92 protein-coding genes, 1 rRNA gene and 1 riboswitch (1 of these 94 running past the window's edge) are annotated in these 98,097 nt (G+C 71.4%); of the genes, 63 read left to right on the forward strand and 30 right to left on the reverse strand.

Annotation, left to right across the window (positions count from 1 at the left end; genetic code table 11):
- On the forward strand, window positions 1-74 hold the 3' portion of the coding sequence (locus AB0F72_RS07570; protein WP_360426764.1) for a response regulator. The gene continues 925 nt to the left of window position 1, outside the view; the window shows 74 of its 999 coding nt (coding positions 926-999); its start codon lies off the left edge, out of view; it ends in the stop codon at window positions 72-74.
- A gap of 2 nt (window positions 75-76) precedes the next feature.
- On the opposite strand, the gene AB0F72_RS07575 is transcribed toward AB0F72_RS07570, so the two are convergent.
- Window positions 77-751: a lysophospholipid acyltransferase family protein gene (locus AB0F72_RS07575; protein ID WP_360426767.1), complete on the reverse strand. Its 675-nt coding sequence runs from the start codon at window positions 749-751 to the stop codon at window positions 77-79.
- On the reverse strand, window positions 748-1,326 hold the full coding sequence (locus AB0F72_RS07580) for a TetR/AcrR family transcriptional regulator (protein ID WP_360426770.1): 579 nt from the start codon (window positions 1,324-1,326) through the stop codon (window positions 748-750). Before AB0F72_RS07580 ends, AB0F72_RS07575 begins: the two co-directional genes overlap by 4 nt.
- Window positions 1,327-1,441: 115 nt before the next feature.
- Window positions 1,442-1,615, forward strand: a riboswitch (FMN riboswitch).
- Window positions 1,616-1,747: 132 nt separating this feature from the next.
- Here AB0F72_RS07580 and ribD point away from each other — a divergent pair.
- Genes ribD through ribH form a run of 4 tightly spaced genes read left to right on the forward strand, consistent with a single transcriptional unit; the run spans window position 1,748 to window position 5,196 of the window.
- Window positions 1,748-2,854 (forward strand): bifunctional diaminohydroxyphosphoribosylaminopyrimidine deaminase/5-amino-6-(5-phosphoribosylamino)uracil reductase RibD, encoded by a 1,107-nt coding sequence (gene ribD, locus AB0F72_RS07585; RefSeq protein WP_360426772.1) that lies wholly within the window; start codon window positions 1,748-1,750, stop codon window positions 2,852-2,854.
- Between the two features lie 13 nt (window positions 2,855-2,867).
- A complete protein-coding gene (locus AB0F72_RS07590; protein WP_360427058.1) occupies window positions 2,868-3,467 on the forward strand; it encodes a riboflavin synthase in 600 nt (199 codons plus the stop codon).
- Window positions 3,460-4,668, forward strand: coding sequence for a bifunctional 3,4-dihydroxy-2-butanone-4-phosphate synthase/GTP cyclohydrolase II (locus AB0F72_RS07595; protein ID WP_360426775.1), 1,209 nt, complete (start codon window positions 3,460-3,462; stop codon window positions 4,666-4,668). Before AB0F72_RS07590 ends, AB0F72_RS07595 begins: the two co-directional genes overlap by 8 nt.
- Before the next feature lie 51 nt (window positions 4,669-4,719).
- Window positions 4,720-5,196 (forward strand): 6,7-dimethyl-8-ribityllumazine synthase, encoded by a 477-nt coding sequence (gene ribH, locus AB0F72_RS07600; protein ID WP_360426778.1) that lies wholly within the window; start codon window positions 4,720-4,722, stop codon window positions 5,194-5,196.
- 1 nt (window position 5,197) lies between these two features.
- Here the strand turns inward: ribH and AB0F72_RS07605 are convergent, their stop codons facing one another.
- From AB0F72_RS07605 to AB0F72_RS07615, 3 genes are read right to left on the reverse strand one after another with little or no spacing between them, the layout of a single operon-like run.
- Window positions 5,198-5,938, reverse strand: a complete 741-nt coding sequence (locus AB0F72_RS07605) for an amino acid ABC transporter ATP-binding protein (protein WP_360426781.1) — start codon at window positions 5,936-5,938, stop codon at window positions 5,198-5,200.
- Window position 5,939: 1 nt separating this feature from the next.
- On the reverse strand, window positions 5,940-6,779 hold the full coding sequence (locus tag AB0F72_RS07610; RefSeq protein ID WP_360426784.1) for an amino acid ABC transporter permease: 840 nt from the start codon (window positions 6,777-6,779) through the stop codon (window positions 5,940-5,942).
- Complete coding sequence (locus tag AB0F72_RS07615; RefSeq protein WP_360426787.1) at window positions 6,776-7,648, reverse strand: ABC transporter substrate-binding protein; 873 nt, start codon at window positions 7,646-7,648, stop codon at window positions 6,776-6,778. Before AB0F72_RS07615 ends, AB0F72_RS07610 begins: the two co-directional genes overlap by 4 nt.
- A 60-nt stretch (window positions 7,649-7,708) precedes the next feature.
- Between AB0F72_RS07615 and AB0F72_RS07620 the strand changes: the two genes are divergently transcribed.
- From AB0F72_RS07620 to pheT, 9 genes are all read left to right on the forward strand, one after another.
- A complete protein-coding gene (locus AB0F72_RS07620; protein ID WP_197538180.1) occupies window positions 7,709-7,990 on the forward strand; it encodes a phosphoribosyl-ATP diphosphatase in 282 nt (93 codons plus the stop codon).
- A gap of 44 nt (window positions 7,991-8,034) precedes the next feature.
- Window positions 8,035-8,898, forward strand: coding sequence for an ATP phosphoribosyltransferase (hisG, locus tag AB0F72_RS07625; RefSeq protein WP_360426790.1), 864 nt, complete (start codon window positions 8,035-8,037; stop codon window positions 8,896-8,898).
- Window positions 8,898-9,353 (forward strand): PH domain-containing protein, encoded by a 456-nt coding sequence (locus AB0F72_RS07630; RefSeq protein ID WP_360426793.1) that lies wholly within the window; start codon window positions 8,898-8,900, stop codon window positions 9,351-9,353. The genes hisG and AB0F72_RS07630 overlap by 1 nt, the downstream gene beginning before the upstream one ends.
- 386 nt (window positions 9,354-9,739) lie before the next feature.
- Window positions 9,740-10,351 (forward strand): translation initiation factor IF-3, encoded by a 612-nt coding sequence (gene infC, locus AB0F72_RS07635; protein WP_014446293.1) that lies wholly within the window; start codon window positions 9,740-9,742, stop codon window positions 10,349-10,351.
- Window positions 10,352-10,406: 55 nt separating this feature from the next.
- Window positions 10,407-10,601: a 50S ribosomal protein L35 gene (gene rpmI / locus AB0F72_RS07640; protein WP_014446292.1), complete on the forward strand. Its 195-nt coding sequence runs from the start codon at window positions 10,407-10,409 to the stop codon at window positions 10,599-10,601.
- A gap of 36 nt (window positions 10,602-10,637) precedes the next feature.
- Complete coding sequence (rplT, locus tag AB0F72_RS07645) at window positions 10,638-11,030, forward strand: 50S ribosomal protein L20 (protein ID WP_360426798.1); 393 nt, start codon at window positions 10,638-10,640, stop codon at window positions 11,028-11,030.
- A gap of 69 nt (window positions 11,031-11,099) precedes the next feature.
- Entirely contained in the window at window positions 11,100-11,873 is a 774-nt protein-coding gene (locus AB0F72_RS07650; RefSeq protein WP_360426801.1) for an RNA methyltransferase, read from the forward strand.
- A 156-nt stretch (window positions 11,874-12,029) separates the two neighbouring features.
- On the forward strand, window positions 12,030-13,091 hold the full coding sequence (locus AB0F72_RS07655) for a phenylalanine--tRNA ligase subunit alpha (RefSeq protein WP_360426804.1): 1,062 nt from the start codon (window positions 12,030-12,032) through the stop codon (window positions 13,089-13,091).
- Window positions 13,092-13,095: 4 nt separating this feature from the next.
- On the forward strand, window positions 13,096-15,573 hold the full coding sequence (gene pheT, locus AB0F72_RS07660; RefSeq protein WP_360426807.1) for a phenylalanine--tRNA ligase subunit beta: 2,478 nt from the start codon (window positions 13,096-13,098) through the stop codon (window positions 15,571-15,573).
- Window positions 15,574-15,689: 116 nt separating this feature from the next.
- On the opposite strand, the gene AB0F72_RS07665 is transcribed toward pheT, so the two are convergent.
- Window positions 15,690-17,054 carry a M20/M25/M40 family metallo-hydrolase gene (locus AB0F72_RS07665; RefSeq protein WP_360426810.1) on the reverse strand — a complete coding sequence of 455 codons (1,365 nt, stop codon included), beginning with the start codon at window positions 17,052-17,054 and terminating at the stop codon, window positions 15,690-15,692.
- A gap of 66 nt (window positions 17,055-17,120) precedes the next feature.
- Here AB0F72_RS07665 and AB0F72_RS07670 point away from each other — a divergent pair, with 66 nt between their 5' ends.
- Entirely contained in the window at window positions 17,121-17,642 is a 522-nt protein-coding gene (locus AB0F72_RS07670; RefSeq protein ID WP_360426813.1) for a VOC family protein, read from the forward strand.
- A 74-nt stretch (window positions 17,643-17,716) separates the two neighbouring features.
- Here AB0F72_RS07670 and AB0F72_RS07675 read toward each other — a convergent pair whose 3' ends face one another.
- Genes AB0F72_RS07675 through AB0F72_RS07690 form a run of 4 tightly spaced genes read right to left on the reverse strand, consistent with a single transcriptional unit; the run spans window position 17,717 to window position 19,844 of the window.
- A complete protein-coding gene (locus AB0F72_RS07675; protein ID WP_360426816.1) occupies window positions 17,717-17,950 on the reverse strand; it encodes a hypothetical protein in 234 nt (77 codons plus the stop codon).
- 18 nt (window positions 17,951-17,968) lie between these two features.
- Window positions 17,969-18,745, reverse strand: a complete 777-nt coding sequence (locus tag AB0F72_RS07680) for a hypothetical protein (protein WP_360426819.1) — start codon at window positions 18,743-18,745, stop codon at window positions 17,969-17,971.
- 19 nt (window positions 18,746-18,764) lie between these two features.
- On the reverse strand, window positions 18,765-19,043 hold the full coding sequence (locus AB0F72_RS07685) for a hypothetical protein (protein WP_360426822.1): 279 nt from the start codon (window positions 19,041-19,043) through the stop codon (window positions 18,765-18,767).
- 51 nt (window positions 19,044-19,094) lie between these two features.
- Window positions 19,095-19,844, reverse strand: a complete 750-nt coding sequence (locus tag AB0F72_RS07690; protein WP_360426825.1) for a GNAT family N-acetyltransferase — start codon at window positions 19,842-19,844, stop codon at window positions 19,095-19,097.
- Between the two features lie 326 nt (window positions 19,845-20,170).
- Here AB0F72_RS07690 and AB0F72_RS07695 point away from each other — a divergent pair, with 326 nt between their 5' ends.
- Genes AB0F72_RS07695 through AB0F72_RS07715 form a run of 5 tightly spaced genes read left to right on the forward strand, consistent with a single transcriptional unit; the run spans window position 20,171 to window position 30,357 of the window.
- Window positions 20,171-23,473 carry a DUF4132 domain-containing protein gene (locus AB0F72_RS07695; protein ID WP_360426828.1) on the forward strand — a complete coding sequence of 1,101 codons (3,303 nt, stop codon included), beginning with the start codon at window positions 20,171-20,173 and terminating at the stop codon, window positions 23,471-23,473.
- Complete coding sequence (locus AB0F72_RS07700; RefSeq protein ID WP_360426831.1) at window positions 23,470-24,579, forward strand: AAA family ATPase; 1,110 nt, start codon at window positions 23,470-23,472, stop codon at window positions 24,577-24,579. The genes AB0F72_RS07695 and AB0F72_RS07700 overlap by 4 nt, the downstream gene beginning before the upstream one ends.
- Complete coding sequence (locus tag AB0F72_RS07705) at window positions 24,576-27,011, forward strand: DUF5682 family protein (RefSeq protein ID WP_360426834.1); 2,436 nt, start codon at window positions 24,576-24,578, stop codon at window positions 27,009-27,011. Before AB0F72_RS07700 ends, AB0F72_RS07705 begins: the two co-directional genes overlap by 4 nt.
- Window positions 27,008-28,126 carry a VWA domain-containing protein gene (locus AB0F72_RS07710; protein WP_360426837.1) on the forward strand — a complete coding sequence of 373 codons (1,119 nt, stop codon included), beginning with the start codon at window positions 27,008-27,010 and terminating at the stop codon, window positions 28,124-28,126. Before AB0F72_RS07705 ends, AB0F72_RS07710 begins: the two co-directional genes overlap by 4 nt.
- Window positions 28,123-30,357, forward strand: coding sequence for a hypothetical protein (locus AB0F72_RS07715; protein ID WP_360426841.1), 2,235 nt, complete (start codon window positions 28,123-28,125; stop codon window positions 30,355-30,357). The genes AB0F72_RS07710 and AB0F72_RS07715 overlap by 4 nt, the downstream gene beginning before the upstream one ends.
- Window positions 30,358-30,485: 128 nt before the next feature.
- Here the strand turns inward: AB0F72_RS07715 and AB0F72_RS07720 are convergent, their stop codons facing one another.
- From AB0F72_RS07720 to AB0F72_RS07740, 5 genes are all read right to left on the reverse strand, one after another.
- Complete coding sequence (locus tag AB0F72_RS07720) at window positions 30,486-31,511, reverse strand: hypothetical protein (RefSeq protein WP_360426845.1); 1,026 nt, start codon at window positions 31,509-31,511, stop codon at window positions 30,486-30,488.
- A 100-nt stretch (window positions 31,512-31,611) separates the two neighbouring features.
- The gene (gene egtD, locus AB0F72_RS07725; RefSeq protein ID WP_360426848.1) at window positions 31,612-32,568 is read right to left on the reverse strand and encodes an L-histidine N(alpha)-methyltransferase; all 957 of its coding nucleotides are present in this window, start codon (window positions 32,566-32,568) and stop codon (window positions 31,612-31,614) included.
- Complete coding sequence (gene egtC / locus AB0F72_RS07730; RefSeq protein ID WP_360426851.1) at window positions 32,565-33,299, reverse strand: ergothioneine biosynthesis protein EgtC; 735 nt, start codon at window positions 33,297-33,299, stop codon at window positions 32,565-32,567. Before egtC ends, egtD begins: the two co-directional genes overlap by 4 nt.
- Window positions 33,299-34,591, reverse strand: coding sequence for an ergothioneine biosynthesis protein EgtB (gene egtB, locus AB0F72_RS07735; RefSeq protein WP_360426854.1), 1,293 nt, complete (start codon window positions 34,589-34,591; stop codon window positions 33,299-33,301). Before egtB ends, egtC begins: the two co-directional genes overlap by 1 nt.
- Window positions 34,592-34,611: 20 nt before the next feature.
- A complete protein-coding gene (locus AB0F72_RS07740) occupies window positions 34,612-35,784 on the reverse strand; it encodes a glutamate-cysteine ligase family protein (protein WP_360426857.1) in 1,173 nt (390 codons plus the stop codon).
- Window positions 35,785-36,028: 244 nt separating this feature from the next.
- On the opposite strand from AB0F72_RS07740, the gene AB0F72_RS07745 reads away from it, so the two are divergent.
- Window positions 36,029-38,275: a glycoside hydrolase family 3 N-terminal domain-containing protein gene (locus AB0F72_RS07745; protein ID WP_360426859.1), complete on the forward strand. Its 2,247-nt coding sequence runs from the start codon at window positions 36,029-36,031 to the stop codon at window positions 38,273-38,275.
- Here the strand turns inward: AB0F72_RS07745 and AB0F72_RS07750 are convergent.
- On the reverse strand, window positions 38,268-38,954 hold the full coding sequence (locus tag AB0F72_RS07750) for a helix-turn-helix domain-containing protein (protein ID WP_360426863.1): 687 nt from the start codon (window positions 38,952-38,954) through the stop codon (window positions 38,268-38,270). The genes AB0F72_RS07745 and AB0F72_RS07750 overlap by 8 nt on opposite strands.
- A gap of 108 nt (window positions 38,955-39,062) precedes the next feature.
- Here AB0F72_RS07750 and AB0F72_RS07755 point away from each other — a divergent pair, with 108 nt between their 5' ends.
- Window positions 39,063-39,857: a class I SAM-dependent methyltransferase gene (locus AB0F72_RS07755; protein WP_360426866.1), complete on the forward strand. Its 795-nt coding sequence runs from the start codon at window positions 39,063-39,065 to the stop codon at window positions 39,855-39,857.
- Here the strand turns inward: AB0F72_RS07755 and AB0F72_RS07760 are convergent.
- Window positions 39,833-40,546 carry a GNAT family N-acetyltransferase gene (locus tag AB0F72_RS07760; protein ID WP_360426869.1) on the reverse strand — a complete coding sequence of 238 codons (714 nt, stop codon included), beginning with the start codon at window positions 40,544-40,546 and terminating at the stop codon, window positions 39,833-39,835. The genes AB0F72_RS07755 and AB0F72_RS07760 overlap by 25 nt on opposite strands.
- A gap of 533 nt (window positions 40,547-41,079) precedes the next feature.
- Between AB0F72_RS07760 and argC the strand changes: the two genes are divergently transcribed.
- The 8 genes from argC to argG are packed head-to-tail and all read left to right on the forward strand — an operon-like array spanning window position 41,080 to window position 48,824.
- Complete coding sequence (gene argC, locus AB0F72_RS07765) at window positions 41,080-42,081, forward strand: N-acetyl-gamma-glutamyl-phosphate reductase (RefSeq protein ID WP_360426872.1); 1,002 nt, start codon at window positions 41,080-41,082, stop codon at window positions 42,079-42,081.
- The gene (argJ, locus tag AB0F72_RS07770) at window positions 42,078-43,250 is read left to right on the forward strand and encodes a bifunctional glutamate N-acetyltransferase/amino-acid acetyltransferase ArgJ (RefSeq protein ID WP_360426875.1); all 1,173 of its coding nucleotides are present in this window, start codon (window positions 42,078-42,080) and stop codon (window positions 43,248-43,250) included. Before argC ends, argJ begins: the two co-directional genes overlap by 4 nt.
- Window positions 43,247-44,116 (forward strand): acetylglutamate kinase, encoded by an 870-nt coding sequence (gene argB / locus AB0F72_RS07775; protein ID WP_360426878.1) that lies wholly within the window; start codon window positions 43,247-43,249, stop codon window positions 44,114-44,116. The genes argJ and argB overlap by 4 nt, the downstream gene beginning before the upstream one ends.
- Window positions 44,113-45,267, forward strand: coding sequence for an acetylornithine transaminase (locus AB0F72_RS07780; RefSeq protein ID WP_360426881.1), 1,155 nt, complete (start codon window positions 44,113-44,115; stop codon window positions 45,265-45,267). Before argB ends, AB0F72_RS07780 begins: the two co-directional genes overlap by 4 nt.
- Window positions 45,264-46,202, forward strand: coding sequence for an ornithine carbamoyltransferase (gene argF / locus AB0F72_RS07785; RefSeq protein ID WP_360426884.1), 939 nt, complete (start codon window positions 45,264-45,266; stop codon window positions 46,200-46,202). Before AB0F72_RS07780 ends, argF begins: the two co-directional genes overlap by 4 nt.
- Complete coding sequence (locus tag AB0F72_RS07790) at window positions 46,199-46,696, forward strand: arginine repressor (RefSeq protein WP_360426887.1); 498 nt, start codon at window positions 46,199-46,201, stop codon at window positions 46,694-46,696. Before argF ends, AB0F72_RS07790 begins: the two co-directional genes overlap by 4 nt.
- Window positions 46,696-47,589 carry a hypothetical protein gene (locus AB0F72_RS07795; RefSeq protein WP_360426890.1) on the forward strand — a complete coding sequence of 298 codons (894 nt, stop codon included), beginning with the start codon at window positions 46,696-46,698 and terminating at the stop codon, window positions 47,587-47,589. Before AB0F72_RS07790 ends, AB0F72_RS07795 begins: the two co-directional genes overlap by 1 nt.
- Entirely contained in the window at window positions 47,586-48,824 is a 1,239-nt protein-coding gene (gene argG, locus AB0F72_RS07800; protein WP_360426893.1) for an argininosuccinate synthase, read from the forward strand. The genes AB0F72_RS07795 and argG overlap by 4 nt, the downstream gene beginning before the upstream one ends.
- Before the next feature lie 127 nt (window positions 48,825-48,951).
- On the opposite strand, the gene dapE is transcribed toward argG, so the two are convergent.
- The gene (dapE, locus tag AB0F72_RS07805) at window positions 48,952-50,010 is read right to left on the reverse strand and encodes a succinyl-diaminopimelate desuccinylase (RefSeq protein WP_360426896.1); all 1,059 of its coding nucleotides are present in this window, start codon (window positions 50,008-50,010) and stop codon (window positions 48,952-48,954) included.
- A 148-nt stretch (window positions 50,011-50,158) separates the two neighbouring features.
- Here dapE and argH point away from each other — a divergent pair, with 148 nt between their 5' ends.
- Window positions 50,159-51,589 carry an argininosuccinate lyase gene (gene argH, locus AB0F72_RS07810; protein WP_360426899.1) on the forward strand — a complete coding sequence of 477 codons (1,431 nt, stop codon included), beginning with the start codon at window positions 50,159-50,161 and terminating at the stop codon, window positions 51,587-51,589.
- Between the two features lie 678 nt (window positions 51,590-52,267).
- On the opposite strand, the gene AB0F72_RS07815 is transcribed toward argH, so the two are convergent.
- Entirely contained in the window at window positions 52,268-53,317 is a 1,050-nt protein-coding gene (locus tag AB0F72_RS07815; protein WP_360426901.1) for a LacI family DNA-binding transcriptional regulator, read from the reverse strand.
- A 189-nt stretch (window positions 53,318-53,506) separates the two neighbouring features.
- Between AB0F72_RS07815 and AB0F72_RS07820 the strand changes: the two genes are divergently transcribed.
- The 5 genes from AB0F72_RS07820 to pulA are packed head-to-tail and all read left to right on the forward strand — an operon-like array spanning window position 53,507 to window position 64,458.
- Entirely contained in the window at window positions 53,507-54,763 is a 1,257-nt protein-coding gene (locus tag AB0F72_RS07820) for a maltose ABC transporter substrate-binding protein (protein WP_360426904.1), read from the forward strand.
- Window positions 54,764-54,782: 19 nt separating this feature from the next.
- Window positions 54,783-56,405: an ABC transporter permease subunit gene (locus tag AB0F72_RS07825; protein ID WP_360426907.1), complete on the forward strand. Its 1,623-nt coding sequence runs from the start codon at window positions 54,783-54,785 to the stop codon at window positions 56,403-56,405.
- The gene (locus tag AB0F72_RS07830; protein WP_360426910.1) at window positions 56,402-57,247 is read left to right on the forward strand and encodes a sugar ABC transporter permease; all 846 of its coding nucleotides are present in this window, start codon (window positions 56,402-56,404) and stop codon (window positions 57,245-57,247) included. The genes AB0F72_RS07825 and AB0F72_RS07830 overlap by 4 nt, the downstream gene beginning before the upstream one ends.
- Window positions 57,244-59,040, forward strand: a complete 1,797-nt coding sequence (locus AB0F72_RS07835; protein ID WP_360426913.1) for a glycoside hydrolase family 13 protein — start codon at window positions 57,244-57,246, stop codon at window positions 59,038-59,040. The genes AB0F72_RS07830 and AB0F72_RS07835 overlap by 4 nt, the downstream gene beginning before the upstream one ends.
- Complete coding sequence (gene pulA, locus AB0F72_RS07840; RefSeq protein ID WP_360426916.1) at window positions 59,041-64,458, forward strand: pullulanase-type alpha-1,6-glucosidase; 5,418 nt, start codon at window positions 59,041-59,043, stop codon at window positions 64,456-64,458.
- Between the two features lie 209 nt (window positions 64,459-64,667).
- Here pulA and AB0F72_RS07845 read toward each other — a convergent pair whose 3' ends face one another.
- Window positions 64,668-65,045 carry a DUF1304 domain-containing protein gene (locus tag AB0F72_RS07845; protein ID WP_360426919.1) on the reverse strand — a complete coding sequence of 126 codons (378 nt, stop codon included), beginning with the start codon at window positions 65,043-65,045 and terminating at the stop codon, window positions 64,668-64,670.
- A 484-nt stretch (window positions 65,046-65,529) separates the two neighbouring features.
- The gene (locus AB0F72_RS07850) at window positions 65,530-66,225 is read right to left on the reverse strand and encodes a GntR family transcriptional regulator (protein WP_360426924.1); all 696 of its coding nucleotides are present in this window, start codon (window positions 66,223-66,225) and stop codon (window positions 65,530-65,532) included.
- Window positions 66,226-66,264: 39 nt separating this feature from the next.
- On the opposite strand from AB0F72_RS07850, the gene AB0F72_RS07855 reads away from it, so the two are divergent.
- Both AB0F72_RS07855 and AB0F72_RS07860 read left to right on the forward strand, forming a co-directional pair.
- Window positions 66,265-66,468 (forward strand): hypothetical protein, encoded by a 204-nt coding sequence (locus AB0F72_RS07855; RefSeq protein ID WP_360426927.1) that lies wholly within the window; start codon window positions 66,265-66,267, stop codon window positions 66,466-66,468.
- A gap of 10 nt (window positions 66,469-66,478) precedes the next feature.
- Complete coding sequence (locus AB0F72_RS07860) at window positions 66,479-67,027, forward strand: DinB family protein (RefSeq protein WP_360426930.1); 549 nt, start codon at window positions 66,479-66,481, stop codon at window positions 67,025-67,027.
- 6 nt (window positions 67,028-67,033) lie between these two features.
- On the opposite strand, the gene AB0F72_RS07865 is transcribed toward AB0F72_RS07860, so the two are convergent.
- On the reverse strand, window positions 67,034-69,445 hold the full coding sequence (locus AB0F72_RS07865) for an EAL domain-containing protein (RefSeq protein WP_360426933.1): 2,412 nt from the start codon (window positions 69,443-69,445) through the stop codon (window positions 67,034-67,036).
- A gap of 235 nt (window positions 69,446-69,680) precedes the next feature.
- On the opposite strand from AB0F72_RS07865, the gene AB0F72_RS07870 reads away from it, so the two are divergent.
- The 4 genes from AB0F72_RS07870 to AB0F72_RS07885 are packed head-to-tail and all read left to right on the forward strand — an operon-like array spanning window position 69,681 to window position 71,947.
- Complete coding sequence (locus AB0F72_RS07870) at window positions 69,681-69,905, forward strand: hypothetical protein (RefSeq protein ID WP_360426936.1); 225 nt, start codon at window positions 69,681-69,683, stop codon at window positions 69,903-69,905.
- A 30-nt stretch (window positions 69,906-69,935) separates the two neighbouring features.
- Window positions 69,936-70,652 carry a histidine phosphatase family protein gene (locus AB0F72_RS07875; RefSeq protein WP_360426939.1) on the forward strand — a complete coding sequence of 239 codons (717 nt, stop codon included), beginning with the start codon at window positions 69,936-69,938 and terminating at the stop codon, window positions 70,650-70,652.
- Window positions 70,636-71,481: an NAD(P)H-hydrate dehydratase gene (locus tag AB0F72_RS07880; RefSeq protein WP_360426942.1), complete on the forward strand. Its 846-nt coding sequence runs from the start codon at window positions 70,636-70,638 to the stop codon at window positions 71,479-71,481. Before AB0F72_RS07875 ends, AB0F72_RS07880 begins: the two co-directional genes overlap by 17 nt.
- A gap of 52 nt (window positions 71,482-71,533) precedes the next feature.
- On the forward strand, window positions 71,534-71,947 hold the full coding sequence (locus AB0F72_RS07885) for a CBS domain-containing protein (protein ID WP_360426945.1): 414 nt from the start codon (window positions 71,534-71,536) through the stop codon (window positions 71,945-71,947).
- A gap of 46 nt (window positions 71,948-71,993) precedes the next feature.
- On the opposite strand, the gene AB0F72_RS07890 is transcribed toward AB0F72_RS07885, so the two are convergent.
- The gene (locus AB0F72_RS07890; RefSeq protein ID WP_360426948.1) at window positions 71,994-73,064 is read right to left on the reverse strand and encodes a hypothetical protein; all 1,071 of its coding nucleotides are present in this window, start codon (window positions 73,062-73,064) and stop codon (window positions 71,994-71,996) included.
- 136 nt (window positions 73,065-73,200) lie between these two features.
- Here AB0F72_RS07890 and AB0F72_RS07895 point away from each other — a divergent pair, with 136 nt between their 5' ends.
- Entirely contained in the window at window positions 73,201-73,425 is a 225-nt protein-coding gene (locus AB0F72_RS07895) for a hypothetical protein (protein WP_360426951.1), read from the forward strand.
- Between the two features lie 94 nt (window positions 73,426-73,519).
- Here AB0F72_RS07895 and AB0F72_RS07900 read toward each other — a convergent pair whose 3' ends face one another.
- Both AB0F72_RS07900 and AB0F72_RS07905 read right to left on the reverse strand, forming a co-directional pair.
- On the reverse strand, window positions 73,520-74,260 hold the full coding sequence (locus tag AB0F72_RS07900; protein WP_360426954.1) for a cache domain-containing protein: 741 nt from the start codon (window positions 74,258-74,260) through the stop codon (window positions 73,520-73,522).
- A 15-nt stretch (window positions 74,261-74,275) separates the two neighbouring features.
- Window positions 74,276-74,989: a GntR family transcriptional regulator gene (locus AB0F72_RS07905; protein ID WP_360426957.1), complete on the reverse strand. Its 714-nt coding sequence runs from the start codon at window positions 74,987-74,989 to the stop codon at window positions 74,276-74,278.
- Between the two features lie 117 nt (window positions 74,990-75,106).
- Between AB0F72_RS07905 and AB0F72_RS07910 the strand changes: the two genes are divergently transcribed.
- From AB0F72_RS07910 to AB0F72_RS07925, 4 genes are read left to right on the forward strand one after another with little or no spacing between them, the layout of a single operon-like run.
- Window positions 75,107-76,117, forward strand: a complete 1,011-nt coding sequence (locus AB0F72_RS07910; protein WP_360426961.1) for an ABC transporter ATP-binding protein — start codon at window positions 75,107-75,109, stop codon at window positions 76,115-76,117.
- A 17-nt stretch (window positions 76,118-76,134) separates the two neighbouring features.
- Complete coding sequence (locus AB0F72_RS07915; protein WP_360426964.1) at window positions 76,135-77,337, forward strand: ABC transporter substrate-binding protein; 1,203 nt, start codon at window positions 76,135-76,137, stop codon at window positions 77,335-77,337.
- Window position 77,338: 1 nt separating this feature from the next.
- The gene (locus AB0F72_RS07920; protein ID WP_360426968.1) at window positions 77,339-78,184 is read left to right on the forward strand and encodes an ABC transporter permease; all 846 of its coding nucleotides are present in this window, start codon (window positions 77,339-77,341) and stop codon (window positions 78,182-78,184) included.
- Window positions 78,181-78,996 (forward strand): ABC transporter permease, encoded by an 816-nt coding sequence (locus tag AB0F72_RS07925; RefSeq protein WP_360426971.1) that lies wholly within the window; start codon window positions 78,181-78,183, stop codon window positions 78,994-78,996. Before AB0F72_RS07920 ends, AB0F72_RS07925 begins: the two co-directional genes overlap by 4 nt.
- Window positions 78,997-79,001: 5 nt before the next feature.
- Here the strand turns inward: AB0F72_RS07925 and AB0F72_RS07930 are convergent, their stop codons facing one another.
- Complete coding sequence (locus AB0F72_RS07930; protein ID WP_360426974.1) at window positions 79,002-79,514, reverse strand: hypothetical protein; 513 nt, start codon at window positions 79,512-79,514, stop codon at window positions 79,002-79,004.
- A gap of 125 nt (window positions 79,515-79,639) precedes the next feature.
- Between AB0F72_RS07930 and AB0F72_RS07935 the strand changes: the two genes are divergently transcribed.
- Window positions 79,640-81,922, forward strand: a complete 2,283-nt coding sequence (locus AB0F72_RS07935) for an ATP-binding domain-containing protein (protein ID WP_360426977.1) — start codon at window positions 79,640-79,642, stop codon at window positions 81,920-81,922.
- Here the strand turns inward: AB0F72_RS07935 and AB0F72_RS07940 are convergent.
- The gene (locus AB0F72_RS07940; protein ID WP_360426979.1) at window positions 81,881-82,705 is read right to left on the reverse strand and encodes an MBL fold metallo-hydrolase; all 825 of its coding nucleotides are present in this window, start codon (window positions 82,703-82,705) and stop codon (window positions 81,881-81,883) included. The genes AB0F72_RS07935 and AB0F72_RS07940 overlap by 42 nt on opposite strands.
- A gap of 24 nt (window positions 82,706-82,729) precedes the next feature.
- A complete protein-coding gene (locus AB0F72_RS07945) occupies window positions 82,730-83,359 on the reverse strand; it encodes a DNA-3-methyladenine glycosylase (RefSeq protein ID WP_360426982.1) in 630 nt (209 codons plus the stop codon).
- 201 nt (window positions 83,360-83,560) lie between these two features.
- Here AB0F72_RS07945 and AB0F72_RS07950 point away from each other — a divergent pair, with 201 nt between their 5' ends.
- Together AB0F72_RS07950 and AB0F72_RS07955 are read left to right on the forward strand one after the other, a co-directional pair.
- Window positions 83,561-84,361, forward strand: coding sequence for a CAP domain-containing protein (locus tag AB0F72_RS07950; protein ID WP_360426985.1), 801 nt, complete (start codon window positions 83,561-83,563; stop codon window positions 84,359-84,361).
- A gap of 22 nt (window positions 84,362-84,383) precedes the next feature.
- Window positions 84,384-84,968: a TetR/AcrR family transcriptional regulator gene (locus AB0F72_RS07955; protein ID WP_360426988.1), complete on the forward strand. Its 585-nt coding sequence runs from the start codon at window positions 84,384-84,386 to the stop codon at window positions 84,966-84,968.
- On the opposite strand, the gene speB is transcribed toward AB0F72_RS07955, so the two are convergent.
- On the reverse strand, window positions 84,918-85,997 hold the full coding sequence (gene speB / locus AB0F72_RS07960) for an agmatinase (RefSeq protein ID WP_360426991.1): 1,080 nt from the start codon (window positions 85,995-85,997) through the stop codon (window positions 84,918-84,920). The genes AB0F72_RS07955 and speB overlap by 51 nt on opposite strands.
- Before the next feature lie 104 nt (window positions 85,998-86,101).
- Between speB and AB0F72_RS07965 the strand changes: the two genes are divergently transcribed.
- The 11 genes from AB0F72_RS07965 to ptsP all read left to right on the forward strand — a co-directional run bounded on the left by AB0F72_RS07965 (window position 86,102) and on the right by ptsP (window position 95,461).
- Complete coding sequence (locus AB0F72_RS07965) at window positions 86,102-86,635, forward strand: type II toxin-antitoxin system PemK/MazF family toxin (protein ID WP_360426994.1); 534 nt, start codon at window positions 86,102-86,104, stop codon at window positions 86,633-86,635.
- Between the two features lie 48 nt (window positions 86,636-86,683).
- Complete coding sequence (locus tag AB0F72_RS07970; protein WP_360426997.1) at window positions 86,684-87,259, forward strand: hypothetical protein; 576 nt, start codon at window positions 86,684-86,686, stop codon at window positions 87,257-87,259.
- On the forward strand, window positions 87,252-87,902 hold the full coding sequence (locus tag AB0F72_RS07975) for a nucleoside monophosphate kinase (protein WP_360426999.1): 651 nt from the start codon (window positions 87,252-87,254) through the stop codon (window positions 87,900-87,902). Before AB0F72_RS07970 ends, AB0F72_RS07975 begins: the two co-directional genes overlap by 8 nt.
- Before the next feature lie 810 nt (window positions 87,903-88,712).
- Entirely contained in the window at window positions 88,713-89,474 is a 762-nt protein-coding gene (locus AB0F72_RS07980) for a DeoR/GlpR family DNA-binding transcription regulator (RefSeq protein ID WP_360427002.1), read from the forward strand.
- Window positions 89,471-90,433 (forward strand): 1-phosphofructokinase family hexose kinase, encoded by a 963-nt coding sequence (locus AB0F72_RS07985; RefSeq protein WP_360427005.1) that lies wholly within the window; start codon window positions 89,471-89,473, stop codon window positions 90,431-90,433. Before AB0F72_RS07980 ends, AB0F72_RS07985 begins: the two co-directional genes overlap by 4 nt.
- A 121-nt stretch (window positions 90,434-90,554) precedes the next feature.
- Complete coding sequence (locus AB0F72_RS07990; RefSeq protein WP_360427008.1) at window positions 90,555-91,715, forward strand: PTS mannitol transporter subunit IICB; 1,161 nt, start codon at window positions 90,555-90,557, stop codon at window positions 91,713-91,715.
- Window positions 91,716-91,725: 10 nt separating this feature from the next.
- On the forward strand, window positions 91,726-92,034 hold the full coding sequence (locus AB0F72_RS07995) for a PTS lactose transporter subunit IIB (RefSeq protein ID WP_360427013.1): 309 nt from the start codon (window positions 91,726-91,728) through the stop codon (window positions 92,032-92,034).
- Window positions 92,027-92,494 (forward strand): PTS sugar transporter subunit IIA, encoded by a 468-nt coding sequence (locus tag AB0F72_RS08000; RefSeq protein ID WP_360427016.1) that lies wholly within the window; start codon window positions 92,027-92,029, stop codon window positions 92,492-92,494. The genes AB0F72_RS07995 and AB0F72_RS08000 overlap by 8 nt, the downstream gene beginning before the upstream one ends.
- A complete protein-coding gene (locus AB0F72_RS08005) occupies window positions 92,491-93,531 on the forward strand; it encodes a zinc-dependent dehydrogenase (protein WP_360427019.1) in 1,041 nt (346 codons plus the stop codon). The genes AB0F72_RS08000 and AB0F72_RS08005 overlap by 4 nt, the downstream gene beginning before the upstream one ends.
- Before the next feature lie 9 nt (window positions 93,532-93,540).
- Window positions 93,541-93,816 carry an HPr family phosphocarrier protein gene (locus tag AB0F72_RS08010; RefSeq protein WP_360427022.1) on the forward strand — a complete coding sequence of 92 codons (276 nt, stop codon included), beginning with the start codon at window positions 93,541-93,543 and terminating at the stop codon, window positions 93,814-93,816.
- Window positions 93,809-95,461, forward strand: coding sequence for a phosphoenolpyruvate--protein phosphotransferase (ptsP, locus tag AB0F72_RS08015; RefSeq protein ID WP_360427024.1), 1,653 nt, complete (start codon window positions 93,809-93,811; stop codon window positions 95,459-95,461). The genes AB0F72_RS08010 and ptsP overlap by 8 nt, the downstream gene beginning before the upstream one ends.
- Before the next feature lie 72 nt (window positions 95,462-95,533).
- Here the strand turns inward: ptsP and AB0F72_RS08020 are convergent, their stop codons facing one another.
- Window positions 95,534-96,316 (reverse strand): UDP-galactose-lipid carrier transferase, encoded by a 783-nt coding sequence (locus tag AB0F72_RS08020; protein ID WP_360427027.1) that lies wholly within the window; start codon window positions 96,314-96,316, stop codon window positions 95,534-95,536.
- Window positions 96,317-96,376: 60 nt separating this feature from the next.
- Between AB0F72_RS08020 and tyrS the strand changes: the two genes are divergently transcribed.
- Together tyrS and AB0F72_RS08030 are read left to right on the forward strand one after the other, a co-directional pair.
- Window positions 96,377-97,633, forward strand: a complete 1,257-nt coding sequence (gene tyrS, locus AB0F72_RS08025; protein ID WP_360427030.1) for a tyrosine--tRNA ligase — start codon at window positions 96,377-96,379, stop codon at window positions 97,631-97,633.
- A gap of 398 nt (window positions 97,634-98,031) precedes the next feature.
- Window positions 98,032-98,097 (forward strand): 16S ribosomal RNA (locus AB0F72_RS08030); the annotation flags it as partial.

Genomic DNA, 98,097 nt, shown 5'->3' on the forward strand with positions numbered 1-98,097 from the left:
AGATGAAGAAGGTCGCCAAGTCACAGCCGGGCTCCTACGTCGCCATCGACCGGCGCCGCGAGGCCGAGGGATAGCCCTACCCGGAAACACGAGACGGCGCGTAGTGCGGGACGTATTCCTGTCCGCTCAGCGCCCCGATCGCGGCGATCAGCTCGTCGGTGAGCGCGCGGACCCCGGCTGCCGTCCCGGCGCGCCCGGACACCTCCAGCGGCGGCCCGAAGGTGATCGTGATGGGGCAGCGCCGCGGGTGGAACAGGTCGGCGGGTCGGGCCCGGCCGGTGCCGGTGATGCCGGCCGGGACGATCGGGACGCCGGCCCGGTCCGCCAGCCGCACGGCGCCGGTGCGCCCCCGGTAGAGGCGGCCGTCGGGGGAGCGGGTGCCCTCCGGGAAGACCGCGACGAGACCACCGGCGCGCAGGATCGGCACGGCGGCGTCGAAGGCGCTGAGGACGGCCCGTCCACCGGCGCGTTCGACCGGGATGGCGCCCATGCCGGTCACCACCCGCCGGGTCAGCGCGCCGCGCGGGCCGGTGGCCCGGAAGTACTCCGCCTTCGCCCAGAACGCGATGTGCCGGGGCACGGCGACGCCGAGGAAGAGCTGGTCGCCGACGGAGAGGTGGTTGGCGCAGAGGATCGCGCCCCGATCGGCCGGAAGGTGTTCCAGGCCGGCGACCTGCGGTCGCCAGACGCGGCGCAGGGCGCTGCCGACGGTCGCGCCGGCCACGGCATAGAGAGCGGGGGTACGGGTCATCGCCCGGTCCCCAGGTGTGCCGCGACGGTGGCGTCCAGCAGCGGCGCCGGGTCGTCCAGCCCGGTGGCGAGCGGCAGGCTGCCCCAGCTCCACAGCTGCACCACCCCGTGCAGGCCGGCCCACAACGCCCCGGCCGTGACCTCGGCCCGTGCCGCCTCGCCGGGCCGTGCCTCGGCCACCAGGTCCACCAGCAGCCGGAACAGCGGCAGGCTGGTGTCGCGCAGCCCGAGGTGGCCGCTCTCCAGCAGATCGTGCCGGAACATCAGCTCGAACATGCCGCGCTCCTCGGCGGCGAACCGGGCGTAGGCGCGGGCCAGCAGCGCCACCCGTCGCCGCGGTTCGGCGGGCGCCCCGGCGAGCGTGGCGGTCACCCGTGCGGTGAGGTCGCGGAATCCCTCCCCGGCGATCGCGGAGAGAAGCTCCAGGTGGGTGGGGAAATAGCGCCGGGGCGCGCCGTGCGACACGCCGGCCCGGCGGGCGATCTCGCGCAGCGAGAGGGCGGCGCTCCCGTCGGTCCGGACCAGTTCCGCGCCGGCGCGCACCAACCGGTCGCGAAGTCCGAGCTCAGGCTCCATAGACACTGTCTACCATCGCGACATAGACACTGTCTACGAACGACGCGGATGTGAAGTAGCTCGCTGGCCTGGTGGCAAAATCGTTGCCGCGTGCAAGACTCGGGGGTGACCCACCACGCGCTGGCGGGACTCGGTGAAATTCCGAACCGGCGGTGATCCGATGCGCACGCATCGGTAAGCCCGCGACCCGGACGTCGACCATGACGGACGGTGGACCTGGTGAGACTCCAGGGCCGACGGTTGATCAGGCGACAGCCTGGTCAGACAGTCCGGATGGGAGACAGCGCGCGGAATCGGCGAGTCGTGCCCTGCTGGCACGGTCTCGGCGAGGGTGCGCGAAGCGTACCCTCATGTCCGGTTCCTGGCGTTCTCCCTGTGCCTCGTCGCGCGTGACCCTGCCGCGTGAGAGGACGTCAGCCCGATGGTCACCGAGGACGAGGCGATGCGCCGCGCGATCGCGCTGGCCGCCCGTGGCCTTGGCACGACCAGCCCCAACCCGGTCGTCGGCTGCCTGCTTCTCGGTCCCGGCGGCGAGGTGGTCGGCGAGGGCTTCCATGTGTACGCGGGCGGCCCGCACGCCGAGATCGTGGCCCTCGCCCAGGCCGGCGAGCGGGCCCGGGGCGGCACGTGCGTGGTCTCGCTGGAGCCGTGCAACCACACCGGGCGTACCGGACCGTGCTCAGAGGCCCTGATCGCGGCCGGGGTGCGGCGCGTGGTGATCGGGGTGGACGACCCCAACCCGGTCGCGTCCGGCGGGGCGGCGACGCTGCGGGCGGCCGGCATCGAGGTGGAGACCGGGGTGCGCCGGGAGGAGGCCGAGGCGGGCAACATCGCCTGGCTGACCGCGGTGCGCCGGGGCCGGCCGTACGTGACCTGGAAGTTCGCCGCGACGCTGGACGGCCGCTCGGCCGCCGCCGACGGCACCAGCCAGTGGATCTCGTCGACCGAGTCCCGGTCCGACGTGCACGTCCTGCGCAGCACCGTCGACGCGATCGTGGCCGGCGTCGGGACCGTCCTGGCCGACGACCCGCAACTCACCGTCCGGGACCTGCGCGACGGCACGCTTGCGATCAAGCAGCCGCTGCGGGTGGTGGTCGACTCGTCCGGCCGTACCCCCGCGAATGCCCGCGTGCGGGATGCCGCCGCACCCACCTGGATCGTCACGGTGGCCGCGGCCGGCGCCGACCAGCAGGGACGCGTGGATCTGACCGGGATGCTGACCGAGCTGTACGCGCGAGGCATGCGCAATGTGCTGCTCGAAGGCGGTCCGAGGATCGCCGGAGCTTTCCTGGCGGCCGGACTTGTCGATCGGGTGATCGGATACATCGCACCGAAACTGCTCGGCGACGGCCGGGCTGCCCTGATCGACGCCGGTGTCGGCACCATCGCCGACGCCGTCGAACTGGACTTCACCGAGATCACGCAGATCGGCGGCGACCTGCGTTTCACGGCATTGCTGCGACCCAAAGAAGCTTCGCTTCGCCAGAAGCCATCCGACCGCCCCGCCCACCACCCTGAAGCGGAATGAAAGGCCAGTGCTTATGTTCACCGGAATTGTGGAAGAGCTCGGCGAGATCGTCCGCCTCACCCGAGGTGCGGACGACTCGGCGGTCATCGCCGTCAAGGGCCCGCTCGTCACGTCGGACGCGGGGCACGGCGACTCGATCGCGGTGAACGGGGTCTGTCTCACGGTCATCGACAACGAGGCCGGCGTCTTCACGGCGGACGTGATGGGCGAGACGCTGCGCCGCAGCTCGCTCGGCGCGCTCGCGATCGGCAGCCAGGTCAACCTGGAGCGGGCCGCGGCGCTGAACAGCCGCCTCGGCGGCCACCTGGTGCAGGGGCACGTGGACGGCGTCGCGCGGATCATCGCCCGCGAGCCGGCCGACCAGTGGGAGGTGGTGCGTTTCTCGCTGCCTGCCGAACTGGCGAAGTACGTGGTGGAGAAGGGTTCGATCACCGTTGACGGCGTCTCGCTCACCGTCATGGAGGTCACCGCGGACAGCTTCGCGGTCGGGATGATCCCGGCCACCTCGAAGCTGACCGTGCTGGGCAGCAAGGCCATCGGCGATCCGGTCAACCTCGAGGTCGACGTGATCGCGAAGTACGTCGAGAAGATGCTGGGGAGCCGCAATGTTTGAGAGCATCGAGCAAGCGATCGAGGACATCGCCGCGGGCAAGCCGGTGATCGTCGTGGACGACGAGGATCGGGAGAACGAGGGTGACCTGATCTTCGCGGCCGAGCACGCCACGCCGGAGCTGGTGGCGTTCATGGTCCGTTACACGTCGGGGTACATCTGCGTGCCGCTGCCCGAGGAGGAGGCGGACCGCCTCGACCTCCCGCCGATGTTCCACACCAACCAGGACGCCCGCGGCACGGCCTACGCGGTGACCGTGGACGCCCGGCACGGCGTCAGCACCGGCATCTCCGCCGCCGACCGCGCGCACACGATCCGGCTGCTCGCCTCGGCGGACACCCAGCCGGCCGATCTCTCCCGGCCCGGCCACATCGTGCCGCTGCGGGCCAAGTCCGGTGGCGTCCTGCGCCGGCCCGGGCACACCGAGGCCTCGATCGACCTGGCCGTGCTGGCCGGTTGCCGCCCGGCCGGTGTGCTCTGCGAGATGGTGAACGACGACGGCACCATGCAGCGCCGGCCCGATCTGGAGAAGTTCGCGGCCGAGCACGGGCTCACGCTGATCTCGATCGCCGAGCTGGTGGCGTACCTGAGCCTGCGCCAGGGCCGCCAGGTCGAGCGGGTGGTGGAGACCCGGCTGCCGACCGAGCACGGCGACTTCACCGCGATCGGCTACCGCACCGAGGCGGACAACGGCGAGCACGTGGCGCTGGTCTTCGGTGAGATCGGCGACGGCGAGGACGTGCTGGTCCGGGTGCACTCCGAGTGCCTCACCGGCGACGTCTTCGGCTCCAAGCGGTGCGACTGCGGCCCGCAGCTGGACGCGGCCCTGGATCGGGTCGCGGCGGCCGGCCGGGGCGTGGTGCTCTACATGCGCGGCCACGAGGGCCGGGGCATCGGGCTGCTGCACAAGCTGCAGGCGTACCAGTTGCAGGACCGCGGGCTGGACACGGTCGACGCGAACCTGGAGCTGGGGCTGCCGGCCGACGCGCGTGACTACGGCACCGGCGCGCAGATCCTCGCCGAACTGGGCATCCGCTCGATGCGGCTGCTCACCAACAACCCGGCGAAACGAGCAGGGCTTGAGGGGTACGGCCTACGCGTCACCGGACGCGAGTCGCTGCCGGTCCGGTTGCATCCGGAGAACGTGCACTACCTGCGGACCAAGCGGGACCGGATGGGCCACCTGTTCGAGGCATTGGGCTGACCGTATCCCTCCCAGGGATGACAATGTTGGGCAAAAGAGGGGGACAAACTCATGGCCGGCTTCGGTGATCCGCACACGCAACCCGTCGACGCGGCCGGGCTGCGGCTCGGCATCGTCGGCTCCCGCTGGCACAACGACCTGGTCGATCACATGATCAGCCGGGCCAAGGCCGCGGCCGAGGCCTGCGGCGTCACGAACGTGACCACCGTCCGGGTCGCCGGTTCGGTGGAGCTGCCGGTGATCGCGCAGGCCCTGGCCCGCAAATGCGACGCGGTGGTCGCGCTCGGCGTGGTGATCAAGGGGGAGACCCAGCACTTCGAGTACGTCTGCGACGCCGTCACCACCGGGCTGACCCGGGTGGCGCTCGACGAGGGCACCCCGGTGGCCCACGGCGTGCTCACCGTGCAGAGCCTGGGCCAGGCCCGCGACCGGGCCGGCCTGGAGGACTCGATCGAGGACAAGGGCTGGCAGAGCACGGTGGCCGTGCTCGACGCGGCCCTGACCCTCCGCGAGGTGGAGAAGGCCTGACCTACAGCCGTCCCGCCTCGATGATGCGTGCCAGGAACTGGCGCGTGCGGGACTCGACGGGGTCGCCCAGCACCTGCGCGGGCGGCCCGGCCTCGAGGACCCGGCCGCCGTCCAGGAACGCCACCCGGTCCGCCACCTGACGGGCGAAGCCCATCTCGTGGGTGGCCAGCACCATCGTCATGCCCTCGCCCTTGAGGTCCCGGATCATCGTCAGCACCTCGCCGACCAGCTCCGGGTCGAGGGCCGAGGTCACCTCGTCGAGCAGCAGCAGACGGGGGTTGTTGACGAGCGCGCGGACGATCGCGACCCGCTGCTGCTGACCGCCGGAGAGCCGGTCCGGGTACGACCCCGCCTTCTCCGCCAGCCCGACCCGTTCGAGCCAGGTCATCGCCCGGTCCGTCGCCTCGGCCTTGTTCCGCTTGTGCACCCGGACCGGGGCGAGCGTGATGTTGTCCAGCACCGTCATGTGCGGGAACAGGTTGTAGGACTGGAAGACCAGGCCGATCCGCTGCCGTACCTCGTCCGGGTTCGCGCGCGGGTCGGTGATCTCGTCGCCGTCGAGCGTGATCGTGCCGTCGTCGATCTGTTCCAGCAGGTTGACGCAGCGCAGCAGCGTCGACTTGCCCGATCCGGAGGCGCCGATCAGGGCGACCACCTCGTGCTCGGCCACGTCCAGCGTGAGGCCGTCCAGGATGACGTGATCGCCGAACGTCTTACGGACGTCCGTGCAGGAGAGCACCATGTCAGGACCCCGCGTTCTGGCGGCGGGCCGCCCGCAGCGTCACCCAGTCGGTGACCCCGATCAGCGGCAGGGCGAGAAGAACGAAAAGCACCCCGGCGACGATGTACGGGGTGAAGTTGGCGTCCTGTGCGACACCGATCTGAGCGGCCCGGATGGCGTCGATCGGACCGGCCAGGGAGATCAGCCCGACGTCCTTCTGCAGTGCCACGGTGTCGTTGAGCAGCGGCGGGGCGACCCGGCGCACCGCCTGCGGCAGGACCACATGGCGCATCGCCTGCCGGTAGCTGAGCCCGAGCGAGCGGGCCGCCGCGATCTGGCTCGGGTGCACCGACTCGATGCCGGCCCGGAACACCTCGGCCAGGTACGCGCCGTAGGTCACGATGATCGCGGCCGCGCCGAGGACGAGCACGTCCGGAGTGCCCTGCAGGCGCAGGCCCGGGATGCCGAACGCGTACAGGTAGATCACGATGATCAGCGGGAGGCCGCGGAACGAGTACGTGTAGCCGGTGGCCAGGGCGCGTACCGGGAAGAAGACCGGGCCGCGCAGGGTGCGCAGGATCGCCACGATCAGGCCGAGGGTGAGCGCGAGCGCCGCGCAGACCACGAGCAGCCGGATGTTGAGCCAGAGCCCGAACAGGATCTCCGGCAGGTACTCGGTGGCGGCGTCCGGGTCGAAGAACGAGCTCTTGACCCGGTCCCATCCGGGGGCGCCGGTGATCGCGACGGTGAGCAGTGTGCCGACCACGGCCGTGGAGAGGGCCGCGAGCAGCACGGAGCGGACCGCCCGCCGGCGGCGGTAGGCGATCCGCTCCAGTTGCCTGGTGCTGGGTGCGTATGTCACGAGAGTTCTGGTGCTCCGCCGGTGTCGGCCAGCCAGGTCTTCTCCAGTACAGCGAGTGTTCCGTCCTGGCGCAGCTGATCGACGGCGTTGCTCACGCAGCCGGTCAGCGAGGAGCCCTTGTCCAGCACGATGCCGAACTGCTCGGGGACGCCGACCTGGGGCAGCTGGCCGACGATGACGCCGTTGTCGAGCTCGGCCCCGGTCATGTAGAAGGCGGTCGGCAGGTCCACCACGATGCCGTCGACGGTGCCGTTCTCCAGCGCCGCCTTCGCGTCGTCGTTGTTGTTGAAGACCGACGGCTGGGCGTCCGGCTTGATCACGTCGGTGACCGCCTGGTAGCTGGTGGTGCCGACCTGGGCGCCCAGCTTGGCGCCCTTGAGGTCGGCCAGCGACTTCGCGCCGGCGATCTTGGAGCCCTTGGTGGTGATCACGGTCTGCCGCACCAGGTAGTACGGCGAGGAGAAGTCGACGGCCTGCTTGCGCTCGTCGGTGATCGAGAACTGGTTGATGTCGATGTCGTACTTCTTCGGGCCCGGAGCGATCGCGTTGTTGAACGTCACCGACGTCCACACCACGTTCGCCGCTGGGTATCCGAGGCGGTCGGCGACCGCGTAGGCGACGGCGGACTCGTACCCCTTGCCGTTGGCCGGCTTGTTCTCACTGAACCATGGCTCGTAGGCGGGGTTGTCCGTGCCGATCGTCAGCTTGCCCGGCGTCAGGGTGGCGAGACTGCCGGGAGCGCAGGCGTCCGCTGCGGAGGAGGACGCGGTCGCGGTGGGGGACTCGTCCTCCACCGGGGAGCAGGCGGTGACGGCGGCGAACAGGAGCGCCACGCCGCCGACCGCGACAGGGGTGTATCGGCTGACCATGCCGGGCAGCTTAAAAGACGTCCCAACCGCTGGGGGCGTTCGTCGTCAAGACGTGATGAGCTGCCACAATCACTTCCCGTGAAGACGTTCGAAGAACTGTTTGCCGAGTTGCAACGCAAGGCGGCGGAACAGACCCCCGGTTCGGGCACCGTCGAGGCGCTCGAACGCGGAGTCCACTTCATCGGCAAGAAGGTCGTCGAGGAAGCCGCCGAGTCCTGGATGGCGGCCGAGCACGAGGGCAAGGAGCGGGCCGCTGAGGAGATCTCCCAGCTGCTCTACCAGGCACAGGTGCTGATGATCGCCACCGGGCTGGAGCTCAAGGACGTTTACCGACATCTCTGACGTGTGTCCCTGACCCGTTGATCGAGATCGAAGGAGCACGTCCGATGCTGCGCATCGCCATTCCGAACAAGGGAACCCTCTCCGCGCCCGCGTCACAGATGTTGCGCGACGCCGGCTACCGCCAGCGCACCGACCCCAAAGATCTGCTCTGCCGTGACGAAGCCAACAACGTCGAGTTCTTCTACCTCCGGCCGAAGGACATCACGACGTACGTGGGCTCCGGTGACCTGGATCTCGGCATCACCGGCCGGGACCTGCTCGTCGACTCCGGCGTTCCGGCGACCGAGCTGCTCGACCTGAACTTCGGCCGGGCCACGTTCCGCTGGGCGGCGCCGGCCGGCACGCTGCAGAGCGCCGACGAGATCGGTGGCCGGCGGATCGCCACCGCCTACCCCGGCGTGGTCGCCCGGTACCTGGCCGAGAACGAGGTGAAGGCGGACGTCGTGCGCCTGGACGGCGCCGTCGAGAACGCGGTCCGGCTCGGGGTGGCCGACCTGATCGCCGACGTCGTGGAGACCGGCGCCACGCTGCGCCAGGCCGGGCTGGTCACGATCGGTGAGCCGATCATGCAGTCCTCGGCCATCTTGATCAGTAGGGAAGAGGGCCTGATCGGCCGCGAGGAGCAGGCGCCGGCCGGCGCGGCGCAGCTGCTGCGGCGCCTGCAGGGTGTGCTCGTCGCCCGGAACTACGTGATGCTGGCCTACGACGTCCGGGCGGACCTGCTGGAGCAGGCGACCGGGCTGACCCCCGGCATCGAGTCGCCGACCGTCTCGCCGCTGCACCGGGAGGGCTGGGTCGCCGTGCAGGCGATGGTCCAGCGCAGCGAGGCGCACCGGATCATGGACGAGCTCTACGACCTCGGCGCGCGGGCGATCCTGGTCACCACCATCGCGAATTGCAGGCTCTGATGACCGCAGTGATCTACCGACCCAAGAAGATCCGGCTGGTGGCCGTCCCGGCGGCGATCGCCGTGGCGGTCCTCTTCACGGTGCTCAGCTTCGGGCTGACCGGCAACGCCGGGTTCGAGAACTCGAAGGCCACGTTCCAGCGCGGCGACCAGGCCGCGATGATCGGGCTCGGGGTGCTGCTCGGCCTCGGCATCCTGGCGTTCTGCCGGCCGCGGGTCACCGCCGACGGCGACGGCGTGCACGTGCGCAACGTGGTCGGCGGTTACGACCTGCCGTGGAACGTGGTGCGCGCGGTCCGCTTCGACCGGAACTCGGCGTGGGCGCACCTGGAGCTGCACGACGACGAGCAGGTGGCCGTGCACGCGTTGCAGGCGGTCGACCGGGACTACGCGGTGGAGGGCGTGCGTACCCTCCGGGCTCTGCACGCGGAAGCGACGCAAACCGGACCGGCCTGACGCAGGCCGGACCGGCCTCGGGCTCCTCTTCTCACGGCCTGGTAGACTTCACCGCAGTCGACCACGCCCCCATGTTTGTGGGGGCGCGAAAGAGGAGCCCGCTAGGTTCCCACCCGAGTCACTCCGGTGGCTGGGTCCGGTCACCCGTTCAGGGCACGCCATCGCGGCAGGCACTGTTCAGGGGAGCGTCCTCCCGGACGCCGATGACCGGTCGAGCGGGCCCCGCCATGTGCTCTCGCAGCACTGACGGGGTCTTCTGCTTTCCCGGCGTTCCGCCACCATCGGGACACTCGGGGCCGACCGCCATTGGCATCATTCGTAACGCACTGGGTGTTATGGATGAGAGAACAACGTTCTGAGGAGGCCCCATCAGCGTCGAACCACGCGTGAACGAACAGATCCGGGCTCGTGAGGTCCGCCTGGTCGGTCCGGAGGGTGAGCAGGTCGGCATCGTGCCGCTCGAGCGCGCTCTTCAACTGGCTGCGGACGTCGACCTGGACCTGGTCGAGGTTGCTCCGATGGCGCGGCCGCCGGTGTGCAAGCTCATGGACTTCGGCAAGTTCAAGTACGAGAGCGCACTCAAGGCTCGCGAAGCGCGGCGCAACCAGCAGCAGACTGTCATCAAGGAAATGAAGCTGCGGCCGAAGATCGACCCGCACGACTACGAGACCAAAAAGGGTCACGTGGTGCGGTTCCTCAAGGCGGGCGACAAAGTCAAGGTGACGATCATGTTCCGCGGCCGTGAGCAGAGCCGCCCCGAACTGGGCTTCCGGCTTCTCCGCCGGCTCAGCGAGGAGATCTCGGAGCTCGGCTTCGTCGAGGCCAGCCCGAAGCAGGACGGCCGAAACATGATCATGGTGTTGGCCCCGCATCGGGCCACCAAGGTCGCAGCGGCCGCCACGGCCGCCGCCAGCGCGCGCCCGCCGCGGGAGCCGCGCGAGGGTGAGGCCGAGGCTGAGGCCGCACCGGCCACGGTCGCCGACACCTCGGTAGAGTAATCAGCTTTTCCCCGTGTCCCCCTGGTTGCGGGGAAAGATCAGAAAGAGGCGTTCAGTGCCGAAGATGAAGAGCCACACCGGTATGGGCAAGCGGGTGAAGGTGACCGGCAAGGGCAAGCTCGTCACCGAGCAGGCCGGTAAGCGCCACCTGCTGGAGCACAAGTCCTCCCGGGTCACCCGCCGGATGACCGGCACGGTCACCGTGGCCAAGGCCGACACCAAGCGAGTGAACAAGCTTCTGGGTCGCTGACGCGAGCCTGACCGGTTCTTTAAGGAGTAACGAGAAATGGCACGCGTCAAGCGGGCGGTAAACGCCCAGAAGAAGCGCCGCACCCTGCTCGAGTCCGCGAGTGGCTACCGCGGCCAGCGCTCGCGCCTGTACCGCAAGGCCAAGGAGCAGGTGCTGCACTCGATGCAGTACGCGTACCGCGACCGCCGTGACCGCAAGGGCGACTTCCGCCAGCTGTGGATCACGCGGATCAACGCGGCCGCTCGGGCCAACGGCATGACCTACAACCGCCTGATCCAGGGGCTGAAGCTGGCCGAGGTCGAGGTCGACCGCAAGATCCTGGCCGACCTCGCGGTCAACGACGCCGCCGCGTTCGCCGGCATCGTCGAGGTCGCCCGTGCGGCCGTCGCGGCCGAGGGCACCGGCGGCGCTGCCGCTCAGGCTGCCTGATAACGCGAAGCACGTTCGAGGCGCCTTCCGAGTCACTCGGGAGGCGCCTCTTCCTTTAGGTCGGAGCGGATGTTCACACCTCGTACCCCCAGAATCGTCGCGGCCCGGCGTCTGCAGCGCCGCAAGGATCGCGATCAGAGCGGCCGTTTCCTCGCCGAAGGGCCGCAGGCCGTTCGCGAGGCCCTCGCCGCCGGCGCCGTGCTGGAGCTCTTCGGCACCGCGGCCGGGCTGACCCGGTACGCCGACCTGGCCGCGATGGCGCCCGAGGTCTCCCCGGTCACCGACGACGCCCTCGCCGCGCTCACCGAGACCGTGCACCCGCAGGGCCTGGTCGCGGTCTGCGAGCAGAACGACGTGCCGATCGCCGAGGCGCTCGCGAAGCAGCCCCGGCTGGTCGCGGTGGTCGCGGAGATCCGCGACCCGGGCAACGCCGGCACCGTGCTGCGCACCGCCGACGCCGCCGGCGCGAGCGCGGTGATCTTCGCGGGCGACGCCGTCGATCCCTACAACGGCAAGTGTGTACGGGCCTCGGCCGGCTCACTGTTCCACGTGGACGTGGTCCGGACCCCGCTGACCGTGCTCGACCTGCTGCAGGACAGCGGCCTGCAGGTGCTCGCCACCAGCGGCACCGGTGAGGACGACGTGGACTCGCTGCTGGACGGCGGTCAGCTGGCCGCGCCGACCGCGTGGCTGTTCGGCTCCGAGGCGCACGGGCTGCCCGAGGACGCGCTGAAAGCCGCCGACCGCCGGGTCCGGGTGCCGATCTACGGCGGAGCGGAGAGCCTCAACCTCGCCGCGGCGGCCGCCGTCTGCCTATATGCCTCGGCTCGCGCACAGCGCTGACGGTATGCTGGGGCGCATGTCAGGTCGTCTCCTGTTTATGCAGCCCGCTGGTCGCGGGCGCTGATCTGACGTTCTCTGCGCTCCCCTTGACCGGCGGGCTGCGGCCCAGCCGCGCCTCCGTAGACTGCCCGATGGCAAACCGGTGTGAGGGAGAATATGTCCTACCGCAACGATCCGTACGATCCGAAGCAGGCCGTCCTGCTGGCGCCTGAGTCCCTCGAGAGCGCTGTCGCCGAGGCCGAGAAGGCGTTCGCCGAGGCCACCGACCTCGACGCGCTCGCCGCGCTGAAGCCGGCGCACCTCGGTGACCGCTCCCCGGTGTCGCTGGCCCGGCGGGAGATCGGCTCGCTGCCGCCGGCCGCGAAATCCGACGCCGGCAAGCGGGTCAACGTGGCCCGCCAGGCCGTGCAGGCCGCCTTCGACGCCCGCACCGCCGCGCTGGAAGCCGACCGTGCCGCCCGGGTGCTCGTCGAGGAACGCGTCGACGTCACTCTGCCGTGGACGCGCCGCCCGCGCGGCGCCCGGCACCCGCTGACCACGCTGATGGAGCACATGGGCGACGTCTTCGTCGGCATGGGCTACGACATCGTCGACGGTCCCCAGCTGGAGCTGGAGTGGGCCAACTTCGACGCGCTCAACATCGGCCCGGACAACCCGGTGCGCGGCTCCTCGGACACCTTCTTCGTGGACCTGCCCGGCCTGGTGATGCGGACGCACACGTCGCCCGGCCAGGTCCGCACGATGCTGGACCGGCAGCCGCCGATCTACATCGTCAGCCCGGGTCGCGCGTACCGGACCGACGAGCTGGACGCCACGCACAGCCCGGTGTTCCACCAGATCGAGGGCCTCGTCATCGACGAGGGCATCACGATGGCTCACCTGCGCGGCACGCTCGACTACTTCGCTAAGGCGATGTTCGGGCCGGACGCGAAGACCCGCTGGCGGCCGCACTACTTCCCGTTCACCGAGCCGTCCGCCGAGTTCGACGTCTGGTTCGCCCAGCACCGCGACGGCCCGCGCTGGGTCGAGTGGGGTGGCTGCGGCATGGTCAACCCGCGGGTGCTCACGGCCTGCGGCATCGACCCGGCGAAGTACTCCGGGTTCGCGTTCGGCATGGGTGTCGAGCGGACCCTGATGTTCCGCAACGGCGTCTCCGACATGCGCGACATGGTCGAGGGCGACGTGCGGTTCACCACGAACTTCGGAATGGAGTCCTGAAGCGATGAAGACGTCACTGTCGTGGCTGCGCGAGTACGTCGAGCTGCCCGCCGGGATCACCGCTTCGGAGCTGGACGCCGCGCTGACCAACCTGGGCATGGAGGTCGAGGGCATCGTCGACCAGGCGGCCACGGTCTCCGGTGACCTGGTCGTCGGCCGGGTGCTGACCATCGAGGAGCTGACCGGCTTCAAGAAGCCGATCCGGTTCACCACCGTCGACGTCGGCCGGGACACGCCGCAGGAGATCGTCTGCGGCGCCCGCAACTTCGCCGAGGGCGACCTCGTGGTGGTCATCCTCCCCGGCGGCGAGCTGCCCGGCGGGTTCAAGATCGGCGCCCGGAAGACGTACGGCCGGAACTCCCACGGCATGATCTGCTCCGCCGCCGAGCTGGGCCTCTCCGGCGATCACTCGGGCATCATCGTGCTGCCCGCGGACTCCGCGGCGCCGGGCGTCGACGCGCGGCCGGTCGTCGGCCTCGACGAGGTGCTGATCGAGGTCGAGATCACTCCGGACCGTGGGTACGAGATGAGCGTCCGCGGTATCGCCCGCGAGCTCGCCACGTACTTCGATGTCCGTTTCACCGACCCGGCCGAGATCGACGCCCCGGGCGCGACCGCCGGCGTGCCGCATCCGGTCGAGATCGAGGACACCGTCGGGTGTGACAGGTTCGCGGCCCGGGTGGTCCGCGGCGTCGACCCGGACGCGCCGTCCCCGGAGTGGATGCAGCGCCGCCTCGTCGCCGCCGGCATCCGCACCATCTCGCTGCCGGTCGACATCACCAACTACCTGATGCTCGAGCTCGGCCAGCCGATGCACGTCTTCGACCTGAACCGGCTCCAGGGCGGCCTCGTCGTGCGCCGCGCCCGCCCCGGCGAGAAGCTCACCACGCTGGACGGTGTGGCCCGGTCGCTCGACGCCGAGGACATGGTGATCTGCGACGAGACCGGTCCGATCTCGCTCGCCGCGGTGATGGGCGGCGAGACCAGCGAGTGGCAGCAGGGCACCGTCGACGTGCTCCTGGAGGCCGCGCACTGGGACCCGGTGATGGTCGGGCGGACCGCCCGCCGGCACAAGCTGTTCAGCGAGGCCGCCAAGCGGTGGGAGCGGGGCGTCGACCCGCAGTTGCCGCTCGCCGCGCTGGAACGGGCCGTCCAGATGCTCACGTCGCATGCCGGGGGAACCGTCGACGAGCGGATTCTTGACATCAACCACGTGGTCCCGCCCGCCGTGGTGCGGCTGCCGGCCACGCTGCCGTCCAAGATCATCGGGCTGGACTTCTCCGCCGAGCGCGTGGCCGAGCTGCTGACCAAGGTCGGCTGCGACGTCACCGGCGCCGACGAGCTCGAGGTCGTGCCGCCGTCCTGGCGTCCCGACCTGCTCGCCCCGATCGACCTGGTCGAGGAGGTGGCGCGGCTCGGCGGGTACAACGAGATCCCGAGCGTGCTGCCGCCCGCCGGCAGCAGCAACGGGCTCACCGCGGCGCAGCGTCAGCGTCGCTCGATCGGCCGGGCTCTCGCCGAGAACGGCTACGTCGAGGTGCTGTCCTACCCGTTCGTGGCGCCCGGCACGGCGGACGCGCTCGGTCTCGCGGCCGACGATCCCCGGCGCAGCGCGGTGCGGCTCACCAACCCGCTCTCCGAGGAGGAGCCGCTGCTGCGTACGTCGCTGCTCGCGCCCCTGCTCGGCACGCTCAAGCGTAACCTGAGCCGGGGTCGCCGGGACGTCGCGCTCTTCGAGACCGGCACGGTGTTCCTGCCGTACCTCACGGCGACCGCGCCCCCGGTGCTCGGCGTCGACAGGCGGCCCACCGTGGACGAGTGGACCGCCGCGAACGCCATCGTCCCGGAGCAGCCGTGGCACCTCGCCGTCGTGCTGACCGGCGACGTCGACCCGGCCGGCTGGTGGGGTGACGGGCGCGCGGCCTCCTGGGCGGACGCCATCGAGGCGGCGCGCGTCACGGTCGCGGCAGCCGGCCTGCCCGCTTCGCGGGTTTCGGTACGGGCCGCCGAGTACGCGCCGTGGCACCCCGGCCGCTGTGCCGAGATCCTGGTCGACGGAACCGTTGTCGGCCACGCGGGCGAGCTGCACCCGTCCGTGATCGCCGCGTTCGACCTGCCGAAGCGCACGTCGGCGGCGGAGCTGAACCTGAACCTGCTCCCCGCCGCCCCGGTGATCGACGCGACCCGGATCTCCACGTTCCCGGCCGCCCTGATCGACGTGGCGCTGGTCCTGGACCGCACGGTCCCGGCCGCGGACGTGCAGGCCGCGCTCGCCGAGGGCGCGGGCGAGCTGCTCGAGTCGGTGTCGCTCTTCGACGTGTACGAGTCCGAGCAGCTCGGCGCGGGGAAGCGCTCGCTCGCCTACAAGCTGACGTTCCGCGCCCCGGACCGGACGCTGACCTCCGAGGAGACGGTCGCGGCCCGGGACGCGGCCGTGGCCGTGACGGCCTCCCGTTTCGGCGCCGTGCTGCGCGGCGCCTGACCCCGCGTGTCGACTTCGGGTGCGCTCCGCACCTGAAGTCGACACGCTGGACCTGCTTCACCCGCGTGTGTGGAATTGGGGTGCGCTCCGCACCTCAATTCCACCCGCGGGGCCGGTCAGCTTGCCGGTTGCGGCGCCGCCGCCGGGCTGCGGTTGCCGGACGTGTCGACCGCCCGCACGCCGAAGAAGACGTTGTCCTTGGAGATGTCGATCGTCACCTCGGACACCTTGCCGACCCTGACGACGTGCTCCCAGTCCGGGGCCGTGGTCTCCCGCCAGACCACCTCGTAACCCGCGAGGTCCGGCTCGGCGCCGAGCTGCCAGCGCAGCGTGGTCTCGTTGGTCAGCCGGGTGGTGTCGATGACGACGCCGCGCGGGGTGCCCGGCGCCTGGGCGAGGCTCCACAGGGCGGCGGCGTTCACCCGGGCCACCCGGGCGATGTAGTCGAAGTCGCAGAACTCGACCAGGTCGCCGTACTGGACGCCGTTCTCCACCCGCACGTCCTGGTGCTCGTGCGCGAAGTTCTCCCGCGGCTCGGTGAAGCGCCCGGCCGGATAGCCGCGGAGCAGGAACGAGATGTGGTCGCTGCCGCGCAGGTAGCGGTCGCGGCGCCAGATGACGCGCACGTCCATGCCCTCCGGCGCGACGTCGTCGACGAACCGGCCCAGCTGCCGGGACGGACCGTCGTTCTCCCCGCCGACGCTCCGGCGGGTGTTCGCCTGGGCAGGCGTCTCCGAGGACGGCACACCCTCCACGAACAGCCTGACCGACCGGTTGGCGGGGCGGGTGCCGTCGTGGGCGTCGCCGGTGCCGACGATGTCGTTGCTGAACATGGCCTGGACGTCGGCGTTCGCCTCCTTGTAGGCCTGTGCCATGTGGTCGGAGCCGTACAGTCCCTGCTCCTCGCCGGCGACAGCGGCGAAGACCAGCGTCGCCTCGGACTCAGCCGTGGCGAGGACCCGGGCCAGCTCCATGATCACGGCGACGCCCGAGGCGTCGTCGTCGGCGCCGGGCGCGTCGCTCTCGGCGTCCATGACGTCGGAGGCGCGCGAGTCGTAGTGACCGGTCACCACGTAGATCCGCTCCGGCGTGACGCTGCCGCGCAGGGTGGCGATCACGTTGGTGATCGTGGTGGGCGCCGGGATCCGGGGGGAGACCGGCTGGACGAACGACTGGAGTTCCACTGTCATCCGTCCGGCGGACCTCGACGCGTACCCCTGCAGTTGATCGAAGATCCAGTCGCGGGCGGCGCCGATGCCGCGCACCGGGTCGGTCTGGGACGAGAGGGTGTGCCGGGTGCCGAAGGCGGCGAGCCGGCGGACGGTCGCCTCGATCCGCTTCGGGTCGATCTCCCGCAGAATCGCGCGGAGGCGGGCATCGGGCGTCCGGGCCGGTGGCCCGGCGGCGTGGGCGGCCGCCGGGATCGCCAGGGGTGCGGCGACGGCGGAGGCCGACAGGGAGAGAACGGTACGTCTATCCATAGGCGGCAGTCTATTCCTAGGAATTGCGGCCATGAACTGTCCTGATTCTCGCGTAGCGTCGCCCGCATGACGACACCGACCGGCTACACCACCGTCGCGCCATGGGTGGTCACCGACGACACCGGCGCCTTCCTCGACTTCGTGACCGAGGTCTTCGCCGGTGAGGAACTGGCACGGGTTCGCACCGCGGACGGTTTGATCGGTCACGGCGAGATCCGCGTGGGTGACACGGTGGTCCTGGCCTTCGACAGGCGCCCCGATTGGCCGGTGACGCCGAGCCTGCTCCGGGTCTTCGTCCCCGACGCCGACGCGGTCTTCGCCCGTGCCACGGCCGCCGGCGCGCGGGTGGTCACCGAGGTCGCGAACGACGCGTTCGGCAATCGGGGTGGCCGGATCCGTGACCCGTTCGGCACCATCTGGTGGGTGGTGAGCCCTCTCGAGGAGGTCGCCGAGGACGAGATCTGGCGGCGCCTCGCCGAGCCGGCCTACGCGGACGGCATGCGGATCGCCCAGGAGACCCTGGACGCCGAACTCAGCGGCCGGGCGCACGGCCGCGGCAGCACGCCGCTGAGGCCGGACGCGAGATGAGCCCGAGCGGCCGGTGGGAGCGGCCCGGGGTGGGAGATCGTGGAGGCGGTGCCGCAGGCGGCCCCCCGTGCTGATCAGCCGGCGTCCGGCCGGCCGGTTCCGGCCAGGCGGGATCGCAGGCGCCACACCCAGGCCAGGTAGGCGACGCAGATCACCAGCATGATCACGCCACAGGCGATCCAGGCCCAGCGTTCGAACGGCTCGCCGGCCAGGGCCGCCCGGACGAAGGCGAGGATCGCGAGCGCGAGCGGCCCGCCGCCCCAGGTGAGGTCGCTCAGAGTGAGGTCACGCAGGATTCGTGCCAGCATGACCCGCACTGTACGAAATCAGTCCCAGCGGGGGTCGCCGCCGACGATCTCGACCGGGGTGCCGGCCCGCGGGTGGCCGAAGATCTGCGCGGCGCTGTCGCCGCGGGAGAGGAGCTCGTGGAACGAGCGGCCGTGCCAGCCCGAGCTGCCCGGGGCGAACGACATCGTGCCGGCCGGGACCTCGAAGACGCCGTCGCTGATCGTGGCGGACGCCTCGGCCTCGCCGATCCGCACCCGGACGGACGTGCCGGCCGGGGCCGGTGCCGCGTCCCAGGTGGTCTTGATGTTGCCGTAACCGTCGGTGTACGCCACCGCTTGTTTGGGTGGCGGCCCGACCGGCAGCTCCTCGCCGAGCAGGCTGTCGTCGCCGCCGGCCAGGGCCGCGAGCGCGGCCGGGAACACGTCCCGCGAGCGGAACTGGGAGCCGTGGTCGGCGACCCGCACCGCGCGGATCGCGACACCCTCGGCGGCCAGGAAGGAGAGGCTGGCGCCCGCGTTCACGCCGACGACGAGCACGCCCGAGTCGAGGCGGGCGGCAGCGAGGCGTTCCCCGGCGTTGTTCGCCCGAGGCTCGTCCCGGTCGCGGCGGGGCGCGACGTTCGCGTACACGATCCGGTCGGATGGACCCTCGCCGAGGGCGAGCTGAGCCACGCAGAAGCCGGCGGCGACCGTGTCGAACGCCGGCACCGGCACCGTGATGACCTCGGCCGCGGGCAGCAGCAGGGCGATGTGCTGGCGGACCTCGGCGAAGGCGAGGTCTCCGGTGCCGTAGTCGGCGACGACGGTGAGCAGCATGAGCCGAAGATTACTCCGATTACGGGCGGTTTGCCCGGAGTAGCCGGCGAGCCTCCGGGCGCTCCTCGGGGTCCACGCGCGTGCACCCCGAGGAGATCAGCTCCCAGCCACCGGTGGCGAGGGCCTCGTCGATCAGCGACCGGACCCGGTCCACCCGGTGCGGCTCGGCCGCGAACAGCAGGCGCAGCCGGTCACCGCGCAGGCGGACGACGACCTCGTGGCCGGCGAGCGCCGCGGCGACCGCGGACTCCTCCGGAGCCGGAACCAGAACCGCCTGGTGCGCGTAGACCTGCCGCATGACCGCAACGGTAGCCGCGCCGGCGCACCGGAGCACACCGGCGCGGCATGCTCACCGGGAGATGTAGAGCCGGCGCCCGGCCGGGGCGAAACCGACCCGCTCGTAGACCCGCCAGGAGTCCTCGCCGCCCGCCTCCAGCCAGGCGATCTCCACGCCTCGCCCGAACAGCAGCCGGGCGATCTCCGCGGTGATCGCGCCGCCCAGGCCACGCCGCCGGAACGGCTCCCGGACCCCGATGCCGCCGATCTCACTGAGCCTGTCCTGCGGTGTCATCGCCTGCCCGCCACCCGCGCGTTCACCGTCGGCGGCGCGCGCGAGCAGGGCGATTCCGCCGCCGTCCTGAGTGCGGCGGATCCGGGCGACATCGGCGTCGGACGCCTGCGGCGCCGCGCCGAACGCCTCATTCGTCGCCGCGGCCAGATCGGCCCGGTCCAGGTCCGTGCCTGCTTCCGCCAGAACCAGATCCGAGGGTACGGGCGGAGCGTTCAGCGTCTCCGGCGTGCAGATCAGATACTCCTGCCGGGCCTCGACCGTGAAACCGGCCGACAGCAGGAGACCCTCCAGGGCGGGAGCGCTGCTCGTCACGTACTCCAGGCGGGGTTTGCGGCCGGCCTGCTCGAACGTCTCGATCAGCGCCTTGACATCGGCCGCGGTGATGGCGGCGCCGGGCTGCGGCGTCGCGTAGTTGACGAAGGGACTGTCGGTTCCCGAGTCCAGCCCGGCCACGAACGGGCCGACCTCGACGGCCTGCGGACGGGTACGCAGGTTGGACACGACGGAGCGCTGGATGCGCAGATCCATGATGGGAGTGACCTTTTCGAAAGAGGAAGTGACGACGTCTGCGGAAACGTGGGACCACCGCAGGCGGACGGAACCGTCAGCGGCGGCCGTTCGGCCGGGCGGCGATCACAGGCTTCACTCTCTCGAGCACTCGGGGAGCACGGTAGATCCGTAGCTCGCCCGGAAAGGTTTTCACACCGTGGGGCGGCACCGCAAGCACCGGTGCGGGCCGGCCGCCTGCGCGGCCCGCACCGGGCTCGGGAACCACTCGGGTCCACATCGGAGCAGGTGTCCACGGGTGTCGATGGCTTCGGTTTTTGTCGGTGGGCCTCGCTAGGGTTCCGGCCATGCTCTCGTTCGCGATCCCGTCCGGGTGGCGCCGGTTCGTGCTGCCACGCCGGGCCGATGCCCCGCCGATGCCCGAGGTCCAGGGGGTGCGGGTCCAGCACGCCACCGAGCTGATCACCGCGTTCCACGGTGACGTGCTCTCCTCGTTCGGGCACCGCGACACTCCCGGCGAGGTGTCCGAGGCGGGCCGGGCCTACCTGGCGGAGGGCCCCGCGGCGTCACCGCTCGGGGCGGCCGCCGTGGTCCAGGCGATCTCCGGCCTGCTCGACTGGTCCCGGCTGGACGAGGCCGAAGCGTTCGGCGACTACTGGCGGGAGCGGCACGGCCTCGCCTTCGCGGCCGCCGCGACGGCCGAGCTCGCGGCGCTGCACCCGGGCGATTTCGGGGTCGGCCGCCCGATCACCCACGGCGCGCCGGACCGGGACGCGACGGGCTATTCGACGAACCTCGCGGTCACGATCGCTTACCGGCTGCGCCGGGCCGTCGCGGCCGCGCCCCCGGCGGACTATGCGGAGGTCGTCGCGGCCCTCGCGGCGGTCCGCGGCGCGTCGCTGCCGCAGCGCGCGGTGATCTCGGTGCTGGCTCCCGACGAGACCGCCTGGGCCCACGAGATCATCGGGCAGGTGCTCGGGCGGCCCGACCGGGCGGCCGTCAAGCTGCTGCTGCTCACCGTCGTCACCGACGGCGAGCTCGCCCGGCGCCTCGCCGAGGAGACGAGCGCCTGGCAGCTGGCACACGAGCCGCAGCTGCTCTACACGTTCGCCGCCGGTGTCGGCGACGCGTCGGTGCCGGCGCTCACCCACTGGCTCGACGACCACGGCACCGCCGACGGGCAGCGGAAACTGCTCGGCGTGCTCGCCGCGATCGGCACCGACGAGGCGTTCACCGCGCTCGTCGACCGGCTCGACCGGCCGCACGTGGCCGGCGCGGTCGCCGAGGTGGCCGCCCAGCACCCGGCCCGGGCGCTGCGGGTGCTCGCCGCCTCCGGCCGGCCGGCCGCGACCCGCCTGCTGCGCGGTCACGTGGTCAGCCGGCTGGATCTCGCCGCGGAGGTCCGCCCGGAGCTCACGGGTCCGGCCGCGGAGCGTCTCGACGCGGTCCTCGGCTCGCTCGGCGCGGCCACCGCGGACAGCGCCGACCCGGCCGATCTGCCCGGCGTGCTCACCGATCCGCCCTGGGTCACCCGTGTCACGCGAAAGCCGCTCGTCGTCGCGGGTCTCACCACGGACGACACGGTGCGGGTCGTCTGGGCGCCGCGCGAGCGGGAGGCCTGGGGGCGGAGCAGCTGGACCCACTGGCACGGCTCGCGCGACTTCGCCCTCGTCGCCCGCCAGTTCGGCACCGCCCAGGTCAGCCGGTGGGACGAGATCTACTTCTTCCTGATGGCCGGCGACGAGCTCACCCTGCCGCTGATCGAGCGCTGGCGGCCCGCCGACGTCTGGGACATCGGCGAGTGGGGCCCGGCCCTCCTCGCGCGCTACGGCGCGGCGGCCGTCCCGGCGCTGGCCGACTGCGCGCGACGCGCCCCGGTCACCGTCGCGCCGCTCCTGGCCCCGGTCGAGTCACCCGAGGTCGCGCTGCTGATGGCGGACTGGCGCCGGCGCCTCCGGTCGGTGCGCAAGATCGCCACGACCTGGCTGGCCCGGCACGCCGCCGCGGCGGCCCGGGCGCTGATCCCGGTCGCGGTGGGCCCGGTCGCCGGTAAGGCCGGCGCCGCGCGCGCCGGCGCGGAGGACGCTCTGCGCGCGCTGGCTGCCGCCTGTCACGCCGACGAGGTGCGCGCGGCCGCCGGGGGGTTCGGTCCGGAGGCCGTCGCGTCGGTCGAGGAGATCCTGGCGGTCGATCCGCTGACGATCCTCCCCAAGGCCCTCCCCGACGTGCCGGAGTGGGCCAACCCGGCGCTGCTGCCCCCGATCCGGCTCACCGGCGGCCGGGGCACGCTGCCGCCGAGCGCGGTGGGTCACCTGCTGACCATGCTGGCGATGTCCCGGCTCGGCGAGGCGTACCCCGGGGTGGACCTGGTGCGCGCCGAGTGCGAGCCGGCCGATCTCGCCGCGTTCGCCTGGGCGCTGTTCACCGAGTGGCGCGAGGCCGGCCACCCGGCGAAACAGAACTGGGCGCTGGACGCGACGGGTCTGCTCGGCGACGACGACACGGTGCGCCGGCTCGCCCCGGTGATCCGGGCCTGGCCCGGTGAGGGCGGCCATGCCCGCGCGGTGACCGGCCTCGACGTGCTCGCCGAGATCGGCACCGACGTCGCCCTGATGTACCTGCACGGCATCTCGCAGAAGGTCAAGTTCCGAGGGCTCAAGGAGCGCGCCCAGGAGAAGATCGCGGAGCTGGCGGCCGCGCTCGGCCTCAGCCCCGACGAGCTGGCCGACCGCCTCGTGCCCGACCTCGGGCTGGACGCCGACGGCAGCCTGGTCCTCGACTACGGCCGCCGGCAGTTCACGGTCGGCTTCGACGAGCAGCTGAAACCGTTCGTCGCGGACGCGGGCGGGCGGCGGCGCACGTCGCTGCCGAAACCCGGCGCCCAGGACGACGCGGTGCTGGCCCCGGAGGCGTACCAGCGGTTCTCGGCCCTGAAGAAAGACGTCCGCGCGATCGCCGCCGACCAGGTGCGCCGCCTGGAACGGGCGATGGTGGACCAGCGCCGGTGGAGCGGGGCCGACTTCCAGCGGTACTTCGCGGGACACCCGCTGCTGCGGCACCTGGTGCGGCGGCTGGTCTGGCTGCGGATCGGGGAATCCGCCGGGGTGCGCCTGGCCGAGGACGGCACGTTCGCGGACGTGACCGACGAGACGGTGGTCCTGCGCGACGACGAGGAGATCGCGGTGGCACACCCGCTGCGGCTCGGCGACGAGGCGCGGGCGTGGGCCGAGGTCTTCGCCGACTACGAGATCCTCCAGCCGTTCCCGCAGCTCGGCCGCGAGGTGGAGGCGCTCGCGCCGGACCAGATCGAGGAGCGTCTGGGCAGAGGCTTCCTCGGCGTGCCGGCGGCGACCACCACGCTGCTCGGCCTGGAACGGCGTGGCTGGCGTCGCGGCGCGCCGCAGGACGCCGGGGTGCAGGGCTGGTTCGAGCGGGACGTGCCGGGCGACCTCACCCTGGTCGTCGAGATCGACCCGGGCATCGCGGTCGGGGCGCTCGACGTGCTGCCCGAGCAGAAGATCACCGAGGTCTACCTGGACGATCGCCACGGTCACCGCACCTACCAGCGGCGGGAGAGCAGCCGGCTCGGCGAGCTCGACCCGATCGTGGCGGCCGAGGCGCTGCGCGACCTGAGCGAGGTGCTTCCGTGAGTGCTGCCGTCGAGGTCTCGGCGGGCCGTGCCCAGCGGCCGCCGGCCGAGGTGCGTTACGCCGACGAGCTGGCCCGGCTGCGCGCCGGCGACGACGCGCCGAAACCGCCCGGCTGGGCGCTCAGCCTGCGGGCCGCCCGGGCGTTCATCGTCGGCGACGAGAAACTCGGCATCGCCCGTAAGTTCGTCGGCGACCCGTCGCTGATCGACCGGGCCCTGGTCAGCCTCGCGACCAGCCGCGGCCTGCTGCTCGTCGGCGAGCCCGGCACCGCGAAATCGCTGCTCTCCGAGCTGCTCGCGGCCGCGGTGAGCGGGGACTCGACGCTGACCATCCAGGGCGGCGCGGCCACCACCGAGGACCAGATCAAGTACTCGTGGAACTACGCGCTGCTGGTCTCCGAGGGCCCGACCGAGCGGTCGCTGGTGCCGGCGCCGCTGCTGCGCGGCATGGCACAGGGCCGGACCGTGCGGTTCGAGGAGATCACCCGGTGCCCGCTGGAGGTGCAGGACTGCCTGCTCTCGCCACTCTCCGACCGGGTGATGGCGGTGCCGGAGCTGCCCGGCGACGCCGGCATGGTGTTCGCCCGGGACGGCTTCAACATCATCGCCACCGCGAACACCCGGGACCGGGGCGTCAACGACATGAGCTCGGCGCTGAAACGGCGCTTCAACTTCGAGACGGTCTTCCCGATCGCCGACTTCGACACCGAGCTGTCCCTGGTGGAGTCCGAGGCGACCGAGCTGCTGCGCCGCTCCGGGGTCACCGCGCCGCCGAGGCGGGACGTCCTGGAGGTGCTCGTCACCACGTTCCGCGAGCTGCGGACCGGGCGGACCGCGCGAGGCGACGAGATGGAGCGGCTCTCCGCGGTGATGAGCACCGCCGAGGCGGTGTCGGTGGCACACGCGGTCGGCCTGCGCGGCTGGTTCCTGCACGGCACGCCCGGCTCGGCCGCCGACCTGGTCTCCTGCCTCGCCGGCACGGCCGCCAAGGACAACGCGGACGACCTGGCCAAGCTGCGGCGCTACCTCGAACAGCACACCTCGTGGCGCACCGGCCGGCAGTGGCGGGAACTGCGGGACGCGCGCCGGGAACTGCCGGGCGGATGAGCCTCACCGTCCTCGGGGTCCGGCACCACAGCCCGGCCTGCGCCCGCCTGGTCGGCGAGACGATCGCCGCGCTCCGGCCGGCGTACGTGCTGATCGAGGGACCGGCCGACATGAACGACCGGATCGGCGAGCTGCTGCTCGGGCACGAGCTGCCGGTGGCGGTCTACACCAGTTACGCCGACGACGCCCGGCGGCACGGGTCGTGGGCGCCGTTCTGCGGGTACTCGCCGGAGTGGGTGGCGCTGACCGCCGGGCGGGCGGCCGGGGCGGAGCTGCGCTTCATCGACCTGCCGGCCTGGCACGAGGCGTTCGCCGACCGCAGCAACCGGTACGCCGACGCCGAGCAGCGCTACGCCGAGGCGGTGGAGCGGCTGTGCGCGGCGTTCGGGGTGGACAACACCGACGCGCTCTGGGACCACCTGGTCGAGATGGAACCGGGAGAGGGGCTGGCGGAGCGGCTCGCCGCGTATTTCGACCTGATCCGCGGGGAGGCGGCGGCCGGGCCGTCGGACACGGCCCGCGAGGAGTACATGGCGGCCTGGATCCGGGCGGCGGTGGCCGACGCCGGGGAGCGCCCGGTCGTGGCGGTGGTCGGCGGCTTCCACCGGCCGGCGCTGATCCGCCTCGCCGCGGCGCCCGCCCCCGGCCCGCCGGTGCCGGCGCCGGCTCCCGGCCCGCCGTTGCCGTCTCCCGGCCCGCCTTTGTCGGCGCCGGCTCCCGGCACGCCGTGGCCCGCTGTCCCGCGGCTGCCCGAGGACGCCACCGGCGGCAGCTATCTCGTGCCCTACTCGTTCCGGCGGCTCGACGCGTTCGCGGGCTACCAGTCCGGCATGCCCTCGCCGGAGTACTACCAGCGGCTCTGGGAGGACGGCCCGGCCGAAGCCGCCCGCTACCTGCTGACCGCTGTCACCGGACGGCTGCGGGACCGGGGCCAGCCGGTCTCCACGGCCGATCTGATCGCCGCCCGGACCAGCGCGGAGGCGCTCTCCCGGCTGCGCGGGCACCGCCACCCGGCCCGGGTCGACGTGCTCGACGGCCTGGCCGCCGCCCTGATCAACGAAGCTCTCGACATCCCGCTGCCGTGGTCGGTGCGCGGGACCATCACGGCCGGTCAGCATCCGGCCGTCGTGGAGATGACCGCGGCGCTCAGTGGCGACCGGGTCGGCCGGCTGCACCCGGACACCCCGCTGCCACCCCTCGTGCACGCGGCCACCGCCGAGGTGGAACGGCACGGCCTGGACCGCGCCGGCGACCGCGAGATCGACCTGCTCGACCAGGCCGGGCGGGAACGCAGCCGGGTGCTGCACCGGCTGCGGATCCTGGACATTCCCGGGTACGCCCGGACGGCCGGCCCGGCCACCGGCGTCGACCCGGTCCTGACCGAGAAGTGGACGATCCGCGACCACGAGAACCGCCTGGTGGCGCTGATCGAGGCCGGCGGTTACGGCCCGACGCTGGAGTCCGCCGCGACGGCTCGGATCAGCGAGCGGGTCGACGCGGCCGGCAACGATCTCGGCCGGCTCGCGGACGCGCTCTTCGACGCGGCGCTCAGCGGCGTCACCGAACTCGCCGGCGACCTGCCGGCCCGGCTGGAACGCGGCGTCGCGGCCGGCCGCGACCTCGGCGAACTGGGCCGGGTCCTCACCGTGACGCTCGCGCTGTGGCGGCACGACCGGCTGCTCGGGACGGCCGGGAGCGAGCTGCTCGGCGCGGTCGTGGCGGGAGCGACACGCCGCATCCTCTGGCTCGCCGAGGGCTGGCACGGCGCGGGGGCTCCGGCCGATCTCCGGCGGATCCGGGCGGTCGTTGCGGTGCGCGACGCGATCCGGCATGCGGCGGTGACGGGCGTCGACCGTACCGCGGCGATCGCGATCGCCGGGCGGATCGCGGCCGACCGCGCCGCGCCTCCCGACCTGCGCGGCGCCTTCTACGGCCTGGCCCGGACCCTCGCCGAGGACACGTCCGACCCGGCGCCCGCGGTGCGCGGCGCGTTCACCGGCGGCGCCGCCGGTGACTGGCTGGCCGGGTTGTTCGCGGTGGCCCGGGAATCGGTCCTCGCGCCCGGCGGCATCCTCGGCGTGCTCGACGAGCTGATCGGCGGGATCGGGGCCGAGGAATTCCTGGTGGCGTTGCCGGCGCTGCGGCAGGCGTTCGAGTTCTTCCCGCCCCGGGAACGCGCCACCATCGCGGAACGGCTGCTGGAGGCGCGTGGGCTCGGTGGTTCCGGGCGCGACCTGCTCCGGACGAGCGTGCCGCCGGAGGTGGTGGCGGCGGGGATGGCGCTGGACGAGGCGGTCGAGGAGAGGCTGGCGCGGGCGGGGCTGCTTCCGGTCCCCGAGCCGCTTCCGGGTCGTGGGCCGCTTCCGGGGCCGCTTAGCGTTGGCGGGCCGCTTCCGGGTGATGTGCCGCCTTCGGCGGGGGAGGAACGATGATCGATCCCGGACTCGAGCGGTGGCGGCTGATCCTCGGCGAACCGGCCGGCGGTAGCCTCGGCGGCCTCGACGGGGAGGCGGCCGGGCGGGACGCCGCGCTGGACTGGCTCTACGGCCGCGACGAGGAACTGGACCGCCGGGACATCCGTCGCCGGCCGGGTGGCAGCGGCGGCTCCCAGCTCACCACCGTCGACTGGCTCGACGACATCGTCCGGCTCTTCCCGAAAGAGACGGTCGAGCGGCTGCAACGCGACGCCGTCGAACGGTACGAGATCCACGAGATCGTCACCGACCCCGCCGTGCTGGAACGGGTCGAGCCGAACCCGGCGCTGCTGCGGGCCGTGCTGCGCACCAAGCACCTGATGAATCCCGAGGTGCTCCGGCTGGCCCGGCGCATCGTCGAGAAAGTGGTGCGCGACCTGGTCGAACGGCTCGCGACCGAGGTGCGGCAGAGCTTCTCCGGCGCCCGCGCGCGGCAGGCCACCCGGTTCAAGCTGGCCCGCGACTTCGACGCGCGGCGCACGATCCGGGCGAACCTCGGGCACTACGACAGGGAGAAACGGCGGCTCTCCGTCGAAACACCGTACTTCTTGGCCCGTACCCGAAGGAATCTGACGCCCTGGCAGGTGATCCTTCTTGTCGACCAGTCCGGGTCGATGCTGCCCTCGGTGATCCACTCGGCGGTCACCGCGTCCTGCCTGTGGGGGCTGCCCGGAGTGAAGACGCACCTGATCGCTTTCGACACCGAGGTGGTCGATCTGACCTCGGACGTCAGCGACCCGGTCGAGCTGCTGATGAAGACGCAGCTCGGCGGCGGCACCGACATCGCCCGCGCGGTGCGGTACGCGGCACAGATCGTGGAACAGCCGCGGCGTGCCATCGTCGCGATCGTCAGCGACTTCTTCGAGGGCGGATCGGAGGCCGCGCTGGTGCGAGGCGTGCGTGAGCTGGTGGATCAGGGCAGCACCGTGCTCGGCTTGGCCGCGCTCGACGAGCAGGCCGACCCGGCCTACGACCGGGCGTGCGCGCAGCGGCTGGCGGACGCCGGAGCGTGGATGGGCGCGATGACACCGGGCCGGCTGGCCGAGTTCGTGGCGGAGAAGGTGGGCCGGTGAGCGCGGATCTCCTGCCGGAGCGGGCCGATCTGGTGGCGCTGGACACGGACGCGCTCGCGGCACTCGCCAACCGGGGCCTGGTGAAGCGGGCGGCGCGCGAGGTCGAACGGGACGCGCCCGCGTTGTCCGCCGGGGACGGGCCGGTGGTGGTCGCCGCGTTCGGGGACGGCGTGCGGACCGAGTTGCCGGCGGGTGGCCTCGATCGGGCGCGATGCTCGTGCGGGGCGACCACCGTCTGCCGGCACGTGATCGGGGCGGTCCTGGCCTATCAGGCGGTCGCCGCGTCAACCCGGGCCGGGAGTGGGCCGGGCGGCGACGGCAGCGGTCCGGGCGGAGCCGCGAGCTCGCCGGGGCGAGCGGAGAGTGGCCCGGGCAGGGGCGGCAGCGGGCCGGGCGGCGACGGCATCGGGCCGGCGTCCGGGGAGGCCGGAGCCGGCAGTTCCGAGGCCGAAGCCGCCGCGTCGCCGGCCACCGTGCGCGGGGAGTCCGGGGTATCGAGTCCGAGCTGGTCGCCGGGTGAGTTCACCGACGAGGAGGTGACCGCCCGGATCGGGAGCCGCCTGGTCAGCGTGGCGCGGCGTGCCGAGCGGACCGGCTACTCGGCGCGGGTCCGGCGGGGGACGGTTCCGGTGGTGGAGCTGGCGTCGGCGACGGTGCGGTTCCTGGTGCCGCGCGACCTGGGCTATGTGCACACCGACGCCCGCGCGGGCACCCGCGACGACGTGATCGCGCTGGCGGTCTGGGCGTTCCGGGCCGCCGACGTCCAGCATCCGGGCGAGGCGGAATGCCTGGTCGACGTGGGTGGCGCCGCAGCGGGCCGGGACGGCAGCCGGCGGGACACCGGTCTGGAGCCGGTGCTGGAGTTCGCCGCGGACGTGCTCCGGCACGGCGCCGTGCACGCGGGCGAGGGGCTGGCGGCGGCGGTCGCCGGGCACCTCAACCGGCTGGAACGGGACGGTCTGCGCTGGCCGCTCGACGCCACCGCGGAACTGGCCGGGCAGCTCGCCGGGTACGCCGAGCGCAGCGCCCGCTACTCACCGGAGACCCTCGCCGACCTGCTCGCCGAACTCTTCGCCCGCCATCGCGCCGTAGCCGCCGCCAGCCGCGGAGTCGACGACGTCGCGGGCGTCTCCGGAGCAGCTGCCGGCGGTGGGGGTCTCTCTCGGGCCGTCGTGGGCGGCGGCGCGGGGCTGCGGGCTCGGGTGCTCGGGTCGGAGGAGTCCGCGGAGACCCCGTTGCGCCGGGTGCGGCTGGACGGCCTCGGCGCGCGGGTGAGCGCCGTGGACGACCGGCGGATCGTGGAGATCTTCCACGCGCAGGCGGCGACCGGGACGGTGCTCGTCTCGCAGCGGGAGTGGACGGCCGAGGACGACGGACCCGCGCTGGCCCGGCGCCGGCTCGGCGGATCGACAGTGGGCGCGCTCGCGGCCGGGGTCGTCGTCACCGAGTCCGCGGTGCGCAGCGCCAGCCGGGCCGTGCGGCTCGCCACCAGCCGGGTGGCGCGGACCACTGTCACGGCCGGCGCCGGCGCCTGGGACCGGCTGCCGCCGACCCTTCTCACGACCGAGTATCCCCGGCTGGCCGCGGAGATCGATGGGTTGCCGCCACGGCCGGTGCGCGCGAGGGTACGGGCCGAGCTGGTCCGGGTTCTCGCGATCGCCGAGGTCGGCGGCATCCACTACGCGCCCGGGGAGCAGCGGCTCACCGTGGAGATCCGGGACGGTGGCGGCGTCGCGGCGACCGTGACGGCGACTCACGCGGGCGTCGCGCCGGGACGGATCGACGCGGTGCTGGCGGCGTTGTCGGGGCGGCACGGTGTTCCGAGGTTCGTGGCCGGAAGTGTTCACCGGGGTGGTGGCGGGCTGGTGGTGGACCCGTACGCGATCGTCGCTGACGGACCGCCGATCGTGCCGGACCTGGCCGATCCGGATCGGGAGGCCGACCGGCTCGGGGCGGCCGAGGGCCCGGGCGCCGACCCCCTCACGGTGGCGGTCGCGCGGACGCGCGAGGTGCTCGCCGAGGCCGCGCACCTGGGTCTCGCGCACCTGCCCGCCGCCTATCCGGACCGGCTGCGGGAGGCCCGGCAGGCCCTCGCGCGGGTCGGGCTGCACCGCCTCGCGGGCGCGCTCGACGGCCTCGCCGCGACGCTGGGCCCCGACCCGGGCGAGGCTGCGGTCCAGGCCTGGGTGGACGCCCACCTCCGCGCCGGAGCCACCGCCGAGCTGCTGTGACCCGCGCCCGGCCGTCGGGGCTGGGCACCGCGCGGGGCACGCGCCGGACACGCGCGGGCACGCGCCGGACACGCGCGGGCACGCGCGCTGGACACGCGCTGGGCCGTGCCGCCCCCGGACGGGACGGGTCAGGCCTGGTCGATCCAGGCGGCCCACTCGCGCAGCCACTCGCTCTGCGCTGCAGTGATCGCGCTCAAGCGGGCGTAATCCGTCGGGCGCAGGCTCTGGCGGCGCAGCCATGCCAGCTGGGCGGGGCGGCTCGGGACGTTCGGCCCGAGGCCGGTGGTGAAGAGCAGCGTCTCGTTCACCGCGCGCCGGCGTAACGCCTCGTCGGCGCGGAACCACTCGGCTTCGGTGTGTAGCGTGGTCAGCTGATTGACCATGTTCTGCACGGCACGCTGCGCGTCCGCTTCCTCCTGGGCGGCCAGGTCGGCCTGCCGGCGTACGGCGTCGCGCCACAGTCCCGCCCAGTTCGCCGGGAGCCGGGGCGGCGGGCCGCCGTCCGTGACCCAGTCGACGCGCTGCCGCTCCGAGCGCAGCACCTCGTCGACCAGAGCCCGGTGCGGTTCTCCCGAACCGGTCGAGTCCGGCGACGGCACGACCGGCGGACCGGCCGGCGGCATGATCGGCGGCGGCGCGGGCACCACGGAGATCAGCGCGTCGATCTCCGCCGGGTTGAGCGTGCGGACTGTCACCGCCGCTTGCCAGTCGTGCGCCACCACGCTGATCTCCACGTCGCGCAGCGAGCAGCGCACCGCCCACCACCGGTCACCGGCCCGCAGCCGGCGGCCGGACACGGTGCGCCCGTCGACGGTGACGGTCCGGTCCTCGCCGGCCCACTCGACCGACGAGAACCGGTCACCGTTCGCCCGCATGTGATGCTCGAGCAGCTCGCGGAGCGGGCCGCCGGTCACCTGGGTGCCGGCCCAGCGCGTGGTCTCCACGCTGACCCACGAACCGGCCGGCGTCAGGTTGCCGTAGTCGACGCGGACGCAGGTCGCCGCGCCGTTGAAGGCCTCCCAGCCGCCGATCCGGGCGGGTGGCAGGCTTGTCACGCCGGCCAGCACCGCCACCGGGAGGGGACGCAGGCGCAGGGCCCGCCGGAGCTCGTCGCGCCCGGACCGGACCAGTTCCTCCCGTGGATCGAACTCCATCGGCGCACCCCCTCGCTCGATGCCAGTGTGGCACCGCAGGGAAAGCCCGGCACGCCGGGAAAACGCCAGGGGGGACCCGGCAGGCGAAACCCGGAATCCGTCAGCGCGCCTGCGCCAGCACCACCCCGAACCACTCCCGCGGATCAGTCCACCAGTGACTCAGCTCGAACCCGGCCGCCGCCAGCTCCGCCGTTAGCCCGGCCTGGCGGAACTTCGCCGAGATCTCGGTCCGCAGTTCCTCCCCGGCCGCGAACTCCACTGTCAGATCGAGGCCGGGAATCCGGACCCGCTGGGCGGTCCCGGCCCGCAACCGCATCTCGATCCACTCCTGTTCCGGGTTCCAGAGCGCCACGTGCGCGAACGCCGGCGGGTCGAAGTCGGCGCCCAGTTCCCGGTTCACCACGGCCAGGACGTTGCGGTTGAACGCGGCGGTCACCCCGGCCGCGTCGTCGTAGGCGGGCACCAGCACGGCCGGGTCCTTGACCAGGTCGGCGCCGAGCAGCAGCCATTCGCCGGGGCGCAGCGCCTGCCGCACGGACGCCAGGAACGTGGCGCGGTCGGCGGGCGTCAGGTTGCCGATCGTCCCGCCGAGGAACGCGATCACCCGGTTGTCCCCGTCCGGCAGGTGCCCGAGGTGCCGCGCGAAGTCACCGACGATCCCGGTGACGGTCAGCCCCGGATAGGAGACGCCGAGCGAGTCGACCGCCGCGGACAGGGCGGACGCGGAGACGTCGAGCGGGACGAAGGAGCCGAGCGTGCCCCGGCCGAGCATCGCGTCGAGCAGCAGCCGGGTCTTCTCCGACGAGCCGGAGCCGAGTTCGACAAGGGTCTTCGCCTCGGTGATCCGGGCGATCGCCGGCGCGGCCTCGGTGAGGACGGCGCGTTCGGTGCGGGTCGGGTAGTACTCCGGCAGCCGGGTGATCTCTTCGAACAGCGCGCTCCCGCGGGCGTCGTAGAACCACTTCGGCGGCAGCCATTTCGGTGCCGCGGTGAGCCCGGTCCGCACGTCGGAGCGCAGGGCCCGGGCGATGTCGTCATCGTCGATCAGGTTGATCACGAGATATCCAAACGGGAGGGGGTGGCGACGACCAGCCGGCCGTCCGGGACCGACTGCCAGGAGGGGTCGGCGTCGAGTGGTTCGGACGCGATCAGCACCGCGCCGCCGCCGGCGCGCACCGACAGCGCGTGCCCGGCGGTCGTGGCGACCATCTGGGCGCCGTCGGTGAGCAGCAGGTTCAGCCGGGACTGCGGCGCGACCGCGAGGACCTCCGCGACGACCGCGGCGACGGCTTTCGCCGGGGGCCAGCCGGCGCGGAGCTTCCCCCGTACCAGGGCCCACAAGGCCGCGGAGTCGGTGGGCGCGTCCAGAGTGAGCAGATCTTCCACCGGAAGGTCGCCGGCGAGGCCGGCGATCGCACCCGGCCAGCCGCGCACGACGCCGTTGTGACTGAAGAGCCACGTGCCGTCGGTGAAGGGCGCGGCCGCGCTCTCGGTCACCGGCATGCCGATCGTGGCCGAGCGGACCGCCGCGAGCAGGGCGCCCGACGTCGTCGCCGCCGCCAGCGCGGGAAGGGCAGAATCGGTCCAGATCGGCATGGCGCTGCGGTACCGGATCGGTGTCGCGGCGCCGGGCGGGTACCACCCGGCGCCGAATCCGTCCGCGTTGATCGTGCCCCCGCCGCGCATGTCACGCGGCGCCCACGCCTGCCGGGACAGGGCGTGGGGAGGATCGAACAGGAATTCCCTCAGGGGTACGGGCGGACCGAGGTACCCGAGATGCCGGCACATCAGGCGTCCCGTGCGAGCCGGAACCCGCTGAAGATCTGCCGCCGGATCGGGTGGTCCCAGTTGCGGAAGGTGCTCCGCGCGGCGGCCGCGTCGGTGCCGAACGAGCCGCCGCGCAGCATCTTGTAGTCGCCGCCGAAGAACACCTCGGAGTATTCGCGGTAGGGGAACGGGGCGAAGCCGGGGTAGGGATCAAAATCGGACGAGAGCCACTCCCAGACGTCACCGATCATCTGGTGCACACCGAGCGGGGAGGCGCCCTCCGGGTACGCCCCGACCGGCGCCGGCGACAGATGCCGCTGACCGAGGTTGGCGTGCCGCGGCTCGGGTGACTCGTCGCCCCACGGGAACCGGCGGGAGCGCCCGGTCGCCGTGTCGAACCGGGCGGCTTTCTCCCACTCCGCCTCGGTGGGCAGCCGTTTCCCGGCCCAGGCGGCATAGGCCTCGGCCTCGAAATAGCAGACGTGCACGACCGGCTCGTCGACATTTATCGGATTCACCCAGCCGAACTGCCGGTTGTGCCATCCCACCCCGTCATTGACCCAGTGCAGCGGGGCGACAAGTCCCGCTTTAACGCGATAAGCCCAGCCACGCTCACTCCACCACCGTGGATCGTCGTAACCCCCGGCCGCGATGAACTCCTGATACTGGCCGTTGGTCACCGGCGCCGCGTCGATGAAGAACGCCGGCACGTCGACCACGTGCGCCGGCCGCTCGTTGTCCAGCGCCCACGCATCGGTGCTGGTGCCCATCGTGAACGGCCCGCCCGCCACGAACACCTCCCCGGCCACGCGCACCCGCGACGGCGGCGGGGCGGGCGCGGTCAGCACCGGGTCGCCGATCCGCAGCTGGTGGGTGGCGAGCATGGTCTCGTCGTGCTGCTGCTCGTGCTGGACGATCATGCCGAAGGCGAAGCCGTTGTCGAGCAGCGGCCGGCTCGGGTCGAAGGTCGTCCGGTCCAGCACGTCGAGCGCCTTGTCCCGGACCTGCGCGACATAGGCGCGGGCCTGTCCGGGGTCGAGCAGCGGCAGCGCCGGCCGGTCCTTGCGGGCGTGCTTGAAGGCGTCGTAGAGCTCGTCGATGTCCTGGCGGACCGGGTCCCGGCCGCCGACGTCCCGGACCAGCCAGAGTTCCTCCTGGTTGCCGACGTGGGCCAGGTCCCAGACCAGCGGGGACATCAGCGGAGAGTGCTGGCGGATCAGGTCGGTCTCGTCGACCGCGTCGGTGAGCGCGGCGGTGCGGGCGCGGGTGCGCTCCAGTTCGGCGGCAATGGCCAGCCGCAAGTCCTGTGTCATGCGAGTTCTCCCCGGAAGGGTCAGGCCGCGGCCGCGACGGCGTGCAGGCGGCGGGAGAGGATGTCGGAGACGGTGTCGCATACGGGCGCCGGCAGTCCCGTGCGGTCGAGGTTCCGGCAGGCCAGTTCGGCCAGGGCGCGAGCCGCTTCGCGGACCGGCGGGTCGTCGAGCCCGGCTCGTGCGGCGGCGTGCCACCGTCCGGCGCCGGGTGCGGCCGCGAACCGGGCCTGGTCGACGAGCGTGTCGTCGGCGAGCAGCGCGGACAGGGCCGCGGCCGGGGCGATCCACTCACCGCCCGGCTGGGCGTCCAGGTACCGGACCTCCAGGTACCCGCGGGGGCGTACCGGCGGGAAGAGGGTCCCGAGGTGGTACTCGACGTCGTCCACGGTGGGCGTCCCGGTCTCGATCCAGCCGGCCAGCGTGAGACCCGGCGGGGCGTCCCAGGGGCCGTCGTCGCGGCGGACGCAGAGCAGCGGGGCGTCGAGCGCGTACCGGGCCCAGTCGAGTGCCGGGTCGTCGCCGAGCGGGACCGGTCCGGTGCGGCGTGGCTCCATGGCCAGCCAGGCGGCCATCCGGGCGGAGGACCAGCGGGTGTCGCGCCCGGCGTGCCGCCGCGAGTTCGCGAAGAGCGCGATCAGTGCCGGGCCGGCCTCGTTCAGCGCCGCCCAGCGCTGCGGCGTGCCGGCGTCGAAACAGACCTGCAGGCCCGCGGTGCTGCCCATCATGGTCCGTCCGGCCCGGCCGGAGGCGCGTTCCATCGCCGCGTAGCGAGGAGTGTCGAGGATGCGGCGCGGCGGCCGGTGCGGGTCGATGCCCCGCTCGCCCAGGACGATGCCCGAGCGGCCCAGCAGGTCGGTGAGGGTGGCGTGATCGGCGGAGACGGCGGCGTGCAGGCCGGCCAGGTCGTCCGCCACGGCCGATGAGATCTCGATCTGGCCGCCCGGTTCGCAGGTGACGGTGCTTCCGCCGGGCAGCGGTACGGGGTAGGGGTTACCGAGCGTGGCGGGCGCGTGCTCGCCGAGGGCGGCGGCCAGGTCCCCTGCCGAAAGATAGTCGGTGGGATCGCCGGCGTAGTGCGTGGTCCATTCCAGCTCGACGCCGACGCGCTGCGGGGGACCGGTCTTGAAGCAGATTCCGGAGATGTGCTCGATCGCTTCCTCGCTTGATCGCAGCACCCGGTCAGCGGGATTCATCACTTCTCCAATCCTCACTCACAGTGATAGCTAAACTTCGATGAGTGTGGTCTTCTGGGGACGATACCCACTCCCGGCGGCGGTTGCCCGCACCCGATCCTGTGGCGATCCTCTCGGTGAGCGGGCAACGAGCGGGCGGCGTCCTGATCGAACCCGCCAAGTTCCGGAACCGGAGCGGGGTGCCGGAACCGGTTCCGTACTGGAAGACTCCCAACCGTTCGTGTTCGGCAGACCGGAGGCATGTATGCCCGCAGACTTCCCGTACCAGGACCCATCGCTCGCGATCGAGGAGCGGGTGGAAGATCTGCTGGGGCGCATGACGCCGGCCGAGAAAGCCGGGCAGATGCTGCAGCTCGACGCCCGGCAGGACCTCGCCGAGATCGTCCTGGACAAGCTGGCCGGCTCGATCCTGCACACCTCGCCGGCGAAACTGATCGAGGCGGCGGAGCTGGTCGCGCGTACCCGGCTGCGGATCCCGCTGCTCACCGCGGAGGACTGCATCCACGGCCACTCGTTCTGGCCCGGCGCCACGATCTTCCCGACCCAGCTGGCGATGGCCGCGACGTGGGACGCCCCGCTGGTCGAGCGCGTCGCCCGGGCCACCGCCGTCGAGGTGTCGGCGACCGGCATCCACTGGACCTTCTCGCCGGTGCTCTGCATCGCCCGGGACCTGCGGTGGGGCCGGGTCGACGAGACGTTCGGCGAGGACCCGTACCTGATCAGCGAGCTGGGCGCCGCGATGATCCGCGGCTACCAGGGCGGCGGCCTGGCCGACCCGACCGCGATCCTGGCCACCGCGAAACATTTCGCCGGCTACTCCGAGACCCAGGGCGGCCGGGACGCCAGCGAGGCCGACATCAGCCGCCGCAAGCTGCGCTCCTGGTTCCTGCCGCCGTTCGAGCGGGCCGCGAAGGAGGGCTGCGCGGTCTTCATGCTCGGCTACCAGTCGATGGACGGCGTGCCGATCACCGCGAACAAGTGGCTGCTCAACGACGTGCTCAAGGGCGAGTGGGGCTTCACCGGCACGCTCGTCACCGACTGGGACAACGTCGGCCGGATGGTCTGGGAGCAGAAGGTCTGCGCCGACTACGCCGAGGCCTCCGCCCGCGCGGTCACGGCGGGCAATGACGTGATCATGACGACGCCCGCCTTCTTCGAAGGCGCGCAGGAGGCGGTGACGCGCGGCCTGCTGGGTGCGCACGATCTGGATTCGGCGGTACGGCGGATCCTGCGCCTGAAGTTCGAACTGGGCCTGTTCGAGAACCCGCGGACGCCGGACGCCGAGCGGCAGCGGGCGGTGATCGGCAGCCCGGAGCACACCGAGCTCAACCTGGAGGTGGCCCGCCGGTCGCTGGTGCTGCTGCGCAACGACGGCGTCCTGCCGCTCGACGGCTCGGCCGGCCCGCGCCGGATAGCGGTCCTCGGCCCCAACGCCGACGACGTCTCCGCGCAGCTCGGCGACTGGGCCGGCAACTCCGGCCAGGTCGACTGGATGCCCGACGGCCACCCGCGCGAGCTGACCGCGACAGTGCTCGACGGCCTGCGCGCGACAGTGCCCGCCGGCTGGGAGGTCGTGTACGAGCGGGGCGCCGACATCGAGCACCTGGTCGCCGACCCGGAAGGCGAGACGTTCCCGGACGGCCAGCCCCGGCCGCCGATCTCGCAGCCCATCCCGGCCGACCCGGAGCGCATCGCGGCGGCGGTCGCGGCCGCCGCCTCCGCCGACGTGGCGATCGTGGTCGTCGGCGACACCGTCAACCTGACCGGCGAGCACAAGTCCACCGCCACCCTGGAACTGCAGGGCGGCCAGATCGCGCTGCTCGACGCGGTGGCGGCCACCGGCACCCCGATGATCGTCGTGCTGATCGACTCGAAGCCGCACGTGCTGCCGCCGTCGGCGCTGACCGCCTCCGCCCTGATCCAGGCGTTCAACCCGGGCATGCGCGGCGGGCAGGCCCTGGCCGAGCTGATCCTCGGCCACATCGAGCCGAGCGGCCGGATGCCGATCTCCGCGGCCCGGCACGTCGGCCAGCAGCCGATCTACTACAACCAGCTGCGCGGCCAGCACGGCACCCGGTACGCGGACCTGACCCAGGACCCGCTGTTCGCGTTCGGCGAGGGGCTCAGCTACACGACCGTCGTCTACGACGGGCTGACCATCGGCGAGCCGGACGTCGCCGCCGACGGGGTGGTCCGGGCGTCGGTGCGGCTCACCAACACCGGGACGCGGCCGGCGCTCGAGACCGTGCAGGCCTACGTCAGCGATCTGGTCACCAGCGTCACCTGGGCGAGCCGGGAGCTGAAGGCGTACCGGCAGGTCACGGTGCCGCCGGGGGAGAGCGTCACTGTCGAGATCGAGGTGCCGGCGAGCGACTGCACGCTGGTCGACGCCGAGGGTGTGCGGGTGGTCGAGCTCGGCGACTTCGAGCTGCTGGTCGGCCCGAACTCGCGTCCGTCGTCCCTGCTCTCGGCGAAATTCCGGATCAGCTGACGGTACGGGGACGGGGGACCGTGGCGAACGTGGCGGGCTTGAACCAGCCCGGCACCGCGCGCCGCAGGTCCTCCGGCCCCTGGAACGCGACCTCGCCGGAACGCAGCGCCGAGGACCAGGTCCGCTCGCCGCGCCACACGTCGGTGAGGCAGCGCAGCTCCGCGGTGACCAGCACGTCGACGTGGTGGCCGGGGTCGGCGTCGCAGACGTCGGCCTCGTCCGGCGTGATCACCAGCCACCAGTCCCGGACCGGCCTCGGCGCGGCCGGGAAGAGGAACCGCAGCACGGTGCGCCGCGGGGGAACCGCGCCGTGGTCGACGGTCCGATGCATGTCCCAGAGCAGCAGTTTCGGGTCGAGGTCGTGGTCGCCCAGCTCGGGGACCCAGCGGGCGCCCCAGGCGCCGAGGGCCATCACGATCGGCTGAAGTTCCGTGCCGGCGGGAGTGAGTTCGTACTCCACCTCGGCCCCGAACGGGTGACGCTCCACCAGCCCGGCCGCGGTGAGCTGCTGCAACCGGCGGGAGAGCAGCGACGGCGACATCCGCGGCAGGCCCCGGCGCAGGTCGTTGAAGCGCCGGCTGCCGGCCATCAGCTCGCGGATCACGAGCATGGTCCAGCGCTCGTCGAGCAGTTCCATGGCCTTGGCCACCGGGCAGAACTGCCCGTACGAGGCACCCATGCGGCGACTGTAATGCCGTGCGATCACCATGCGCGGTCCGGTTTCGGACACCCCCGGTACAGATCGTGTACTAGGCCGAGCCGTTAACATTTTCCTACTGTCAGTGACATGACTACCACCAGCAGCATCAAGGACAAGCACCGCGCCATGTGGGCGTCGGGCGACTATCCAGCACTGGCCGCCGAGGTCGTCGCGCCACTCGGCCCGGTCCTGGTCGAGGCCGCCGGCATCCGGCCGGGACAGACCGTCCTGGACGTCGGCGCCGGCACCGGCAACGCGGCGATCCCCGCCGCGCTCAAGGGCGCCACGGTGACCGCCAGTGATCTCACACCGGACCTGCTCGCGGCCGGCGAGCGGCTGGCCGCCTCCCGCGACGCGAAACTCACCTGGACCGAGGCGGACGCCGAGGCGCTGCCGTTCGGCACCGCCTCCTTCGACACGGTGATCTCCTGCATCGGCGTGATGTTCGCGCCGTTCCACTCCGCGGCCGCCGGTGAGCTGCTCCGGGTGTGCCGGCCCGGTGGCACCGTCGCGCTCGTCAACTGGACACCGGAGGGTTTCATCGGCCGGCTGTTCGCGACGATGAAGCCGTACGCCGCCCCGCCCCCGGCCGGCGCGCAGCCGCCGCCGCGCTGGGGTGACCCGGCGCACCTGGCCGAGCTGTTCGGCGACGGCGTGACCGATGTCCGGACGGAACGCCGCACCCTGCGGGTGGACCGGTTCGCCACCGGCGCGGAGATGCGCGACTACTTCAAGCGCGTCTACGGGCCGACCATCGCGGTCTACCGCACCATCGCCGGCGACCCGTCGAAGGTAGCCGCCCTGGACGCCGCGATCGCCGAGCTCGCCGAGGGCGTCCGGGACTGGGAGTACCTGCTCTACGTGGCGAAACGCGCCGCCTGACGCGCGGCAGCCACCGGCCGGGTCAGGAAACCCAGCTTGCGGTACGTCGCGACGGCCGCCACGTTGTCGTAGTCGGCCAGCAGCGCCACCCGTTCCCGCCCGGCCAGCAGGTCGCCGGCCACGAAACCGCACAGTGCCGCCGCGAGTCCACGCCCCCGGGCCTCGCGGCGGGTCGCCACCCCCGCCAGAAAGCCGATCTCGGGCGTCGACCAGGCGTCCGCCGCGACCGCGAGCAGCCGGCCGCCGGCATCCCGGACACCCGCCCAGCGGCGCACGCCCGGGGCGCCCGGCCAGGCGTAGGAGTCCGGAAACGATTCCTTCAGCAGGGCGGTCACCTCAGGCCACTCCGCCTCGCCCAGCCATCCGGCCCCCGCCGCCGCGCCCACGTCCGGCGCGCCCACCGGCGCCTCGGTCTCCATCCACGCGAACCGGGCGCTCATCTCCAGCTCGGGAACCCGCGCCACCACGGCGGCGACCAGCTCCTCCGCCCCGAACGGCCGGAACGACGGCCCTACCCGCGGCAGCACCTCCGGGATCAGGCGGGCCAGCGCGTCCGGCGTGCCGGCCATCGCGAGCCGATCCCAGTGCGCCAGATCAGCGCAGGCCACCACGGTCGCCCCCGGCGCCCGGAACACCCGCGCCCCCGCGGCCGCGGCCGCCCACCGGACAAAAAGATCTTGGTTGTGCACCCGCCCATGCTGCCCCATCGACCGCTCTCACACGGGGGCCGCGTCGCGTCGGCCGGGATCGCGTCGGCCGGGATCGCGTCGGCCGGGATCGCGTCGGCCGGGATCGTCCAAGATCGCCGGACGAGCGCGGATGAGGTCACACACAACGTCATCGTGGCCTTGCGTCTGCGCCCGGGCCGCGATGAGGGCACACGGACGGCTTCGGGGTGGTCTCGTCCGTGCCGCCGTCCGGTGCGCGGCTCCGCTGTCTGATACCGCCCTCGTTGACCGGATTTGCCATCCTCAGCCGGGTGCTGACGAACCTCCGGATCGGCCGGACCGTCACGACGGCCGCGCTCGGGTGGTGTTGGACCACGCCGGGTTCGACACCTACGACTCCTGGGCCGGCGCGAGACCGGAGTCGACGCCGCGACCAGCTGAAAAGCCCCGCCGCGAAGCCGCAGAGTGTGAGTATCCCCGCCGACATGTGGAACTTGTTTGCCGCGGGGTATCGCGCTTGATACGGTTCCCTGCATAGTCATGCGGAGGTTGGTATGGGAATCCGGGTAGCGGTAGCGGGAGCAAGTGGTTACGCGGGGGGCGAGTTGCTGCGCCTGCTGGCCGGGCACCCCGAGTTCGACCTCGTCACGGCCACAGCACACAGTCAGGCAGGGTCGCCGGTCAGTGCCGTACACCCGCAATTGGCCGGCCTCGACCTGACGCTCGGGGCGACCGACGCGGAGACCTTGAGCGACGCCGACCTGGTGTTCCTCGCTCTGCCGCACGGGCAGTCGGCGGCCGTGGCAGCGCAGCTGCCGGCCGGGACGAAGGTCGTCGACCTGGGCGCCGACTTCCGGCTGGAGAGCGCCGAGCAGTGGACCCGGTACTACGGCGGCGGGCACGCCGGGACCTGGACCTACGGCCTGCCCGAGCTGCCCGGGGCGCGCGCGGCGATCGCCGCGTCGGACCGGGTGGCGAACACCGGCTGTTACGCCGCGACGATCACCCTGGCGCTCGCGCCGCTGATCGCCGCCGGCGTGGCCGACCCCGAGGACGTCGTGGTGGTGGCCAGCTCGGGCACCTCCGGCGCCGGCCGCAACGCCAAGGTCAACCTGCTGGGCAGCGAGGTCATGGGTGACCTGTCGCCCTACAAGGTGGGCGCGCACCAGCACGTCGCCGAGATCAAGCAGGCGACCGGCGCGGGCTCGCTGTCGATGACCCCGATCCTGGCGCCGATGCCGCGCGGCATCCTGGCGACCGTCACGGCCCGCCGGCTCAACGGCGGCGACCCACGCGAGGCGCTGCAGGCGGCGTACGCGAGCGAGCCGTTCGTGCACGTGCTGCCGGAGGGGCAGTGGCCGCACACCGCCGCGACCGCCGGTTCCAACTCCTGCCACCTGCAGGCCACCGTCGACATCGACTCCGGGCGCATCATCGTGGTGAGCGCGCTGGACAACCTCGGCAAGGGCGCGGCCGGCCAGGCCGTGCAGGTCGCCAACATCATGTTCGGTCTGCCCGAGACCGCGGGCCTGAGCGTCTTCGGAGTCGCGCCGTGACCGTCACCCACCCCAAGGGCTTCCGCGCGTCCGGCGTCGCCGCCGGGCTCAAGGCCAGCGGAAACCCGGATGTCGCACTGGTCGTCAACGACGGGCCGGACTACACCGCGGCCGCCGTCTTCACCGGCAACCGGGTGAAGGCCGCCCCGGTGCTCTGGAGCCAGCAGGTGCTCAAGGGCGGGGTGATCCGCGCCGTGGTGCTCAACTCCGGCGGCGCCAACGCCTGCACCGGCACGCAGGGCTTCCGGGACACCCACAGCACGGCGGAGCACACCGCGGCGGTGCTGCGGAGCGGATCGAAACCCATGATGATCGGCCCCGGTGACGTGGCGGTCTGCTCGACCGGCCTGATCGGCGAGCTGCTGCCGATGGACAAGCTGCTGCCCGGTGTGGCAGCGGCCGCCAAGGCGCTCACCGCCGACGGCGGGCCGCGGGCCGCCGAGGCGATCATGACGACCGACACGGTCGCGAAGAACGCTGTCGCCCAGCGTGCCGGCTGGTCGGTCGGCGGGATCGCCAAGGGCGCCGGCATGCTCGCCCCGGCGCTCGCCACCATGCTCGTCGTGATCACCACCGACGCGTCGGCGGACAACGAGACCCTCGACGCGGCGCTGCGCGCGGCCACCCGGGTCACCTTCGACCGGATCGACGCGGACGGCTGCATGTCCACCAACGACACGGTGATCCTGCTGGCCAGCGGCGCGTCGAACGCGCAGCCCACGCTCGAGGAGCTGACCGCCGCGGTCACCGAGGTCTGCCACGACCTGGCCCAGCAGCTGATCGGCGACGCCGAGGGCGCCACCAAGCACATCGCGATCGAGGTGGCCGGCGCGGCCAGCGAGGCCGACGCGGTGCAGGTCGGCCGGGTGGTCGCGAACAACAACCTGGTGAAGACGGCGCTCTTCGGCAACGACCCGAACTGGGGCCGGATCCTCGCGGCGGTCGGCACCACGAGCGCGGCCTTCGAGCCGGACCGGGTGGACGTCGCGATCAACCGGGTCTGGGTCTGCAAGGGCGGCGCCGCGGCCGAGGACCGGTCCAAGGTCGACCTCTCCGGGCGGGACGTGCAGATCACGATCAACCTGCGGGAGGGCGAGATGAGCGCGACGATCTGGACCACCGACCTCTCGCACGCCTACGTGCACGAGAACTCGGCGTACTCGTCATGATCGATTCGCAGCGGAAAGCCGAGATCCTGATCGAGGCCCTGCCCTGGCTGGAGCGCTTCCACGGCGCCACCGTCGTCATCAAGTACGGCGGCAACGCGATGATCGACCCATCGCTGCAGGCGGCCTTCGCGGCGGACATGGTCTTCCTGCGGCTGGTCGGGATAAAGCCGGTCGTGGTGCACGGCGGCGGCCCGCAGATCAGCCGGATGCTGACGAAGCTCGGCATCGAGAGCGAGTTCCGCGGCGGCCTGCGGGTCACCACCCCGGAGGCCATGGACGTGGTCCGGATGGTCCTGGTCGGTCAGGTCGGGCGGGAGCTGGTCGGCCTGATCAACCAGCACGGGCCGTACGCGGTGGGCCTCTCCGGCGAGGACGCGGGCCTGTTCACCGCGGTCCGCCGGCAGGCCGTCATCGACGGCGAGCCGGTCGACATCGGCCAGGTCGGCGACGTCGACCAGGTCGACACGTCGGCGGTCGACGACCTGATCGCGGCCGGCCGGATCCCGGTGATCGCCACTGTCGCGCCGGACGCCGACGGCGTGCTGCACAACGTGAACGCCGACACCGCCGCGTCCGCGCTCGCGGTCGCGCTGGGCGCCCGCAAGCTGGTGGTGCTCACCGACGTGCCCGGCCTCTACACGAACTGGCCGGACACGAGCTCGCTGACCTCGGAGATCGACGCCGACGCGCTGGAGAAGCTGCTGCCCTCGCTGGAGTCCGGGATGGCGCCCAAGATGGAGGCCTGCCTGCGCGCGGTCCGCGGTGGCGTGCCCGCCGCGCACGTGGTCGACGGCCGGGTCGCCCACTCGACGTTGCTCGAAGTCTTCACGGAAGAAGGATTCGGAACCATGGTGGTCCCCCAATGAGCACTCTGCCGGAGCGCTGGCAACAGTCCATGATGAACAACTACGGCGGCCCGACGCTGGGGCTGGTCAAGGGCGAGGGGGCGGTGCTCACCGCCGAGGACGGCACGCAGTACGTCGACTTCCTCGGCGGCATCGCGGTCAACGCCCTCGGCCACGCCCACCCGGCCGTGGTCGCCGCCGTGACCAGCCAGATCCAGCAGCTCGGGCACGTCTCCAACCTCTACATCGCCGAGCCGCCGGTCGCCCTCGCCGAGCTGCTGCTGGCGCTCGCCGGCCGGCCGGGCCGGGTGCTGTTCTGCAACTCCGGCGCCGAGGCCAACGAGGCCGCCTTCAAGATCTCCCGGCTGACCGGGCGGACGCACATCGTCGCCACGCACGGCGCCTTCCACGGCCGGACCATGGGCGCGCTCGCCCTGACGGGCCAGCCCGCCAAGCAAGCTCCCTTCCTGCCGCTGCCGGGAGACGTCACCCACATCGAGTACGGGGACACGGCCGCTCTCGAAGCCGCCGTGACCGACGCGACCGCCATGGTGATCATCGAACCGATCCAGGGCGAGAACGGCGTGGTCATGCCGCCGCCCGGCTACCTGGCCGCGGCCCGCGCGATCTGCGACAGGCACGGCGTCCTGCTCGCGCTCGACGAGGTGCAGACCGGCATCGGCCGGACCGGGCACTGGTTCCACCACCAGGGCGAAGGCGTCGAGCCGGACATCGTGACCCTCGCCAAGGGCCTCGGCGGCGGCCTGCCGCTCGGCGCCTGCCTGGCCTTCGGGCCGACCGCCGACCTGCTGCAGCCCGGCATGCACGGCACCACGTTCGGCGGCAACCCGGTCTCCTGCGCGGCCGGCCTCGCGGTGATCCGCACGATCGCCGGCGAGGGCCTGCTCGACCACGTGAAGCGCGTCGGCGAGCAGCTGCGGCGCGGCATCGAGGGCCTCGGCCACCCGCTCGTCTCGCACGTGCGCGGTGCCGGCCTGCTGCTCGGCATCGTGCTCACCCAGCCGGCCTCCGCCGAACTGGCGGCTCGTCTCAAAGACGCCGGTTTCCTGGTGAACGCCCCACAGCCGGACGTGATCCGGCTCGCCCCGCCCCTGATCATCTCCTCCGATCAGGCGGACGCCCTGATCGCTGCCCTGGACGGTATCCGGTGACCACCCGCCACTTCCTCCGCGACGACGACCTCACCCCGCAGGAACAGAACGACGTACTGACCCTGGCCGCCGAGATGAAGGCGAACCGGTTCGGGCACACGCCGCTCGCCGGCCCCCGCTCGGTCGCGGTCTTCTTCGACAAGGCCAGCCTGCGCACCCGCCTATCGTTCGAGGCCGGCATCGCCGAGCTGGGCGGCCAGCCGATCATCGTGGACACCCAGAACACCCACTTCGGCCGGGGCGAGACGCTCGCCGACGCCGGCAAGGTCGTCTCCCGGTACGTGGCGGCGATGGTCTTCCGCACCCACGGCGACGAGCGGCTCGCCGAGCTGGCGTCCGGCGTCACCGTCCCGGTGATCAACGCGCTGAGCGACGGGTACCACCCGTGCCAGCTCCTCGCCGATCTGCTGACGATCCGCGAGCGGTTCGGCGGCACCACCGGCAAGACCCTGGCGTACGTGGGCGACGCCGCCAACAACATGGCGCACTCCTACCTGATCGCCGGCGCGATGGCCGGGATGAACGTGCGGGTGGCCGGGCCGTCCGGCTTCGACCCGGCGCCGGCCGTGGTGGCCCGGGCCGCCGAGATCGCGGCCTGGACCGGCGGCTCGGTCGAGGTGCTGCGCGACCCGCGGGAGGCGGCCGACGGCGCGCACGTGGTCGCCACCGACACGTGGACCTCGATGGGCCAGGAGGACGACGGCAAGGACCGGCTCACCCCGTTCTGGCCGTACCAGGTGAACAAGGATCTGCTCGCGGCCGCGAGCCCGGACGCGATAGTGCTGCACTGCCTGCCCGCCCACCGCGGCGAGGAGATCACCGACGAGGTGTTCGACGGCCCGCAGAGCGTGGTCTTCGACCAGGCCGAGAACCGGCTGCACGCGCAGAAGGCCCTGCTCGCCTGGCTGCTCGCGGTCAACGAAGACTCGAAATGAGCGCACCCGTCACCCGGGCCGGTCGGCACGCGCGGATCGTCGAGCTGATCCGTAGCCGTACCGTGCGCTCGCAGACCGAACTCGCGGACCTGCTCGCCCACGAGGGCGTGCAGGTCACCCAGGCCACGCTCTCCCGTGACCTGGAGGAGCTCAACGCGGTCAAGGTCAGCGGCGCGTACCTGATCCCGGAGGACGGCAAGCGCCCGCTGCGGGAGACGTCGCAGGGCCCGGCCCGGCTGATCCGGCTGCTCCGCGAGCTGCTCACCGGCGTGGACTCCAGCGGCAACATCGCCGTGCTGCGGACCCCGCCCGGCGCCGCGCAGTTCCTGGCCAGCGCGCTGGACCGGTCCGGGCTGGCGGATGTGGTGGGCACCATCGCCGGTGACGACACGATCCTGGTGGTGGCCCGTGACGCCGGACCCGGCTCGGGCGCGGCGCTGGCCGAGAAGCTCGGCAACTGGAGCAGGCCGGATTCTCTGGAAGGGAACTCCTGATGACGTTCACGCCCGCCGTGGAGGCGCGCTTCCCGGATTTCGCCGACCACACCGACACGCTGGTGGGGCACGGCGTGGAGTTCTTCCTCGCCTCCAACGAGACGCTGCGCCCGCAGCTCAACGAGCTTCCGTACGGGCACAAGCTCACCTGGCTGGATTTCACCGACACCGCGGAGAAGGACTGGTCGATCCGGGACTTCCTGAACTACTTCAACGTGATCAACGGCATCGCGTTCGGTGACCGGGGCATCCCGATGCCGCAGTGGGTGATGGTCGACCTGATCCTGATGCCGGCCGCCGCGCTGATCGCCGGTCTGCCGCAGGACGAGTTCGCGGCGATGGTCGAGCGCTCCACGTTCCGCTTCGACACCGACGTGAAGCAGCTGCTGCGCAAGGTCCAGGCGGAGATGCGGGAGAGCGGGTACCGCGGTCCGGTCCCGGTCGGCGGTTACTGCGCCGCGCCGAGCGCCGAGCCGGGCCGCTGGGTGGGCTGGTCGCTCTGGTCGCTGATGCCGGCCGTCGGTCTGGGCAAGGCCGCCAAGGCGCTCGCCCTCTCCGCGTACCGTGCGCAGAAGCTCGACGGCGTGACCCAGTACGACAACAGCGCGCTCAAGGTGCACACCGAGTTCGGCGCGCTGAAGGTCCTGGTCGCCACCGTCCCGTTCCACACCTCGCCGGGCTCGTTCGTCTACCAGAGCGACCTCACCCTCCCGCCCGGCGGCGAGTTGCCCGAGCCCAGCTTCCTGCTCGATCCTTTCGACTACGGTCGCCAGCAGGCGATGCAGAAGGAGATCGAGGCGGGACGCTCCGAGTTCTATGTCCTGCCTCCCGGTCACGTCCGCCGGGACGGTAAGACATATGTGCCGATTCTTGAGAAGGAACTGCCCCGATGACCAAGCGCAAGATCGTTCTCGCCTTCTCCGGCGGGCTGGACACCTCGTACCTCCTCGTGGACTTCCGCGAGAAGGGCTGGGACGTGGTGACCGCGAACATCGACACCGGCGGCCTGCACAGCGGTGAGGCGGAGGTCGTCAGCGCCCGCGCCGAGGAGCTGGGCGCGATCGAGCACCACGTCGTGGACGCCCGCTCCGAGCTCTACTCCCGCGTCGTCACCTACGCGATCAAGGCGAACTACCTGCGCAACGGCGCCTACCCGTCGTGTGTCGGCGCGGAGCGGCTGATCCAGGCGGAGAAGGTCGTCCAGGTCGCGCTCGAGGTCGGGGCGGACGCGGTGGCGCACGGCTCGACCGGCGCCGGCGCCGACCACGTGCGCTACGACGCGGTCATCCGCGCGCTCGCCCCGCATTTGGAGATCGTCACTCCGGTACGGGACGAGCGTCTCGTCCGTGAGGAGGAGGCCGAGTTCCTGCGCAGCCGGGGTTACGCGGTCAGCGAGAAGGTCAAGAAGTACTCGATCAACGAGGGGCTGATCGGCACCTCGATCGGCGGCGAGGAGACCTACGGGTCCTGGGAGTACCTTCCGGAGGACGCCTGGACCTACACCAGGTCGATCGCCGACGCGCCCGCCGAGGGTGTCGAGCTGCTGCTGACCTTCGAGAAGGGCGAGGTCGTCGGCGCTTCGTACGCCGGCGGCGACTCCCTGGTCGCGGCCGGCTCCCCGAACTACGCGATCCTCTCGGCGCTCAACGTCCTCGGCGGCGAGCACGGCGTCGGCCGCGGCATCCACATGGGCTCCACCATGGTCGGCAACCTGGCCCGTGTCGGCTTCGAGGCGCCCGGCATGCTGATCCTCATCGCGGCGCACCGCGAGCTGGAGAAGCTGGTGCTCTCCAACCGGCAGCAGGCGACCAAGGCGACGCTCGGCAACACCTACGGCGACCTGCTGCACGAGGCCGTCTACTTCGACCCGATCATGGACGACTTCCGGGCGTTCCTGGACTCCAGCCAGACCCGGGTGACCGGCCAGGTGCGGGTGCGGCTGCACAAGGGCAACATCGTGCTGCTCGGCAGCAGCAGCCCGTACAGCCTGCTGGACGCCGCGACCCGTTCCGGCGTGGTCTACGGCCACGGCTCCTCGCTCTGGACCGGCGAGCAGGCGCGGGCGTTCGCCCACATGTACGCGGTGCCCGGCGCCATCGCTCGAGCCGCAGCCACCCCCGCAGAGTAGCCACCAATCTCCGCACGCCGCTCCGCGTGCGCTCCCTCCCTCGCGATCTTGGCGAGCTGCGCACCACCGCTGTGTGTCCAGCGCTGTGTGCAGTTCGCCAAGATCGGGGCGAAGGGAGGCTTGCGGGTCAGCTCAGCCAGGTGGTGAGGACGTCGAGGGTCTGGCGGATCTCCGGGATCGGGACGTGCTCGTTGTCGGTGTGAGCCAGCAGCGGGTCGCCGGGCCCGAAGTTGATCGCGGGGATGCCCAGGGCCGCGAACCGGGAGACGTCGGTCCAGCCGAGCTTGGCCTGCGGCTCGCGGCCGACCAGGTCGACGAACTCCTTCGCAGCCGGCTGGTCCAGGCCCGGCCGGGCGCCCGGCGCGCGGTCGGTGACCTCGAGGTCGAAGCCGGCGAACACCTCGCGCAGGTGGGCCTCGGCGGCGTCGGTGTCGCGGTCCGGGGCGAAGCGGTAGTTCACGAAGATGGTGCAGAGATCCGGGATCACGTTGCCGGCGATGCCGCCCTCGATCTTCACGGCGTTGAGGCCCTCGCGGTACTGCAGGCCGTCGACGACCGGCCGGCGCGGCTCGTAGGCGCGCAGCACGTCGAGCACCGCTCCGGCGCTGTGGATCGCGTTGCTGCCCCGCCACGACCGGGCGGCGTGCGCTGCCACGCCGGGCACGGTGATCTTCACGCGCATGGTGCCCTGGCAGCCGCCCTCGACGGTGCCGTCGGACGGCTCGCCGAGCACCGCGAAGTCGCCGGCCAGCCAGTCCGGGTGGTTGCGCACCAGACGGCCGAGGCCGTTGAGCTTGGCGGCGACCTCCTCGTGGTCGTAGAAGACGTAGGTGACGTCGTGGCGTGGACTGTCGAGCAATGCCGCGAGCTGCAGGAACACGGCGACACCGGCCTTCATGTCGACGGTGCCCCGGCCGTACATGATCTGGTCCTCGATCGTGGTCGGCAGGTTGTCGGCGATCGGGACCGTGTCGAGGTGACCGGCGAGGACCACCCGGGTGTCGCGCCCGGCGTTGGTGCGAGCGACCACGGCGTCGGCGTCGCGGAGCACTTCGAGATGCGGGTATGCGCGCAGGGCGGTCTCCACGGCGTCGGCGAGCGCTTTCTCGTCGCCGCTGACGCTGGGGATGTCACAGATGGTCCGGGTCAGATCGACGATGTCGCCGGTGAGATCGAGGCTGGTCATGCCGCAAACTTATCATGGTGATAGTATTTTTATGCACGACGGCTCTTTATGCACGATGGCCATGCGCTCAGCGGATCGGCCTCAGGGATAGGGTCAGGAAGTAGATTCCTGCGTGAGTGACCAAGTGACCAGTGAACAAGGAGAAGGTGTGCCGGAGAGCGAAGAGCCGACGCGGCTCTGGGGTGCCCGGTTCGCGGGCGGCCCGGCGGAGGCGCTGGCCCGGCTGAGCGTGAGCGTGCAGTTCGACTGGCGGCTCGCGCCCTACGATCTGCTCGCCTCCCGCGCGCACGCCCGCGTCCTGGCGAACGCGGGACTGCTCGACGCGGACGAGCTCGGCAAGATGCTGGCCGCGCTGGACGATCTGGAGTCGGCCTGCGCCGCCGGGGAGTTCCGCCCCACCGTCGAGGACGAGGACGTGCACACCGCCCTGGAGCGCGGCCTGCTGGAGCGGCTCGGCTCGCTCGGCGGCAAGCTGCGCGCCGGCCGGTCCCGCAACGACCAGGTCGCCACCGACCTGCGGCTCTACCTGCGCGACCATGCCCGTGGGGTGGCCGTCGCGGTGGTCGAGCTGGCCGACGCGCTCACCGAGCAGGCGGCCCGCAACATCGACACCCCGGCGCCCGGCATGACCCACGTGCAGCACGCGCAGCCGGTCAGCTTCGGCCACTGGCTGCTCGCGCACGTCCAGCCGCTGCTGCGTGACCTGGAGCGCCTGCGCGACTGGGACGCCCGGACCGCGATCAGCCCGCTCGGCAGCGGCGCGCTCGCCGGCTCGTCGCTCCCGCTCGACCCGGCCGCCGTCGCCAAGGAGCTGGGCTTCACCGCCCCCGCGCCGAACTCGATGGACGCCGTCGCCGACCGTGACTTCGTCGCCGAGTTCCTCTTCATCACCGCGCTGCTCGGCGTGCACCTCTCCCGCCTCGGCGAGGAGGTCGTCCTCTGGACGTCCACCGAGTTCGGCTGGGTCGAGCTCGACGACGCGTTCGCGACCGGTTCGTCGATCATGCCGCAGAAGAAGAACGCGGACATCGCCGAGCTGGCCCGCGGCAAGAGCGGCCGCCTGGTCGGTGGCCTGGTCGCCGTGCTGACCATGCTCAAGGGGCTGCCGCTCACCTACGACCGGGACATGCAGGAGGACAAGGAGCCGGCGTTCGACGCCGTCGACACCCTCGAGCTGCTGCTGCCCGCCCTCGCCGGGATGATTTCCACCATGACGGTACGGGTGGACCGCCTCGCCGCCGCCGCCCCGGTCGGTTTCTCGCTCGCCACCGAGGTGGCCGACTGGCTGGTCCGCAAGGGCGTGCCGTTCCGCGACGCGCACGAGGTGACCGGCAAGCTCGTTGCGCTCTGCTCGGCCCGCGAGTGCGAGCTCGAAGACCTCACCGACGACGATCTGAAGACCGTCAGCGAGCACCTTGACCCGTCGGTCCGGGAGGTGCTGTCGGTGTCGTCGGCGCTCGCGGCCCGGACCACGCCGGGATCCACCGGCCCGGGTCCGGTGCGGGAGCAGCTCGCGACGGTGCAGCACAAGCTGGACAACTGGCGTCAGTGGGCGGTGGAGAAGGTCGTTCCTCGCTGACCCACGGTCTTCGCGAGACGCCGAGCGGCTTGAGCCGCTCGGCGTTTTTCGTGGAGCCACGTCGGGTGATACCCGTCGTGCCGGACCCGTCGTGCCGTGGCGAACCCGAAGTCGACACGCTGCGGGTGGTCCGGCCCTGTGTGGGGAATTGGGGTGTGGAGCGCGCCTGAAGTCGACACGCTGCGGGTGGTCCAGCCCTGTGTGGGGAATTGGGGTGCGGAGCGCGCCCGAAGTCGACACGCTGCGGGTGGTCCGGCCCTGTGTGGGGAATCGGGGTGCGGAGCGCGCCCGAAATCGACACGGGCGCTGTGGGCGCAATGTGTTTGCGGCATTTGAAATTGGCCATCTGCCAACCCTCGAACCGTCCGCCCGATAAATCGGCATTTGGGTGACAGCGAAGGTCAATTGTGATATCTATCACCAGCCATTTGACCCCGAGAATGACCTCAAAACGGCACGCTGAGCAACCAATCTGTCACCTGACGTGCCACTCAGCCCATCACCCCCGCACGCACTTGCGCACGCGCTTGCGCCACCCACCCGACAACTCCACCGTCGCCCACTGCAAGAGCCTGCAAAATCCCGCATCCCCCATCCGGAAGAGGCGCAGAACACGCTCTCTCGCACACCACGGCGCGAACACCCCGCCCCGTGTGCAAGAACTTGCAGCAAGAACCGTCAGGCGGCGGGAGCGTCGGCCGGCAGCGTGCGGGCCACCGGCGCGACGGCCGTCGAGCGGCGAACCACCAGCTCAGGCCGGAACAGGTACTCCGAACGCGGTGCCCCGTGCCCGTTGATGTCGTCCACCAGCGAGCGCACGGCCGCCACCGCCATGGCCGCCACCGGCTGACGGAGCGTGGTGAGCGGCGGATCGGTGAAAGCCATCAGCGGGGAATCGTCGAAACCGATCACCGAGACGTCACCGGGCACGTCCAGGCCGCGCCGCCGGGCCGCCCGGATCGCCCCGAGCGCCATCAGGTCGGAACCGCAGACGATGCCCGTCGCGCCCTTCGCGAGCAGGCGATCCGCCGCCACCTCGCCACCCTCCACGCCGAAGAGGGTGAGCTCGACCAGGGCATCCACTTCGGATCCGGAGGCGCCGGTGAGCCGGCGCATGGCGTCCCGGTACCCGGCGAGCTTGCGCTGCACGGGGGTGAACCGGTGCGGACCGGAGATCAGGCCGATCCGCCGGTGGCCGAGCGCCACGAGATGGCTGACCGCCAGGTCGCTGGCCTGCTCCTCGTCGCAGGTCACGAACGGCGCGTCGATGCCCGAGGCGTGCCCGTTGACCAGCACGATCGGCAGCGGGCGGGCGAGCAGGCGCAGGTAACGCTCGTGGTCGGACGTGGTGTCGGCGTGCAGGCCGGAGACGAAGACGATGCCGGAGACCTGACGGTCCAGGAGCATCTCCACGTACTCGTCCTCGGTGACGCCGCCGGGTGACTGGGTGCAGAGCACCGGCGTGTACCCGGACTGGGCCAGGGTCGACTCGATGACCTGCGCGAACGCCGGGAAGATCGGGTTGTCCAGCTCGGGCACGACGAGACCGACCAGGCCGGCGCTGCGCTTGCGCAACCGCTCGGGGCGCTCGTAGCCGAGCACGTCGAGAGCGGTCAGCACCGCTTGCCGGGTGTCAGCGGATACGCCGGGTCGGTCGTTGATGACGCGCGAAACCGTCGCCTCGCTGACCTGGGCTTGCCTGGCGATGTCCGCCATCCGTGCACGCATGTTGTCACTGTAGTGCCGACCTGTTACCGGCTATCGCCGTGCAAGCTCTTCCATTGACTGCAAGTGCTTGCTAACGTCCCGGCAACAAGGACGACACCTCATCGATCTTTCCCGGGAAGAGCAGGGCCGCAGTGTGCCCGAAGCCCCCGGACCTCTTCTTGCAAAATCCCTCATGACAGGAGCTCATCGATGCGCATCCGAACTGCGGGTGTGATCGCGGTTTGCGCGGTCGCGCTGGTCGGCACCGCCGCGTGCGGCAGCAACGACAGCACGGACAAGGCCAGCGACACCCCCTCGGGAGCGGCCGCCTCCGGTGAACTGGTGATCTGGGCCGACGACAAGCGGTCCGCCGCGCTCCAGCCGTTCGCCGAGAAGTTCGGCACCGAGAACGGCGTGACCGTCAAGGTCCAGGCCATCTCGAAGGACCAGCAGACCACCTTCCTCACCGCCTCCCAGCAGGGCAGCGGCCCGGACGTGATGGTCGGCGCGCACGACTGGATCGGCAACCTGGTGCAGAACGGCGCCATCGACCCGGTGCAGCTCAGCGACGAGCAGAAGAACGGCATCGCGGCGAACGCGGTCAAGGCGGTCACCTTCAACGGCCAGACGTACGGCGTCCCGTACGCCACCGAGAACCTGGGCCTGATCCGCAACACCGAGCTGGCCCCCGAGGCGCCGGCCACGGTGGAGGCCCTGGTCGCGACCGGCGAGAAGCTCAAGGCCGAGAAGAAGGTCTCCGAGATCCTCTGCCTGCAGGTCGGCCAGAACGGCGACGCGTACCACTCGTACCCGTTCTACAGCTCGGCCGGCGGTTACCTCTTCGGCACCAACGCGGCCGGTGAATACGACGCCAAGGACCTGGGCGTCGGCAAGCCGGAGTCGGTCGAGGCGTTCACGAAGCTCGGCGCGCTCGGCGAGAAGGGCGACGGCGCGCTCAAGCGCTCGATCACCCCGGAGAACTCGATCGCCACCTTCACCGGCAAGAAGTGCGCCTACCTGGTCTCCGGCCCGTGGGCGGTCACCGACGTGAAGAAGGCGAACCTCAAGTACGACATCAGCGCGGTCCCCGGCTTCGAAGGCGGCAAGGAGGCCACCCCGTTCCTGGGCGTGCAGACCTTCTACGTCGCCGCGAAGGGCAAGAACAAGGCGCTCGCGCAGGAGTTCGTCACCAACTACGTGACCACTCCGGAGCTGGCCGTCGCGCTCTACAACGCCGAGCCCCGGCCGCCGGCGCTGACCGCCGCCCTGGACCAGGTCAAGGGCTCGGACGCGGACCTGGCGAAGTGGGTCGACGCCGGCAAGAACGCCGTGCCGCTGCCCGCGATCCCGGAGATGGCCGCGATCTGGGACCCGTTCGGCAAGGCCGAGGCCGCCGTCATCGGTGGCGCGGACGCGGAGAAGACCGTCACCGCTGCCGGCAAGACGATCTCCGGCTCGATCAAGTAACGACAGCGGGAAACACGTCATGACGACGAAGCTCGGAGGGTCCGCCCGGCGGCGGGCCCTCCCCGCCACCGAGCCGGAGCCCTCCGAGCCGCGCCGGCATCACCAGGGCCGGAACACCGGCCTCACCGGGCAGTTCGCCAAGATCCTGCTGCTCGGCCTGTCCGTGGCGTTCGCGGTGTGGGCGGCCTTCCCGCTGATCGCCGCGGAGCACTGGATCGGCCTGGGCATCCTGGTCGCCACCACCGGGGCGCTGCTCTACATCTACCTGTCGCCGCGGCACATCCCGGCGAAGTACCTCTTCCCCGGCACGCTGTTCCTGGTGATCTTCCAGCTGTTCCCGGTGCTCTACACGGCGAGCACGGCGTTCACCAACTTCGGTGACGGGCACCGGGGGAGCAAGGAGGACGCGATCGTCGCGATCCAGACGTCGTCGGTCACCCGCGTTCCGGGCTCGGCCGAGTACGCGCTCTCGATCGCGACCCGGGGCGACCCGGCCACCGGGCCGATCGTCTTCCTGATCACCGACCCGGCCACCAAGGCGGTCTCGATCGGCGACGCCGGGGGCCTGAAACCGGCCGGCGCCGTCACCGTGACGCCGAGCGGCAAGGTGACCGCCGCCGAGGGCTACACCGTGCTCAACGCCGGTCAGGCCAGCGCGCGCAGCCAGGAGATCACCGAGTTCACGGTGCCCACGCAGGGCGGCGCGATCCGCTCGGCGGGCCTGTCCCGGGCGTACGAGGGCAAGGCCGGCCGTGCCTACGACGCGGTGACCGACAGCATCCGGGACGTGACGACCGGCAAGTCCTGGGTCGCCGACGAGAGCGTCGGCGCGTTCGTGGCAGCCGACGGCGAGCGGCTGGCACAGGGCTGGAAGGTCAGCGTCGGGTTCGGCAACTTCACCAGGGCGCTGACCGACGACACCATCTCGGGACCGTTCCTGCGTACCCTGATCTGGAATTTCGCCTTCGCGATCGGATCGACGGGCTTCACGTTCGTGCTGGGCCTGTTCATCGCCCTGGCGCTGCACTCGAGCCGGGTCCGGGGCCGCAATCTCTACCGCATCCTGCTGGTTCTCCCGTACGCGATGCCGTCGTTCGCCATGCTGCTGGTCTGGCGGGACATGTTCAACACCGACTTCGGCCTGGTCAACAACCTTCTCGGTACGGACGTCGACTGGTTCGGTGGCACCGCCTCGGCCCGGCTCGCGGTGATCCTGGTGCAGCTCTGGCTCGGGTACCCGTACATGTTCCTGGTCAGCACGGGCGCGCTGCAGGCCATCCCGGGTGAGCTGCTGGACGCCACCAAGGTGGACGGCGCCGGCGTCTGGCAGAGCTTCAGGAGTGTCACGCTGCCGCTGCTGATGATCCCGCTGACCCCGCTGCTGATCTCGTCGTTCGCGTTCAACTTCAACAACTTCAACGCGATCTGGCTGACCACCGAGGGCGCGCCGTTCCCGGCGGACAACACCACCAACGGGGCGACGGACCTGCTGATCACGTACACGTACCGGCTCGCCTTCGGCGGCTCCGGCGCGCAGTACGGCTTCGCCGCCGCCATCTCGATCTTCATCTTCCTGATCGTCGCGACCATCTCCACGATCAGCTTCCGCCGGACCCGGCAGTTGGAGGAGGTCTACTCGTGACGCGCTGGATCAAGCAGGTCGGCTGGCGCCACCTGGTCGGCCTGCTCGGCCTGGTGTTCGCGCTCGGGCCGCTGCTGTTCGTCCTCTCCGCCGCGATCAACCCGCAGGGCACGCTGGCGTCGAGCACGCTGGTGCCGTCCGCCGCCTCGGCGGAGAACTTCGCGAAGCTCTTCCGGGACACCAACTTCGGGTACTGGTTCGTCAACTCGATCGTCATCGCCGGGCTCGCCGCCGCGGCGTCGGTGTTCCTGTCGGCGCTCGCCGCGTACGCGTTCAGCCGCCGCCGCTTCCAGGGACGCCGGATCGGCCTGATGTCGCTGCTGCTGATCCAGATGTTCCCGCAGTTCCTGGCGGTCGTGGCGATCTTCCTGATGTTCTCCACGATCACCGATCTGTGGCCGGCCTTCGGGTTCAACACCTGGTGGGGCATGATCCTGCTCTACCTCGGCGGCGCGCTCGGCGTGAACACCTGGCTCATGAAGGGCTTCTACGACACGATCCCGAAGGAACTCGACGAGTCCGCGGTCGTCGACGGCGCCACCCACGCGCAGATCTTCTTCAAGATCCTGCTGCCGCTGGTCGCGCCGATCCTGGCGGTCACCGGGTTGCTCGCGTTCATCGGCACGATGAACGAGTTCCTGATCGCGAACGTCTTCCTCACCGACAGCGAGTCCAAGACCCTCGCGGTCGGGCTCTACGGCCTGGTGGCGGGGGAGCGGGACGCGAACTTCGGTGTCTTCTGCGCCGGCACGCTGCTGACCGCGGTCCCGACCGTCGGCGTCTTCATGTACCTCCAGCGCTACATCGTGGAGGGTCTCAGCGCCGGAGCGGTGAAGGGATGATCCCGCACCACGACGGCTCCGGTCTCTACGTCTCCGACCCGTCTCCCGCGCCGGGGGAGACGGTCGCCGTCTTCGTCCGGGTGCCGTCCGGTGTCCGGGTCTCCCGGATACACACCCGGTTCGTCCGCGACGGCGAACCGGTCTTCACCTCGGCGGTGATCGACCGGCGGGACGCGGGAGGCGAGTGGTGGCGGTCGGAGATCGAGGTACGGAACCCGGTCACCCCGTACCGTTTCCTGATCCGGACCGCCGCCGGCGCCGTCCGCTGGCTCACCGCCGGGGGTCTGACCTCCTACGACGTGCCGGACGCCACCGACTTCCGGCTTGTCGCGCACCCGCCGGCGCCGGACTGGTCGCGCGACGCGATCGTCTACCAGATCTTCCCGGACCGGTTCGCCCGCTCGGCGGCGGCGGACGGGCGGCCGACCCCGGACTGGGCCGTGCGCTGCGACTGGGACACCCCGGTCGAGGGGCGCGGCCCGCTGGCCGCCACCCAGCTCTACGGCGGTGACCTGGAAGGCGTCGCGGAACACCTGGACCACGTCGCCGACCTGGGCGCGAACACGCTCTACCTGACGCCGTTCTTCCCGTCCCGCTCGAACCACCGCTACGACGGCTCGGACTTCGGCACTGTCGATCCGCTGCTCGGCGGCGACACCGCGCTGGTCCGGCTCAGCGAGGCGGTGCACGCCCGGGGCATGCGCCTGATCGGCGACCTCACCACCAACCACACCGGCGAGGCCCACGAGTGGTTCCGCACCGAGAAGGACTTCTACTACGTCGAGAACGACGGCACGTACGAGTCCTGGTTCGGCGTCCCGAGCCTGCCGAAGCTGAACTGGGGCAGTCCCGAGCTGCGCCGCCGGTTCGCGAAGCTGGCCCAGCACTGGCTCACCCATCCCTACGCGCTGGACGGCTGGCGCATCGACGTGGCCAACATGACCGGCCGCCGGGGCGCCGACGACTGGACCCACGAGGTCGCCGCCCTGCTCGGCCGGGCCGTGCGGCAGGTCCGCCCGGACGCCATGCTGCTCGCCGAGCACGGCCACGACGCGACCGGCGACCTGGACGCGGACGGCTGGCAGGGCACGATGAACTACGCCGGCTTCACCCGTCCGGTGTGGAGCTGGCTGCGCGCCGACGAGCTGCCGTTCCCGGACTTCCTCGGCGTTCCGGGCGAGATCCCGTTCCGGGACGCGGCCGACCTGGTGTCGACGATGACGGCGTTCGCGGCGCGGGCGTCCTGGCGCTCTCTCGTCGCGTCCTGGCAGATCCTCGGCTCGCACGACACCCCGCGGATCCGGTCCGTGGTCGGCGGGCCGGAACGCCACGAGGTCGCTGCCGGTCTGCTCTTCACCCTTCCCGGCACCCCGATGGTCTTCGCGGGTGACGAGCTGGGGCTGACCGGATACAACGGCGAGCACTCCCGTACCCCCATGCCCTGGAACGACACCGACGGCTGGGATCTGCGCACGCTGGCCCGATATCGCGCCCTGGCGCGGCTGCGCGGCGGCACGCCGGCGCTGCGCGACGGTGGCCTGCGCTGGCTGCACGCCGCCGGTGACCTGCTGGTCTTCCTCCGGGAGGCCGCCGGGGACACCGTGCTGGTGGCGGCCCGGCGGGCTCCGGGCCTTCCGGTACGCGTGACCGGACTCGTCCCGCACGCGCGGGGCGACAACCTGTACGGCGGCGCCGAAGCTCTCAAATCCGGCGCCGACGGATCTATCGAAATCGACGGTGATGGACCAACCTTCCAGGTGTGGTCCGTCCGCCAGCACCCGAAGGGTTGTTAAGTGGCACCTCGAAAACGCCGGCTGGGCGTCGCTCTGCTCAGCCTCCTGCTGCCCCTCATAGCCGTTCCCGCGTCCGCCGCTCCCTCGACGGCTCCGGCCCCGAAGGAACCGAGCGCGGCCGTCATCGCCAACTGGGGCTCCGACCAGCCCGCCGCCGGCGAGCAGTACTACTTCGTCCTGCCGGACCGGTTCGCCAACGGCGAGGAGTCCAACGACAAGGGCGGGCTGAAAGGCGACCGGCTCGCCACCGGGTACGACCCCGCTGACAAGGGCTTCTACCACGGTGGCGACCTCAAGGGCGTGATCGACCGGCTGGATTACATCCAGGGTCTGGGCACCACGGCCATCTGGCTCGCGCCGGTCTTCAAGAACAACCCCGTTCAGGGTACGGGCGCCGACGTCTCCGCCGGATACCACGGCTACTGGATCACCGACTTCACGCAGGTCGACCCGCATTTCGGCACGAACGCGGACCTGAAGAAGCTGGTCAAGCTCGCGCACCAGCGGGGCATGAAGATCTTCCTGGACATCATCGTCAACCACACGGCGGACGTGATCCGGTACGCGGAGAACGAGTACACCTACGTCGACAAGGAGACGTCGCCGTACACGGACACCGAGGGGCAGCCGTTCGAGGACGCGAACTACGCGTCGGGTGGCTCCTTCCCGAAGACGGACGCGACGTCGTTCCCCTACACGCCGGTCCTCCCGTCCGCGACGGCCAAGAAGGCCAAGACCCCGGCCTGGCTCAACGACGTGACCATGTACCACAACCGGGGCAACTCCAGCTTCGCCGGCGAGAACAGCGAGTACGGCGACTTCTACGGCCTCGACGACCTCTGGACCGAGCGGCCCGAAGTCGTCCGCGGCATGACCAAGATCTACGCCGACTGGGTGAAGAACACCGGCATCGACGGTTACCGCCTCGACACCGTGAAGCACACCAACCTCGAGTTCTGGCCGCAGTTCGCGCAGGGCATCGAGAAGGCCGCCGGTGACGACTTCTTCATGTTCGGCGAGGTCTACAGCGCCGACCAGGAGATCCAGTCGGAGTACGTGCGCGAGGGCGGCCTGCCCGCCACGCTGGACTTCTCCTTCCAGGAGGCGGCGCGCGGCTTCGTCACCGGCAACAGCGGTGCGGCGGCCCTCTCCGGCCTGTACGCGAAGGACGACCTCTACACCGCGCGGGACACCGGCGCCGACCGGCTGCCGACCTTCCTCGGCAACCACGACATGGGCCGGATCGGCTCGTTCATCGCGTCCGCCGCCACCGCGGAGACCCAGCTCAAGCGCGATCAGCTCGCCCACGAGCTGATGTTCCTGACGCGGGGGCAGCCGGTCGTCTACTCCGGTGACGAGCAGGGCTTCACCGGTCCGGGCGGCGACAAGGACGCGCGCCAGGATCTCTTCGCCAGCGCGTCGGCGGACTACCTGGACGACGACCTGATCGGCACCGACCGCACCCACGCGGTGGACAACTACAACACCCAGCACCCGCTCTACCGGACCATCGCCGGCCTGGCGAAGCTGCGCAAGGCCCACCCGGCACTGATGAACGGCGTGCAGACGACCCGGTACGCGGCCGAGGGTCAGGGCGTCTTCGCGGCGTCCCGGATCGACACTGCCAAGCGTCTCGAGTACGTGGTGGCGGTCAACAACGCGACCACGCCGCAGACCGTGACGTTCCCGGCGGCGTCCTCGTCGTTCACGGGGATCTACGGCACGGATCAGGCGGCTCAGGCTGTCGATGGCAAGATCACGATCACCGTTCCGGCTCTCTCCTCCGTGGTGCTCAAGGCGGACGGATCGCTCCCGGCGCCCACCGCGGCGCCGACCGTCACGATCACGAAGCCGGCGGTGGGGGACAGCGTCCCGGCCCGCACCGAACTCGTCGCCGAGACCACCGGCGACCCGCTCGCCACTGTCACCTTCGCGGCCCAGGTCGCGGGCGGCCCGTGGAAGCTGGTCGGCACCGCGGACAAGGCCCCCTACCGGGTCTACCACGACCTGACGGGCTTGGCCGGCGGCACCGAAGTGCGGTACAAGGCAGTGGTGCGTGACAGCAGGGGCCGGCTCGCGTCCTCGACCACGAAGATCACCGTCGGCACGCCGGAGGCGACGTCGGCGGCGGGTTACGCGGTCGTGCACTACCAGCGGCCGGCCGGCGGTTACGACGACCAGAACCTCTACGTCTGGGGTGACGTCGACGCGTCGATGTCCACCACCTGGCCGGACGGGCAGCCGTTCGCCGGTGAGGACTCCTACGGCCGGTTCGCGTACGTGAAGCTCAAGCCCGGCGCCAAGAGCGTCGGTTTCGTCGTGGTGAGCGACAGCGGCGTGAAGGACGTGGACGCGGACCGGACGATCGACGTCGGTTCGAATCCCGAGATCTGGCTCAAATCCGGTGATCCGACGATCTATCCGACCCGGCAGGCCGCTACCGGTGAGCCCGACCCGGCGCAGGATCAGAGCAAGGCGATCATCCACTGGCGCGCGGCCGACGGGAACTACGACGGCTGGGGCCTGCACGTCTGGGAGGGCGCGGCCAGCCCGACCGACTGGGCCAGCCCTCTCGCGCCGGCGCGGATCGACTCCTACGGCGCGGTCTTCGAGGTGCCGCTGGCGGCCGGGGCGAGCTCGTTGAGCTACATCATCCACAACGGCGACGCCAAGGACCTGCCCACCGACCAGTCGCTCGACCTCGCCAAGGCCGGGCACGAGGTGTGGCTGCTCGCCGGCCAGGAGACCCGCCTGCTGCCACTGGTCAGGACGGCCGCCGGCGTCGGCGAGATCGACGTGACCAAATCGCGGGCGGTCTGGATCGACCGGCGCACGGTGGCCTGGAAGACCGGCACCGGGGACACCCTGGAACCGGTCGGCGCGGGCACCGACGGCAAGGTCTACGACCTGGTCTACGCCCCGGCGGGCGGGATCGGCGTCGCGAACGGCGAGCTGACCGGGTCGTACGACAGCGTCCGTCTCGCCGCCCGCCGCGACGGGCTCACCGAGGCCCAGCGGGAGAAGTTCCCGCACCTCTGGCAGTACGGCGCCTTCGCGCTGCCGGCCGGCGACGTCACCGAGATCCTGCGGAGTCAGGTGGTGGTGACCGAGCGGAATGCCGCGGGCAAGCTGCTCTCGGCGACCGGCGTGCAGCTCTCCGGCGTGCTGGACGACGTCTACGCGGCGGCCACGAAGGAGCGGCTCGGCCCGGCCGGCGCCGGCGTCTCGGTCTGGGCGCCGACCGCGCGCGCCGTCGAGCTGGAGGTCTACTCCGCCGCCACCGGGGGCACGGCCGACGTCCGGGCGATGCGCCGCGACGCCCGGACTGGCATCTGGTCGGCGAAGGGACTCAAGAAAGGCGACTTCTACAAGTACCGGGTGACCGCCTGGCAGCCCGCCACCCGGCAGGTCGTCACGGCGTCGGTCACCGACCCGTACTCGCTCGCCCTGACCACCGACTCCGCCCGCAGCGTCTTCACCTCGCTCGATGACGCGGCGCTCAAGCCGGCCGGCTGGGACAGGCTGAGGAAGCCGGCCGCCACGGCGCCCGCGAAGATTCAGATCTCGGAGCTTTCGGTCCGGGACTTCTCGATCGCGGACGACACCGTTCCGGCCGCCGAAAGGGGCACCTTCACCGCCTTCACCCGGGCGAACAGCGACGGGATGAAGCACCTGAAGTCCCTGGCCGGCGCCGGTGTCACGCACCTGCACCTGCTGCCGGCGTTCGACTTCGCCACGATCCCGGAGAAGCGGGCCGACCAGGCCCAGCCGCCCTGCGACCTGGCGTCCTTCCCGCCCGACTCCGAGGAGCAGCAGGCCTGCGTCGCGAAGGTGGCCGCCACCGACGGCTACAACTGGGGGTACGACCCGCTGCACTACACGGTTCCCGAGGGCGGGTACGCGGTCGATCCGTCCTCCCGGACGCGCGAATTCCGGTCGATGGTGGCCGGGGTCAACCAGGCCGGCCTGCGCGTGGTGATGGACGTCGTCTACAACCACACGTCGGCGTCCGGCACCGACAGCAAGTCGGTGCTCGATCAGATCGTGCCCGGCTACTACCACCGCCTCCTGGAGGACGGCTCGGTCGCCAACTCCACCTGCTGCGCCAACACCGCGCCGGAGAACGCGATGATGGGCAAACTGGTCGTCGACTCGATCGTGACCTGGGCGAAGGCGTACAAGGTCGATGGTTTCCGCTTCGACCTGATGGGCCACCACCCGAAGGAGAACATCCTGGCGGTCCGCGCGGCGCTCGACCGGCTCACGCTCGCGAAGGACGGCGTCGACGGCAAGAACATCTACGTGTACGGGGAGGGCTGGAACTTCGGCGAGGTGGCGGACAACGCCCGCTTCGTGCAGGCGTCCCAGACCGAGCTGGCCGGCACCGGGATCGGCACGTTCAACGACCGGCTCCGGGACGCGGTCCGCGGCGGCGGCCCGTTCGACGAGAACCCGCGCATCCAGGGTTTCGCGTCCGGCCTGCTGACCGCGCCGAACGGTGACCCGGTGAACGGGACGGCGGCCGAGCAGAAGACCCGCCTGCTGCACTACCAGGACCTGATCAAGGTCGGTCTGAGCGGCAACCTGGCCGGCTACTCCTTCACCGACTCGTCCGGCGCCGTGGTGACCGGCTCGGACGTCGACTACAACGGCTCGCCGGCCGGCTACAACGCCGCCCCGGGCGAGACGATCACGTACGTCGACGCGCACGACAACGAGATCCTCTACGACTCGCTCGCGTACAAGTTGCCGCAGGCCACCACGGCTGAGGAGCGGGCGCGGGCGCAATCGGTGGCCCTGGCGGCCACGGTGCTCGGGCAGGGGGTGGGCTTCGTGACCACCGGCAGCGAGCGGCTGCGCTCGAAGTCGCTGGACCGGAACTCGTACAACTCCGGTGACTGGTTCAACGCCATCGAGTGGGACTGCGCCGACGGGAACGGTTTCGGCCGGGGACTGCCGCCCAAGCCGGACAACGAGTCCAAGTACGCGTATGCGAAGCCCCTGCTCGCCGACCCGGCCCTGGTCCCGTCCTGCGCGGCGATCAACCTGGCCGACAGCCGCTACCAGGAGCTGCTGAGGATCCGCAAGTCCACTCCGGTCTTCGGCCTGCCGACCGCGGCGCAGGTGCAGAAGCGCCTGTCGTTCCCGCTCTCCGGCACGGCGGAGACCCCCGGCGTGATCACCATGACGCTGGACGGCCGGGGCCTCGACCCGAAGTGGAAGTCGGTGACGGTGGTCTTCAACGCCACCCCGTCGGCGGTCACCCAGAAGGTCACGTCCCTGGCCGGCACGACGGTGTCGCTGCACCCGATCCAGCAGCGGTCCGCGGACCCCCTGGTCCGCACGGCGTCGTTCGCCGCCGCGACCGGCACCTTCACCGTTCCGGCCCGCACGGTCTCGGTCTTCGTGCAGAGCTGACCGAGCCGGCCCCTGTTCGCGGCCACCGCGTTCCCGTTCAGCCCGGGTGCGCGGTGGCCGCTCCACTATCAAGTCAACACGTCCCGTCGCGATCAACGCGTCGGGTCACGTCAACACGTCGCGTCAACACAGCGGATCGACGTGACATGTCCACACGGCACATCAACACGTCGCGTCAACACGTCGGATTGACACGACACGTCAACACGTCACGTCAACAGGGCGGCCGCCACCGCGGCTCCCGGCGGCACGAACTGCCCGAGCGCCCCCGACCAGAGCCGCGGATGAGTGATCAGGAAGATGACCCCGGAGACGGTCATGAAGCAACTTACGTAGATCACCAGCGCCCGCCCGGCACTCTCGTCGCCCCGGTGCAGCATCACGAGCCCGACGATGATGCCGACGGCGAGGAACAGGTTGTAGAGCCCGATGAAGAAGCGCCACATCTGCGCCTCAGGCGCATCAGCGGTGGACCCGGTGAGCAACTTGCGAACCGCCGGGCGGCGGTAGAAAAAGGCTTCCATGGTCCCCGCACCGATGTGAACCAGCGCGGCAACCACGGCACAAACTTGTGCGACGGTGTTCATTCGCAGCATCCTGCGCCACGACGTGCCCACAACGCCCGATATGCACGCTCCCGCCCCGCCAAGTTCAGCCATTCAGGGCAAATCCCATCGGGTACGCCCTCAACCCGTACCCAACCGCACCCCAACCCGTTCCGCCCCACCAGCCTGAAGCCCCTCCCCCCGGCGCCGCCCGCCGCCGGCCCCGGCGTCCCCTCACCCCCAACCCCGTCCCCAGCCCTCCACCGTCCCCACGCCACCACCGGCCTGAGCGACGGCCGCCCGGTGCGAGCCGTAGTCCGTGCAGGTAACCGGCCTTGATCACCGGTGTGAGCGACGGCTGGCGGGCGCGAGCCGTAGTCTGCGCCGGTAATCGAGCCTTGATCACCGGCTTGAGCGACGGCTGGCGGGCGCGAGCCGTAGTCCGCGCCGGTAATCGGGCCTTGATCACCGGCTTGAGCGACGGCTGGCGGACGCGAGCCGTAGTCCGTGCAGGTCCCCGAGGCGGCTACGGCTTGGCTGGACGGCGCCGGCGGCGGGCGGCGACAGCCTCCGGGTCGACGTCCGGCGCCGACCAGCGGGACGCCTGGGCGATGCTCGTCTCCCGGCCACTCGCCACGTGGTCGCGCGCCAGCTCCGCCGCCCGCTCGGCGGCCCCCTCCTCGATCGCGGCGTACAGCTCCTCATGCTCGGCGCACTGCTGGTCCGGGTCGCGCTGGGCGGTGAGGCGGAACAGCCAGTGGGTGCGCGCGGCGAGGGGCCGCATCATCGCGCTGAGCAGCGGGTTGTCCGACAGGTCGACCAGGTCGGCGTGGAAGCCCGCGTTCGCCGCCGCCACCCCGTCCGAGTCGCCGGCCGCGGTCGCCGCCCGCGCGGCGGCGAGCCGGTCCTTCAGGCGGGCCAGGCCGGCCGTGTCCCGCCGCAGCGCGGTGAGGCGGGCGGCGAGGGCCTCCAGGGACTCGCGCACGTCGAACAGATCGCGGACGTCGGCCGGGGTGAACGGCGCCACCAGCGCGCCCTTGTGCGGCACGAGCAGGACCAGGCCGTCGGCTTCGAGCAGGCGCAGTGCCTCGCGCAGCGGGATCCGGGAGACCTCCAGCTCGGCGGCGAGGTCACGCTCGACGAGGCGGGCGCCGGGGGCGAGCTCGGTGGACAGGATCCGACGCCGCAGCTCCTCGTAGGCGCGGTCGCGCAGTGACGCCACAGGGACCCTCCGGAGAAAGACTCATCCTAGGGGACCCGCGTGCTGGCCGGTCGCGAGGAAGGCCGCCAGAGTCCGGAACAGATCACCCTTTTCAACTCGGTCGGCGTGGGCCTGCAGGACCTGGCCACCGCGCGGCTGCTGATCGACGAGGCCGTGCGCCGTGGTCTCGGCAGCCGGTGGACCTCGCGGTGTGAGGCGGCCGGGCTGCCCGTTTCGGCAGTCCGGCACCGGTCGGGCACTTAGGGTTTTGCTCATGGGCACGGACTGGAACGCTCAACTGCGCCAGCAACTCGACCAGCACTGGCGGAGCCGGCTGCGTCCCCGGCTGGACGGTTTGACCGATGACGAATACTTCTGGGAGCCCGCTCCGGACGCCTGGAGCGTGCGGCCCCGGGGCACGAGCAACGCTCCGATGGCGGCCGGCGGCGGCGACATGGTCTTCGACTGGGCGTACCCGGCGCCGGATCCGCCGCCGGTGACCACGATCGCCTGGCGGTTCGGGCACATCATCGTGGGCGTGCTCGGCGTGCGCCTGGCCCGGCACTTCCAGGGCGCGCCGATGGACTACCTGCGCCATCGCTACGCCGGATCGGCCGCCGAGGCGCTGTCCCAGCTCGACACGATCTACGGGCAGTGGGTGGCGGCGGTGGCCGGGCTCGGCCAGGACGGCCTGGCGCGGCCGAGCGGCGAGGAGGGGTACGGCGACGACTCGATGGGCGCGCTGGTGCTGCACATCAACCGTGAGGTGATCCACCACGGCGCCGAGATCGCCCTGCTGCGTGACCTCTATCTGCGCCGCTAGAAGAACCTATGCCGTCAGCGCGCGGGCGTTGAGCCGCTCGTACAGGGTGGCGGCCGGCTCCGGGCGGCCCAGGTAGTACCCCTGAGCGAACTTGCATCCCATCACCGTGAGCAGCGCCAGCTGATCGCCGTCCTCGACACCCTCGGCCACCACCCGCAGGCCGAGGGTGTGCCCGAGCTGGATCACCGCGCTGACCAGCTCCTGCTGCCGCCCGTTGCCGACCAGTCCGTTGATGAACGACCGGTCGATCTTGAGCACGTCGACCGGGATGTCGCGCAGGTAGCCGAGCGAGGAGTACCCGGTCCCGAAGTCGTCGATGGCGATCCGGACGCCGATCCGGCGCAGCTCCTCCAGGCGGGCCGAGGTCACCGCGACGTCGCGCATCAGCACCGTCTCGGTCAGCTCGAGCACCAGGCAGTGCGGGGAGAGGCCGGTCTCGGCGAGCGCGATCTCCACCTGCTGGGTGAGGTCCGGCAGCTCCAGGTGCGCGGCGGAGAGGTTGACGCTGACGAAGGCGGGCGCGGTCCGTGGATTCAGGTCCTGCCACTGCCGGATCATCCGGCACGCCTCGCGCAGGATCCACCGGTCGATCTCTATGATCATCCCGGTCTCCTCCGCGAGCGGGATGAACGAGCCGGGCTGCTGCAGGCCGCGCTGCGGGTCCTGCCAGCGGACCAGCGCCTCGGCGCCGTGCATCTGCCCGTCCGGCACGCCGGCCACCGGCTGCAGGTAGAGCCGCAGCTCGCCGCGGTGCACCGCCTCCCGCAGCCGGGCCTCCTGGTCCAGGCGGCTGAGCAGCTGCTCGTGCATCCGCGTCTCGAAGATCATGAATCGGTTCTTGCCCTCGTCCTTGGCGGCGTACATCGCCACGTCGGCGTTGCGCACCACCTCGTCCGCGTCGGCGTACCGGGCCGCGTCCGGCACCACGCCGATGCTGACCGTGACCACGGCCTCCCGGTGGTGCAGCAGGAACGGCCGGGCCAGCGCCTCCAGGGCGGCCAGGGTGACGGCCTCGACGACGTCCGGGCCGGCCGGCTCCAGCAGCACCGCGAACTCGTCGCCGCCGAGCCGGGCCACCGTGTCCTGCGGCCGGAGCAACCCGATCAACCGCTCCGCGGCGGTACGCAGCAACGCGTCCCCGGCGTTGTGCCCGAGGCTGTCGTTGACCCGCTTGAACCCGTCCAGATCGAGATAGAGGATGGCGATCTGCTCGCCGGACGCCCGGGACCGGGTGAGCGCGTGGTCCAGCCGGTCCAGCAGCAGCTTGCGGTTCGGCAGGCCGGTCAGCCCGTCGTGCAGCGCCTGGTGCCGCAGGTCGTACTCGAGCGCCCGCTGCCGGCTGATGTCGCGGAGCACGACGACGGCGCCGATCGGGCGGTCCTCCTTCTCGATCGTGCTGATCGTGTACTCGACGCGTACCGAGGTGCCGTCCGGACGCTGCAGGCGGCCCTCGCGGGTGCCGGGCGTGAGGCTGCCGGCCGCCTCCGGCATCAGGGTGGTGGCCTCGCGCTGGAGCAGCCCGGTCACGCCCACTCCGGTGATCCGGCCGGCGGCCTCGTTGGCGAAGGCGATCCGGCCGGTGGCGTCGACGCCGCAGATGCCCTCGCCGGCGTTGGCCAGGATGCTGTCGGTGTACTCCTTGGCGAGGATCTCCCGCGCCGAGCGGTCCAGCTGCTCGGCCATCGCGTTGACGGCGCGGGCGAGCGTGCCGATCTCGTCGCGGCCGGTCGCCGGCACCCGGTGCGAGTAATCGCCGCTGCGGATGATCCGCACCGCGGAGGTGAGGGCGCGGATCCGCCGGGTGACCGAGCCGGCCACCCCGAAACCGATCAGCAGGACCAGCACGATGGCGACCGACGAGCTGATCAGGATGACCTTCTGCGCCTGCCGGGCGCCGGCCATCATCTGGTCGTAGAGCGGCGTGTACTCCAGGATCACCGCGCCGAGCATCGCGCCGCGGGCGCTGCGCATCGGCACCACCACCTGCTTGATGCCGTCCGGATAGTCGGCACTGGTCTCGACGAAGACCCGGGGCTCGCCGTCGGTGAGTGTCTTGCCGACCTCGTTGCCGGTGTCGTGGTCGAAGATGTCGCCGATGTTCGCCCGGATCACGTCGCCGAGGATGTACTTGCCGCCGTCGACCACCACGACGTCGCGCTTCTGCATGGTGTGCAGCCGCTGCAGGTAGTTGTCGAGCCCGGTCTGGCTGTAGTACAGCGGGATCGGGACCTTGTCCGGCGTGTCCACCGGCAGGCCGTTGCCGATGTCGGCGGCGATGCCGGCGGCCAGCTGCTTCGCCTCCTCGACGGCGGCCTTCTCGGCGGAGGCGTTGTCCGCGCGCCAGGCGACGAACGCGGTGGCGGCCAGCAGGAGCGCCACCAACAGGTACCCGCCGAGGAGCTTCTGCCGAACGTTCATCAACCTGCCTATCGGCGGGCATCCTCCAGAATTGAGTCGTCTGGGGCGAGCGTTCTCTTCGGGCGAATTCGGGTCGGAGTTTGTCGAGTTCCCGCATGGTGAGCAGCGACGCGTCCGGTTCGGTTCGGTTCGGTTCGGCAAGACGACAACGGCGGGCTCCTCAAGGCGGGCTCCCGACGGCCGATCAGTTCGGCTCGACCGTGGCCGCCCGGCCGCTCGTACCCGGAGGTGTCACGTGGATCCGCTGCTGTCGCTCGCCCGCGAGGAGATGGTTCGCCGCCTCACCACGGCGGCCGGGCAGATGACCGCGACCGTCGACATGCTCACCACGCTGCGGGACCTGGCCGGGGACGTCCGCGGCACCGAGTCGATGCGCGCCGCGATCGAGGAGCTGACGGCCACCCGCGACCGGCTGCTCGGCCAGGCGCGTTCGATCACCGCCTGTACGCCCGTGGGGTAGGTCCCCGCGATACCGGGTAAGGCCAGCGGCATGGAGAGACTCGACTGGCTGGCCGTGGTCCGGCACGGGCTGAGCACCGGCAACGTCACCGCGCAAGAGGCCGAGGCCGGCGGCGCCGAGAGGATCGAGATCCCGGAGCGGGACGCCGACGTGCCGCTGTCGGAGACCGGCCGCGAGCAGGCCGAGGCGGTCGGCCGTTTCCTCCGCGAGCAGCGGCCGGATCTGGCGGTCGTCTCGCCGTACCTGCGGACCCGGCAGACCGCCGAGATCGCGCTGGGCGGCTCGGGTGTGCCGGTCGTGGTCGACGAGCGGTTGCGCGACCGCGAGCTGGGCGTGCTCGACCTGCTCACGGCGCGCGGCGTCGAAGCCCGGCTGCCCGACGAGGCCCGGCGGCGGGCCCGGCTCGGCAAGTTCTACTACCGGCCGCCGGGCGGCGAGTCCTGGGCCGACGTGCTGCTGCGGCTGCGGGCCCTGCTGCGGGAGATCCACGAGGACCATCCGGGCGGCCGGGTCGTGCTCTTCGCGCACGAGGCGACGGTGCTGATGGTGCGCTACCTCGCCGAGGGCCTGCTGGAGCAGGAACTGATGGAGATCGCGCACCGGACGGCGATCGCGAACTGCTCGGTGAGCAGCTGGCGGCGCGACGGCGACCGGCTCGCCCCGGAGCTGTTCAACGCGGTCGACCACCTCGAACTCCACGACGCCGAGCCGACCCGGCAGGAGGACGTCAATGCCGAACCGGTCTGAGGAGCGGGTGATCACGCCGGGCCTGCTGCAGGAGTGGGCGCTGCCGGACCCGCAGGGTGACAAGGAGTCGCGGGGCACCGTGCTCGTGGTCGGCGGCGCACGGCGTACCCCCGGCGCGGTTCTTCTGGCCGGCGTGGCCGCGCTGCGGGCCGGCGCCGGGAAGCTGCAGCTCGCGGTCGCCGCCGCGTCGGCGGTGGCGCTCAGCATCGCGGTGCCGGAGGCGCTCGTGATCGGGCTCTCCGAGACGGGCGAGGCCGGCGACGAGGTGCTGGAGCTGGTCGGCTCCGCGGACGTGGTCCTGCTCGGACCCGGCCTGGACGACATCGACCACACGATCCGGCTGATGCGGTCGGTCCTCGGCAAGGCCGGCGAGGACACCGCTGTCGTTCTCGACGCCTACGCTCTCGGCGCCCTCAGCAAGGACCCCGAGCTGGTACGTCAGCGCCGCGTGGTGCTCACCCCGAACATCACCGAGGCCGGTCACCTGCTGGGGCGCGAACCCGGCGACGACCTGGCCGGAGCGGCACGCGAGCTGGCCGGGCGCTACCGGGCGGTGGTCTCGCTCTACGGTCACGTAGCCGATCCGGACGGCGGATCCTGGCGGGAGGAGAGCGGCGACACCGGCCTCGGCACCTCGGGCAGCGGCGACGTGCGCGCCGGCATCGTGGCCGGGCTGCTCGGGCGGGGCGCGGATCCGGCGCAGGCGGCCTGCTGGGCGGCGTACGCCCATGCGATGAGCGGCCGCCGGCTCGTCCCGCGCCACGGCCGGGTCGGCTTCCTGGCCCGCGAACTCGTGGACGAAGTGGCGTACACGATTGCAACGGTCTGACGGGGGTACGCCTAGTTACGACAGTATTACACCGTGGAAGGAGTCAACCCCCATGACCACCGCCCGCGACATCATGTCCAGGGACGTCACATGCGTCGGCGAGAAGGAGACACTCGCTGACGCGGCACGGAAGATGTCCGAGCTCAACGTCGGCTCGCTGCCGATCTGCGGCGAGGACAACCGGCTGCACGGCATGCTGACCGACCGCGACATCGTCATCAAGGCCCTCGCGCAGGGACGTAACCCGGCCGATGTGCCCGCCTCCGAGCTGGCGCAGGGCAAGACGATCACCGTCGGCGCGGACGACGACGCCGCCGAGATCCTGCGCACGATGAGCCAGTACAAGGTCCGCCGGCTCCCGGTGATCGACGGCCACCAGCTGGTCGGCATCGTCGCGGTCGCCGACGTGGCCCGCGCACTGCCGGACCGCCCGGTCGGCGACCTGATCGACGCGATCAGCGAGTGACATCCTCGTGCTGAGGGGCCGTCGTGTGACGGCCCCTCGGCCGTCTTCAGCCGTCGAACGACTCCCAGTCCAGGCCCAGTTTGCGCAGCCGGCGCAGCAGTGACCGGTGCCGCGCTCCGACGTAGACCTCGAACCAGTCGCCGTCGTCCTCGCCGACCAGCGCCACCACGCCGGGTCCCACGTAGAACCGGGATTTCGCGCACGGCCAGCGCATCGGCCGCAACGGCACCCGGCGCAGCGGCCCGACGATGCGCCGGGCCTGCGCGCGGTCGGCGAACGCCATCCCGCCGGGCGACGAGTCCATCGCGGCGTGGGCGAGAGCGACGAGCATCAGGTACGCGCCGAGCCGCTCCCGTTCCCGCAGCGGCTGGTCACTGAGCCCGTGGTACCAGACCCGCGGGTCGCCCCCGGCCGCCTCGGTGAGCAGCGTGAAGACCCCGTCGCCCTCCTGACCGAAAGCGATCATTCCGGGCTGGCTCGTGCCGGCGGCCTCCCGGAAGATCTCCACGCTCCGGCCGTAGACGGCGGCGCGCCCGGCGGCGGCCCGGTGGAAGGTCCGTAACGGCTCCGGGAGATCGGTTGCCGGTCCGGGGGTGGCGTGCGGCCGCCCTTCCCCCGGCTCGGGATGCTCGGCTGGCGGCACGTCGGCGTACCAGCCGGCGACGAAACGCTCCAGCGCCGTGCCCGGATCGGCCGGCAACAGGTCGATCCAGTCGATGTCCGGCTGTGGGCCGGGCGGGCCGGTCGGGCGTACCCGATCGAGGAACTCATAGGGAAGCGGCGCGTCCAGGCGCAGCGCCAGGTCCTGCACCACGCCCCGGCGGCGACCGATCCTGGTCACCCGGGCCGTGCCCAGCGCGAGGCATCCCTCCGGCAGCCGGGCGAAGGCCAGGACCGCCGGTTGCGGTTCCCGCGCGAGCTGCCGTTCGACACCGCGCGGCAGCGGTCCGGGCACTGTCAGGTCCTCGTGGGTACGCACGCCGCCTGCCACGATCACCACGATGCCGCCCGGTCCGGCCGCGAACCACGCGCCGCTCCCGCCGGCCTCCTCCGCGCCCGGCCCGGCGGCGGCGAGCGCGTCCGGCTCGGCGACGACGGACCAGAGGCGGATCTCCATCCACCCACGGTATTGGATAGATGATCACCATCGTGTCCGGTATGCGACAAGCGCCTTTCGCTCCGCGCGGGCGCATGCTGTTACCGAGGGTCCTCATGCATGTGCACGGAGTCAATCTCCGGGGGATGTGATGCTGATGGGCGAGCACTTCTACCTGCGCCCGTCCTGGTCCTGCCAGGGTTGCGGCGAGCCATGGCCGTGCGCCCGCGCCCGAGCCGACCTGATCGCCCAGTACCGCCCGGAGCGCATCAGCCTCGCCATCTACCTCGGGGCGGTGCTGGCGGACGCCCTCCACGACGGACTCGGCAATCCGCACCCCCAGGAGCTGTACCAGCGCATGCTCGGCTGGATCCGCCCTTGACCGCGCCACCCCCGCACCCTGCAGCGTCCCGCGTCCCCCGAACGAGCGGATTCGCCGGTCGTCGATGTGGTCCAGGCCGAGAGCAGACTGCGGCTCAGGCCCAGGTGAGCACGGCCAGCGGGAGGCCGCCGCCGCACGGGGCCACTGTCACCCCGCCGGGCAGGGTCTGTGCGACGCCGGCCTGCAGCGCGGCGTGGATGTGCGGCTCGCGGATCAGGGAGCCGGTGATGTGGTGCGCGGTCGTGCCGGCGACGATCCGGCCCTGCCTGTTGACCAGCACGACCGGGGCGCCGACGGCGCGCAGGGCCGGCCGCAGGATCCGCTCGATGTCGCCGACGAAGACGTCCGCGCCGGTCACGCCGGCGAACACGCCGCCGGCGAAGATCGGCACGGTGAAGGTCAGCGTGTACTGCTCGGCGCAGACGTAGTCGACGTAGGGACCGGTGACGTGGCGGCGGCCGGTGTCGCGCGGGACGGTGAACCACTGCTGGCGGCCGACCGCGGCGAAGTCGTCGCTCTCCGGATCGACGTCGAGCGCGAGGCGGGTCGGCGCGGGTGTGGTGCCCATCCACCACTCGACGCCGTGCCGGCCGTCGGAGAGCGGGGTGGTGATCACGCCGGCGCCGGTGATCAGGCCGCCGAGCATGCCGGTGACCTCGGGCCCGACCTCGGCCAGGTCGGCGGAGACGGCGGGCCGGCCACGAGCGACGAACAGAGCCTCCACCCGGTGGCGCAGCCGATCGGCCACATCGAAGGTCTGCTCGGCCATGGTGGTGACAAGACCAGCGAGGTCGGTGCCGGCCGGTGCTGCGGTGCGAGTGCTCGTCTGTCCCACAGAACCCACCTTGCGCTAGGGCTCGACCAACGTCAGATGCAGGTTTACCAGTCGCTCGACGGCCTTCTCAATGTGTTCTTCGGTGAGCCGCCGGGCCAGGTCCCCGTCGCCGGCGGCGATCGCCCTGGTGATGGCCCGGTGCTCGGCCCGCGGATCGCGCGTCGGGTGATCGGGCTGGATCACCGGCGACCACAGCAGCGTCCCCAGCTCCGCCCCGAATCGTACTTCTTCACGGGCCAGCCGGGCAGACTGCGCGGCCGCTGCGACATCGAGATGAAACGCGCGCTCGACCCGGTGCAGCGGCCCGTCGGCCTCCTGTTCGAGGAGTGCGACGTCCTCCGCGCCGGCCCGGAGCGCGGCGAGGCGCGCGGCCGCCCCGGCGATCGCCACGTAGTGGTCGGTGGAGTCCCGCAGGCTGGGCAGGCTCAGCTCGGAGAGCCGGGCGCGCAGCGACGAGTCGGCCGGCGCCCGGACGAAGCTGCCGCCGCCGCGGCCACGACGGGTCTCCAGCAGGTTCTGGTGGCGCAGCGTCACCAGCGCTTCCCGAACGGTGACCCGGGAGACGCCGAACTGCGCCGCCAGATCGGCCTCGCTCGGCAGCTGCTCGGCGTCGGCGAGCAGGCCGAACGTGATGGCGTCGGTGAGCCGGCGGACGACCGTCTCGGCGCGGCTGTGCGGGTCGAGTGGTGCGAAGACCGCTGATCGTGCGCTGGTCCGCCCCGTACCCATGGCCTCGATTGTTCCTTACCGCTGTTAACGCAGCGGTTACCGGGGAGCCTTGACCTTTAAAGTCTGACGCCATACCTTTTCGTCACCTCGCTCCTCCGCACCGGCAGGAACAACACCGTGACCCAGCAGAACGCCCCGGCCATCCGCCTCACCGGACTCCGCAAATCATTTGGCAGCGTCGATGCGGTGGCCGGCGTCGACCTGGAGATCGCCGACGGCGAGTTCTTCTCGATGCTCGGCCCGTCCGGCTCCGGCAAGACCACCGTGCTGCGGATGATCGCCGGGTTCGAGCTGCCCACGGCCGGCACGGTGGAGCTCGGCGGCGCCGACGTCACCCGGCTGGCGCCGTTCGAACGCGACGTCAACACGGTCTTCCAGGACTACGCGCTCTTCCCGCACCTGAGCGTCCGGGAGAACGTGGAGTACGGCCTCAAGGTCCGCAAGGTCGGCCGCAGGGAGCGCCGCGAGCGCGCCGAGCAGGCCCTCGCCAGCGTGCGGCTGGCCGGCTTCGGCGACCGCAGACCGGCCGCGATGTCCGGCGGCCAGCGGCAGCGGGTGGCGCTGGCCCGCGCGCTGGTGAACCGGCCCAAGGTGCTGCTGCTCGACGAGCCGCTCGGCGCGCTGGACCTCAAGCTGCGCGAGCAGATGCAGGTCGAGCTGAAGGCGATCCAGCGCGAGGTCGGCATCACGTTCGTCTTCGTCACCCATGACCAGGACGAGGCGCTGACCATGAGCGACCGGGTCGCGGTCTTCGACGCCGGCCGGATCGTGCAGGTCGGCACGCCGGAGGACGTCTACGAGAAGCCGGCGACCGCGTTCGTGGCGGGCTTCGTCGGAACGTCGAACGTGTTCGCGGGCGACACCGCGAAGCTCCTCTTCGACCGGGACGGCACTTTCTCCGTACGCCCGGAAAAGATCGACCTGTACCCGGCGGAACCGGCGAACGGGGTTGTCGCCGAAGTGATCTACGCGGGGCCGGTGACCCGGTACGTCGTGGACCTGGACGCGGGCGCCCGCGTGGTGGTGGTGGAACAGAACCGCCGCACCGGTACGGCCGCGCTCAGCGAATTGCGTGGCGCACGGGTGCGTCTCAGCTGGCGTGACGAGCACGTGATCGAGATTCCCTGAAGGAAAGGACAACGCGCATGCGCGATAACAGGTGGATGACCGCGGTGCTGGCGGCGGGCGTGCTCACGCTCGCGGCCTGCGGCGGCGGTGGCGACAGCGAGTCGACCGGCAGCGGCCCGGGCGGACTGACCGTCCCGAAGATCGACAAGCTCACGGCGGTCGGCGCGGGCGAGGGCCAGGTCAACGTCGTGTCCTGGGCGGGGTACGTCGAGGACGGCTCCACCGACAAGACCGTCGACTGGGTCACCGGTTTCGAGTCCGAGACCGGCTGCCAGGTCAACAACAAGATCGCGGGCACCTCGGACGAGATGGTCGCCCTGATGAAGACCGGCGAGTACGACGTGGTGTCGGCCTCCGGCGACGCGTCGCTGCGGCTGATCTACGGCGGTGACGTGGCACCGGTCAACACCGATCTGATCAGCAACTACGCCGACGTCTTCGACGGCCTCAAGAACAAGCAGTGGAACTCGGTCGACGGCCAGCCCTACGGGGTGCCGCACGGCCGCGGGGCCAACCTGCTGATGTACCGCACCGACACCGTCAAGCCGGCGCCCACCTCGTGGAGCGCGGTCTTCGACGCGAACTCGCCGTACCAGGGCAAGATCACCGCCTACGACTCGCCGATCTACATCGCGGACGCGGCGCTGTACCTGATGAAGACCAAGCCGGAACTGAACATCAAGAACCCGTACGCGCTGGACGACACCCAGTTCCAGGCGGCGGTCGACCTGCTCAAGCAGCAGAACGAGCTGATCGGCGAGTACTGGTCGGACTACACCAAGGAGGTGCAGGCGTTCAAGTCCGGCAACTCCGTGCTCGGCACCACCTGGCAGGTCATCACGAACCTGACCAAGGCGGACGGCGCGCCGGTCGAGTCGATCCTGCCGACCGAGGGCGCGACCGGCTGGTCCGACACCTGGATGGTCTCGGCCACCGCGAAGAACCCGAACTGCGCGTACTTGTGGATGAACCACATCATCTCGCCGGAGGCCAACGCGGGAGTCGCCGAGTGGTTCGGTGAGGCGCCCTCCAACAAGCAGTCCTGTGCTCTCACCAAGGACAAGAACCACTGCGCCACGTTCCACGCCGAGGACGAGGCCTACTTCGGCCAGATCTGGTACTGGACCACGCCGCTGGCGCAGTGCATCGACGGTCGTACCGACGTGACCTGCAAGGACTACGCGGCCTGGACCCAGGCCTGGACGACGATCAAGGGATAGCGTGTCTTTCTTGTACCGGCATCCCCGGCTGCGCCTGGCCGGCCTGCTCTCGGCACCCCTGCTCTGGCTGGTCGTCGCGTACCTCGGCGCGCTCGCGGTGCTGCTGGTGTCGGCTTTCTGGACCGTGAACGGCTTCACCGGTGAGGTGGTCCGGGAGTTCTCGCTGCAGAACTTCCGGACCCTGGTCACCGAGGAGGTCTACCGCGCCGTGACGCTGCGCAGCCTCGGCGTCGCGGCGGCGGTCACCGGCATCTGCGTCGTGATCGCCACTCCGATGGCGTTCTTCATGGCGAAGGTGGCGTCGCCGCGGTACCGGCACTGGCTGGTCATCGCGATTCTCACCCCGCTCTGGGCGTCGTACCTGGTCAAGGCGTACGCCTGGCGGATCCTGCTGGCGAACGGCGGCCCGATCGACTCGCTGCTCGGCGGCCCCGGCAACGGCCCCGGCTACGGGTTGTTCGCGACCGTCCTGGTGCTGTCGTACCTGTGGCTGCCGTACATGATCCTGCCGATCTATGCCGGCCTGGAACGCCTCCCGGACTCGATGCTGGAGGCCTCGGCCGACCTCGGCGCCCGCGCCGGGCGCACGTTCCGCGCGGTGGTCCTGCCGATCCTGATCCCCTCGGTGATCGCCGGCTCGATCTTCACGTTCTCGCTCTCGCTCGGCGACTACATCACCGTGCAGATCGTCGGCGGCAAGACCCAGATGATCGGCAACCTGGTCTACGCGAACATCGGCGCCGCCAACAACCTGCCGTTCGCCGCCGCGATCGCCACCATCCCGGTCGTCATCATGGTCATCTACCTGGTCGCGGTCCGCCGCTCGGGCGCTCTGGAGGAGCTGTGACGCTGTCCGCACCGGCCCGGTGGGCGCTGCGCCTGTTCATGGTGGCCGGCCTGACCTTCGTCTACGTGCCGCTGCTGCTCGTGCTGGTCAACTCGTTCAACGGCGACCGGACCTTCGCCTGGCCGCCGCACGACTGGACCACCCGCTGGTGGTCGGCCGCCTGGGCCAACGACGGCGCCCGCCAGGCGCTGCTCACCTCGGTGCAGGCGGGTCTCGCCGCCACCGGCATCGCCCTGGTCCTCGGCACGATGGTCGCCTTCGCCGTGCAGCGGTTCGCGTTCTTCGGCCGGGACACCGTCTCGCTGCTGATCATCCTGCCGATCGCGCTGCCCGGCATCGTCACCGGCATCGCGCTGGACAGCGCGTGGCGATCGGTGATGGGCGATCTGGGCATCGGCAAGGGCATGTTCTCGGTGGTGGTCGGCCATGCCACGTTCTGCGTGGTCACTGTCTACAACAACGTGCTGGCGCGGCTGCGCCGCACCGGCACGAACCTCGAGGACGCTTCGGCCGATCTGGGCGCCTCACCCGTGCAGACCTTCCGGTACGTGACCTTCCCGCTGATCCGTTCGGCCCTGCTCGCCGGTGGGCTGCTGGCGTTCGCGCTCAGCTTCGACGAGATCATCGTGACCACCTTCACGGCGGGGCCGGGCGTCACCACGCTGCCGATCTGGATCTTCAACAACCTCTTCCGGCCGAACCAGGCCCCGATCGTCAACGTGGTGGCCGCCGTGCTGATCGTGCTCTCGGTCGTGCCGGTCTGGCTGGCCCAGCGCCTGGCCGGCCCGTCGGCCGGCGCCGGCCGGACCTAGGACGCTCAGGTCTCGTGGTCGGTCGCGCGGGCCGCGCAGAGGAACGTGCCACCGACCGCGAACGCTCCCAGCACGCCCAGCGAGATCTGCTGCTGGTGGTCCGACTGCCGCTCGTAGACCTCCTGGTTCACCTCGATCACCCGGTCGTGGTCCTCCAGCACGTACCGGCCGTCCTTCATGGCCGGGTTGCCGTCGAGTGAGGCGAAGGCCAGCACGACCGCCAGCCAGAAGCCGAAGAACACCAGGCCGGCGGCGATCGCGGCCCAGTGCGGCACGTGCGGTGGCACCCAGGAGGCGAGCCGCCAGGGCCGCATCGGCTGCCGGGTGCGATATCCGCGCCGGTTGCTGAGAACGCCGGCCGCGAAGCCCGGGACGGTGAGGAAGGCGGCGACGCCGACCGCGACGGCGGCGGCGAGGGGCCGCGCCCCGGCAGCCAGCGTCACGATGAGGGCGGCCGACCAGAGCACACCGGCCCCGCACATCAGGCTGAGCAGCAGCAGTCCCCGGCGCGAGATCATCACTGGAAACGCTAATGGGCCACAGGGTCCGAGGTGGCCGTTTTGGTGCTACGGTGAGAGTTCCCTCTGTCTGAGTTCATAAAAGCCAGAGAGAACCACTGTCAGATTACGACCTAGGGGGCGTCTTGTCAAGTCTGTCAAGCGATCTGCCGGCAGCACTTGCGGAAGAGCAGCAGCACCTCACCCTCGCCTACCGGCAGCTCGACGCGCTGCGCGAACAGGCGCATCGTCACCTCGCCACCGCCAACCGGGAAGCCGGCGGCACCCCGCACGCCCGCTCCCACCGCGACGCCGTCACGGCCCGCTACGCCGAGCGCCTCGCCCAGCTCGCGGCCGTCGAGCAGGGGCTCTGCTTCGGCCGCCTGGACCTGCACGGCGACGAGGGCGCCCTGCACATCGGCCGGATCGGCATGCACGACACCGAGGAACCGCTGCTCATCGACTGGCGTGCGCCGGCCGCCCGGCCCTTCTACACCGCGACCGCGATCACCCCGGAGAAGGTGCAGCGCCGCCGGCACATCCGCACCCGGGACCGTACCGTGGTCGGCCTCGACGACGAGATCCTGGACATGACGGTGTCCGGCGGCAAGACGGCCGGCGGCAAGACGCTGACCGGCGAGGCCGCCCTGCTCGCCGCGCTCACCGCGAGCCGGACCGGCCGGATGCGCGACATCGTCGAGACCATCCAGGCCGAGCAGGACAGCGTGATCCGGTCCGGTCTCGGCGGCGTGCTCGTCGTCCAGGGCGGCCCCGGCACCGGCAAGACCGCCGTCGCGCTGCACCGCGCCGCCTACCTGCTCTACACCTACCGGGAGCAGCTCAGCTCCCGCGGCGTGCTGATCATCGGGCCGAACGCGACGTTCCTGCGCTACATCTCCCAGGTCCTGCCGTCCCTCGCGGAGACCGGCGTGCTGCTGGCGACACCGGGCGACCTCTTCCCGGGGATCATCGCCCGGCGGCCGGAGCCGCCGGCCGCGGCCGAGGTGAAGGGTCGCGCCGAGATGGTGGAGATCCTGCTTGCCGCGGTACGGGACCGCGAACGAGTCCCCGAGAGCCCGCTCACGATCGTCGTCGATCGGCACCGGCTCACCCTCGACCCCGCCCCGGCCGAGGCCGCCCGCGACCGGGCCCGCGCCTCCGGCCGTCTGCACAACCTGGCCCGCCCGATCTTCGCCGGCGCGGTGCTCGACGCGCTGGCCGCACAGGTCGCCGACCGGATCGGCTACGACCCGTTCTGGGACGACCCGCTCGGCGAGGACGACGCGCTGCCCTCGGACAACGTCCTGGACGACGCCGACCGGGCCGACCTGCGCGTCGATCTGGCCGCCGCGCCCGAGGTGCGTGCGGTGCTCGATGAGCTGTGGCCGGTGCTCACCCCGCAGCAGCTGCTGTCCGACCTGTTCGCGGACGAGGCGGCGCTGGACCGGGTCGCCCCCGGGCTCAGCCCGGCCGAGCGCGCGCTCCTGCACCGGCAGCCGGGCGGGGACTGGGCGCCGTCGGACGTGCCGCTGCTCGACGAGGCGGCCGAGCTGCTGGGCGAGGACGACCGGGCGGCCCGCCTGGCTGCGGCGCGGGAGCAGCGGGAACGGCTCGACTACGCGCAGGGCATCCTGGACATCACGGCCGGCTCGAAGGCGTACGAGCTGGAGGACGACGACGAGGCGGCCATCCCGAACGTCTCCGACGTGATGGAGGCGGACATGCTGGCCGAGCGCCTGGCCGAGCGGGAGTGGCGGTCCGCGTCCGAGCGGGCGGCCGCCGACCGCAACTGGATGTTCGGCCACGTGATCGTCGACGAGGCGCAGGAGCTCTCCCCGATGATGTGGCGGCTCCTGATGCGGCGCTGCCCGAGCCGCTCGATGACGGTGGTCGGCGACCTGGCACAGACCGGTGCGCTCGGCGTGGCGGGGAACTGGGATGCGATCTTCTCACCGTACGTGCAGGACCGCTGGCGCCTGGCCGAGCTGACCGTGAGCTACCGGACCCCGGCCGAGATCATGGCGTACACCGGCCGGGTGCTCCCGGACTTCACCATGCCCCGCCCGGTCCGGGAGGCCGGCGTCGACCCGTGGGAGCACACCGGTGAGATCTCGGAGCTGCCCGCGCTCGTCGGCCGGGAGCTGGCCGAGGTGGGCGCCGGCCGGCTGGCGGTGATCGCCCCGGCGGCCCGGATCGCCGAGCTGACGGCCCTGCTTCCCGGGATCTCCCCGGACGATCTGGAGGAGCACGCCGTCCTGCTGACCGTGGCCGCGGCGAAGGGCCTGGAGTTCGACAGCGTGATCGTCGTGGACCCGGACGCCATCCGCACCGAGTCCCCGCGCGGCCCGAGCGACCTCTACGTGGCCCTGACCCGCTCCACCTACCGCCTAGGCGTTCTCCACCCCGCCCCGGCCGGCGGCGCTGGATAGCAGGCTGACCGTCTCGCCCCGGCCGATCGGCTGCACGCCGGTCAGCGCGCGGGTGCGGCACTCGGCGAGGAAGTCGCTGAGCGGCGACTTCATCACCCGGTAGTCGTCGTAGTGGATCGGCAGCGTGAGCGCCGGCCGGATCAGCCCGGTCAGGTCGGCGCCCTGCCGGCCGTCCATGGTCAGCAGCAGGCCGAGCAGCCGGGTGCCGCCCAGATGGATGAGCATCGCGTCGATGTCACCGCAGCGTTCCCGGATCTCGGCGAGGTACGGCCGGTACAGCGTGTCCCCGGTGACGTAGAGCCGGAGCAGCCGCTGGGAGTCCACCTCCCACTCGACGAGCGACCCCATCACGTCCGGCAGCAGCCGGTCGACGAAGCCCGGACCGTGCCGGCCGGGCAGCGCGGTGATCCGCAGCAGCTGCCCGTCGCGCCGCCACTCCCGCGCCTCCCAGGTGGGCAGCCCGCTGGCCGCGTCGAAGTGCTTGCGCCGCAGCCGCCGCTGCGCCTGCACGGTCGTGACGATCGGCAGGTCACGGGGGATCTGCCGGCGTGCCGTGCGATCGAAGTGGTCGCCGTGGAGATGGGACAGGAGAACCAGGTCGGGAGAGGGGAGTTCCGGGTACGGGATCGCCGGGTCCCGCAGCCGCCGGGTCCACGCGCCGTACCCGAGATAGGTGCGGCTGCCGGCCGGGCTGAACGCGGGATCGGTGAGCACTGTGAACGCGCCCAGCCGCAGCAGGGTGGTCGCGTTCCCGACGAAGGTGACGCTGGCGTCCGGTGTCATCGGGTCCGCCTACCCGCGCTCCGATCAGCGAAACATGTCCCGGTTGCGGCGCGGGGTGTGCCGCCGGTAGGAGCTCACGGTCGGGTCACCGCTGATCCAGAACCGCCACGGAACGTCGTGCGCCGATGTCACGCCCACCCGGGGCCCGGCTTCGATCTCGTACGCCGGTCCGTCCGGCGAGGCCGGGTCAGCCGGTGGGGACAGCGCGGCGGGGCCCGTCCCGTCGAGCAGCGACGAGCCGTTGGCGTCCCGGTTCAGGGCGAGAACCTGCATCAGCTTCGCCGGTCCGGCCGCCAGGTCGATGTCCTTACGGGCGGCCGGGCGCCGCTCCCGCGCGATCTCCAGGCCGTCGATCACGGCGCCGGCCCGCAGCAGCACGGCAGCGGCCTTGCCGGTCTCGCCGCAGACCACGTTCGCGCAGAAGTGCATGCCGTAGATCTGGTACACGTAGAGCCGCCCGGCCGGCCCGAACATCACCCGGTTGCGGTTCGTCACCCCGCGGTGCGCATGGCTGGCCGGGTCCTCGCCGAGTCCGCTGTACGCCTCGACCTCGGTCAGCCGCACTGTCACGCCGTTCGCCGTGAGCCGCCACCCGAGCAGCAGCTGAGCCGCCACGTCCACGTCCGTCGCCGGCAGTTCCACCCACGATGTCACCAACCCACCCAATCACGCCCGCATCCCGTGCGCCGCGGCGAGGGGGGCCGCGAGCCTCCGGGCGACGGCGAGTTCGACATTCAGAGTTAGGAATCTTTGAGCCCCGCCTTAAGGAATCCTTTGCGGACGTGATCTCGGCGTGAGCGTCGCGCATAGTGATCGGGCGTCGTCCCCTGCCCGGCTCACAAAGGTGAATTCCTCGTGCCCCTCTCCGCTGCCGCCAAGTTCCGATACACCCTGGTAGCGGGCACGACAGCAGTCGTGATCGGCGCGGCCTTCACCGTGACGGGCCTGACGCAAGGGTCCGCCGAGACCCCTTCCCCCACCTCGGTGGACGTCCCGCTCGCCGCCGCCGCTTCCCCCGACAGCGGCGGCGGCGACGAGGAACCGCTCCCCACGCCGGAGCCGTCGCTGTCGTCGTCGGCGACTCCCCGGCCGTCGCCGTCCCCGTCGGCGAAAACCTCGAAGAAACCGGCTGCGTCGCCCTCGCCGAGCGCCACCACGAAGAAGAAGAAGACCTCGAGCCCGAAGCCGGCGACCGAGGAGACGGCCGAGGAGCAGGTCACCGCCGCGAGCACCTCCGGCACGGTGACCGAGCAGGTCCTCGCGCACATCAACGAGGCACGCGTCGCCGAGGGGCTCGAGGCGCTGACCCTGGACACCGACCTCTCCAAGGCCGCCGCGATCCACAACCAGCTGATGATCGACGGCTGCGGCCTGTCGCACCAGTGCTCGGGCGAGTCCGGCATCGGCGACCGGTTCAGCGCCCAGGGCGTCAAGTGGAGCTCGGCCGGCGAGAACATCGGGTACGGCTCCAGCGCCAGCAGCGACGCCGCCAAGGTGAAGGCCGCGAACGGGCTGACCGACTCGATGCTGGCCGAGGTGCCGCCGAACGACGGTCACCGCAAGAACCTGCTGAGCACCAGCTTCACCCGGATCGGCCTGAGCGTCGTCCGGGACTCGAAGGGCATCACCTGGATGACCCAGGACTTCGTCGGCTGAGATCGGCTGAGACACTGCCGGTGTGAGCTCACGTCGCAGGTCGGCGGGCCGGCGGGCCGAGGTGCTGGAAGCCGCCGGTGAGGTCGTCGCCGCCCGCGGTGCGGACGCCACCCGGTTCAGCGACGTGACCGAGGCGACCGGCGTCGGCGTCTCCACCCTGCAGTACTACTTCGGCACCCGCGAGGACATGCTCATCGCGGTCTTCCGGCACGCCGCGCAGCGCGACTTCGAGCGGGTTCGCGAGCGGCTCGCGGCGCTCACCGACCCCGGGGAGCGGCTGCTCGCGATCGCCACGCACCTGACCGGCGCGGTCGGCAGCGACACCACCTGGCGGCTGTGGGTGGAGAGCTGGCGGTGGGCGTCCCGCGACCCGGGCGTACGGGCCGACGTGCTCGCCGACTACCGCGGCTGGCACGAGCTGATCGCCGCCGAGGTGGCCGCCGGCGGGTTCGACGAGCCGATGGCGACCGCCCGTCTGGTGCTGGCGCTCATCGACGGCCTGGCGCTGCCGGTGGTGCTCGGCGACCCGGACCTGTCCCGGGCCGCCGCACACGAGTTACTCGCCGCCGGCCTGTCCGGGCTGCTGCGCCGATCCTCCCAGCGCTGAACCCCCCAGCGCTGAACCCCGGCCCTCCAGCAGGGGAGTGGACCGCTTCCACCGCGGCCCGTCGCCGTCCTTGCGCCGCCGGGCGATCCCGGAGAGCGCTTCGAGGACCACCCGGTTGCCGAGCATCGCGGTGATCTCGGCGTGGTCGAACGGCGGCGACACCTCGACGATGTCCATGCCGACGACTGGCAACTCGTGGCAGATCCGGGAGACGGCGTCGAGGAGCTGGCGCGCGGTGAGGCCGCCGGGCTCCGGGGTGCCGGTGCCGGGCGCGTGACCGGGGTCGCAGACGTCGATGTCGACCGAGAGGAAGACGCCGTCGCAGTCGTCCATGGCGATCGCGAACGCGCTGTCCAGCACCGCGTCCAGGCCGCGTTCGACGATCTCGCTCATGTGGAACGAGTTCATCCGCTGGTCGGCCATCCAGTCGAGGGTTTCCGGGCCCGGCCAGTACCCGCGGAGGCCGAGCTGCAGGAACCGGTCGCCACGGACCGCGCCGGACTCGATCAGCCGGCGCATCGGCTGGCCGTGGCCGTAGAGCGACCCGAACTCGATGTCCCCGGTGTCGGCGTGCGCGTCGAAGTGGATCAGCGCGATCCGGCCCTTGCCGTGCGTCCGGGACACGCCCGTGGCGTCCGGCCAGGTGATGGTGTGGTCGCCGCCGAGGATGAGCGGGATCGCGCCGTGGCCGGAGATGAACGCGACAGCGTCCTCGATGGTCCGGCAGCTGCGCTGGATCTCGCCGCTGAACACCTCCAGGTCGCCGGCGTCCTTCACGGTCAGGTCGCCGGAGAGCGCGTCGACCCGCATCGCCATGTGCGGGCGCGAGCCGTCGTGCGGCAGGTAGTCGGTGCCGCGGATCACCTGCGGCCCGAACCGGGCGCCCGGCCGGTGTGAGGTGCCGCCGTCGAACGGCGCGCCGATGATCACGACGTCGGCGTCGGCGTAGGTCTCCGGTGTCTCCCAGTCGCAGGCCGGAACACCGAGGAACGTGTAGTCCGGCCCGAACATCGGTCCGTAGCGGGTCATGCTGGTCATCCTTCCCGGCCAACGTCGCAGGGGAGGACTGTATCGCCATACTGTATCGCCGTACAGAAAGTGCGGTCATGATCGTGCGCCCGTAGGGTGGCGCCGTGTTCGAAACGTTGAGGTCGTTCTTCCAGCGGTTGCTCGGAGCACCCGAGCAGCGGCAGGCGCCCGCGGTGCCCGTACCCACAAGAAAGCCCGACCCCGCAAAGCGGCCGGAGGCCAAGCCCAAGCCGGCGGGGATCCGCCCGCCGCGGGCCGTCCCGAAGCCGCGGGGGCGCCACCTCGCCTACGCGCCCAACCTGGACGGTGACGCCGATCCGGGCGAGATCGTCTGGACGTGGGTGCCCTACGAGGACGACCCGAGCCAGGGCAAGGACCGTCCGGTGCTCGTCGTCGGGCGGGACGCGAACACCCTGCTCGGCCTGATGCTCTCCAGCCAGGGCGAGCGGGACGGGCAGCGCAACTGGCTCGCCCTCGGCCCCGGCGACTGGGACCCTGACGCGCGTCCCAGCTGGGTGCGGCTCGACCGGGTGCTCGAGGTCGACGAGGACGGCATCCGGCGGGAAGGGGCGATCCTGGACCGCCCCCGATTCGACCGGGTCGCGGCGATCCTGCGCCGCAACTACGGGTGGCCGTGAGACCGACGTAACCGGACAGTTGACGCGTTATCCGGATAGCGTTGTGGTATGGATACGGACGTCATGACCGGCTTCGGCGGAAAACAGGCCTGGCTCGCGGTCGCCGGCGGTGAGCCGGCCGCGGTCCTGACCGCGCTCGGCCTGCGCGACCTGGGCACCGTCACCTGGCGTGCCGGGCTGGACCTGGCCCACCTCACCGACGACCGGGTCGCGATCACCCCGCCGCTGCCCGGCGCCCGCGGTGTCTCCTGGGTCCTCGCCGCCGGTCGCTGGCTGATGCGTCCCAACCTGGACGTCGTCGAACTCTCCGCGAAGCTCGGCGCCGAGGTGCAGTTCTTCGCCACGCACCGGGTGACCGAGCTGCACCGCTGGCAGCGCGCCGCGAACGGCGAACTCGTGCGGGCGTTCGGATATGTGGGACAGACCGGTGAGGTGACGTCGTGGTTCGGCGACCCCGACCCGGCCGAGCGGGACGCCGGCCTGCCCGGCGAGCTCGACGAGGAGACCACCGTGCTGGTCGCCGAGCGCGACGTGTTCCGGGTGGCCGCCGCGTGGAGCATCGACCCGACCACGCTGACCGGGCCGGCGCCCGGCCCCCTGCTACTTGGAGCGGCAGATGCGTAAGTACGTGATCATGGGCGTGCAGGGCAGCGGCAAGGGCACCCAGAGCCAGCTGCTGCGCGAGGAGTTCGACCTGACGCACATCAGCGTCGGCGACATCTTCCGCTGGCACGTGCGCAACCACACCAAACTCGGCGCCCAGGTCCGCCGGATCATGGCGGCCGGTGAGCTCGTCGACGACGACCTGGTCGAGTCGGTGGTCCGCCGGCGCCTCGACAACCACGACTGGAACTACGGCTTCATCATCGACGGCTTCCCCCGCAACGGGCGGCAGGCCGAGTTCTTCATGGAGAGCTACGACATCGACGCCGTGATCCACCTCGAACTCCCCGACGACGAGGTCCGCCGCCGCGTCCTGTCCCGCCGGCTCTGCCCCAACTGCGGCATGGACTACAACCTGATCGCCGACCGCCCGGAACAGGAGGGCCGCTGCGACATCTGCGGCCACGAGCTGGTCACCCGCGCCGACGACACGCCCGAGGCCCTGGAGGCCCGGCTGCGCGACTACCACGAGAAGACCCGCCCGGTCCTCGAACTCTTCCGCCGCAAGGAGGTCGTGCACGACGTGGACGGCCGCCCGCCGTTGGAGGAGGTGCAGCAGGCCATCCGGGACACCCTGGGTCTGCCCGCCTACAAGGCCATCTAGTACGGGCACAACACCCACACAACCGCACCACTGCTCCCCGAGAGTCCACGCGAGCCCCCAGCGCCGTCCCGGCCGCTGCGCGCCTTTCGCTACCGCTGCCCCGTCCCTCTCCAGTGCCGGTTCGTCCCTCTCCGGCGCGATCGTCCCCTCCGATGCTGCCCCGTCGCCGGTAACCCCCGTTACCTGCGCTCGCTACGGCTGGCGTCGCCGAGCCGTAGCTCAGGCTTGTGATCACGGTCCGGTTGCCTGGCTGAGCTACGGCTGGCGTCGCCGAGCCGTAGCTGGCGCAGGAATGCCGGCCGGATTGCCTGTCTCCGCTACGGCTGGCGTCGCCGAGCCGTAGCCGGCGCAGGAATGCCGGCTCGATTGCCTGTCTCTGCTACGGCTGGCGTCGCCGAGCCGTAGCTGGCGCAGGAATGCCGGCTCGATTGCCTGTCTCCGCTACGGCTGGCGTCACCGAGCCGTAGCTGGCGCAGGAATGCCGGCCCGATTGCCTGTCTCTGCTACGGCTGGCGTCACCGAGCCGTAGCTCAGGCATGTGATCACGGCGGTTGACTCTGCCGACCCGGCTGCCTGTCGCCCTACGGCTCTCCCCGCCGCGCCCGGTTCAAGCCCCGCCCAACCCCAGCGACACAACCACATGAGCGGGCATCCATCCGCCCCACCACCTGCGCCCGACATTTCGTACTCTTCCGGACAAGCTCCAGAGCGCTCTCCATTTAAGGAGACCGAAATCTCTTTGACATATTGCTTTCGGGCAGAACCGGGCGTAAACAAAGACAAAGCCAAAACGAGCCGGGCGGTGAGTGGATGTACGCGGAGGAACGCCAGCAGGAGATCGTCCAGCGAGCCCGCGCCGAGGGCCGGGTCGACGTCGTCGCGCTGGCGGACACCTTCGGCGTGACGGCCGAGACGATCCGCCGGGATCTGACCGTTCTGGAGCGGGCCGGTGTCCTGCGCCGCGTGCACGGTGGCGCCATCCCGGTGGAGCGGCTCGGGTTCGAGCCGGCGCTCGCCACCCGCGACGCCGTGCTGATCAGCGAGAAGGAGCGGATCGCCAAGGCGGCGCTCGCCGAGGTTCCCGAGGACGGGGCGATCATCCTGGACGCCGGGACCACGACGGCTCGTCTCGCTCAGCTGCTGCCGGCCGACCGGGAGCTGACCGTGGTGGTCAACTCGCCGGTGCTCGCGTCGACGCTCGGCCTCAAGCCCAATCTCACCGTCCTGCTGCTCGGCGGCCGGGTCCGCGGCAAGACCCTGGCCACTGTGGACGACTGGGCGCTGCGGCCGCTCGCCGACATGTATGTCGACGTCGCCTTCATGGGCACCAACGGCTGCACCGCCGAGCGGGGCATGACCACCCCGGACCCGGCCGAGGCGGCGGTCAAGCGGGCGATGATCGCCGCGGCCCGCCGGGTGGTGCTGCTCGCCGATCACACCAAGATCGGCAACGATTACCTGGCCCGGTTCGGTGGCCTCGCCGACCTGGACCTGCTGATCACCGACAGCGGCCTCGACGGGGAGCTCGCCGCCGAGGTCGAGGTCGCCGGCGTCCGGCTGGTGCGCGCATGACCAGTTTGAACCCCGGGACGATCCTCACCGTCACGCTCAACCCGAGCGTCGACCGTGCCCTCGATGTCGACGCGCTGGTCCGGGGCGAGGTGCTGCGAGCCGCCGACTCGCACATCGATCCCGGCGGCAAGGGCGTCAACGTCTCGCGGGCGCTCCTGGCCAACGGGATCCACTCGACCGCCGTCGTGCCGGCCGGGGGAGCGGAGGGCGAGCAACTCGTCGATCTCCTCAAGGGCGAGGGCGTCGACATGCTGGCGGTGCCGATCACCGGGCGGACCCGTTCCAACATCACCCTGGCCGAGCCGGACGGGACCGTCACCAAAATCAACGAGGCCGGTCCGACCCTCTCGGACACCGAGTTCGCCCAGGTCAGCGACGCGGTGCTGGCCGCCGCCGGCACCACGGACTGGATCGTCATCTGCGGCAGTCTCCCGCCCGGTCCGACCGTCGCGGCCTTCACCGACCTGTGCGAGCGGCTGGTCAAGTCGGGCGTCCGGCTCGCCGTGGACAGCAGTGGCCCGGCGTTGCTGGCCGGGGTGGCGGCGGGTGCGGCGCTGGTCAAGCCGAACCGCGAGGAACTGGCCGAGGCGGCCGGAGCCGACCTGGTGACGCTCGGCGACGTGGTCCGCGCCTGCGGGCGGCTGCGCGAGGCGGGCGCCGGCGCGGTCCTCGCCAGCCTGGGCGCGGAGGGCGCGGTGCTGGTGGACGCGGCGGGGGTCATCACCGGTGTCTCGCCGGTGAGCGTGCCGCGCAGCACGGTCGGCGCGGGGGACGCGCTGCTGGCGGGCTTCCTGGCGGCCGGCGCGGGCGGGGAGGCGGCGCTGGTGGAGGGCCTGGCGTGGGGCGCGGCCGCGGTCAGCCTTCCGGGCAGCCGGATGCCAGGACCACAAGACCTTGATCGTACGAGTATTCGCCTCGACCGGGAACCGGATCTGAAAAGGCCGCTCCGCCGCGACTGAGCGTGCCTGTGCACAACAAAAGGCCGACGATTTTCCGTCGCGTCTCGGTATTAGCTGTGCCCCATTCCAGTGAACCACCAGCACTCTCGACGCATCCCTCTGGCGATGAATGGAGATCGTCATGGCTACTACCTACACACCTGAGGTCAGCGGAACGGGATTCAAAGCCCGGATCCAGAAGATCGGCGGACATCTCGCCGGAATGGTCATGCCCAACATCGGCGCGCTCATCGCCTGGGGTCTGATCACCGCCCTGTTCATCCCGGTCGGCTGGTTCCCGAACGAGAACCTGGCCCAGCTCGTCGACCCGATGATCAAATACCTGCTTCCGGTGCTCATCGGTTACACCGGTGGCCGGATGGTGCACGGCCAGCGCGGCGCGGTCGTCGGTGCGGTCGCCACCTTCGGTGTGGTGGTCGGCGCCGAGGTGCCGATGTTCCTCGGCGCGATGATCATCGGTCCGCTCACCGCCTATGTGCTGAGGCTTTTCGACTCCGCGATCGAGGGCAAGGTCCGCCCCGGCTTCGAAATGCTCATCGACAATTTCTCGGCGGGCATCATCGGTGGCGCGTTCGCCATCTTCGGCAAATTGACGATCGGCCCGATCGTCGAGGGGATCACCAAGGCGGCCGGCAACGGCGTCGACTGGCTGCTCGCCCACAGCCTGATGCCGCTCGTGTCGGTGCTGGTGGAGCCGGCCAAGGTGCTGTTCATGAACAACGCCATCAACCACGGCGTGTTCAGCCCGCTCGGCGTGCAGCAGGTGCAGGAGCAGGGCAAGTCGATCCTGTTCATGATCGAGTCGAACCCGGGGCCGGGCCTGGGGCTGCTCGCCGCGTACCTGTTCTTCGGCCCGAGGTCGCTGCGCCCGTCCGCTCCGGCTGCGATGATCATCCACTTCCTCGGCGGCATCCACGAGATCTACTTCCCGTACGTGCTGATGAAGCCCCGCCTGATCCTCGCGATGATCGCGGGTGGCATGGCCGGCGTCGCCACCTTCATGATCACCGGCACCGGAACCGTCGCCTCGCCCGCTCCGGGCAGCATCTTCGCGTTCGCCGCGGTCACCGCGAAGGACGGCTACCCGGGGATGATCCTCGGCGTCACGATCGCGGCCCTCGTCACGTTCGGTGTCGCGTCCCTGCTGCTCGGCTTCGGCCGGCTGAAGTCCGACCAGGAGCTGGACGCGGCCGAGGAAGAAGTGGCGACCGAGGCGGAGATCCCGCACCAGAGGGACGCCGCAACCGCAGAGACCGACGCCAGCCGCAAGGAAAACGCCTAGGAGGCTCGTGATGGCAACCATCAACGGCAAGGACATCCACAAGCTGGTCGTCGCCTGTGACGCCGGCATGGGCAGCAGCGTGATGCTCGCCAGCACACTGCGCAAACAGCTCGGCAAGAACGGCGTCACCGTCGAGCACAGCCCGGTCAACTCGATCCCCGCCGACGCCGACCTGGTCGTCTGCCACAGCGGTCTGGCCGCACGGGCCCGCTCGGTCGCGCCGAGCAAGCCGATCGTGCCGTTCCAGGTCTTCCTGGGCGACCCGGCCGTCACCAAGGTGGTCAAGGCCATCCAGCAGGGCACCGATCTCAATGTCTGAGCTGCTGGACCGCCGGGCCATCCGGCTGGACGAGAAGGCGGGCAGCAAGGAGGAGGCGATCCGGCTGACCGGCGAGACGCTTGTCGAGATCGGCGCGGTCCGGCCCGGGTACGTCGAGACGATGCTGGCCCGCGAGAAGTCCATCTCCACGTACGTGGGTGAGGGTGTCGCCATTCCGCACGGCACCCTCGGCGGCAAGGAGCTGGTGGTGCGGGACGCGCTCGCGGTGCTGCGGTTCCCGGCCGGCGTCGACTGGGACGGCGAGCGGGTGAGCGTCTGCGTCGGTATCGCGGCCGCCGGGGACGGGCACGTCGAGTTGCTCGCCGCGCTCGCCGAGGTGCTGCTCGACGAGGACCAGGCCCGTGAACTGCGCGAGGCCACCGAACCCGAAACCGTGGAAAGCCTGCTCAGCCAGATCCACGAGGACAGCGAATGCAAGATCCAGGAGGACAGTGAATGAAGGTCGTGCGATTCCACGCCCCCGGCGACGTCCGCTTCGAGGACATGCCGGAGCCCGAGGCCGGCCCCGGTGAGGTGAAGATCCGTGTCCGGAACTGCTCGACCTGCGGCACCGACGTCAAGATCTCCAAGTTCGGGCACCACCACATCCACCCGCCACGGGTGATGGGCCACGAGATCGCCGGCGAGATCGCCGCGGTCGGCGAGGGCGTCGAGGGCTGGCAGCCGGGCGACCGGGTGCAGGTCATCGCCGCCATCCCCTGTGGAGAGTGCGCCGAGTGCCGGCGCGGCCGGATGACGGTCTGCCCGAACCAGGTCTCGATGGGCTACCACTTCGAGGGCGGCTTCGCGCAGTTCATGGTGGTGCCGAAGGAGGTGCTCAAGGTCGACGGGTTGAACCGGATCCCGGACGGCGTCTCGTTCGCCGAGGCGTCGGTGGCCGAGCCTCTCGCGTGTGCCCTGAACGCGCAGAACCTGGCCCGTGTCGGCACGGGCGACGACGTCGTGGTGATCGGCTCCGGACCGATCGGCTGCCTGCATGTCCGGCTGGCCCGGGCTCGCGGCGCCGCCCGGGTGTTCCTGGTGGAGCTGAGCCGGCAGCGCCTGGACATGGCCGCCGAGCTGGTCAAGCCGGACGCCGCGATCTGCGCCGCCGAGGTGGACCCGATCGAGGAGGTCCGCAAGCTCACCGGCGGCCGGGGCGCCGACGTGATCATCACGGCGGCCGCGTCCGGCAAGGCGCAGGAACAGGCGATCGAGATGGCCGCCCGGCAGGGCCGGATCAGCTTCTTCGGTGGCCTGCCCAAGGACAACCCCACGATCACCTGCGACTCGAACCTGGTGCACTACCGGGAGCTGATGATCGTCGGGGCGAACGGGTCCAGCCCGGCGCACAACGCCGAGGCGCTCCAGCTGGTCGCCACCGGCGCGGTGCCGGTCGCCGACCTGATCACCCACCGCCTCCCGCTGGAGGGCGCGATCGACGCGTTCGGCATCGTCGCCCGCGGCGAAGCCATCAAGGTCACCATCGAACCGTAGGAGACTGACATGCCCACGCGCACGGTTGCCGTCGGCTCCGCCAGCGGCCTGCATGCCCGGCCCGCCAAGATCTTCGTGGAGGCCGCCGCGGCAGCGCCCGTCAAGGTCACCATCCGGGTCGGCGACAAGAAGCCGGTGCCGGCCAAGAGCATGCTGTCGGTGCTCGCGCTCGGCGCCAAGCAGGGCACCGAGGTCACCCTCGAAGCCGAGGGCGACGGCGCCGAGCAGGCGCTGACCGAGCTGGCCACGCTGCTCGCCACGGACCTGGACGCCTCCGATGGCTGAGGTGGCCGGCCTCTCCGGGATCGGGGTCTGTGCCGGGGTCGCCGCCGGTCCGCTGCTGCGGATCGCCGACGTCCCGGCACTGCCCCCGCCGGTCGCCGTCACGGACGCCGAGGCGGAGATCGCGCGGGCCTCCGCAGCCCTGGCCGAGGTGGTCGCGTTCCTGGAACACCGGGCCGACCGGGCCACCGACGAGACGGTCGCCGAGGTGCTGCGTGCCGAGGCGATGATGGCCGGTGACGAGGCGCTGCTCGACGGCGTCCGCGACCACGTCGAGGGAGGCGCCGACGCGGTGCACGCCGTCTCCCTCGCCTTCGGGACGTACCGGGAGGCGTTCGAGGCGGCCGGCGGCTACCTCGCCGAACGCGTCGCCGATCTCGACGACCTGCGGAACCGGGCGGTCGCGCTCCTGCTCGGCAGGCCCATGCCGGGCGTGCCGCAGCCCGGTCATCCCTACGTGCTGGCGGCCAAGGATCTGGCGCCGGCCGACACCGCCGATCTCGACCCGGCACAGGTGATGGCGCTGGTCACCGAGGTGGGCGGGCCCACCAGCCACACCGCGATCCTGGCCCGCGCGCTCGGCCTGCCCGCCGTGGTCTCCTGCCCGGGCGTGCTGGACATCGCGGAGGGCACGCTGGTGCTGGTCGACGGCGCGACCGGGCGTGTCGACGCGGGCGTCGAGCAGAGCGTGGCAGAGGCCGCGGTGCGGGGTGCGGCCGAGGTGGCTGCCGCGGTTGCGGCTCTCACCGGCCCCGGTCAGACCTCCGACGGGTACGGGGTGAAACTCCTCGCCAACGTCGGCTCCGCGAAGAACGTCCCGGCCGCCGACGAGGTGCACGCCGAGGGAGTCGGGCTGTTCCGCACCGAGCTGCTCTTCCTCGATCGGACCCGGGAGCCCGGACGGGACGAGCAGGTGGAGGCGTACCGGGAGGTCTTCTCCGCGATGCGAGGGCGGCGGGTCGTCATCCGTACCCTCGATGCGGGGGCTGACAAACCGCTGCCGTTCCTGAACCAGGAGGGTGAGCCCAATCCGGCCCTCGGTGTTCGCGGCCTGCGCGTCGCGCGGCAGCGCCCGGAGGTCCTCACCACCCAGCTCGCGGCGATCGCGGAGGCGCGCGCGCAGACCGGCGCGGACGTCTGGGTGATGGCCCCGATGGTCTCCACGATCACCGAGGCGGCCTCGTTCGCGGCCGCCGTCCGCGAGGCCGGCCTGCCCCGGGCCGGTGTGATGATCGAGGTGCCGGCCGCCGCGCTGCGCGCCCGTGACCTGCTGCGGGTCGTCGACTTCCTCAGCATCGGCACCAACGACCTGAGCCAGTACACGTTCGCCGCCGACCGGATGTGCGGCGCCCTGGCCGATCTGCTGGACCCGTGGCAACCGGCGCTGCTCCAACTGATCGGCATCTGCGGCGAGGCCGGGCGGGCCGCCGGCAAACCGGTCGGGGTGTGCGGCGAGGCGGCCGCTGACGCGGCGCTCGCGCCGATCCTGGTCGGCCTCGGCGTGACGAGCCTGTCGATGTCACCGCGGGCGGTCCCGGCGGTGCGGGCCGCCCTGGCCGGGGTCACCGAGGCGGACTGCCGGAGGCTGGCCGAGCTGGCGGTCGCGGCGCCGGACGCGACCGGGGCCCGCAAGGCGGCCGGCCTCTAGACGGCAGGCCTTCCAGATGGCCGGGGCCGGGCTGCCGGCTCTCTAGGTGGCCGGGGCCGGGCTGCCGGCTCTCTAGGTGGCCGGATTCCCCGGCTGGTCGGCCGACGCCAAGTCGTACCCCCGCTTCGCCAGCTTGCGTTCCAGCACGTGACAGACGTGCTCGACGACGGCGAGGCGGGCGTACGGCTTGCTGTCCCCGGGGACGACCTTCCATCGGGCCCGCGGCCGGTCGGTCTTCTCCAGCATGTCCTCGATCGCCGCCTCGTACTCCGGGCGCTTCTTCCGGTTCCGCCAGTCCTCGTCGGTCAGCTTCCAGGACCGCAGCGGATCGTTCGCCCGGTCCTCGAAGCGGCGCAGCTGCTCCTCCGCGGAGACGTGCATCCAGAACTTGATCAGGATCATGCCCTCGGCGGTCAGGGTGCGCTCGAACTCGACGATCTCGTCGTACGCCCGCTGCCACTGCTCGGTCGTCGCGAACCCCTCGACCCGCTCGACCAGCACCCGGCCGTACCAGGATCGGTCCAGCACTGTCATCCCGCCGTTGCCCGGCAGCACCTGCCAGAACCGCTGCAGGAAATGGTGCCGCTTCTCGTCGTAGGTGGGCGCCGCGAACTGGGACACCCGCACGTGCCGAGGGTCGATCATGGTGACCAGTCGCTTGATCGCGCCGCCCTTGCCGGACGCGTCCCATCCCTCGAAGAGCACGCAGAGCGGCGGGCCGATCCTCTGCGCGCCGATCTGACCGCCGAGCAGCAGGCGCAGCCGGAGCAGCCGCTCCTGCGCCGCCTTCAGCCGCTCCTCGGCCTTCTTCTTCGAGATGTCGATCGGTGCCGCGGCGCTTCCCAGGTGACCCATCCGCCTAGCATCCGCCAAACCCGCTGTGATCCGCACGGGCGGGTGCGGGACAATCCGTGCGTGACTCTCGTAGACGACCTGCTGTGGCGCGGACTGATCCAGGACTCGACCGACCCCGACGAGCTGCGCAAAGCACTCGACGGCGGCTCGATCACGTTCTATGTGGGCTTCGATCCCACCGCCGCCTCGCTGCACGTCGGCCACCTCATGCAGGTTCTCACCGCCCGGCGTCTTCAGCAGGGCGGCCATCGCCCGCTGCTGCTCGTCGGCGGCGCCACCGGCCAGATCGGTGACCCGCGGGAGTCCAGCGAGCGCAGCCTCAACCCGCCGGAGGTCGTGCAGGGCTGGGTGGAGCGGATCCGCACGCAGCTGTCGCCGTTCGTGACCTACGAGGGCTCGCACGGCGCCACGCTCGTGAACAACCTCGACTGGACCGGCCCCACCTCGGTGATCGAGTTCCTGCGGGACGTCGGCAAGCACTTCCCGATCAACAAGATGCTGGCCCGCGACGTGGTGCGCAATCGCCTGGAGAGCGGCATCAGCTTCACCGAGTTCAGCTACCAGCTGCTCCAGTCCAACGACTTCTACCAGCTGCACGTCCAGCACGGCTGTCAGCTGCAGTTCGGCGGCTCCGACCAGTGGGGCAACATCACCGCCGGCGTCGACTTCGTGCGCCGCCGCGGCGCCGGCCCGGTGCACGCGTTCGTCACCCCGCTGGTTCTCAAGGCCGACGGCACCAAGTTCGGCAAGACCGAGGGCGGCGCGGTCTGGCTCGATCCGGCCATGACCAGCCCGTACTCCTTCTACCAGTTCTGGATCAACAGCGACGACCGGGACGTCAGCAAGTACCTGCGCTACTTCAGCTTCAAGTCCCGCGAGGAGCTGGAGGAACTGGAGAAGGCGACAGCGGAGCGGCCGCAGGCCAGGCTCGCGCAGCGAGCCCTGGCTTTCGAGATCACCGCGCTGGTGCACGGCGAGGAGGAAGCGAACCAGGCGGTCGCCGCAAGCCAGGCGCTCTTCGGGCGAGGGTCCCTGGAGGAGCTCTCCGCGGACACGTTGCGCGCCGCGCTGGCCGAGGCCGGCCTTCATTCGGTACGGGGTGAGCTCCCGACCGTGGGGACCCTGTTGAAGGACGCGGGTCTCGTGGCGAGCGCCAACGAGGCCCGCCGCACGATCACTGAGGGCGGCGCCTACCTCAACAACGAGCGCATCACCGACGGTGAGGCCGTGGTGCCGGGGTCGGCGCTGCTGCACGGCCGATTCCTGGTGCTGCGCCGTGGCAAGCGGACGTTCGCCGGCGTCGAGATCGTCAAATAGCGCTCTGACCTGCAGTTTTACGTTGATCGGCCCGCTGTGACCCACGTCGCGGCGGGCCGATTTGGCGTTGCGGACATGTGCCTGTAATGTTTTCCAAGCCGCCAGGGAGACGGGCGAGCGAGCGGGACTCAACAGAGGCCCGGAGCGGCCGTCCTGGAGGACCCCCGAGGAATGATCACGGTTTTCGGATCGTGTATTGTTCTGCGGGTCGAACAAAAGCCTTGAGAGCGGGCCTCTGAAACGGGGTTCGGTTTCGATGTGCGGTTGTTCTTTGAGAACTCAACAGGGTGCTTGAAAAGCCAGTGCCAATTATGGCAATACCCCGGCCTGTCCTTTGGGATGGGTTGGAGATTCCTTTGGCAACATTTGTTTGTTGCCGGGACGCTTTTCCACAGATTTTGTTGGAGAGTTTGATCCTGGCTCAGGACGAACGCTGGCGGCGTGCTTAACACATGCAAGTCGAG

Source organism: Actinoplanes sp. NPDC023936, from assembly GCF_040639325.1.
Taxonomy (GTDB): domain Bacteria; phylum Actinomycetota; class Actinomycetes; order Mycobacteriales; family Micromonosporaceae; genus Actinoplanes.

Excerpts from the sequence above, each read along its gene's own strand:
- AB0F72_RS07575 (WP_360426767.1), bottom strand. The coding sequence starts at position 751 with ATGACCCGTACCCCCGCTCTCTATGCCGTGGCCGGCGCGACCGTCGGC.
- AB0F72_RS07580 (WP_360426770.1), bottom strand. The coding sequence starts at position 1,326 with ATGGAGCCTGAGCTCGGACTTCGCGACCGGTTGGTGCGCGCCGGCGCG.
- ribD (WP_360426772.1), top strand. The coding sequence starts at position 1,748 with ATGGTCACCGAGGACGAGGCGATGCGCCGCGCGATCGCGCTGGCCGCC.
- AB0F72_RS07590 (WP_360427058.1), top strand. The coding sequence starts at position 2,868 with ATGTTCACCGGAATTGTGGAAGAGCTCGGCGAGATCGTCCGCCTCACC.
- AB0F72_RS07595 (WP_360426775.1), top strand. The coding sequence starts at position 3,460 with ATGTTTGAGAGCATCGAGCAAGCGATCGAGGACATCGCCGCGGGCAAG.
- ribH (WP_360426778.1), top strand. The coding sequence starts at position 4,720 with ATGGCCGGCTTCGGTGATCCGCACACGCAACCCGTCGACGCGGCCGGG.
- AB0F72_RS07605 (WP_360426781.1), bottom strand. The coding sequence starts at position 5,938 with ATGGTGCTCTCCTGCACGGACGTCCGTAAGACGTTCGGCGATCACGTC.
- AB0F72_RS07615 (WP_360426787.1), bottom strand. The coding sequence starts at position 7,648 with ATGGTCAGCCGATACACCCCTGTCGCGGTCGGCGGCGTGGCGCTCCTG.
- hisG (WP_360426790.1), top strand. The coding sequence starts at position 8,035 with ATGCTGCGCATCGCCATTCCGAACAAGGGAACCCTCTCCGCGCCCGCG.
- AB0F72_RS07630 (WP_360426793.1), top strand. The coding sequence starts at position 8,898 with ATGACCGCAGTGATCTACCGACCCAAGAAGATCCGGCTGGTGGCCGTC.
- rplT (WP_360426798.1), top strand. The coding sequence starts at position 10,638 with ATGGCACGCGTCAAGCGGGCGGTAAACGCCCAGAAGAAGCGCCGCACC.
- AB0F72_RS07650 (WP_360426801.1), top strand. The coding sequence starts at position 11,100 with ATGTTCACACCTCGTACCCCCAGAATCGTCGCGGCCCGGCGTCTGCAG.
- AB0F72_RS07655 (WP_360426804.1), top strand. The coding sequence starts at position 12,030 with ATGTCCTACCGCAACGATCCGTACGATCCGAAGCAGGCCGTCCTGCTG.
- pheT (WP_360426807.1), top strand. The coding sequence starts at position 13,096 with ATGAAGACGTCACTGTCGTGGCTGCGCGAGTACGTCGAGCTGCCCGCC.
- AB0F72_RS07665 (WP_360426810.1), bottom strand. The coding sequence starts at position 17,054 with ATGGATAGACGTACCGTTCTCTCCCTGTCGGCCTCCGCCGTCGCCGCA.
- AB0F72_RS07670 (WP_360426813.1), top strand. The coding sequence starts at position 17,121 with ATGACGACACCGACCGGCTACACCACCGTCGCGCCATGGGTGGTCACC.
- AB0F72_RS07675 (WP_360426816.1), bottom strand. The coding sequence starts at position 17,950 with ATGCTGGCACGAATCCTGCGTGACCTCACTCTGAGCGACCTCACCTGG.
- AB0F72_RS07680 (WP_360426819.1), bottom strand. The coding sequence starts at position 18,745 with ATGCTGCTCACCGTCGTCGCCGACTACGGCACCGGAGACCTCGCCTTC.
- AB0F72_RS07685 (WP_360426822.1), bottom strand. The coding sequence starts at position 19,043 with ATGCGGCAGGTCTACGCGCACCAGGCGGTTCTGGTTCCGGCTCCGGAG.
- AB0F72_RS07690 (WP_360426825.1), bottom strand. The coding sequence starts at position 19,844 with ATGGATCTGCGCATCCAGCGCTCCGTCGTGTCCAACCTGCGTACCCGT.
- AB0F72_RS07695 (WP_360426828.1), top strand. The coding sequence starts at position 20,171 with ATGCTCTCGTTCGCGATCCCGTCCGGGTGGCGCCGGTTCGTGCTGCCA.
- AB0F72_RS07705 (WP_360426834.1), top strand. The coding sequence starts at position 24,576 with ATGAGCCTCACCGTCCTCGGGGTCCGGCACCACAGCCCGGCCTGCGCC.
- AB0F72_RS07710 (WP_360426837.1), top strand. The coding sequence starts at position 27,008 with ATGATCGATCCCGGACTCGAGCGGTGGCGGCTGATCCTCGGCGAACCG.
- AB0F72_RS07720 (WP_360426845.1), bottom strand. The coding sequence starts at position 31,511 with ATGGAGTTCGATCCACGGGAGGAACTGGTCCGGTCCGGGCGCGACGAG.
- egtC (WP_360426851.1), bottom strand. The coding sequence starts at position 33,299 with ATGTGCCGGCATCTCGGGTACCTCGGTCCGCCCGTACCCCTGAGGGAA.
- egtB (WP_360426854.1), bottom strand. The coding sequence starts at position 34,591 with ATGACACAGGACTTGCGGCTGGCCATTGCCGCCGAACTGGAGCGCACC.
- AB0F72_RS07740 (WP_360426857.1), bottom strand. The coding sequence starts at position 35,784 with ATGAATCCCGCTGACCGGGTGCTGCGATCAAGCGAGGAAGCGATCGAG.
- AB0F72_RS07745 (WP_360426859.1), top strand. The coding sequence starts at position 36,029 with ATGCCCGCAGACTTCCCGTACCAGGACCCATCGCTCGCGATCGAGGAG.
- AB0F72_RS07750 (WP_360426863.1), bottom strand. The coding sequence starts at position 38,954 with ATGGGTGCCTCGTACGGGCAGTTCTGCCCGGTGGCCAAGGCCATGGAA.
- AB0F72_RS07755 (WP_360426866.1), top strand. The coding sequence starts at position 39,063 with ATGACTACCACCAGCAGCATCAAGGACAAGCACCGCGCCATGTGGGCG.
- argC (WP_360426872.1), top strand. The coding sequence starts at position 41,080 with ATGGGAATCCGGGTAGCGGTAGCGGGAGCAAGTGGTTACGCGGGGGGC.
- argB (WP_360426878.1), top strand. The coding sequence starts at position 43,247 with ATGATCGATTCGCAGCGGAAAGCCGAGATCCTGATCGAGGCCCTGCCC.
- AB0F72_RS07780 (WP_360426881.1), top strand. The coding sequence starts at position 44,113 with ATGAGCACTCTGCCGGAGCGCTGGCAACAGTCCATGATGAACAACTAC.
- AB0F72_RS07790 (WP_360426887.1), top strand. The coding sequence starts at position 46,199 with ATGAGCGCACCCGTCACCCGGGCCGGTCGGCACGCGCGGATCGTCGAG.
- AB0F72_RS07795 (WP_360426890.1), top strand. The coding sequence starts at position 46,696 with ATGACGTTCACGCCCGCCGTGGAGGCGCGCTTCCCGGATTTCGCCGAC.
- argG (WP_360426893.1), top strand. The coding sequence starts at position 47,586 with ATGACCAAGCGCAAGATCGTTCTCGCCTTCTCCGGCGGGCTGGACACC.
- dapE (WP_360426896.1), bottom strand. The coding sequence starts at position 50,010 with ATGACCAGCCTCGATCTCACCGGCGACATCGTCGATCTGACCCGGACC.
- AB0F72_RS07815 (WP_360426901.1), bottom strand. The coding sequence starts at position 53,317 with ATGCGTGCACGGATGGCGGACATCGCCAGGCAAGCCCAGGTCAGCGAG.
- AB0F72_RS07820 (WP_360426904.1), top strand. The coding sequence starts at position 53,507 with ATGCGCATCCGAACTGCGGGTGTGATCGCGGTTTGCGCGGTCGCGCTG.
- AB0F72_RS07825 (WP_360426907.1), top strand. The coding sequence starts at position 54,783 with ATGACGACGAAGCTCGGAGGGTCCGCCCGGCGGCGGGCCCTCCCCGCC.
- AB0F72_RS07835 (WP_360426913.1), top strand. The coding sequence starts at position 57,244 with ATGATCCCGCACCACGACGGCTCCGGTCTCTACGTCTCCGACCCGTCT.
- AB0F72_RS07845 (WP_360426919.1), bottom strand. The coding sequence starts at position 65,045 with ATGAACACCGTCGCACAAGTTTGTGCCGTGGTTGCCGCGCTGGTTCAC.
- AB0F72_RS07860 (WP_360426930.1), top strand. The coding sequence starts at position 66,479 with ATGGGCACGGACTGGAACGCTCAACTGCGCCAGCAACTCGACCAGCAC.
- AB0F72_RS07865 (WP_360426933.1), bottom strand. The coding sequence starts at position 69,445 with ATGAACGTTCGGCAGAAGCTCCTCGGCGGGTACCTGTTGGTGGCGCTC.
- AB0F72_RS07875 (WP_360426939.1), top strand. The coding sequence starts at position 69,936 with ATGGAGAGACTCGACTGGCTGGCCGTGGTCCGGCACGGGCTGAGCACC.
- AB0F72_RS07880 (WP_360426942.1), top strand. The coding sequence starts at position 70,636 with ATGCCGAACCGGTCTGAGGAGCGGGTGATCACGCCGGGCCTGCTGCAG.
- AB0F72_RS07885 (WP_360426945.1), top strand. The coding sequence starts at position 71,534 with ATGACCACCGCCCGCGACATCATGTCCAGGGACGTCACATGCGTCGGC.
- AB0F72_RS07890 (WP_360426948.1), bottom strand. The coding sequence starts at position 73,064 with ATGGAGATCCGCCTCTGGTCCGTCGTCGCCGAGCCGGACGCGCTCGCC.
- AB0F72_RS07895 (WP_360426951.1), top strand. The coding sequence starts at position 73,201 with ATGGGCGAGCACTTCTACCTGCGCCCGTCCTGGTCCTGCCAGGGTTGC.
- AB0F72_RS07905 (WP_360426957.1), bottom strand. The coding sequence starts at position 74,989 with ATGGGTACGGGGCGGACCAGCGCACGATCAGCGGTCTTCGCACCACTC.
- AB0F72_RS07915 (WP_360426964.1), top strand. The coding sequence starts at position 76,135 with ATGCGCGATAACAGGTGGATGACCGCGGTGCTGGCGGCGGGCGTGCTC.
- AB0F72_RS07930 (WP_360426974.1), bottom strand. The coding sequence starts at position 79,514 with ATGATCTCGCGCCGGGGACTGCTGCTGCTCAGCCTGATGTGCGGGGCC.
- AB0F72_RS07940 (WP_360426979.1), bottom strand. The coding sequence starts at position 82,705 with ATGACACCGGACGCCAGCGTCACCTTCGTCGGGAACGCGACCACCCTG.
- speB (WP_360426991.1), bottom strand. The coding sequence starts at position 85,997 with ATGACCCGCTACGGACCGATGTTCGGGCCGGACTACACGTTCCTCGGT.
- AB0F72_RS07970 (WP_360426997.1), top strand. The coding sequence starts at position 86,684 with ATGGATACGGACGTCATGACCGGCTTCGGCGGAAAACAGGCCTGGCTC.
- AB0F72_RS07975 (WP_360426999.1), top strand. The coding sequence starts at position 87,252 with ATGCGTAAGTACGTGATCATGGGCGTGCAGGGCAGCGGCAAGGGCACC.
- AB0F72_RS07980 (WP_360427002.1), top strand. The coding sequence starts at position 88,713 with ATGTACGCGGAGGAACGCCAGCAGGAGATCGTCCAGCGAGCCCGCGCC.
- AB0F72_RS07985 (WP_360427005.1), top strand. The coding sequence starts at position 89,471 with ATGACCAGTTTGAACCCCGGGACGATCCTCACCGTCACGCTCAACCCG.
- AB0F72_RS07990 (WP_360427008.1), top strand. The coding sequence starts at position 90,555 with ATGGCTACTACCTACACACCTGAGGTCAGCGGAACGGGATTCAAAGCC.
- AB0F72_RS07995 (WP_360427013.1), top strand. The coding sequence starts at position 91,726 with ATGGCAACCATCAACGGCAAGGACATCCACAAGCTGGTCGTCGCCTGT.
- AB0F72_RS08000 (WP_360427016.1), top strand. The coding sequence starts at position 92,027 with ATGTCTGAGCTGCTGGACCGCCGGGCCATCCGGCTGGACGAGAAGGCG.
- AB0F72_RS08005 (WP_360427019.1), top strand. The coding sequence starts at position 92,491 with ATGAAGGTCGTGCGATTCCACGCCCCCGGCGACGTCCGCTTCGAGGAC.
- AB0F72_RS08010 (WP_360427022.1), top strand. The coding sequence starts at position 93,541 with ATGCCCACGCGCACGGTTGCCGTCGGCTCCGCCAGCGGCCTGCATGCC.
- ptsP (WP_360427024.1), top strand. The coding sequence starts at position 93,809 with ATGGCTGAGGTGGCCGGCCTCTCCGGGATCGGGGTCTGTGCCGGGGTC.
- AB0F72_RS08020 (WP_360427027.1), bottom strand. The coding sequence starts at position 96,316 with ATGGGTCACCTGGGAAGCGCCGCGGCACCGATCGACATCTCGAAGAAG.